This window comes from Streptomyces misionensis, assembly GCF_900104815.1.
GTDB classification, from domain to species: domain Bacteria; phylum Actinomycetota; class Actinomycetes; order Streptomycetales; family Streptomycetaceae; genus Streptomyces; species Streptomyces misionensis.
This window is the reverse complement of record NZ_FNTD01000004.1, coordinates 6,341,716-6,453,661: the sequence shown is the minus strand read 5'-3', so window position 1 is coordinate 6,453,661 and position 111,946 is coordinate 6,341,716. Positions and strand designations below refer to the sequence as shown.

Genomic DNA, 111,946 nt, shown 5'->3' with positions numbered 1-111,946 from the left:
CCCGTGGTGGGCGTAGTCGTAGCCCTGCCGGGCCTTGATGTAGTCGGTGAGTTCGCCGGGCACCTGGGCGGAGTGCTCGCCGTACTTGCCGACCAGGTCGGCCACGTGGTTGCCGACCATGCCGCCGAACCAGCGGCACTGGTCGCGGGCGTGGGCGAGGGCCTGCGGCGAGTCGTCGGCGGTGACGTACGCCGGGGCCGCCACGCAGATGGTGACCTCGGCGGGGTCGCGCCCGGCCGCCCGGGCCGCGTCCTTGACGGCCTTCACCATGTACTCGGTGAGGTAGAGGTCGGCCAGCTGGAGGATGAACCCGTCGGCCTCCTCACCGGTCATCTTCAGCGCCTTGGGGCCGTACGCGGCCATCCAGACGGGGAGCCGGGCGCCCGGCCGGACCCAGGGGAACCTCACGGTCGTGCCGCCGCCGAGGTCGGCACCGTCGCCGCGGCCGAGGGCACGGATCACCTTCATGGCCTCGCTGATCCGCGCGAGGGTGTTGGGCCGGCGGCCCGCCACCCGCATCGCGGAGTCGCCGCGGCCGATGCCGCAGACGGTGCGGTTGCCGAACATGTCGTTGAGGGTGGCGAAGGTGGAGGCGGTGACCTCCGGGGTGCGGGTGGACGGGTTGGTGACCATCGGCCCGACCGTCAGCTTCCGCGTCTGGGCGAGGATCTGGCTGTAGATCACGAACGGCTCCTGCCACAGCACGGCGGAGTCGAAGGTCCAGCCGTGGGTGAAGCCGTTCTGCTCGGCCCGCCGCATGAGGTCGATGACGCGGGAGGCCGGCGGGTCGGTCTGCAGGACGAGTCCGAAGTCCATGGGCGCCACTCCTAGTTGAGGTACTGACAGGTGGAGCGCGGGGTGTAGACGCCGTGTCCGGCGTGCCCGGTGTACTCCCGCTGGTCGATGACCGGTACGCCACGCGAGAGGACGGTCTCCACCCGGCCGGTGGTCCGCTTGCCCTCGTACGCCGAGTAGTCGACGTTCATGTGGTGGGTCTCGGCGGACATGATCTGCTCGGCGTGCGGGTCGTAGATCACCACGTCGGCGTCGGCGCCCGGGGCGATGGTGCCCTTCTTCGGGTAGAGGCCGAACATCCGCGCCGGTGTGGCGCAGGCGATCTCGATCCAGCGGCGGCGGGAGATGCGCCCCTCGACGACGGCCTGGTGGAGCAGGTCCATGCGGTTCTCCACGCCGGGCATGCCGTTGGGGATCTTGGAGAAGTCGCCGCGGCCCAGCTCCTTCTGGCCGGTGAAGCAGAACGGGCAGTGGTCGGTGGAGACCACCTGGAGGTCGTTGGTGCGCAGGCCCCGCCACAGCGCCGCCTGGTGCTCCCTGGGCCGCAGCGGCGTCGAGCACACGTACTTGGCGCCCTCGAAGCCGGGCTCGGCGAGGTTGTCGGTGGACAGGAACAGGTACTGCGGGCAGGTCTCGCCGAACACGTTCAGGCCGTCGTCCCGGGCCCGCGCCAGCTCGGCGAGCGCCTCCGCCGCCGAGACGTGGACGACGTACAGCGGCGCGCCGGCTACCTGGGCGAGCCGGATGGCGCGGTGGGTGGCCTCGGCCTCCAGCAGTGCCTTGCGGACCTCGCCGTGGTGGCGCGGGTCGGTCTCGCCGCGGGCGAGGGCCTGTGCCACGAGGACGTCGATGGCGATGCCGTTCTCGGCGTGCATCATGATCAGCCCGCCGTTGTCGGCGGCCCGCTGCATGGCGCGCAGGATCTGGCCGTCGTCGGAGTAGAAGACCCCCGGGTAGGCCATGAACTGCTTGAAGGAGGTCACCCCCTCCTCCACCAGCAGGTCCATCTCCTTCAGCGTCTCGTCGGTGACGTCGGAGACGATCATGTGGAAGGCGTAGTCGATCGCGCAGTTGCCCTCCGCCTTGGCGTGCCAGGTGTCCAGTCCCTCGCGCAGGGAGTGGCCGACGCTCTGGATGGCGAAGTCCACGATCGTGGTCGTGCCGCCCCAGGCGGCGGCGCGGGTGCCGGTCTCGAAGGTGTCGGAGGCGTAGGTGCCGCCGAACGGCATCTCCATGTGGGTGTGGCCGTCGACGCCGCCGGGGATGACGTACTTCCCGGTGGCGTCGATGGTGCGGTCGGCGGTGAACGCGGCGGCAGCGGGGGTGCCGGACGCCGCCAGGGCGGCGATGCGGCCGTCCTCGATGAGGACGTCGGCGTGGATCTCGTCCGACGCGGTGACGACGAGGCCACCGCGGATGACGGTACGGCTGCTCATGCTGCTCCTTGGGTCACTCGGCTTCGGTCACGGCGCGGTCAACGGCGTGTACGCGCCCGGCGCCCGGTCCCGGTAGAACTGCCAGCGGTCGCGGACCTCGCGGAGTTTGGCGAGGTCCAGGTCGCGTACGACGAGTTCGTTCTCCTTGTCGCCCGCGACCTCGCCGACGTACTGGGCCTCGGGGTCCACGAAGTACGTGGTGCCGTAGAAGTCGTTGTCGCCGAGGTCCTCCACGCCGACCCGGTTGATGGCGCCGACGAAGTACTCGTTGGCGACGGCCGCCGCGGGCTGCTCCAGCTGCCACAGGTAGCGGGACAGGCCCCGGGAGGTGGCCGAGGGGTTGAAGACGATCTCGGCGCCGGCGAGGCCGAGGGCCCGCCAGCCCTCGGGGAAGTGGCGGTCGTAGCAGATGTAGACGCCGATCCGGCCGACGGCGGTGTCGAAGACGGGCCAGCCGCTGTTGCCCGGGCGGAAGTAGAACTTCTCCCAGAACCCCCGCACCTGCGGGATGTGCGTCTTGCGGTACTTGCCGAGGTACGTGCCGTCCGCGTCGATCACCGCCGCGGTGTTGTAGAGGACGCCCGGCTGTTCCTCCTCGTACATCGGCAGGATCAGCACGATGCCGAGGGCGCGGGCGAGGGACTGGAAGCGCTTCACGGTCGGGCCGTCGGGGATCCGTTCGGCGTAGTCGTAGAACGCCTTGTCCTGCACCTGGCAGAAGTAGGGGCCGTAGAACAGCTCCTGGAAGCAGAGGACTTGGGCGCCCTGGGCGGCCGCGTCGCGGACGGCCTGCTCGTGCACCTGGATCATGGATTCCTTGTCGCCGGTCCAGGCGGCCTGGAAGAGGGCGGCTCGGATCACTCGGCTCATCGAAGCCTCCGTTCGGTGGGTGTCCGGTGAGCCTAGGAAGCGGCCGGGCGCGGTTCGACGGGCAGCGTGTCACGTCCGCGGACGGTCGGCGTGCCACCGTGTCATGTCTTCGTGGGCCCATGTTTCACCGCCGTTTTCCCAGGTGGTCTCAGGTGTCAGCGTTGTTGCGCGTCATGCGCGAGAAGCGCGATGTGCACCGAGGCGGCCTGCTCGAAGTCGTCGAGGTCGACGCCGAGGCGGTCCTGTATGGCCTCCAGGCGGCGGTAGAGCGCGGGCCGGGAGACATGGTGGAGCCGGGCGGTGCGGGACTTGTTGCGGCCGGTGGCGAGATAGGTGCGCAGCACGCCGAGCAGTTCGGGTTCGGCCGTGCACAGCAGCCCGTCCAGCTCCCGTTCGGCGAAGGACTGCACATGCGGGTCGTCGCGCAGCAGCCGGACGAGGCCCCGCAGATGGACGTCCTTGAGGCGGACGACGGCCGGGAGGCCGAGGGCGGCGGCGGAACCGGCGACGGCCTCGGCCACGTGCCGGGCCTCGCGCAGTCCGGCCGGCACCTCGTCCCAGAGGGTGCGCGGGTCCGCGGCGGCGACCACGGCGTCCGGCCGCCCGGTCCCCTCGCGCAGCCGGGCCGCGAAGAGCGTGAGCAGGGTCTCGGCGGGCCGGTCGCGGGGCAGGCTGAGCAGCACGGCGGTGACCCCGTCGGACAGTTCGCCGGCCAGCCCGGCCAGGCCCAGCACCCGCAGCATCCGGTCGAGCACGGCGGGTTCGGCTTCGGGGACGACGAGCGGCACGAAGGTGCGCAGGTTGACCGGCAGGCCGGCCGCGCGGGCCCGTGGCAGCAGTTGCCGGGCCGGTACGACGCCGGAGACGAGGTCGGTGAGCAGGCTCTGCGCGGACTGCTCCTCCCAGCTGTGCGCGGAGCCGCCGCCGAGCATGCGGTGCAGGACCAGGGCCTCGGCGGCGCGGTCGGCGAGCAGCCGCCCGGTGGCCGCGTCGCCCCGGTAGCCGCACAGCAGCAGCCGGCCCCAGCGCTCGCCGCGCCCGCCGAGTTCGGCGCGGATCCACTCGTCACCGGCGCCGCCGGTCTGCCGGGCGATGCGCTCCCAGTCGCGCAGCACGTCGTCCACCGCGGACCGCTCCCCGGCCGTGGCGAGGACGCGGTGGGCGAGGTTGGTGACGACGACCGGGCAGCCGCCGTGCCGGGCGACCTCGTCCAGCAGCCGTTGCAGCGGGGCGCCGGCCGTGATCAGCGCGGTGAGGTCGGTGCGGACCGTCTCGGAGAGGCTGACGGCGGCGAACTTGCGCCGCAGCAGCCGGGACTGGACCTCCTCGGTCAGCTCGGCGAAGGGGAAGGGGCGGTGCAGGACGACCAGGGGCAGCCCGCAGCGTTCGGCGGCGCGGCGCATCACCTCGGGCGGCGTGGGGAAGGCCCGGCCGAGCCCGAGGACCACGGCGGCGGCCTCGGCGCGGTGCAGCGAGCGGATGTACTCGGCCTGCTTGGCCTCGTCGCCGGCGAGCAGCACCCCGGTGGTGAGCACCATCTCGCCGCCGCTGAGCATCACGCCCACGTCGGCGGCCTCGGCGACGTGCACCCAGCGCACCGGCCGGTCCAGGCCCCCGGCACCCGCCACCACCTCGGGCCGGCCGGCCAGGACCCGCTCCAGGGTCAGCACCTGGCGGACGGACAGGGCGGGTTCCGGCGGGGCGGCGGGTCCGGGTCCCGAGGTCGTGGTCATGGCCGTTTCCCCTTGGTGCTCGGCGGTGCCGGGTGTTCCCCTCGGTGTCAGTACGCGCTCCGCAGCGCGCTTTCGAGGACGGCGGCGCCCTCCTCGGCCTCGGCGACGGTCAGCGACAGCGGCGGGGCGATGCGCAGGGCGCTGGTGTTGTGGCCGCCGCCCTTGCCGATGAGCAGTCCCCCGGCGCGGGCCGCCTCCAGGACGGCGGCGGCCGCCTGTGGGTCGGCCTCGTCGGTGCCCGGCTTCACCAGCTCGATGCCGATCATCAGTCCGCGCCCGCGGACCTCGCGTACCCCTGGCAGCTGGGCGGCGACGGCCCGCAGCCGCTCGATGAGCAGGCCGCCGACCCGGCGGGCGTTGCCCTGGAGGTCGTGTTCGAGGAGGTAGGTGAGGTTGGCGAGGCCGGCGGCCATGGTGATCTGGGTGCCGCCGAAGGTGGAGATGCTGTTGGCGTCGAGGCAGTTCATGATCTCGGGGCGGGCGATGACACCGCCGATGGACATGCCGTTGCCGATGCCCTTGGCGAAGGTGACGATGTCGGGCGGGCCGCTGCGGCCGTGGGCCTGCCAGCCCCAGAAGTGGTCTCCGGTGCGGCCCCAGCCGGTCTGCACCTCGTCGGAGATCCACAGGATGCCGTGCGCGTGCAGCAGTTCACGGAATTCCGCGTACAGTCCGTCGGGCGGCGAGGTGAACCCGCCGACACCCTGGACGGGTTCCGCGATCAGCGCGGCGGGCGGGCGGGTGTGCCCGAGGACGTCCTTCAGATCGGCCACGCACGCGTCGATGAAGGCGCGGTCGTCCAGGTGGGCGAAGGGGCCCCGGGTGCGGACGCCGCCGTGCACGTACAGGGTCTGCAGCGGCGACAGGGAGGTCGGGGACCAGGTGCGGTTGCCGGTGATGCCGACGGTGGAGAAGGAACGGCCGTGGTAGCTGTTGCGCATGGCGAGGACGGTGTTGCTGCGCCGGTAGGTCGTGGCGAGCAGCAGGGCGGCGTCGTTGGCCTCGGTGCCGGAGGTGGTGAAGAAGACGCGGGCGTCCGGGATGCCGCTCACCTGGGCGACGCGCTCGGCGAGTTCGACCATCGGCCGGTTGAGGTAGAGCGTCGAGGAGTGCAGGATGCGCCCGGCCTGCTCGCTGACCGCCTTGGTCACCTCGGGCAGCGCGTGCGCGGTCATGGTGGTGAGGATGCCGCCGAAGAAGTCCAGGTAGCGGCGGCCGTCGGAGTCCCAGACGTGGCGTCCCTCGCCGTGCGTGATCTCGATGGGGTCGTCGTAGTAGAGGGCGAGCCAGTCGGGCATGACCCTGCGGTGACGGGAGTAGAGGTCGCTCACGGCTGCACCAGCCCTTCGTAGGCGTCGGGGCGGCGGTCGCGGTAGAAGGCCCACTGCTGCCGCACGTCGTCGATCAGGCCGAAGTCGAGGTCGCGGACGAGGAGTTCGTCGGCCTTGTCGCCCGCGGTGTCCCCGACGAACCGGCCGCGCGGGTCCACGAAGTAGGAGGTCCCGTAGAAGTCGTTGTCGCCGTACTCCTCGCGGCCGACCCGGTTGATGGCGGCGATGAAGTACTCGTTGGCGACGGCCGCGGCGGGCTGCTCCAGCTGCCACAGGTGGCTGGACAGGCTTCGGTGGGTGGCCGACGGGTTGTATACCAACTGGGCTCCGGCGAGGCCCAGTTGCCGCCAGCCCTCCGGGAAGTGGCGGTCGTAGCAGATGTAGACGCCGACCTTGCCGACGGCGGTGTCGAAGACCGGCCAGCCCAGGTTGCCGGGTTTGAAGTAGTACTTCTCCCAGAAGCCCTTGAGCTGGGGGATGTGGTGCTTGCGGTACTTGCCGAGGTAGGTGCCGTCCGCGTCGATCACGGCGGCGGTGTTGTAGTAGAAACCGGACTGCTCGACCTCGAACACCGGGGCGACGATCACCATGCCGGTCTCGCGCGCGAGCTGCGCCATCCGGGTGACGGTGGGGCCGTCCGGCACCGGCTCGGCCCAGCGGTAGTGCTCCGGCTCCTGGACCTGGCAGAAGTAGGGGGCGTTGAAGACCTCCTGGAACCCGATGATCCCCGCGCCCCGGCGGGCCGCCTCGCGGGCGTGCTCCTCGTGTTTCGCCACCATGGACTCGGTGTCGCCGGTCCAGGTGGCCTGGACCAGAGCGGCGCGGACGACGTTGGCCATGAGCTGCTCCTTCGACGCGACGTCAGAGCCTCTACGCCCGTAGAGCAGGCCGTAGAGGCACGAACGTAAGCCTCTTGGCGCCCCTTGCCAAGACCATTGCCGTCAAGCCGCGGAGTCGATCCTGTTTCGCACTCCTGTGGGTGAGCGGGCGCGCGCCCCTCAGACGGCGGCCAGGGTGCAGTGTGCGGCCAGGTCGTCCATGGACAGGCCGAGCACCGCGGCCACGGCGGCCACGGTGAAGAACGCGGGGGTCGGCGCCCGCCCCGTCTCGATCTTCCGCAGCGTCTCGGCCGAGACGCCCGCCGCGGCGGCGACCTCGACCATGCTCCGGTCACCACGGGCCGCACGCAGCAGCCGCCCGAGCCGCTCGCCGCGGTCGCGTTCTTCGGGGGTGAGAGGGGTGCGCACCATGCGTCCATTGTGCCCGCCGCCGTCTGTTCTCCGTATACCGCCCGTCCCATTGAAATACCGGCAGGGCGGATCGGTGCCGCCGGCGAGGCCCCCGGCCGCGACAGCGCACCGCAGGTCCGGCCCGGCCACGGCGCACCCGCCCTTCGCAGCGGGCGGCAGGGGTGGTCACCACGCCGCGCGGCACGCGGGTCGGAGCGCGGGACCGCCGTACGCGCGCGGGGCCGCGGTGCCGCGCGGGGGCCGCTTCCGGGCGTCCGGGCGAACATGCCCGCCCCAGGACTTCATGCCATCGTGGGCATGAGCACCCCCCACCCCGGTTACCCGGCGGAGCCACCGTCAGCGAAGGAAAGCATCGCCATGACCAACGGCTACCCTCCTGACCCCTTCGGCGAATTCCTCGCCCGCTTCTTCAGCGGCGCCGCCGGCGGAGCCCCCGGCCCGCGCCACATCGACATCGGCCGGCTGCTCAGCCAGCCTGCGCGGGAGCTGGTCAGAGGAGCCGCCCAGTACGCCGCCGAGCACGGCAGCCGGGACCTGGACACCCAGCATCTGCTGCGCGCCGCCGTGGCCACCGAGCCCACCCGCAGCCTGCTGAGCCGGGCCGGTGCCGACCCCGACTCGCTCGCCACCGAGATCGACGACCGGGCGGGCCCGGTGCAGCACCCGCCGGGCGAGGTGCCGCCGCCGACCTCCCTGTCCCTGACCCCCGCGGTGAAGCGGGCCCTGCTGGACGCGCACGACATGGCGCGCTCCAGCGGCGCCGGGTACATCGGCCCCGAGCACGTGCTCAGCGCGCTGGCCTCGAACCCGGACTCGGCCGCCGGGCACATCCTGCACGCGGCCCGGTTCCCGGCGGGCGCGCTGCCCCCGGAGCCCCCGGAGAGCACCGGCCAGGTCCGGGTGGAGCGGCAGCGGCCCACCAACACGCCCACCCTGGACAAGTACGGCCGTGATCTGACCGACCTCGCCCGGCAGGGCCGGGTCGACCCGGTGATCGGCCGGGACACCGAGATCGAGCAGACCATCGAGGTGCTGTCCCGGCGCGGCAAGAACAACCCGGTGCTGATCGGCGACGCGGGCGTCGGCAAGACGGCCATCGTGGAGGGCCTCGCGCAGCGGATCGCCGACGGCGACGTGCCGGACGGGCTCGCCGGGCGGCGGGTCGTCGCCCTCGACCTCACCGGGGTGGTGGCCGGCACCCGCTACCGGGGCGACTTCGAGGAGCGCCTGAACAACATCGTGGAGGAGATCCGCGCCAACTCCGACCGGCTGGTCGTCTTCATCGACGAACTGCACACCGTCGTCGGCGCGGGCTCCGGCGGCGAGGGCGGCGCGATGGACGCGGGCAACATCCTCAAACCCGCGCTCGCCCGGGGCGAGCTGCACATCGTGGGCGCCACCACCCTGGAGGAGTTCCGCCGGATCGAGAAGGACGCGGCGCTGGCCCGCCGCTTCCAGCCGGTGCTGGTGCCCGAGCCGACGGTGCAGGACACCATCGAGATCCTGCGCGGGCTGCGCGACCGCTACGAGGCCCACCACCAGGTCCGTTACACCGACGAGGCGCTGCTCGCCGCCGTGGAGCTGTCCGACCGGTACCTCACCGACCGGCGGCTGCCGGACAAGGCGATCGACCTGATCGACCAGGCCGGCGCCCGGGTCCGGCTCGGCGCCCGCACCAAGGGCACCGATGTGCGGGCGATGGAGCGCGAGGTGGACCAGCTGGTCCGGGACAAGGACCAGGCGGTCGCCGACGAGGACTACGAGGAGGCAAAGCGGCTGCGCGACCGGATCGCGGAGCTGAAGCAGCGCATCACCGAGACCAGCGGCGACGGGCAGGCCGACGAGGGCCAGCTGGAGGTGACGGCCGAGTCCATCGCCGAGGTGGTGTCCCGGCAGACCGGCATCCCGGTCAGCCGCCTCACCCAGGAGGAGAAGGAACGGCTGCTCGGCCTGGAGGAGCACCTGCACCAGCGGGTGGTCGGCCAGGAGGAGGCCGTCGCCGTGGTCGCCGAGGCGGTGCTGCGCTCGCGTGCCGGGCTCGCCAGCCCCCGTCGGCCCATCGGCAGCTTCCTCTTCCTCGGCCCGACCGGCGTCGGCAAGACCGAGCTGGCCCGCGCGCTCGCCGAGGCGCTGTTCGGCAGCGAGGACCGCATGGTCCGCCTGGACATGAGCGAGTACCAGGAGCGGCACACCGTCTCCCGGCTGGTCGGCGCCCCGCCCGGGTACGTCGGGCACGAGGAGGCCGGTCAGCTCACCGAGGTGGTGCGCCGGCACCCGTACTCGCTGCTGCTGCTCGACGAGGTGGAGAAGGCGCACCCGGACGTCTTCAACATCCTGCTCCAGGTGCTGGACGACGGCCGGCTGACCGACTCCCAGGGCCGCACGGTGGACTTCACCAACACGGTCGTCGTGATGACCAGCAACCTGGGCTCCGAGGCGATCACCCGGCGCGGCGCGGGGATCGGGTTCGGTCCGGGCGGCGCGGAGGCCGACGAGGAGGCGCGGCGCGAGCAGATCCTGCGGCCGCTGCGCGAGCACTTCCGGCCGGAGTTCCTCAACCGGATCGACGAGATCGTGGTCTTCCGCCAGCTGACCGGCGAGCAGCTGCGGCGGATCACCGACCTGCTGCTGGAGAGCACCCGGCGGCTGCTGGACGGCCAGGGCGTCTCGGTGGAGTTCACGGACGCGGCCGTCGACTGGCTCGCCGAGCGCGGCTACCAGCCGGAGTACGGCGCCCGCCCGTTGCGCCGCACCATCCAGCGCGAGGTGGACAACCGGCTGTCCCGGCTGCTGCTGAACGGCACGATCTCCGAGGGCGGCCGGGTCACCGTGGACGTCGCGGACGGGCGGCTGGACTTCCGCACGGCCGAGCCGCCGGCGCCCGCCGCGCCCGAGGCCCGGCCCGCGCCGCCCCGCGACCCGATGGGCTGAGGGTTCCCAGGTGCCGGGGGCGGCTCGCCCCCGGCACTCCGGATGCGCGTCACGGCGCCGGTTTCACCACCATCGCCGAGCCCCCGCCGCGTCGTACCTTCTCGGCGGCGGCCAGCCATCTGCCGTCCGGCAGCCGCTGGACGCCGGTCGCGGCGCCGATCTCCGGGTTGCGGCTGAACCGGTGCCCGATGGCCTCCAGCTGTCCCCGCAACGGGCTGTCGTACAGGGCGGGTTCGAGTTCCGTCCGGGCCGCGTTGCGCTGGCTGGCGCGGGGGGCGGCGATCGCGTCGACCAGCGGCAGCCGCCGGTCGAGGAACTCGGTCAGGGTCTGGAGGACGGTGGTGACGATGGTCGCGCCGCCGGGCGAACCGAGCGCCACCACGGGCCGGTTGTGCCCGTCGAGGACGATGGTCGGCGAGATGGACGAGCGCGGCCGCTTGCCCGGGCCCGGCAGGTTCGGGTCGGGCACGTTCGGGTCGGCCGGGGCGAAGGAGAAGTCCGTCAGCTCGTTGTTGAGCAGGAAGCCCCGGCCCGGCACGGTCATCGCGCTGCCGCCGGTCTGCTCGATGGTGAGGGTGTACGAGACGACGTTGCCCCACTTGTCGGCCACCGTGAGATGGGTGGTGTTCTGGCCCTCGTACGTCGTCGGGGCCGCCTTGCCGCCCTTGTCGCACGGCGCGGGGTGGTACGGGTCGCCGGGGGCGAGCGGGCTGGTCAGGACCGCGTCGTCCTTGATGAGGCAGGCCCGCGAGTCGGCGAACCGCTGCGACAGCAGCTGTCTGGTGGGGACCTTCTCGAAGGCGGGGTCGCCGACCCAGCGTCCGCGGTCGGCGAAGGCGATCCGGCTGGCCTCGATGAAGTGGTGCAGGTACTGCGCCTCGCTCATCCTGGACAGGTCGGAACCCTCCAGGATGTTGAGCGCCTCGCCGACCGTGGTGCCGCCCGAGGAGGACGGAGCGATGGAGTAGACGTTCAGGCCGCGGTACGACGTCCTGGTGGGCGCCTGCTCCTTGGCCCGGTAGACGGCGAGGTCCTTCTCGGCGAGCTTGCCGGGGCGGGCCTTCCAGCCGGAGGCGGGGTCCACGCGCGGGTGTTCGACCGTCTTGACGATGTCGTCGCCTATGCCGCCGTGGTAGATCGCGCCCGTGCCCTTCCTCGCCAGCTCCTCGTAGGTGCGGGCCAGGTCAGGGTTCTTGAAGGTGGAGCCGACGGCGGGCGGTTCGCCGCCGGGCAGGAACAGCTTGGCGGTGTCCGGGAAGTAGCGGAACCGGGTCTCGTTGGCGGCGGTCTGGGAGCGGAAGGTGTCGTCCACGGTGAACCCGTCGCGGGCGAGCCGCTCGGCGGGCTGGAGGACCGAGGCGAGCTTCCTGCTGCCCCACCGGTCCAGGGCCGTCTGCCAGGTGGCGGGCGTGCCCGGGGTGCCGACAGCGAGGCCGCTGCTGACGGCGTCGTCGAAGGAGAGGGGTTTGCCGTTCTCCAGGAACAGGTCGGAGCCGGCGGACAGCGGGGCGGTCTCCCGGCCGTCGATGGTGTGTACCGTGCGCGTGCCGGCGTCGTAGTAGACGAAGTAGCCGCCCCCGCCCACACCGGCCGAGTAGGGCTCGGTGACGCCGAGTGCGGCGGCGGTGGCGACGGCCGCGTCGACGGCGTTCCCGCCGTGCTCAAGGACCTCGATGCCGGCGGCCGTGGCGTCCTTGTCGACGCTGGCCACGGCACCGCCGTAGCCCACGGCCACGGGGGTCTTGCCGTCCGGTCCGCTCGTCTTCGGGCCGGGCGGCGCCGCGGCACCCACCGTCACCATGGCGGCCGAAACCGCCAGAACCGCCAGTCTCCGCGTGCCTGGACGACCCATCCGTACCTCCCGTCGGGACAGTTCGCGCAGCGTAACCAGATTGTCGCACTACCGACAGTACGCCTCGGTCACCCGCCACACGACCGTCACAGTTCGAACGCCGGTACGCCCCCGCTCCCCTGGGCCGTTAGCATGCGCGGCCATGAACGACGACGTGCGCAACATCGTCCTCGGGCTGGTGGCGACCGGCATCTCGGCGTCGCTGGGCTGGCTCGCCCGTACCTGTCTGTGGCGCGGCAAACTCCGGCGCAAGCGGGCCTTCTTCGGGCTGCCGGAGAACGCGGAGGCGCTGCTCGTCGTGAACCGTGACCCGGCCGCCGCCGAACCCGCGGTCCACCGCTTCGACGTGTTCGCGCTGCTGGAGCTGTCCGCGCTCATCAAGGAGTGCGGGGCGCACGCCGACGTGGTCACCCAGGACGAGGTCCGCCAGGGCTTCGGCGAGCGCGCCGAGTTCTGTGTCGGCGGCCCGGCGTCCAACCGCCGTACCGCCGCCCACATGTCGGCGCTGCTGCCGGGGCTGCGGATCACCACCGAGCCCGAACCGGCCGCCGAGCGGGGCACGTTCCACATCGGCGGCGAGCACTACCGCAGGGAGCGGGGCGTCGCGGAGTACGTGCTGCTCGCCCGGGTCACCGCCGAGGACCAGGCCCGTCCGGTGTTCCTGTTCTGCGGCCAGAGCGCGATCACCAACCAGGCCGCGACGCGCTATCTCGCCCGCCACCACGAGCGGTTGGCCCGCCGGTACGGCGACGGCACCTTCGTACTGCTGCTGAAGGTGCTCAACTCGCAGGCGTACGGCCCTGACGTGGTGGAGCGGGTGGCGGATGTGACCCGGGCGGCCCGGACGCCGTCGCCGGACCCGGAGCCGGCCGGGGCGGAGTGACGCCCCGTCGGGGTGACGGCGTGACCGTCCTTCCGGCAGTGGACCGTCCGCGGGGAGGCTGGGGGGGGCCGCCGGCCCGTCACGGGCGAGCGCAACTCGTCCGGCGCGCAGCTGACCTTCTCCTCGCCCGCGCGAGCAGTGATCTCCGGCTGCCGCCGGACGAGCCTGGCCCGTGTGAACTGCCGCCCCTCTCACGGTGCGGGGACCATGGGGACCCCGCCCGGCGGCAGTGCCTTCCTCCCGGTGCGGTGCGGCGGGATTGCCTCACCACGGGGCGGAACGCACCATCGTAGTCGAGGCCTCGGGGACCGGAAGTCCCGGCATGGGAGAACGGCCCTCGGGCCGTCCCCGGGGTCGCGTGGCGGATGGTCAGGGAATCCCGGGTAACGGGCGGGAATCCACGGGGCGCCGGGTGAACCGGCCGGTGCGCGTTGCCTCGTACGCCTTCTTCCAGTCGCCGTTCGTCGGTTCGATCAACGGATCGACGGCCATACGCAGCCCTACTCCACTCTCCGCCGTGTGGTGGTGGTCGCCGCAAACTATCCAGACGGCCCGAGCACCGAGGGACGACACGCACCTTTCCGGCATTAGCCGTATTTAAGCCCCTGTTGGGGCGGTTCAGGACTCGGCGATCTCGCCGTACAGCTGGGAGAGTTCGGGCACTCCGGTCACGGCCCACTGCCGTCCGGCCTCCACCACCTCCACCTCGCGGCCGGAGGCGAGGCACAGCACGGGCTCGCCGTCGGCGCGGATCCGCCAGGCGGCGCCGGGCACGGTGCGGACCAGCACGGTGCCCAGGTACAGCCCCGCGTCATTGCCCAGCCAGGGCAGCGTCTCGGCGTCGTCGCGCCAGCGCGGGACCATCTGGTCCAGGGCCTCCAGGGAGGCCGGGGTGTCGTCCAGGCGCACCCCGGCCCGGGCCGCCTGGGCGCGCAGCAGCTCGCACTCGGACAGCAGCGCGGCGACCGACTCGGGATCGGCGGGGAGCGCCGCGGTGACGTGCTTCTTGTGCCGGGGGCCCAGGAACGGAAGGTTCATGGCCCCAGCGTGGCATCAGAGGTCGAGGTCGACCACCACGGGCGCGTGATCGGAGGCGCCCTTGCCCTTGCGTTCCTCGCGGTCCACGTAGGCGTCCTTGACGGCCTGGGCGAAGGGCGCGTTGCCGTACACCAGGTCGATGCGCATGCCGCGGTTCTTGGGGAAGCAGAGCTGACGGTAGTCCCAGTAGGTGAAAGGCCGGTCGTACTTGAGGGGGCGCGGGACGACGTCGCTCAGGCCGGCCTCGCGCAGGGAGGTGAGGGCGGCGCGCTCGGCCGGGGTGACGTGGGTGGCGCCCTCGAAGGCGGCGGTGTCGTACACGTCGTCGTCGGTCGGCGCCACGTTGTAGTCGCCGAGGACGGCGAAGGGGCGGCCGCCCTGCGCGTCGCCCAGCACGGCCGCGCGCAGGGCCTCGAACCACTGGAGCTTGTAGGCGTAGTGCGGGTGGCCGACCTCGCGGCCGTTGGGCACGTACACCGACCAGACGCGGACCGGGCCGCAGGTGGCGGAGACGGCGCGGGGCTCGGTCGCGCCGTCGTACCCGGGGTCGCCGGGCAGTCCCTTGACCACGTCCGCCAGGCCCACGCGGGAGAGCACCGCCACGCCGTTCCACCGGCCGGTGGCGTGCACCGCGCTCTCGTAGCCCAGCTCCCGCAGCTGATCGACGGGGAACTGCTCCTCGGCGACCTTGGCCTCCTGGAGGCAGAGCACGTCGGTGCCGCTGCTCTCCAGCCAGGCCAGCAGGCGCGGGAGGCGGGCGGTGATCGAGTTCACGTTCCAGGTGGCGATGCGCATGTCCCACAACCTACCTGGCGGCTACGACAACCCGGTCCCGGTCACAGTTCGGCCGACGCCCCGGGGCTGAGCCGCTGGTGGTCGGCGCCGCCCAGGGCGCCGATCTGGTGGTCGTAGACCGGCCGGGCCAGGTCGGTGAGGAGGGCGTCGTGGATGTCGTAGGCGCGCCGCGGGCGCACCTCGCGGACGTAGTCGATCACCTCGGCGATCTTGCTCCAGGGCGCCATCACCGGCAGCATCAGCGTCTCCACCGCCTGGTCGGGCACGGTGAGGGCGTCGCCGGGGTGGAAGACCTTGCCGCCGTCGATCAGATAGCCCACGTTGGTGATCCGCGGGATGTCCGGGTGGATCACGGCGTGCAGCTCGCCGTGCACCTGCACGTCGAAGCCCGCGGCGCTGAAGGCGTCACCGTGGCCGACGGTGTGCACGCGCCCCGGGAACGCCGCCGCGATCCGCTCCGCGACCGACTTCAGCGTGTAGATCTCCGCCGCGGGGTTGTCCTCCATCGCGGCCCGCAGCCGGGCCTCGTCGAAGTGGTCGGCGTGCTCGTGCGTGACGAGGATGACGTCCGCGCCGAGCGCCGCGTCCTGCTCGCTGAACCCGCCGGGGTCGATGACGAGCGTGCGCCCGCCCTTGTCGATCCGCACACACGCATGGGACTTCTTGGTGAGCTTCATGTCACCCCATCCTGCCGGATGGGGTGCGCGCTCGCGTGGGGTGGAGGCGGTGCCCGGGGCGCCGGGCGTCTCACTCGGTGGGCGTCGTCTCCTCCTGGATGACCCGCTGGGCGACCCGGAACGCGCCGGCGGCGGCGGGCAGGCCGCAGTAGAGGGAGGTCTGGAGGAGGACCTCGCGGATCTCGTCGGGCGTGAGGCCGTTGCGCAGGGCGGCGCGGGTGTGGGCGGCCAGGTCCTCCAGATGGCCGCCGGCGGCCAGCGCGGTGAGCGCGATGCAGCTGCGGGTACGGCGGTCCAGGCCCGGCCGGTCCCAGACCTCGCCCCAGGCGTAGCGGGTGACGAACTCCTGGAAGTCCCCGGAGAACCGGTCGGCCGCGGCCAGTTCCTGGTCCACGTGCGCGTCCCCCAGCACCTCCCGCCGGATCTTCAGCCCGGTCTCGTACCGGTCGGGGCGGTCCTCGGGCGGCGCCGTGGCGGTGGCCGGGGCGATCTCGGCGACCGGCGCGGGGGCCTGCGGCGGCACGGCCTGCACCGGCAGCGCGGCCGACGTCCCCGGCAGCGCGATCTGCCCGGTGTCATAGGGCTGCTGCCAGGCCGTGGCGAAGTGGTGGACCAGCAGGTCCGTGACGGCGGCCGGCTGCTCGACGGGGACCAGGTGGGAGGCGCCGGGCACGACCGCGAGCCGGGCGTCCGGGATGCCCGCGACCAGCGTGCGGGCCTCGGCCGGGCCGGTGACCTGGTCCTCCGAGCCGACCAGCACCAGGGTCGGGACGCCCACCCGCCCCAGCTCGGCCCGCACGTCGAACGCGGCGAGGATCTCGCAGGCGGCGATGTAGCAGCCAGGGTCCGTGGTGCGCACCATCTGCACGGCCCACTCGGTGATCGCGGGCTGCGCCGCGGCGAACCCGCCGGTGAACCAGCGTTCGGGCGAGGTCCGCGCGATCGGGTCGAGCCCGTTGGTGCGGACGATCACCCCGCGCTGGCGGAACTCGTCGGCCGTGCCGAACCGGGGCGAGGCCGCGACCAGCGCGAGCGACGCCAGCCGCTCCGGGTGGCGCAGGGCCAGCTCGATGCCGACGGCGCCGCCCAGCGCGCAGCCCGCGTACCCGAACCGCTGCACGCCGAGCCCGTCCAGGGTCGCCAGCAGCCGCGCGGCCAGCTCGCCCGCCGAACCGGCCGGATGGGCGGGCGCCCCGCCGTGCCCGGGCAGGTCGAACCGGAAGACCCGCCACTGCTTGGCCAGCTCCGGAACCTGGCGGTCCCACATGTGCCATGTGGTGCCCAGCGAGGGACCCAGGATCAGGACGGGAGCCTCTTCTGGCCCGTCAAAGCGGTATTGCAGGGTGTTCGACGGTGTCTCACTCACGCGTCAGACCCTCTCACGTCTCACGGCTGCCCCTCCACCGAGGGTTGCGACTGCACAGGTCTGACCAGGTGGAAGACCTCGCGGACGGCATATCGCTCTGAGGCATCGGACGCTTTCGCGTCGGTTCTCGCCTTCCTGGCTGCGGCGCTCGTCGTACGTCTGGGCGCGCGGGTCGTGGCGCAGGCGGGTGAACACCATGCGGTGCGGGACCGCGTTGGCCTGGCGGTCGCCGCCGTGGTCGAGCCGGCGCGTGCTCCGACGGCTGGAGGAGTACTCGATGGGACTGACTCCGCAAAGGGCAGCAAAGGCCGCCTCGGAGTTCAGCCGCTCGGGGTTGTCTCCCATGGTGATCGGCAAGGTGACGGCGCTGCCCGGACCGGTGCCCGCCGGTTCGAGCAGCTGTGGGGCGTGGTGTTCGACGAGCCGGGTCTGACGTTGGTTCAGCTCATCGATCTGTCCGGTGAGTCACTCGATGCGCTCGGCAGGCAGGCGCAACGTCAGGTGGGTGGCCTGGGCCACCGCGTCCTCGCCTCCCCCACCGTCGTGCGGGGCGAGGCGCGCGCAGGTGCGGAACAGCTCGGCGTTGCCCAGGCCGAACAGCCGTTCCCGCAGGGCGGGATCGGCGATGACCAGGACGCCTTGAGCTGGTCGATCGCCTGGGTACGGGCCTTGACCGCGGAGACCTTGGCGAGACGCAAGATCCGGGCGCTGTGCACCGGACCGTCGCCGGACCTGGCCCGAGTCGGTGAAGCGCCGCTGCACCGTCTGCCAGGAAGCCCCGAACACTGGCGGAAGCGTCCGGCACCAGCCGCTCACCCATCCCCAGACGACAGTCAACGAGCTACCACCGATCAAGACACGACTTAGACTTTGAGGCGAAGCGCGGCCTCAACGACATCGTCAGCGACCTCTTGAGCTGGGGGCCGGGTGACACGTCGTGAACAATGACGGCAAAGTAATTTTCCTGGATTTCCAAAAAGGTAAAGCTGATCCCGCGAATCCGCGACACAGGCACTACCAAGTCACGAGGACGCACTGACGTGATCTCACCTGAAGAGGGACTCGAACGTGCTGCGGCGTTCCTCTCCGCCAGCAGCAAATCCTGGAAGTCTTCTGATGTGCGCACTATGCCCGACCAAGCATTCACCGATGGGATGCGCCTCATCGTTCCCTACGATCACGTTGACTATCTCGATCATGGGCGCACAGATATGCGACTGGCGGGCAACCTCCCGGTAGCCGTGGACCTCGTAACTGGCCACTGTTCATTTATCAGTCGGGAGGAGGCCGAAGGGTTCATGGATCGGGACCTCTTGTAACGAGCGCCTTGTCGCAGAGAAGCCCTGAGAAGTACGGACGGAGGACGGCGTGCCCGACCGTTTTTACCTCTTCGGATCCACCGGTGTGAACCTCGCCGAAGTCAGCAAGAACCTTGCGCGAACGCTTGCTGCTGCACTGGAAAAGCGCGAGAGTTCGTACATGGGTGGCGTCTACTTTCTACTGCGGAGTGCTCATTTCGACAAGGCAACCGTGGAAGAGAACTGGACCGACGAAGAAGGGTACCAGTCAGAGCCCGACTTTCCGGACTATCCGATTCTCATATACCTGACGAATCCAGACCAGTCTGTGCTCACTTCACTCGGCAGTCTGCCAGATCTGGCGAGGTTGCGATTGGACGAGGTCGGATGAGAACCATGAAGGCCGTGACGCAGCTGGGTGCATCCCCCTGCTCCCTGCCCGATGGCTGAGCCCGACGCCTTTGCCTCGTACCTCCAATCAGGCGGGCAACACTTTCCGGAACGACAGCCCGGGCGTGAGGAAGAGGGGCTACTTCAGCGGCTTCGCCGACTGCCGGCCCGCTGCGGGCGCGAAGCCGGGCTCGATGAGATCGAAGATTTCCTCCACTGCGGCCAGCGGGTTATCGGCGCCCCGGCCAGGGAGTAGGCGTCCAGGGTGAAGCGGGCGAGCGCACGACAGGCGGTGGCGGACGCGGGCGCCTCGGGGTCTGACGCGATGGCGGAGACGAGGGCCTGCTCGTGCCGCGCCTGCATCTGGGAGGCGTAACCGCGCAGCGCGGCCGAGCTTTCGACGAGGGTCCAGAACGAGATGGATTTCGGTGTGGAGAACCATCGGACGGCGTTGAGCACCTCGGCGCGCAGCGCGTTGAGCAGTGACTGATCGGGGCTCCGGTTCGCCACGGCGCCGACCAGGCGTTCTTCGTGATGTTCGTCCTGGTCGAAGACCAGTGCCTCCTTCGAGGCGAAGTGTGCGAACACGGTGGTCACGGCGACGTCCGCTTCCTCTGCCACGTCGCGCATGCCCACCTTGTCATAGCCGTGTTCCGTAAAGAGGCGCAGCGCGACCTCCGCGATGTGGTTCCGCGTCGCCGCCTTCACAAGAGGTGGAAGACGACGACTTCGTCTGCGTCTTCCGCAGCGGCGATCGGGGGCACGCACCCCTCGCACGGACGGATGAACGGGTGCGATCGCAATCCAAGCACCCGAAAGAGCCGCAGGCACACGAGTCACCGACCGCACAGTGCGCGCCGGCGCGTGCGATCCGACAGGGAAACCGCAGCGGAGTGCACCGGTGCGGCTTCGCCATCTCACGGATCCGCGCAGATACCCCGCCAGGACGGACCTCGGGGGAGCCTCGTCGTATCACTCGCGTATAAGAGCTCGCGCAGATTGGTGGGGTGGGGGCCTCGACAGCAAGGCGGGCGGGCGCGGGTGTCAGTGATCATGAAGTTGCAACGCTCTGTGGCCACTGGGGAGACCTGTGCCCGTCCGCTGACCGCCCGCCCTTCTGTCAGACCAATTCGCGGCGCTGCTGCCCAAGCGCCCCTTTGTCGATCCAGCCCACGCGCTGGGAAACGCCGTCGCGGTCTTCGGGGGCGACGGCGTTTCGTCACGGTGCCGTGGGGTTAGCGGCCGATCTTGTCCAGCTCGGCGAGATCGTCGTCGGAGAGCTGGAGTCCCGCGCCCGCGACGTTCTCGTGCAGGTGTGCCACCGACGAGGTGCCGGGGATCAGCAGGATGTTCGGCGACCGCTGCAGCAGCCAGGCCAGGGCGACCGACATCGGCGTCGCGTCCAGCCGGGTGGCCACGGCCGTGAGGGCCGAGGACTGCAGCGGGTTGAAACCGCCGAGCGGGAAGAAGGGCACGTAGGCGATGCCCTGCTCGGCGAGCTCGTCGATCAGCTCGTCGTCCTGGCGGTGGGCGAGGTTGTACATGTTCTGCACACACACGATCGGCGCGATCGCCTGTGCCTCGGCGACCTGTTCCGCCGTCGCGTTGCTCACGCCGAGGTGCCGGATGAGGCCCTGCTGCTGGAGTTCGAGGAGTGTTTCGAACGCCTCGGCGAGCGGGCCAGGCTGGGGTCCCTGGGCATCGCCGAGCCGGAGGTTGACCACATCCAGCGTCTCGAGACCGAGGTTCTCCAGGTTCTCCTGGACGGCCCGGCGCAGGTCTTCCGGCGTGCGTGCCGGGGGCCAGCCTCCCTCCTCGTCCCGGGTCGCGCCGACCTTGGTCACGATGTGCAGCGAGTCGGAGTACGGGTGCAGCGCTTCGCGGATCAGCTGGTTGGTGATGTGCGGCCCGTAGGCGTCGGCGGTGTCGATGTGGGTGATGCCGAGGTCGACGGCCTCGCGGAGAACGGCGAGTGCTCCGTCGCGGTCGGCGGGTGGGCCCATGACCCATGGGCCTGCGAGCTGCATGGCGCCATAGCCGAACCGGGTGACGGACAGGTCGCCCAGGGTCCAGTTGCCGCCGGGAAGCGATGCGGAGGGGGTGCTCATGGTGTGCCTTTCATGTCGAGCCAGGGGCTGATGCCCGACGGCTCCTTGCACCACTATTAGTGTGTAGCTTCATTTCAGGAAGTAGGCACCTTGAAGTGCGTAAGGCACCCGAGGGTGAGAGGAACGGTCCATGGCAACGTTGACGGCAGCCCAGCAGAGGGCACAGGCCAAGGCGGAGTACGACGCCTTCGTGGCGCAATGTCCCAGTCGCAAGCTGCTGGACCGGATCTCCGATAAGTGGGTCACGTTGATCCTGGCCGCGCTCGGCAGCGACAGCGCGCATCAGCCCGGCGCCGACTGCGGTGGCGAGCCCCGGGTGATGCGCTACTCAGAGCTGCAGCGTCTGCTGGCCGGCGTCAGCCAGAAGATGCTCACCCAGACGCTGCGCTCCCTGGAGCGCGACGGCCTGGTGTCCCGCACCGTGACGCCGACCGTGCCGGTAACGGTCACCTACGAGCTGACCGATCTCGGCCTGTCGCTGTACGAGATGATGCGCGACCTCAAGGCCTGGGCCGAGGTGCACATGGACGATGTGCTTGCCAACCGCGAGACCTACGACACCCGCGTCGCCTGAACCACAAGGGCAAGACGTGGCCTGGTGCCCGTTTCGGGCACTGGCTTGGATACTCATGGGCGTCGCTTGGGGCGGTCGTCCCAGCGGTGGGTGGTCCAGGCCCGGCGGATCAGGCTACGAACGGTGATGATCGTGTCGGTGAGGTCGAAGAAGGCCTCGATGACGGTCGCGCGGGTCGGTCAGCCATGCTGGAAGGACGGGCACAGGTCTCCCCCGTGGTCATAAAGCATTGCAACTCGATGATCACTGACACCCGTGCTCGCCTTGTCGTCGAGGCCCCCACCCCACCAACCTGCGCGAGCGCTAAGGCTGCCCTCATAACGCGGGGGCGCGGGAAACCGGGTCTGACCCGGGCCTGCCCGGTGGCGGCATGCCGCCGGTTCACCGCGGTCACGGCGGCCACCGCACGCCTTCAGCCGGTCGCCCCGAGGTCATCGCTCAGGTCGTCCCGGAGGCGCAAGGCCTCGGGGAGGCCACGCAGGCGCGCCGGGCTCGTCTCCGGGAGGCGGTGGAAGCACTCGACGGCGCTGTCGACCGCCTTCAGCGCCTGGCGGAGGTATCCCAGCGAGGCGAGCAGCAGGGCGTATCCGAGCAGCGTGCCGGCGAGGCTCGGCAGGTAGTCCGGATCGTCGCCGACCAGCCGGTCCAGGAGCTCTACAGCGCCTCCCATCACGAGCGCGGCGGCTTCTCCCCGCTCGGCCGTCGCCAACTCGGCGGCCAGGCCGCTCAATAGCGCGGCGAGCGATCTCTCCCTGGCGACGGCCAGCTCGACCGGGTACCAGTCGCGCCAGATCGCCGACGCGGTGAGCCCCACCTCGACGGCGAGGTCGGGACGGCCTGCCTCTCCCAGCCGGCGGCAGAGGGGCACCAGAGGTTCGCCGATCTCGTCGGCGTCGGTGGCCACCGGGTCCGCGTTCAGGAGCCGGCCGAAGACCTGCACCGCGTTCAGTTCCGCCTCGGCCGCCCTTTCGTGGTGGCCGGCCGCCCACCGTCTCGCGGCCAGGGTCTGAAGAGCCGCCACCAGGCTCCGGCCTCTGGTGTCCAGGTCCGTCTCCGCGGTCTCGAAAAACAGTTCCACGGCTTCCTCGAGTGGCTCGAAGAGCCGGTCCTCATAACCTGCTTCCGCGAGGAGGTCCGCGAACTTCAGCAGCTGGTGCGCGAGCCACACCCGCAGCTCCACGGTGCCGCCGGCAGCGAGCCTGCGGGATATCTCCAGGGCCTGCTCCTGGGCGGCGAGGGCGTCGACGTGTCGGCCGGCCGCGGAGAGCAGGCCGCCCAGCTCGGCAAGAGCGAGGGCGAGGAGGGGCTCGTACTCCTGGGGCTCCTCGGCCGCCAGCTCGCGGTAAGTGTCCACGGCCGCCCCGGTGTGGGCGAGTGCCTCGTCGGTCTGCTCCACCCGGCGCGCGACGACGCCCGCCCTGTACCGCGTGCGCGCGAGTTCCGGCCTGCCTGTTCCGGGGTCCGCGTCCGACAGCCGTCGACGGACCTCCACCATCTCCCGGAGCACCGGCAGCGCCTCCTCGGGGCGGTCCCCCTCCAGCGGCTGCGCCAGAAGGGCCAGCGACCGCGCCAGCGCGAGGTCGTGGGCAGCCGGGTCCCGGGCGGCGAGGCGCCGTCTGATCTCCAGGGATCTGCGCACCACGGCGTGCGCCTCCCACTGCCTGCTCTCCGCGGTCAGCGACATCGCCAGGTTCTCCAGGCAGGCCGCCAGCCGGTCCTCGTACCGCGCCGGGTACTCCGCCGCGAGCCGCTCCCAGATGCGGGCGGCGGCCTCGGTGTGGGGCAGCGCCTCCCCCGTGCGGCCCAGGGCATGCAGCCGCCCGCCGAGATCCATGAGCGCGGCCGCGAGGTGCGGCTGGTATGCCCCAGGCTGCGGAGCGTAGGCCCAGATGTCGCCGGTAATCCGGCGAAATTTCCTCACTGCTTCCTCAGTCGCTTCGAGCGCCTCGTCGTGGCGGTCGGCGTTGGCGAGGTGGTTGCCGAGGTTGGCCAGCGATATGGCGAGCTGCGGTTCGTACAGCGAGCGATCGCTCGCCGCCAGCCGCCGTCGGATCTCCACCGCCTGGCACTCGGCGTGCAGGGCTTCCTGGGGGCGTCCCGTCTCCGTGAGACGTATGGCGAGGTGGGACAGCAGGTTCGCCAGCGCGGGTTCGGCGGATGCCGGATCGAGTGCCGCGCGCCGACGAGCCTCCTCGACCAGGCCCTCGACGAGTTGAAGGGCGACCGAGCTGAGCTGGGAGGGTGATCCGGACGGAACGGGAAGGGACTTCGACACCTCCTCGACCGCGTGGACGTCCAGTGCCGCGCCGGTCAGCGCCGACTCCATGACGGAGGTGAGCTGTGCGCCGTCCCTCGCCCGCCCGGCGTTGTAGTGCGCGGTAACGGCTCGGGAGAGGACGGTGAGGATCCGGGCCTGCTGTGCGGAGCCGGCCGCCCGGAGCAGGTCCGGAAGCCGAATCCTGCCGCTGACGAGGACGGCCGCGGAGTGGAACTCGGCGACGCGGTCGGGCTGCAGCGACCCCCAGTAGCGGTCCGGTTCGGCCGGGTACAGCCCGGCGACCCACCGCGCGGTGCCCGGGATCCGGTCGGCGGGCAGATCCGGAATCGTGTGAAGCACCTGGGCGGCCTCGTCCGCGGAGCGCGCCCCGGTCAGTGCGGCGACGGCGACCACGGTCCCCAGCGTGCCGGTCGGCAGGCCCAGCCGGAACGCGGGGGCGTCGGCGGCGCTTTCCCAGAAGCGTCCCTCGTGCTCCAGCAGGATCCTCTCCGCCGGTGCGTCCGACGGTACGTGCGCGGGCCGGGGCCCTCGCTGCAGCAGTCCGCCCAAGGCGGTCATCTGCAGGGTCAGAACGCTGTCATACCGGGCGTGGGCCAGGTCGTCCGGCGGGTGCAGGCCCGCGGCCGGTCCCGCCCAGTCGTGACCGGGCAGCGAGGAGACACAGGGCAGCAGGAGCGCCAGGTCCCGGGCGGCCTCCTCGAAGGCGGTCCGCCGCTCGTCCGTGGTTCCCCACCCGCCGGGCACCAGCGGGCCCAGTTCGGTGACGGGCGCTCCGGCCAGCAGCCTCCGTACGGCGGGCAGGGCGGTCATCGGGTCGCTGCGCCACTCGCCGTCCGACCGGGCGAGGAGCAGCACCCGGACCCGGTGGCGGGAGCCATGAAGGTGGGTGACGATCCGCCGCACCAAGCGGGGCCGGGTCTCCGCGTAGTCGACGACGATCAGCAGCGGCAGGGCCGTGGTGAGCGGCGTGAGATCGGGGGCGGCGTCGTGGTCGGTGAGGTCGGAGCGCAGATGACCGGTGACCCAACCCCGCAGGCGCAGGTCGTCGGCGAGTCGGCGGGCGAGGCGGGACTTGCCCTGGCCGCCGGGGCCCGTGAGGACGCGGACCTGTGCCGCGGCGGGGCCGTCGGTGCACCAGGACGTCAGGTCGGCGAGTTCGGCGTCCCGGCCGCGGAAGGTGACGGCTTCGGCGTCCGCGCGGAGCAGGGCGGTCGGTGAGTCCAGGACGCGTATCGGGGCGGCCGGCGCGAACAGGCCCACGGTCTCCACGGGTTCGAGGACGGGTTCCCACCCGGTGCGGTCATGGACGGTGGCCCGGAACTTCTTGTCCAACAGCAGGTGGGCGGCCGTCGTCGCGGTCAGTCTGGTCCCCCCGTCCGCCCTCCGGTCGCGGCGGACGAGCCCGCACAGCAGGTCGTCGCCGGCCAGGGCGCCGTCGCTGAGGACGGCGGCCCCCGATATGCCGGACCAGCGGCCGCTGTCGTTGGTCCGGGGCCGCACGGGCACCGTGGGCTCGGTGCTGGAGATCTCGTAGCGTCCGGCCAGGGCGCCGGTTCCCGGCGCGATGTGGCCGGTGAGCTGTTCGTCCCAGCGTTCGCCGCCCTCGGGGTCCTTCTGCATCCGGGGGAATCCGGTGAGGGTGACCGGCCAGGGACGGGTGCCGATGAGGCGACCGAACCGCTGGCGCAGGAGGGGGTTCGTCAGGGACTCCGGTGTCTGCCAGTCACCGCTCTCGGCGATCTCGACCAGTGCCGCGTCGACCGTCTCGTCCCGGCGCCGCCAGAGGACGACCGCGGGGAACTCCTGGCCGCTCACGTCCGGACGGGCGACCGTCACCGCATCGGACGGCGCGTCGGCCAGGACATGGGCTGCGGTCAGTACGAGTCTCGGCGCGATCAGATAGCCCGAACCGAAGACCCGGGTCTCCGCGCCCGGTCTTCGGGCCCGGACCTGTACTCGGCGGTCGAACTCCACGATCCCCCCCCGTCGTGCCGGTCCGCTCGCTGCCGGACGTCCCTATTCGACGTCGCTGACGTCGATGTCGCCGCCCTCGGGCAGGTGGGGCCGCAGCGCCACCGTCACCGTGTGGGTGGCTGTCCGGGTGTTCTCCTTCTTGCCGTTCAGACCGATGACGCTCCAGCGCAGGCCGCCGTCGACGCCTTTCGTCCCGGTCAGCTCCAGGCCGAGTTCGAGCGTGATCTCCTCCAGCGTGAACAGCACGCCCCGATGGCCCCGACCCGCCGGGTCGGCGATCCGCTCCTGTGCCTCTGCGATCTGGTCCCGCAGCAGGGTGATCGCATCGGCCAGGTCCATCATCTGCGGATCGGACCCGCCGTTCGCACCGGTCATCTCGCCCCGTTCCCCTCGCACCGGTGCGCTCCACCGCCGCCACGACGAGGACCGTCCGGATGCCCTGTCCCCGGGCCCCCCGGAGAAGCCGGCCGCCACATCGACCACCGGCTCAGCCACTGTAATGCGCGGCCGGGCGTACGGCTCCAGGTCCGGGAGAAGTCGTGGGGCGATTCTCCGGGCCTCACCCGGGCGCTTGTGTCGGCGGCGGTTCTCGTACCCGGCGGGGTCACGGGAGCCACGGACAGGCGCCCCTGCGGTCCGCTGGGCCGACCTGCCATGGTCCCGCACCCCGGGAAACGGCGTGCGGGACCATGTCGGCTGGTTCGGAAGCCTGCTCAGCTTGTCGTCAGGGCGGTGTCGTCCACGACGAAGTCGGTCGCGACGTAGGCGTCCTCGACGCCGGTGAACTTCAGGGTGACCGTCTGGCCCGCCAGCGAGGACAGGTCGAACGTCTTGAGTGTGTAGCCGGAGGCCGCGTTGGCGTTCGAGTACGTCGCCAGGGTCTTCGAACCGGCGGTCACCGTCAGCTTGTCGTAGGCGGTGCTGCCGATCTCCGCGGTGTCGATGTGCAGGTAGAAGGACAAGGTCGCCTTGCAGCCCGCGGGGATCGTCACCGACTGGGACAGCGTGTCGGTGTGCGCGGAGCCCCAGCCGTTGAGCCAGGCCGTCCAGGAGCCGCCGTGGGCCGGCTCACGGGTGTCGTTGTTGATGACGCCGCTGTTGGTCCAGCCGGTGTTGCCGGACTCGAAGCCCTTGGCCAGCAGCTGGGTCGAGGCGCAGCCGCCGCCACCGCCACCGCCGCTGGTGCTGACGGTCCAGGTGAAGGTCGCGGTGCCGGTGGCGCCGGTGGAGTCCTTCACGGTGACGGTGGTGCTGTAGGTCCCGGCCGTGGTCGGCGTACCGGAGATGACACCGGTGGAGCTGTTGACGGACAGGCCGGTGGGCAGGCCGGAGGCGCTGTAGGTGAGCGCGCCGCTGTTGGTGCTGGACGCCTGGACCTGGAGGCTGACCGCGGTGCCCACGGTGGAGGACTGGCTGCCCGGGTTGGTGACCGTCACGCCGTTGCTCGGCGGGGTGATGTGGCTGCCGACGTTGATGCCCGCGAAGGCGTTGCCGACGGCCGCGTACTGCGCCGAGTTGGCGCCGTACAGCGCCGAGGCCGCGTTGAGGGCGGCGGTGCGGGCACCGGCGTAGTTGGTGCTGGACGTCATGTACGACGTCAGCGCCTTGTACCAGATACCCAGGTCTCCTGCGCGCCGTAGGCTGCGTCGGCGGCGGCCGTGGCGGCGTTGGAGTTGGTGCCGTCACCCCAGGTGTCGTTGCTCTGCGAGAAGAGAGTGCCGGTGCCGGAGGTGCCGTGGTTGAGGTTGTACGTCTTGTGGCCGCCGCGGGTGGCGTCGGTCAGGGTGTACGACGAACCCGACTGGGTCGTGGTCAGCGAGACCTGGCCGCTGTAGCGGGTGTTGCCGACGCCGGTCTCGATGCCCTGGTACCGGTACAGCTCCTTGCCGGTGGTGGCGTCGGTGATGACGTGCAGCTTGCTGGGCGTGCCGTCGTCCTGGAAGCCGCCGATCACGGTCTCCCAGGCGAGCTTGGGGGTGCCGTCGCCGGCCCAGATCACCTTGCGGGCGCTGTCGGCGGCGGGCTTGGCGGCGTCGAGGGCCTTGGCGGTCTTCAGCGCCTTGCTCTCGGCGGCCGACTTGGCGACGGTCGCGGTGGTGGAGGACACCGCGATCCTGTGCTTGTTGTTGTACGTGGCGCTCACGGTGCCGGCCGCGAGCGAGGCGGGCGGGGTGTGCACGACGATGTCGCCGCCGAGGACGGGCAGACCGTCGTAGGTCCGCTCGTAGCGCGTGTGCAGGGTGCCGTCGGCGTCCTTGACGACGTCCCGGACGACCAGCTTCTCCTTGGCGCCGAGGCCGAGGGTGCGGGCGGTGTCGGCCGTCTTGTCCTGGGCGCTCTGGATCAGGGCCTTGTGCTGCGCCGGACTGAGCTTGGCCTCCAGGGCACCGGTGCGCAGGGGGCTGAGGTGGCGCGCGGCGGGGGCGGAACCGCCCTCGGCGGCTTCGGCCGCGGTGCTCGCGAGAGTGCCCGCGAGGCCCGCCGTCAGTGCGAGCGCGGCGAGGGCCGCCGTGACTCTGGTGGGGTGCACGTCTGCTCCAGGTTCGTAACGGGGAGTCAGTGGGATGCGCCGAGTATGGGCGTGGGCATGGCAAGAAAGGGACATCCCATCGCTCATAAGACCGGTGTTATGGCCGGCCCCTCCTGGAACCCATCAGGGCGTGCGTGATCCTGCCTATGCTGGTGAAATGCAGTTGGAGTTGAGGCATCTCGAGGCTGTCCGCCGGATAGCGGAAGCGGGCAGTCTGGGGCGTGCGGCGGGTCAGCTCGGGGTGTCCCAGCCGGCCCTGTCCGCACAACTGCGGCGTATCGAACAGGCCACGGGCGGCGAGCTGTTCGTCCGTGGCAGGCTCGGCGTCGAGCCCACCCCGCTGGGAGAGTTCGTCCTCTCCGTGGCGCGCCGGGTGCTCGGCGAGATGGACGCCCTGACCGCCGGGACGCGAGCCGCCGCGCCCCATCCGGTACTGCGGGTCGGCTGTATCCAACTCGTCCTGGTGGACCGGCTGTTCGCGTGTCTGGAGGAGGAGTTCCCCGGCCACGAGATCGACATCGCCATCGAGCACTCGGCGATCACGCTCACCCGCATGCTCGGCGCCGGACAGTACGACGCGATCTTCTACGGGGAACTCGCCGACCACGAGGTGAAGCTTCCCGACGGTGTGTCGGCCCGCACCCTCATACCGAAGGAACCGTCCTGTGTGCGCCTGTCGGCCGCCCACCCGCTGGCCGGGCAGGAACAGATCGAACTCGCCGATCTGGCGGGCGAAACCTGGACGACGCTCACCGACGACGGCGACGGCGGACCGGAGGCCATGGCCGACGCCTGCCGCCGGGCCGGCTTCACACCGACATTGCGCTACCGGATCGCCGACCGCAAGATGCGTTGGGAACTGATCGCCGCCGGACGGGCCGTCTCCCTGTGCCAGCCCGCCTCGCCGTTCGTCGAGGGCACGGTGCTGCGCCCGCTGGCCGGCGACCCGCTCACCGGGCGCATCCGGCTCGCCTGGAACCGGGCCGCGGTCTCCGAGCGGCGCGCCGGCCTGCTCCACCGGGCGGCCGCACGCGCGTACCTCGACAGCATCCCCGACAACACCTTCTACCGCGCGTGGTGGGAAGCCCACCCCGAGCTGCACCCGGTCCTCGACTGAGCACGCCCGCGGACTGGGCGGGGACGTGGACGCCCCGCCGCCCCGCCGCCCCGCCGCCCCGGGTTCAGGAACGCACGAGGGGCGTGTCCACCAGGTGTTCGGCCAGGAACCAGGACTGGAGCTCGCCGGTCCTGATCACCTGTGAGACAAGGAGGTCGTTGGTGCCGTCGTCGCCCAGCTCGGCGGTGCGCGCGGCGGCGTCGTGGGCCTCGATGAGGATGGCCTCGTGGGCCTCCAGCAGCCGCGACAGCATCGCCGGGACCTCCTCGACGCCGTCCGGGGGCCGCGGGATCGAGGTGATCTCCGCGACGTGCCGGGGATCGCCCACGGCGACGCCGCCCAGCGACTGGACACGCTCGGCGAGGGTGTCGATCAGCTCCAGCTGCTCACCCGCGTGCTTGTCCAGCACGAGGTGGAGCTGGTAGAAGGTCGCGCCCCGCATCAGCCAGTGGTGCTTCTTGTAGAGGCCGTACAGGATCTGCGTGTCCGCCAGGACCTTGTTCAGGCGCTGGCAGGAGTACATCCGGGCCTCGTAGGACAGGCCGAGCGGGAACTGCTTGACGGTCCCGAAGTCCTGGATCACCTCGCCCTTCTGGTGCAGCCACGGCTGGCTGCCGCTCACGTGATGGGAGCTGGTGGTCATGTCTTCCGCCTCCTGCGGTGCGGTGCTGTGCGTACCCCGGTGACGCTAGGCGGCCCCGCGGCCCCGGCTTGCCCGGCAGCGCACACGGCGGTGCCCGTCAGCGCACGGCGCGCCCGCGGTACGCCGGCGGCACACGCGCGAAGGCCGCGCGGAGCCCCTGGGGGGTTCCGCGCGGCCTTCGAGGGTGACCGGGCGGGGTGCCGCGCGTCGCGGATCAGGTGTGCAGGGCGGAGTGGAGGACGAAAGCCGCCTGCTTGATGGCCGCGTCGGCGGCGTGGGTCTCGCGCAGGGCGTTGAGCATGACGAAGTCGTGGATCACACCGGAGTAGCGCACGGCGGTGACGGGCACGCCGGCCCGGCGGAGCTTGCCCGCGTAGGCCTCGCCCTCGTCGCGCAGCACATCGGCCTCGGCGGTGATGACCAGGGCCGGGGGCAGGCCGGTGAGCTGCTCGGTGGTGGCGCGCAGCGGGGAGGCGGTGATCTGCGCCCGCTCCGCCTCGTCCGTCGTGTACTGGTCCCAGAACCACTGCATGCCGTCGCGGCGCAGGAAGTAGCCGGTCGCGAACTGGTGGTAGGAGCCGGTGTCGAAGCTCGCGTCGGTCACCGGGTAGAACAGCACCTGCTGCACCAGGGCGACGTCCCCGCGCTCCTTGGCCATGAGCGTCAGCGCCGCGCTCATGTTGCCGCCGACGGAGTCGCCGGCCACGGCCAGCCGGGAACCGTCCAGGCCCTTGGTCCCGCCCTGCTGGACGATCCACTGGGCGACCGCGTAGTTCTGCTCGATGGCGACGGGGTAGCGGGCCTCGGGAGACAGGTCGTACTCCGGGAAGACGACGGCCGCGTTCGCGCCCACGGCGAGTTCCCGGACCAGGCGGTCGTGGGTGTGGGCGTTGCCGAAGACCCAGCCGGCGCCGTGGATGTACAGCACCACCGGGAGGGTGCCCTCGGCGCCGGCCGGCTTGACGATGCGGGCGCGGACGCTGCCGGTCGGGCCGCCCGCGACGGTGATCCACTCCTCGTCCACCGCGGGCTTGGCGATGTCGCCGGACTGCACCTCGTCGACGGCCTTGCGTCCCTCGGCGGGAGCCAGGTCGAACAGGTAGGGCGGGTTGGCGGTCGCCTCGGCGAACGCGGCCGCGGCCGGCTCCAGGACCGGCTGGACCGGCTCGTAGACGTGGGACATGAGAACTCCTGATTCAGGTACGCGCCGGTGTCTCCGGCGACGCGGGCCGCCCCGATGCGCAGATCCGCCGGGCCGTGCTCCCCCACGCTAGGACCGCGAAGCGGGCGGCCGTTGCCCCTGCGCGCACCGGTCTTGGACCCACCGCGCACGGTGCGATCCCGCAGTGCGCTCAGGGGCAAACGCCGGTGCGCTGACCAGAAACCGGGCCGGTGCGGGCGGTCCTAGCGTGATCGGCGAAGCAGCCGCGGCACGGTCCTCGTGCACCTTGCCCCTTCTCAGGCGGACTCGGACGCGGCCCGGTCCCCATCCCACGCTGTGCGCCCCGCAGGAGGTTGTCGAAAGGTGTCCACGATGCCGGTCGGCGGGCTGATACCCCGCGCCACCGACGACGCGGCGGACCTGATCGTCCGCAACGCCAAGATCCATACCGGTGATCCCCGCCTCCCGCAGGCCGAGGCGATCGCCATCCGCGACGGTGTCGTCACCACCGTCGGCGGCGACAAGGACGTGGCCGACCAGGTCGGTCCGGCCACGAGGGTGATCGACGCGCTCGGGCGCAGGGTGATCCCCGGTCTCAACGACGCCCACCTGCACGTGATCCGCGGCGGCCTCAACTACGTGCTGGAGCTGCGCTGGGACGGCGTCCGCTCCCTGCGCCAGGGCCTGGCCATGCTGCGCGAGCAGGCGGCCCGCACGCCCAAGGGCCAGTGGGTGCGCGTGGTCGGCGGCTGGTCGGCCGAGCAGTTCGCCGAACGGCGGCTGCCCACCGTCGCCGAGCTGAACGCCGCCGCACCGGACACCCCGGTCTTCGTCCTGCACCTGTACCAGGCCGCGATCCTCAACCGCGCCGCCCTCCAGGCGGTGGGCTACGGCAAGGACACTCCCGACCCGCCCGGCGGGCAGATCGTGCGCGGCCGCACCGGCGAGCCCACGGGCATGCTGCTGGCGGCGCCCAGCGCCCTGATCCTCTACTCGACGCTGGCCAAGGCGCCGGTGCTGGACGAGGAGCACCGCAAGGCGTCGACACGTCACTTCCTGCGGGAGCTGAACCGGTTCGGGCTCACCTCGGCGATCGACGCGGCCGGCGGGTTCCAGAACTTCCCGGAGAACTACGAGACGGTCACGGAACTCGCCCGTGCGGGCGAGCTGTCGCTGCGCATCGCCTACCACCTGTTCCCGCAGACCGCGGGCCAGGAGATCGACGACCTCACCCGCTGGATCGGCATGGTCCGCCCCGAGGACGGCGACGAGTGGCTCCGGCTCAACGGCGCCGGCGAGAACCTCACCTGGGCGGCGGCGGACTTCGAGAACTTCGCCGAGCCGCGCCCCGAACACGCCCCGGACTACGAGGTGGAGTTCGAGAAGGCCGTGCGTCTCCTCATGGAGAACGACTGGGGCTTCCGTCTGCACGCCACCTACGACGAGACCATCCGCCGCGACCTCGCCGTGTTCGAGAAGCTCGCCGCGGAGGGGCTCTTCCCCGGCGGGAACCGCTGGCTGTTCGACCACGCGGAGACCGTGTCGGCCGACAGCCTCGACCGGATCGTCGCCCTCGGCGGCGCCATGTCGGTGCAGAACCGGCTGTCGTTCCAGGGCGAGGCGTTCGTCCGCCGGTACGGCATCGGGGCCGCCGCGGACGCCCCGCCGATCCGCGCGATGCTCGGCCGGGGCCTGACCGTGGCCGCCGGCACCGACGCCACCCGCGTCTCCTCGTACAACCCGTGGATCGCGCTGCACTGGCTGGTCACCGGCCGCACGGTCGGCGACCTGACCATCCACCCGCCGCACAACCGGGTCGACCGGGAGACCGCGCTGGAGATGTTCACCACGGCCGGTGCCGCGCTCACCGGCGAACAGGACCGCAAGGGCGTGCTGCGGCCCGGCTTCCTCGGTGACCTCGCCGTGCTTTCGGAGGACTACTTCGCGGTCGCCGACCCGGAGATCGCGCACATCGAAGCCCTGCTGACGGTCGTCGGCGGCCGCGTCGTCTACGGCGCCCGCGAGTACGAGGGCATGGACGAGCAGATGCCTCCGGTGACACCCGAGTGGAGCCCGGTGGCGCACTTCGGCGGCTACCAGGCCACCCCGCCCGCGGGCAGGTCGGGAGTTCGCCAGGCCGAACTGCTCGGCGAGGCCGCCGCCGAGTCGGAGCTGCACCGCCAGTGGCGCGCCCGCCGCGGACTCGCGCCCGAGCAGGACAGCCCGGTCTTCGACCCCTGCTTCTCCCTCTGAGCCAGCCGCGCCCACCGCGATCAGGCCCCAGGACTTTCCCTCCCCTGGTCCCGGACGACCGTCCGCGACCGCTGCAACCCAGCAATGAAAGGCATACTCATGACCAACATCGCCGATGTCACCGCCGCCCCCAGCCCGGACCTGCTGACCCCCGACAACTGCGCGGTGCTGTTCGTGGACCACCAGCCGCAGATGTTCTTCGGCACCGGCAGCGGCGACCGCACCGCCATCATCAACGCGACCGTGGGCCTGGCCAAGGCCGCCAAGGTCTTCGACGTCCCGGTCGTCCTGAGCACCGTGGCCGCCGAGTCCTTCTCCGGTCCGCTCATGCCGCAGCTCGCGGACGTGTACCCCGACCAGAAGATCATCGACCGCACCACGATGAACGCCTGGGAGGACCCCGCGTTCGTGGAGGCCGTCAAGGCGACCGGCCGCAAGAAGCTGGTCATCGCCGGTCTGTGGACCGAGGTCTGCGTCGTGCTGCCCGCCCTGTCGGCGCTCGCCCAGGACTACGAGGTCTACGTCGTCACCGACGCCTCGGGCGGCGTCAGCCCGCAGGCCCACGAGCACGCCATCCAGCGGATGGTCCAGGCCGGCGTGGTGCCGGTGACCTGGGTGCAGGTGCTGCTCGAACTCCAGCGTGACTGGGCACGCGCGGAGACGTACCTGCCGGTCATGGACGTCGTGAAGGAGCACGGCGGCACGTACGGCCTGGGCGTCGTCTACGCGCAGGCCGTCATCGGCGAGCACGCCGCCGGCTGACACCCATCCCACGGTTGACGACGGACGTCAGGAACAGGCAGAGAAGGCAATGGACAGCGGACTGTTGGTGCTCCGGCTGGTGGTGGGAATCCTCATCGCCGGACACGGGGTGCAGAAGGTCAGTTTCCGGCTGGGCGGCAACGGGCTGGCCGGGGGAACCGAGGAGTTCCGCCGCGACGGCTTCCGCGGCGGGCGGCTCACCGCCCTCGCGGCGGGCGGCAGCCAGATCGGTGCCGGCCTGTTCCTGGCGGCCGGACTCCTCACTCCCCTGGCGGCGATGGCCGCCATGGGTGTGATGACGGTGGCCGGCACCGTCAAGTGGCACAAGGGGCTGTGGGTGCAGAACGACGGTTACGAGTATCCGCTGGTCCTCGTCACCGTCGCCGCGGCCCTCGCGCTCACCGGGGCGGGCCGCTGGTCGCTCGACCACCTCTTCGGGGCGGCTTCCTGGCCGCTGTGGACCTCCCTCGCGGCGATCGTCGTCGGCCCGGCCAGCGGGCTGATCACCCGCGCCGTGCTGGGGCACGCGCCCGCCCCCGTCCCCCCGCGGACGGGAGGTGACGGCATGCGCAGGCTGCTGACCGACGCCGCCCGCACCCTCGTCCCGCCGAAGGGCGACCGGCACGGGCCGCTGCCGCCGCTGATGCTGGGACTGACCGTGGTGACCGGTCTGATCGACGCCGTCACCTACCTGGCGCTCGGGCACGTCTTCGTCGCCAACATGACCGGCAACGTCGTCTTCCTGGGCTTCGCCCTGGCGGGCGCGCCGGGCCTGTCCGCGCCCGCGTCCCTGGTGTCGATGGCGTCGTTCCTCGCCGGAGCGCTGACCGGAGGGCGCTTCGCCACCCGCTACGCCGCACACCGCGGCCGGATGCTGACCGCGGCCACCGCGGTCCAGACGGTCCTGGTCGCCGGCGCGGTGCTCACCGTCGCGCTCGGGCACGACGAGGTCACCGACCCGGTGAAGTACGCCCTGGTCGTGCTGCTGGGCCTCGCGATGGGGCTCCAGAACGCCGTCGCCCGGCGCCTGGGCGTCCCGGACCTGACCACGACCGTGCTGACGCTGACCCTGACCGGGCTGGCCGCCGACTCCGCCCCGGCCGGCGGGGCGGCCCCCCGGCCCGGCCGGCGGATCCTCTCCGTCCTGGCCATGTTCCTGGGGGCCCTGGCGGGCGCCCTGCTCCTGCGGCACGCCTCGCTCCTCCTCGTGGTGGCCCTGGCCCTGGTGCTGCTCGCGGCGGCACTGGTCGCCGTCCGCCGCCACTGGTCCTCCGACGCCGACTGGACGAGGCCGCAGTCGTGAAGCAGGCGCGGGACTCGGCCTGGGCGCCGCTCGCGGCGCGCGTCTTCCGCGCGCTGTGGATCGCGCAGCTGGTGTCCAACACCGGCAGCTGGATGCAGACGGTCGGCGCCCAGTGGCTGCTCCTCGGGCACGGTGCCGCCCTGGTGACGCTCGTGCAGACCGCGTCCAGCCTGCCGGTCGTCCTGCTCGCGCTGCCGTCCGGTGTGCTGGCCGACCGTCACGACCGCCGGACGCTGCTGCTCGCGGCCCAGTTCGCGATGCTCGCCGTCTCCGCCGTGCTCACGGTGCTCGCCTTCCGGGGCGCGCTCGCGCCCGGCCCGCTGCTCGCCCTCACCTTCCTGCTGGGCTGCGGCACGGCACTGATGGGTCCGGCCTGGCAGGCGATCCAGCCGGAACTGGTGGCGCGCGAGCAGCTGGGGCAGGCGGCCGCGCTGGGCGCCGTGAACATGAACCTCGCCCGTGCCGTCGGCCCGGCCCTCGGCGGCGCGGTGGTCGCGGCCGCGGGCGCGGGCTGGGTCTTCGCCTTCAACACGCTGTCGTACCTGGGCATCGCGGGGGTGCTGCTGCTGTGGCGGCGGCCGGCGGCACCCGAGCCCACGGGGCACGGCGAAGGGCTCCTCGCGGCCGTGCAGGCCGGCCGCCGTTACGTCTGGCACGCTCCCGGTGTGCGCCGGGTCCTGCTGCGCACGGCCCTGTTCATTCCGGGCGGGGCCGCCCTGTGGTCGCTGCTGCCCCTCGTCGCGAGCCGTTCGCTGGGGCTCGGCTCGGGCGGGTACGGGCTGCTGCTCGGGGTCGTCGGGGCGGGCGCGGTCGGCGGTGCCTTCGCGCTGCCGGTGTTCCGGCGCCGGCTGGGTGCCAACGGCACGCTGGCCGCCGGGGCGGCGGTCTTCGCCGCGACGCTGGTGCTGCTGGCCACGACCCGTCTTCCCTGGCTCGCCGCGGCGGCCCTGCTGCCCGCCGGGACGGCCTGGATCGGCGTGCTGTCCACCCTCAACGCCGCCGTCCAGCAGCGGTTGCCGGGCTGGGTGAGGGGCCGGGGGCTCGCCATCTATCTCGTGGTGTTCCAGGGCGGGCAGGCGTTGACCGCGCCCGCCTGGGGCGCGCTGGCCGACGCGCTGGGCCTGACCGTCGCCCTGCTGACCGGGGCCGGGCTGCTGGTGGCCGGTGCGCTGAGTGTGCGCCGCTGGCCGCTGCACGGCGTGGACGGGCTCGATCCGAGCCCCTCCGACCACTGGCCCGTGCCGCCCCTGGTGTTCGAACCCGGACCGGCCGACGGCCCGGTGCTCGTCTCCGTCACGTACCGGATCGCCCGCGAGAACCGGGCCGCCTTCAGCGACCGCATGCGGCACGTGGCCCGCTCCCGGCGCCGCACCGGCGCCCTGTCCTGGGGCCTCTACCAGGACGGCCGTGATCCGGACCGGTTCGTCGAGAACTATCTGGTGGCCTCCTGGTCCGAGCACCTGGCCCAGCACCACAGCCGGCTCACGGCCAACGACCGCCGCTTCGAGGAGCGGGCCCGCGCACTGCTCGTGGCGGGCACCGCGCCCGAGGTGACCCATGCCTTCGACGTCACGGCCGGGCCCGTGGTCGCCGCCGGGGGGCGGGACGCGGGCGCGGCAGGGGTCCCTTGGGCGGGGCGTCGAAGCAGTCCCCCGGCCTGATCCCGGGGCATGCCGGGGAAAGCGCGGAAGCCGGGCGGGTGGAATCCGCCCGGCTTCGCCGGGGCGCGGCGCAACGGCTCGTCCGGGCGCCCGCCCCGTTCGGCTACTTCGGGTGCACGGGGACCGTGGCACGGCGCTCGGCCTCGGTGTACCCGCCCCACACGCCGTAGGTCTGCCGGGACGTCAGGGCGAAGCGACCGCAGGGGCCGCTCACCGGGCAGCCGCCGCAGATCTCCCGCGCCGCCTGCTCGCGGCGCCGGCGAGCCCGGCCGCGTTCGCCGGCGGGCGAGAAGAAGACCGCGCTGTCCATCCCCCGGCAGGCCGCCTCGGCCTGCCATTCCCATACCCGCAGCAGCGGCTTCGTCCGAGTCCTCATCGTCCTCTCCTTCCGTGGGCTTCAGGCGTCACAGCTCCGTGGCGGGATGCGACCGGGTGCGGCCGGGGAGCCGGCCCAGTGCGGCGAGCCGCTGCTCGAACGGCACCGGTTCCAGGCTCTGTCCGGCGGGCTTGGGGGCCGTGGTGAACCCACCCATCAGGGCGGCCAGTTCGCCCGCGGCCCGCGCGATCCGGCGGTCCAGGCCCTCGGCTCCCCAGTCCTCTGAGGCGGCGTAGACCCCGGTGGGGACGACGACGGCCTTCAGGTAGGCGAAGAGCGGGCGCAGGGCGTGGTCCAGGACCAGGGAGTGCCGAGCGGTGCCGCCGGTCGCGGCGATCAGCACCGGCTTCCCGGCCAGGGCGCCCTCGTCGTGCGCGCTCAGCGCGTCGAAGAAGGACTTGAACAGCCCGCTGTACGACGCGGAGAACACCGGTGTGACGACGATCAGCCCGTCGGCCTCGGCCACCGTGTCGAAGGCACCGGCCAGTTGCTTCCCGGGGAACCCGTTGGTGAGGTTGTGCGCGATCTCCACGGCGAGGTCGCGCAGCTCGATCACCCGGACACCGGCCGGCTGGGGTTCGGGGGCGGTTGCCGCCGGGGCGGCGACGGCGGCCAGCCGGTCGGCGAGCAGCCGGGTGGAGGACGGGACGCTCAGTCCCGCCGATACGACGACGAGCTTCATACGGTGCTCTCCTCCTTCGTGTCCTGCGCGTCCTTCGCGTCCTGCGCGTCCTTCGCGTCCTTCGCGGCGAGCAGCGACCGGTGGGTCGGGGCGTCCGGCACGTTCGCCGGGCGGTTCTTCGCGAACTCCTTCCGCAGTACCGGCACGACCTCCTCGCCGAGCATGTCGAGCTGCTCCAGGACGGTCTTCAGCGGCAGTCCCGCGTGGTCCATCAGGAACAGCTGGCGCTGGTAGTCGCCGGCGTACTCCCGGAAGGAGAGGGTCCGCTCGATCACCTGCTGCGGGGAACCCACCGTCAGCGGGGTCTGCTCGGTGAACTCCTCCAGCGACGGACCGTGCCCGTACACCGGGGCGTTGTCGAAGTACGGACGGAACTCGCGCACCGCGTCCTGCGAGTTCTTCCGCATGAACACCTGACCGCCCAGCCCGACGATCGCCTGCTCCGGCGTGCCGTGCCCGTAGTGCGCGTACCGGTTGCGGTACAGCTCGATCATCCGCCTGGTGTGACCGGTGGGCCAGAAGATGTTGTTGTGGAAGAAGCCGTCGCCGTAGTAGGCCGCCTGCTCGGCGATCTCCGGCGAGCGGATCGATCCGTGCCACACGAACGGCGCGACCCCGTCCAGCGGCCTGGGGGTCGAGGTGAAGCCCTGCAACGGCGTGCGGAACCGGCCCTCCCAGTCCACGACGTCCTCACGCCACAGCCGGCGCAGCAGCGCGTAGTTCTCCACCGCCAGGTTGATGCCCTCACGGATGTCCTTGCCGAACCACGGATACACCGGACCCGTGTTCCCGCGGCCCATCATCAGGTCCACCCGCCCGTCCGCCAGGTGCTGGAGCATCGCGAAATCCTCCGCGATCTTCACCGGGTCGTTCGTCGTGATCAGCGTCGTCGACGTCGACAGGACCAGGTTCTCCGTACGCGCGGCTATGTAGCCGAGCATCGTGGTCGGCGACGACGGCACGAACGGCGGGTTGTGGTGCTCACCCGTCGCGAACACGTCCAGACCGACCTCCTCCGCCTTCAGCGCGATCGCGACCATCGCCTTGATCCGCTCACGCTCGGACGGCGTACGCCCCGTGGTCGGGTCCGGCGTGACGTCACCGACCGTGAAGACGCCGAATTGTGTGCTCGGCGTTGTGTTTTCCGGGGGCATGGGGGATTCCTTTCACCATGGAGAAAGCCGGGCGGCACAGGATTCGGCGATCCGAGAACGAGACGCCGCCGGCCACGGGAATCGCGGCCCTCTCAGGGCGTTGACGCGATTACTTCCGGCGACCCTAAAAGGCGCTGACCGGGGGTCTTGTCGCACGACGCACGGAGTTTTGCCCGGGGAAGCACTTCCGCCCGGCGAGCGGCACGGAAGCGGCGCCGTAGGGGATTCACTGTTCCATGAGAAACGCCGGACGGGGGGACCGCGGAACACATCGGTACCCCTTGTTTGTTCAGCAGATGCTCGATGCCTGCGGTACTTGATACATACTCAGAAAAAGGACATAAGCAATGTTCCAGCGCATTCTTGTCGCTGTCGACCCCAGCCCCGCCCGCCACTCCGTCATACGCCTCGCCGGCGACATGGCCCGGCTGACCGGAGCCAAGGTCAGCGTTCTGCACGTCTCCCCGTCCTCGGCCTCGCTCGCCGCCGTGGTGCCCCTGGAGGACGACGCCGAGGCCAAGGCCATCCTCGACGAGGCGCTCGCCGCGCTGCGGGACGCGGGCGTCGAGGCGGAGGGCACCGTCGCCTACGCGCTGACGACGCAGATCGCCACCACCATCTCCGCCGCCGCCGTGGAGTGGCAGGCCGACCTGCTGATCCTCAGCCCCCACCACCGCGGTTCGCTGGAAGCACTCGTCAACCCCCGCGTCAGCGACAGCGTCGTCCACCACAGCCGGGTCGCCGTGCTCCTGGCGCCCGCGGACGACTCCGCCGAGGGCTGATCCGCGGGTGGTCGCCTGAGCCACGAGGCCCGCGATCCGTCGCGTACCGGATGCTCCCCGGTAACGGGGCGCACCCGGTTCGCGCGCGGTCGCCCGCGGGCGGCGGCCGAGTGGTGCGCTGCCGGTCGCCCAACGGTGCACGGAGGAACAAGCGGCCCCCTCGGCGCCTCCTTAGCCTGGCGCGGCCCCGTGAGCGACCCACCCGAGGAGCACCATGGCCCGACAGTCCGTAGCCGAGCAGTACGTCGACCTCCTTGCCCGTGCCGGCGTGCGCCGGATGTACGGGGTGGTCGGGGACAGCCTGAACCCCGTCGTCGACGCGGTCAGGCGGCACGACCGCCTGGAGTGGATCCAGGTCCGGCACGAGGAGGTCGCGGCCTTCGCCGCCGGTGCCGAAGCCCAGTTGACCGGACGGCTCGCCGCGTGCGCGGGGTCGTGCGGGCCGGGCAACCTGCATCTGATCAACGGCCTGTTCGACGCCCACCGCTCGATGGCCCCCGTCCTCGCGCTGGCGGCGCAGATCCCGAGCGGCGAGATCGGCACCGGCTACTTCCAGGAGACCCATCCCGACCGGCTGTTCCAGGAGTGCAGCCACTACTCGGAACTGGTCTCCTCGCCCCGGCAGATGCCCCGGGTGGTGCAGACGGCGATCCAGCACGCGGTCGGCCGGCGCGGTGTGTCGGTGGTGTCGATGCCCGGAGACGTGGCCGCCGAGCACGCCCCGGCGGGCGGGGCGGAACTCCACCTGCCGCTGGACCGGCCGACGGTCCGGCCCGCGGACGGCGAACTGGCCCGTCTGGCCGAACTGGTGGACGCCGCCGAGAAGGTGATGGTGTTCTGCGGCCGGGGCGTCGAGGGCGCCCACGCGGAGGTGATGGCGTTCGCCGGGAAGGTGAAGGCCCCCGTGGGCCACGCCCTGCGCGGCAAGGAGCACATCCAGTACGACAACCCGTACGACGTCGGCATGTCCGGCCTGCTGGGCTACGGCGCCGCCTACGAGGCGATGCACGAGTGCGATCTGCTGCTGCTCCTCGGCACGGACTTCCCGTACACGGACTTCCTGCCCCGCCACGTGCGGACCGTCCAGGTCGACATCCAGCCCGAACGGCTCGGCCGCCGCACGCAGTTGGACTTCGCGGTGTGGGGGGACGTGCGCGAGACGCTGCGCTGCCTGACCCCGGCCGTGCGGGAGAAGCCGTCCCGCCGGTTCCTCGACCGGATGCTGCGCCGCCATGTCCGCGAACTCGAAGGCGCCGTCGGGGCGTACACCCACGACGTCCGCGGGCACACCCCGATCCACCCCGAGTACGTGGCGTCCGTGCTCGACGAGGAGGCCGCCGCCGACGCGGTGTTCACCGTGGACACCGGTATGTGCTGTGTGTGGGCGGCCCGTTACCTGACACCCAACGGCCGGCGCCGCGTGCTCGGCTCCTTCGTGCACGGCTCCATGGCCAACGCGCTGCCCCAGGCCATCGGCGCCCAGTTCCTCGACCGCTCGCGGCAGGTCGTCTCCCTCTCGGGCGACGGCGGATTCTCCATGCTGATGGGCGATTTCCTCACGCTCGTGCAGTACGGCCTGCCGGTGAAGGTGGTCGTCTTCAACAACTCCTCGCTGGGCATGGTCGATCTGGAGATGATGGTCGACGGTCTGCCGCCGCACGGCACCGGCTACCCGCACACCGACTTCGCGACCATCGCCACCGCCGCGGGCGCGCGCGGCATCCGGGTCGAGAAGCCCGCGCAGGTGCGCGAGGCCCTGCGGGAGGCGTTCGCCCACGACGGGCCGGCGCTGGTCGACGTGGTCACCGATCCGAACGCCCTCGCGCTGCCGCCCAGGATCACCACCGAGCAGGTCACCGGCTTCGCGCTGTCCGCCGGCCGCACCGTCCTCACGGGCGGCGTCGGACGCATGATCGACCTGGCCCGGGCGAACCTCCGCAACGTCCCGAGGCCGTGAGCGGGCGGCCGCCCGGCGGCGCACGCCGATGGTGAGCGCGGACAGGTCAGCACCAGAGCACTGAGGGACAAACACCCCTCATCGCCCGTCACTAGGTTTCCCCACATGCCGGCGGCATCCCGCCCGGCACCCTCACGCCCCGGCCGGCAGGCCGTTCCGGGCGCCGGCCACGACACCCGAAAGCGAGTCCTCCCATGTCTCCTTCGCCCAAGCCGACCGTCGTCCTCGTGCACGGCGCGTTCGCCGACGCCTCCAGCTACGCGCAGGTGATCCCCCGGCTGATCGCCCGCGGCCTGGACGTGGTCGCCCCGGCCGTCCCCAACCGCAGCCTGATCGGTGACGCCGCCTACATCGCCTCGATCGTCCGCCGGATACCCGGCCCCGTCGTCCTGGTCGGCCACTCCTACGGCGGCGCCGTCATCACCGTCGCGGGCACCGAGGACAACGTCAAGGCGCTCGTGTACCTGGCCGGTTACGCCCTGGAGAAGGGCGAGAGCCTCGGCGAGCTCCAGGGCCGCTTCCCCGACTCCGACCTCGCCGCCGCGCTCGTCTACACGCCGTTCCCCGTCGAGGGCTCGACCGAGACCGGCACCGACGTGTCGGTACAACCCGACAAGTTCCCGGCCGTCTTCGCCGCCGACGTCGACCACCGCCTCGCCGAGGTCCTCGCCGTCTCCCAGCGTCCCCTCGCCGCCCAGGCGTTCGCGGACGCGGCCCCGGCCGCCGCCTGGAAGACCAAGCCCTCCTGGGGCCTGGTCGCCTCCCTGGACCACACCATCAACCCGGACGTGGAGCGCTACGGCTACCAGCGGGCCGGCATGACCACCGTCGAGGTCGACTCCTCCCACCTGGTGATGCTCTCCCACCCCGAGCGCGTCGTCGAGCTGATCGAGGAAGCCGTCCGGGCCACCTCCGCCTGAGGCGCCCGCCGCGCCCACTCCCGACCGCCGGCCGTGCCGAAACGGCCGTCCCCCTCCGCAGGAAGCGAACCATGAACTCATCCGTCTCGCGCCGCGCCGTGACCGCGTCCCTCCTGGCCGGCGCCGCCGCGCTGGGCACCGCGGGCACCGCGTTCTCCGTGCCGGCGACGGCGGCCGGCCGCCCGCACCGACCGCACCCGCGCCCGGACACGCCCACCGTCGTCCTGATCCACGGTGCCTTCGCCGACGCCTCCAGCTGGAGCGGTGTCGTCGAGCGCCTGCTGCGGCAGGGCCACCGCGTCCTGGCCCCTGCCCTGCCGCTGCGCGGGCTGGCGAGCGACGCGGCCTACATCCGCAGCGTCCTGGACGCCGTCACCGGCCCGATCGTGCTGGTCGGGCACTCCTACGGCGGTGCGGTCATCAGCCAGGCCGCGGCCGGCGCCCGACAGGTCGAGGCCCTGGTCTACGTCGCCGCCTTCGTGCCAGAGGTCGGGGAGAGCGCGCTCCAGCTCACCGACAAGTTCCCGGGCAGCACCCTCGGCCAGGCCACCGTCACCCAGTACTACCCGCTGCCGGACGGCGGGGAGGGGGCCGAACTGGTCATCAGGAAGGACCTGTTCCGCGAGCAGTTCGCGGCCGGTGTGCCGGTCAAAACCGCGCAGGTCATGGCCGCGGGACAGCGCCCGATCACCCTCGCCGCGCTCAAGGAGCCGGCCACCGCCGCCGCGTGGCGGTCCATCCCCAGCTGGTACCTCGTCGCGAGCGAGGACCGCAACATCCCGCCGGCCGCCGAGCGGTGGATGGCCGAGCGCGCCCGTGCCCGCACCGTCGCCGTCCGCGCGCCGCACGCCGTGTCGGTGACCGACCCCGGCCCGGTCACCGACCTGATCCTGAGGGCCGTCCGTTCCGTTCACCCCGGTCGCTGACCCGGCCCCACGAAAGGACAGTTCGATGACACAGCCCGACACGGGCCCGGCGCCGGTCGCGTTCGCACCCCGAGCGCCCGGCCGCGCCCTCACGGTCGCGCCCGCCGCGGCCCTGCGCGACCAGCGCGGCGAACGCGTGCCGTCGGACCGGCACCGGCGATCTTGGGAAGCGGCATGACACTCCGGCTCCTCCTGCCCGGCCTCCTCATCGGATGCGCCGTGCTGACCGGCTGCACGAGCCGGCACACCGACGACACCGCGGGGGGCGGGCCGTCCGTGACCGGCTCCGCCTCGCCGACCGACGGCCCCAGCGCCACGGGGCCGGCCGGCGACGGCACCTCCGCCCCGTCCCCGACGGCCTCCCCCGGCACCGGTACGGCGTCGCCCGAACCCGCGGTACCGGCGACGGGGCGGCGCTGCCACACCTCCGAGCTGAGGGCGTCCGTCGGGGCCGACCACCCCGGAGCCGGTCAGTCGAACTTCGTCCTCGTCCTGACCAACGCTTCCGACCGCACCTGCACGGTCAGCGGCTTCCCGGGAGTGGCGTTCGTCGACGGCACGGGCGAGGCGGTCACCCCGGATCCGGAACGGGCCACCGACGAGACACGGCAGACCGTGACGCTGGCCCCGGGAGCCGCGGCCTGGTCGGCGATGACGTACACCAACCCGGCGCTCACCGGCGTCACCACCGTGACACCGGCGGTCCTGCGCATCACGCCGCCCGACGAGACGGCCTGGATCCCGGTCCGCTGGACCGGCGGCGAGGTCTCGAACACGGGCAAGGCATCGGTGCCCCGGCTGAGCCCCCTCAGAGCGGGCGACGGCACCTGATCCCGCGATCGGTGCGGCACTCGGAAGCGGATACGGAAGGGAAGGCGGAGGCACGGATGACTGCCGAGACGATGGGTGACGAGGTGTACCAGCCGGATGGGTCGGAGGTGCGCGACGACGCCGGTCTGCTGGACGCGTCGGACACCCTTGACTACCGGGGCGGCGACGAGGCCCTGGACGCGGGCTACTCGCCCCCGGACCGGCCGTGGGGCGTGGAGCACACCGGTGTCACCGCGTCGGAGCGGTGGCGCGGGGAGAGCCTGGACGAGCGCCTCGCGGAGGAGGTCCCCGACATCGGGGTCCCGCAGGGCGACGGGATCGGCGACACCTGGGACACGGACGGCGAGCCGATCGACGACGAGGTCGGCGCCGAACGCGCGGGCCGCCTCCTCGCCCCGGACGAAGGCAGTCACGAGATCACCGGGTCCGCCCTGTTCGCGTCCGACGTGGGACTGGACGGGGCCGGATCGTCGGCGGAGGAGGCGGCGATGCATGTGATCCCCGACGCCTAGGGTCTTTCGTTTGGCCAGATCGGCCCGTCAGGGGGCGGCGTCGATCCCGAGGTCGGTGAGCAGGCCGCGGACGCGCCGCTCGATCTCGTCGCGGATCGGGCGGACGGCCGCCACGCCCTGCCCTGCCGGGTCGTCCAGCCGCCAGTCGAGGTAGCGCTTGCCGGGGAAGACGGGGCACGTGTCGCCGCACCCCATGGTGACGACCACGTCCGCGGCCCGCACCGCCGCCTCGGTGAGGACCTTGGGGATCTCTGCGGAGAGGTCGATCCCCGCCTCACGCATCGCCGCCACGACGGCCGGGTTGACGCTGTCGGCGGGGGCGGACCCGGCGGAGCGCACCTCGACCCGGCCGGCGGCGAGGTGGGTGAGGAAGGCGGCGGCCATCTGGGAGCGGCCGGCGTTGTGGACGCACACGAACAGGACGCAGGGGCGGGGCTCAGGCACGGGTGGCGTCTTCCTTCGGCTGGGCGGTCCCGGCGGCCGTCGCGGCGGGCCCGGGGAAGTGGCGGCGGACGGCGAGGGCGACGTGCACGAGGCCGATGAGGACGGGGACCTCGATGAGCGGGCCGACGACGCCGGCGAGGGCCTGGCCGGAGGTGGCGCCGAAGGTGGCGATGCAGACGGCGATGGCCAGCTCGAAGTTGTTGCCCGCGGCGGTGAAGGCGAGCGTCGTCGTGCGCGGGTGGTCGAGGCCCACGGCGCGGCCGAACGCCATGGACCCGGCCCACATCAGCGCGAAGTACACCAGCAGCGGCAGGGCGATCCGGGCCACGTCGAGGGGCCGTGAGGTGATGGCGTCGCCCTGGAGGGCGAAGAGGACGACGATCGTGAACAGCAGCCCGTACAGGGCGAAGGGGCCGATGCGGGGGATCAGCTCCCCCTCGTACCAGGCGCGGCCCTTGGCCTTCTCGCCGATGCGGCGGGTGAGGTAGCCGGCGGCGAGCGGGATGCCGAGGAAGACGAGCACGCTGCGTGCGATCTCCCACACGGACACGTCCAGGGTGGTCTGCTCCAGGCCGAGCAGACCGGGCAGCACCGAGAGGTAGAACCAGCCCAGCAGGCCGAACGCGGCGACCTGGAAGACCGAGTTGAGGGCGACCAGCACGGCGGCCGCCTCACGGTCGCCGCAGGCCAGGTCGTTCCAGATGACGACCATGGCGATGCAGCGGGCCAGGCCGACGATGATCAGGCCGGTGCGGTAGGCGGGCAGGTCCGGCAGGAAGAGCCAGGCGAGGGCGAACATCACGGCCGGTCCGAGGACCCAGTTCAGCAGCAGCGAGGGGATCAGCAGGCGGCGGTCGCGGGTGACGGTGTCCAGGCGGTCGTAGCGGACCTTGGCCAGCACCGGGTACATCATCACCAGCAGCCCGAGCGCGATCGGCAGCGAGACCCCGGTGACGGTGACCTTCGCGAGCGCGTCCCCCAGGCCCGGGACCAGACGGCCGAGGCCGAGCCCGACGGCCATCGCGGCGAGGATCCACGCGGCCAGGTAGCGGTCCACGAACGACAGCCGGGCGGCGACCGGCGCGGTGCCGGGGGCGGTGCTCACGAGGCGGCGCCCGAGGAGGCGGGCAGCGGCTCACCGGCGGGGCGGGCGAGGACGGCGGCGAGCCGGTCGGTCGTCTCCGGGAGCAGCCGGTAGTACACCCACGTCCCGCGGCGTTCGCCGTCGATCAGCCCGGCCTGGCGCAGCAGCTTGAGGTGATGGGAGATCGTCGGCTGGGACAGGTCGAAGGCCGGGGTGAGGTCGCACACGCAGATCTCGCCGCCCGCCCGGGAGGCGATCATCGACAGCAGCCGCAAGCGCACCGGGTCTCCCAGCGCCTTGAAGACCTTCGCCAGCTCCACCGCCTGGTCCTCGTCGAGCGGAGCCGTCAGCAGTCCCGGGCAGCAACCGGCGACGCCGCCGTCCTGGCCGATCACCGGAAGTTGTTGTTTCGACATACGTCTATCTTGACGTTCTTCTATTCAACGCGCAAGGTTGCATCAACGAACGTCAATGCAAACTGTTCCCGGGCATCGTCATGCCCGTCACCCAGGAGTCAGTCATGAGCGAGCAGTCCAGCGATCTGCGCGAAACCGTCCGTCTGCGCTACGCGGCGGCGGCCGTACAGGTCACCGAGGGCGGGGCCGCCTGCTGCGGCCCTCAGCCAGCCGAGGTCGGCGACGACTTCGGGGCCGCCCTGTACGCCGCCGACGACCGCGACGCGCTGCCCGCCGACGCGGTGGCCGCCTCCCTCGGCTGCGGCAACCCCACGGCCGTCGCCGAGCTGCGCGAGGGCGAGCGCGTCCTGGACCTCGGCTCCGGCGGCGGCATCGACGTCCTGCTCTCCGCCCGCCGCGTCGGCCCCACCGGCAAGGCGTACGGGCTGGACATGACCGAGGAGATGCTCGCACTGGCCCTCGCCAACGCGGCCAAGGCCGGCGCCGCCAACGTGGAGTTCCTCAAGGGCACCATCGAGGCGATCCCGCTGCCCGCGAACACCGTCGACGTCGTGATCTCCAACTGTGTGATCAACCTGTCCACCGACAAGGCCGCCGTGTTCGCCGAGACGTTCCGCGTGCTCAGGCCGGGCGGCCGCATCGGCGTCTCCGACGTGGTCGCCGACGACGCCCTCTCCCCCGCCCGACGCGCCGAGCGCGGCGACTACGTCGGCTGCATCGCCGGCGCCCTGTCCTTCGCCGAGTACCGAACCGGACTGGAGGCCGCCGGGTTCACCGGCATCGAGATCACGCCGACCCACCAGGTCGCCGACGGCATGCACTCCGCCATCGTCCGCGCCACCAAGCCCGTGACCGCCGACGGGCCCGCCCCCCTGCGCTGACCCCGACCGGCGCCCTCGGGGTCACGGGGCCAGGGAGAAGTAGTTCTCCTCCTCTTGAGAGAAGTGCAGCCGCAGGACGGTGTGCAGCCCGTAGAGGCACGAACGCAGATCGTCGAGCTGGTCCGGGTCCAGACCGCCGTGGGCGTGCGCCAGGTGCAGATGGGTGGCGATACGCCTGGACAGGCGTTCGATCTCGGTGTGGGCGCGGCTCATCGTGGCGGTGGCCTCGGGGCCGCCGAGCGTGGGCGCGAGCTTCGGATAGAGCAGGTGCTCCTCGGCGCGCTCGTGCGGAAGCAGCCGCTCGGTCAGCAGCCGGTGCGTCTCCTCGACGGCCGCCAGGGCCTGGGCGCCGGAGCTGTCGGAGAGGCGGTCGGCGGCGGCCCGCACCGCCTCGACGACGTCCTGGAGGTCGTTGTGTTCGGCCGCGAACCGGTGGATGAGCACCTCGGCGGCCGGGGTGAGGGGCGGTCGGGCGCCCTGGCCGACGCGCAGGGCGCGCAGGGCGTTGAGGATGACCGCCACGTCGATGCCCTCCTGGAGCAGCGCACCGGCGGCGGGCGGGAGCAGACCGGCCGCCGCGGCGGCCATGGCGGCGAGCGACATCAGCATGCCGCCGAGCGCGCTCTGCACGGCGATACGCCGCGCGCGCCCGGCGATGGCCACGGCGTCGGCGAGGCGGTCGACGCGGTCGGTGGTCAGGACGATGTCCGCGGCCTCGGAGGACGCGGTGGAACCGCGGGCACCCATGGCCACCCCGATGTCCGCCGCGGCGAGCGCGGGCGCGTCATTGACGCCGTCGCCGACCATGACGGTCACGGCCCGCTCGCGTTCCTCGCGGACCGCGGCCACCTTGTCCGCGGGGCTCAGTTCGGCCCGCACGCCGTCGAGCCCGAGGACGGCGGCGACCTCCTGCGCGGGCTCGGCACGGTCACCCGTGAGCATCATGATCCGCTCGATGCCCGCCGTCCGCAGGTGGCGCAGGGTCCGGGGGGCGTCGGGGCGCGGCGGATCGCGCAGCAGGACGGCGCCGACCACCTGCCCGCCGACGGTCAGCCAGGCGACGGCCGCCCCGTCGAGCAGTGCCCGGTTGTCCACCGCCCGGGCCCAGGACGGCACCTCGTCCGCGGCGGCCGTCCGGCCGATGGACGCCCGCTGCCCGTCCACGGTGCCGAAGGCCCCCCGGCCGGGATCCTCCGTGACGTCCGACACCACGGGCAACTCCACGCCGCGTTCCCGGGCGGCGTCCACGATGGCGTGGGCCAGCACGTGCGGGGAGTACTGGTCGAGCGCGGCGGCCAGACCCAGCACCTGGGCGGGTTTCCAGGCCGGCGCGGCGGCGATGTCCAGGACCCGGGGGCGGCCGCCGGTGAGGGTGCCGGTCTTGTCCAGCAGCAGGGTGCGGGCCCGGCCGAGGTTCTCCAGCGCGCCGCCGCCACGGACCACCACCCCCAGCCGTGAGGCGCGGGACAGGCCGGAGACGATCGCGACCGGCGCGGCCAGCAGCAGCGGGCACGGGGTGGCGACCACCAGGACCGCGACCGCGCGCACGGCGGAGCCGCTGAGCAGCCAGGCGAGGCCGGCCACCGCGAGGGACAGGGGCAGGAACCAGGCCGCGTACCGGTCGGCCAGACGGACCACCGGCGCGGACTCCGCGCTCGCCTGCCGGGCCAGCCTGACGATCTCGGCGTAGGTGCTGTCCTGTTCGGTGGCGGTGGCCCTCAGCTCGAAGGCGCCGCCGGCGTTGATCACCCCGCTGCGTACGGCCTCGTCCTTCGCCCGCTCGACCTGGAGGGGCTCACCGGTGAGCACCGACTCGTCGAACACGGCGAGGGCGCTCTCCACGCGGCCGTCGACCGGGACCACTTCCCCGGGCCCGACCACGAGCAGATCACCGGCGCGCACCTCGGCGAGCGGCACGGTGCTCACCCCCGCCCCGGTGCGGCGCCGGGCGGTGCGCGGAGTGCGTTCCACGAGGGCCCGCACATCGTGGGAGGCCCGCCACTGGGCGGCGGCTTCGAGGGTGCGCCCGGTGGCCAGCATCAGCGCGATCAGCGCACCGGCCAGGTACTCGCGCACGGCCAGGGTGCCGACGAGGGCGAGGACCGCGATGAGGTCCACGCCCGCCTGGCCGCGCCGCAACGCGACCACGACCCAGCCGGCCGCCGGCAGCAGGGCGGACGCGGCGCCCAGTCCCCACAGCAGGTCGGCGAGGCCGCCCGCACCGGCGAGCCAGGCCGAGCCGCCCGCCGTCAGGGCCGCCGCGGTGACGACGAGAAGAGCCGGCTCCAGTTGCGCGGCAAGGACGGTCGCCGCCCTCTTCGCGGAGAAACGCTTCACGGGCACACCCCCGCTGACCATCGTCGGCCCGGCCCCGCTCCCCCGCACCTCGGCCGCGCCGCCGGCGGTGACCGGCTCCGGCCGGGGAGGAGCGCGCCTTCGGGCTCAGCGCACGGGGAACCCGAAGGCGTAGCCCTGGGCCTTGAGCCGGGGCAGCAGCGCGGCGAGCGCCGACACGGTCTCGGAGCGGTCACCGCCGCCGTCGTGGAAGAGGATGGTGGGGCCGCCCGGCAGTTCGCGCTCGACCGTGTTCAGGATCGCCTGGGTGCCGGGGCGCTTGTAGTCGTCCGAGTCGACGTTCCAGCCGAGCGGGCGCATCCCCGCCGCGGCGGCTATCTGCCGGCTGTAGGGGGTGAAGGCACCGCCCGGCGCCCGGTAGTACTGCGGCTTCACACCACCGGAGGCCTGTTCGATCATCCGTGCCGCCTGGGTGACCTCGGTGTACTGGAAGGAGTGGGACTTGTGGTCCATCGTCGTGTCGTGGTGGACGCTGTGGTCGCACAGCCGGTGTCCCGCCGCGACGACCTGCCGCACCACGTCCGGGTGTTCGGCCGCCTTCGACCCGATCATGCAGAACACGGCCTTGACCCCGTTGTCCTTGAGCACCTTCAGGACGCGCGGGGTCCACACCGGATCAGGGCCGTCGTCGATGGTGATGTCGACGGCGTGCGGCCCCTTGTCCGAGGCGTGGGCGATGTCCATGTTGACCACCGGGGCGGGCAGCCCGGGGTCGGGCACGGAGGTCTGCCCCGGGATCGGCGTCGGTGAGCCGGGGTGGGCCGGCGCCGTGGACGGGGCGGTCACCGGCGTACGGCCGCCGGGGCGGCTCGCGGTCGCGCCGCCCGCGCTGGTACCGGCGAGGGGACCCAGCACGGAGGCCCCCACCACGGTGGCGACGGCCGCCGCGACCGCCGCCCAGCCCGCCCCACCCCGCCTCGTACCGCGCCCCATCATGCTCCGACCCTCTCGTTCCCTGTCCGTCCCCCGCACAAGGCAAGACGCACAGAACGGCGTGCCGGATGCATCTGCCGCGCAGTCAGAACGCTGTGACCTGCGCCGCATGACGGCGCGTTGGGTGCGGGCACACGGTACGGACCCGTGAACCGGGGGGTTCTGGCGGGCAGTTGCACCCGGGCGTGCGGGGCCGGTCCCACCGCGTCGTCACCACCGGTCGGACGGCGGCTCGCCACCAAGGAGGAGCGGCGCGGTGGCGAGCACGGCGGGAAAGGCGCGGCCCTTCAGGCGCGGGCCGGGTCGTGGTGCGCAGGGTGCGCCCCGGGCCTCCCGGCGACGCCCGGTGAGCCGCACCGCGCGGAGGCCGGGCCGGCCGGGCGCGCTCACGCCAGCGACAGGAAGAGCTTCTCCAGGCGTGCGCGCATCTGCTCGGCGTCCTCGCCGCCGCGCCGGCCGTCCTCGATCTCGACCACGCACTTCTGGAGGCCGGTGGCGATGATCGCGAACCCGGCGCGGTCCAGGGCCCGTGAGGCGGCGGTGAGCTGGGTGACGACGTCCTCGCAGTCCCGGCCCTCCTCGATCATCCGGATCACGCCGGAGATCTGGCCCTGGGCCCGCCGCAGCCGGTTCAGCACGGCCTTCAAGGGCGCGCCGTCGAGTTCGAGTTCCACGTGTCACTCCTCGGAAAATACCCCGGGGGGTACGGTCGTCGCCGTGCGCGGCGGTGGCTTCGCAGCGGCGACGGGTGTCCCGTGCGCCGGGGCACACGGGACACCGTAGGGGTCAGAGGCTGCGCAGGCGGGCCAGCGTGGCGTCCAGGTCGGCCTTGCCGGGCCGGTTGTAGGGCAGCTTGCCGAGCATGGCGGCCATGCCGCAGGTGTTGGTCACGGCGGAGAACACCAGGCCGCCCGCGACACCGGCGGACAGCAGCCGGAAGGCCGGGTGGACGAACTCGCCGAGCGCCAGGCCGAGCAGGACGATCGATCCGGCGGTGAGGCGGACCTGGCGGTCCATGCTCCAGGGGGTCTTGACGTCGCAGGCCAGGGGGCGGTCCAGCTCGTTGCCCTGGGCGGCCCAGGCGCCGGTGCCGCCCGCGAGGGTCGCCGCGCGGACGCCCTGCGCGGCGAGCTGCGCGCAGGCCTTCTCCGAGCGGGCGCCGGAGGCGCAGACCACGAGGACCTCGCCGCGCTCGGCGGCGCCGCGGATGTCGGGCAGCGCGCGGTCGAGCTGGTCCAGCGGGATGTTCAGGGCGCCGGGGACGTGGCCGCCGGCGTACTCGCCGGGGGTGCGCACGTCGATGACGGTGAGCTCGTGCAGACGGCTCTTGGCCTGGCGGGGCTCGATGGCGGTGATGGTCATGGCAGAGGTGATCCTTGCGTGTCGGTGTTGTCCGGAGCGGGGGGTGGGTGCCCCGCGCGCGGTGCCGGTGAGGGGGACCGGACGCGGCGGGGCGGTCAGAGGAGCGCGTCGACGAGCATGAACACGGCGACCGCGAGCAGGACGTACGCGAAGACGCGTTGCAGCGTTCCGCCCTTGAGCTTCTTCGACAGGCGTTTGCCGTCCCAGGCGCCGAGGACGGCCGCCGCGGTGAACGGCGCGATGACCGCCCAGTCCAGGTGTGTCCCGGTGCCGGCGCGGGCGCCGAGCGCGGCCAGCGAGTTAACCGTGATGACCAGCAGGCTGGTCCCGACCGCCCGGCGCATGGGCAGTTTGAGCACGCCCACCAGCGCGGGTACGGCGAGGAAGCCGCCGCCCACGCCCAGGAACCCGGTCACGGCGCCCAGACCGGCGCCCGCGGCCCCCGCCCTGCCCGGGCTCACCGGGCCGGTGGACCCGGTGCGGGCCGGGCGCAGCATGCGCACGGCGGCGAGCGCGGCGATGACCGAGAAGGCGACGGTCAGCACCGCCTGGGGCAGATGCCCGGCGGCGGCACCGGCGAGCATCGCGGGCACGATGCCGGCCGCGGCGAACAGCAGCCCGGTCCGCCAGACGACGTTGCCGTCCCGGGCGTGCCCGGTCAGCGCGGTGACCGAGGTGAGGGTGACGATGACCAGGCTGGCCGTCGTCGCCTCGGCCGGGGTGAAGCCGAGGAGGTAGATGAGGGCCGGTACGGCGAGAACGCTGCCGCCCCCGCCGAGGCCGCCCAGGGCCAGGCCGATGACGGCACCGGCGACGAGCGCGAGAACCAGGGTCGTCATGCTATCGAGCCGCTGTTCCCGTGCCCGTCCACGACCGGGTAGCCGGCGGTGGCCCAGGCCCGCATGCCACCCATGACGTCCACCACCCGCGGCGCGCCCCGCGCGGCCAGCAGCTCGGCGGCCTGCTGCGAGCGCTGCCCGCTGCGGCAGATCACCACCAGCGGCCGGGCCTGTGCCGCCTCCGGCAGCGCCGCCCCGGCCACCAGGCCGGACAGCGGCGCGTACACGGCGCCGGGCGCGTGGCCGGCGTCCCACTCGCGCTGCTCACGCACATCGAGCAGAACGGCCGGGGCGTCGGCGCCCCGGGTGTGCCGGGCGGCCTCGTCGACGGTGACCCGGCCCTCGCCGGCGGGGAAGAGGGACATCACACAACCTCTCGGAACTAGGGAAGGGCGGACGGGAGGGGCGTTCGGCCGGTCACGACGGCCGCCCCTCGCGGCGGCACTGCGGCAGCCGTCGTCCACGGCCGTCGCGCCCCACCCGAGGCGGGCGACTGCGAGACCGGTCCAGGGTTACCCCCGGGGGTATATAAGCACGATAACACGAGTACCCCTGGGGGTATTCTGCACCCGCCTCGGTCCCGGCCGATCCGCACCACCCCGCTCCCGCCCGAGCGGGCGCGACATCCGCACGCGCACGAGAAGGCCAGGTCAGAGGGGTGACTGCGCGACGGTCCGGACCGACCGGAGACACCCCCCGCCACCCTCACCCCCGAACCATCCGGCCCTCACCACCGGGCCCGCCCGCCGAGGTCCGGCCGACTTGCCGCCGTATACCCCCGTGGGTATACAGTGCCTGTCATCAATACCCCCACGGGTATCGTTCACGCATACCCCGCCGGGTATTCCAGGGCTCCAGCCCCCGCACTACCCGCGCCAGGAGGCACCTCATGTACTTCGCGCAGCACTACCTCGACTGCCTGTCCCAGGCCGCATACGTCATCGGCGACCCGACCAGCGGCAAGGCGGTCGTCGTCGACCCCCGCCGGGACGTGGACGAGTACGTCGCGGACGCGGAGGCGCACGGGTTCACCGTCGAGGCGGTGATCAACACCCACTTCCACGCCGACTTCCTCGCCGGCCACCTGGAACTGGCCCAGCGCACCGGCGCGTGGATCGGCTACGGACAGCGCGCCGTGACCGAGTACCCGATCCGCAAGCTCGCCGACGGGGAGCGGATCTCCCTGGGCGAGGTCACCCTCCGGATCCTGGAGACGCCGGGCCACACCCCCGAGTCGATCAGCATCCTCGTCTTCGAGAAGCCCGAGGACACCGTCCCCTACGGGGTACTCACCGGCGACGCCCTGTTCGTCGGCGACGTCGGCCGCCCCGACCTGCTCGCCTCCGCCGGCGTCACCGCCGAGGAACTGGGCGCGATGCTCTACGACAGCGTCCACCACAAGCTGATGGCCCTGCCCGACGAGGTCCGCGTCTTCCCCGCCCACGGCGCCGGCTCCGCCTGCGGCAAGAACCTGTCCACCGAGCTCCAGTCGACCATCGGCACACAGCGCCTGACCAACTACGCCTGCCGGCCGATGGACCAGGACACCTTCGTCCGCCTCGTCACCGCCGGCCAGTCCGCCGCACCGGGCTACTTCTCGTACGACGCCGACCTCAACCGCCGCAACCGCGACCTGTTCCAGACCGTCGAGGGCGCTCCCGCGCTGGACGCGGCCGAGTTCGCCCGGCTGCGCGCCGCCGGTGCCGTGGTCCTCGACACCCGCGACCAGTTCGCCTTCGCCGCCGGACACCTGGCCGGCTCGGTCAACGTCCCGCTCGACGGCCGCTTCGCCGAACAGGCGGGCAGCGTCCTCACCCCGCGGGACGAGATCCTCATCGTCGCCCCCGAGGACCGTGCCGAGGAGACCGTCACCCGCCTCGCGCGCATCGGCTTCGACCGCGTCCGCGGCTACGCCGCCGATCCCGCACAGGTCTTCGCCGCCCTCTCCGACCACAAGCGCCAGGCCGGCCGGCTGACCGCCGAGGACCTGCGCGAGGAACTCGCCTCCCCCGAACCCCCGCTGGTGCTGGACGTGCGCAACTGCGGCGAACGCGACGGCGGCCGCTCCATCGAGGGCGCCCTGCACATCCCCCTGGCCGAACTGGCCAAGCGGCTCGACGAGGTCCCCGCCGAGGGCCGTCTGGTGGTCCACTGCGCCGGCGGCCACCGCTCCTCCATCGCCGCCAGCCTGATCCGGCACCGTGGCCGCACCGAGGTCTACGACCTGCTCGGCGGCTACGGCGCCTGGGAATCGGCCGCCTGAGCCGGGAGAGGAGCCGACTCCGCCATGTGCCGACGAGTCACCTGTCCGAAGTGTGGCAAGGCCACGTACGCGGGCTGCGGGAACCACGTGGACCAAGTCCTCGCCGGAGTGCCGGCAGCACGGCGGTGCGACTGCCCGCCCGCGCCCAAGCGTTCCTGGTGGCCCTTCGGCCGCCGCTGAGCCCGCCGCGCACCGCCCGCCCGAGGCCGGTGCCGTCCACCACCGCGACGGCACCGGCCTCAGCGCGGGTGCCCGCGGCGCCCCGGCCCGCCGTGCGGCACCCGGCCCGGCACTCACGCGCGCCGGGCCCCTCCCCCGCACCAGCCCCGCACCCACTTCCGGAGGACCACCGTGGGCTTCGCCGACGACCCCCTCACGCCTGCCGCCACCGGCCGGGACCCGCGCGCACGGCGCGCCGCCGCCCCCGTCCGGCTCGGACTGCGGGAGAACTGGCCGCAGTTCACGCTGCTCGTCGTCGTCAACGTCTGCGTGGGCGGTCTGGTCGGCCTGGAACGCACCACCGTCCCGCTCATCGGCACCCGGACCTTCGGTCTCGTCGACGACCTGTCCGTCTTCTCCTTTATCATCGCCTTCGGCCTCACCAAGGCCCTCACCAACCTCGCCGCCGGCGCCCTCACGGCCCGCTTCCGCCGCAGACGACTTCTGCTGGCCGGCTGGCTCCTCGGCGTCCCCGTCCCCTTCCTCCTCGCATGGGCGCCGTCCTGGGGATGGATCGTCGCCGCCAACGTGCTGCTCGGCCTCAACCAGGGCCTGGCCTGGTCCATGACCGTCAACATGAAAATCGACCTGGTCGGTCCCGCCCACCGGGGCCTCGCCACCGGTCTGAACGAGGCGGCCGGTTACACCGCCGTCGGGGTCACCGCCCTGCTCACCGGCTACCTCGCCACCGGCCACGGGCTGCGCCCCGTCCCCGAGCTGATCGGCGTCGTCTTCGTCGTCGCGGGCCTCGCCCTCGCCCTGGCCGTACGCGACACCGCCGCACATGTCGCCCTCGAACTGGCCGGGCACGCCGAGCCGTTGCCCAGCGGCGAGGACACCGGTGCGGCCGCGACGTTCGTCCGCACCTCCTGGCGGCACCGCTCCCTGCGCGGGGCGAGTCAGGCAGGTCTGGTCAACAACCTCAACGACGGCCTCACCTGGGGCGTCTTCCCACTGCTCTTCACCGACCACGGCCTCGGCCTCGCCGCCGTCGGCCTCGTCAAGGGCCTCTACCCGGTCCTGTGGGGCCTCGGGCAGATACCCACCGGGCGGCTCGCCGACCGGATCGGCCGCAAACCCCTCGTCGTCACCGGCATGTTCGTCCAGGCCGCCGGTTTCGTCCTCGCCCTGGTCCTGCTGGACACCCCCCTGCTCGCGGGCGTCCTGTCCGCGGTGGCGCTCGGCATCGGCACCGCCCTGGTCTACCCGGCCCTCATCGCCTCGGTCTCCGACCACGCCCACCCCGCCTGGCGGGCCAACGCACTCGGCGCCTACCGCTTCTGGCGCGACATCGGCTACGCCGCCGGTGCCCTGGCGGCCGGTGTCCTCGCCGACGCCTTCGGCCTGGACACCACCGTGGTGGCCGCCGCCGTGCTCACCGCGGGGTCCGGCCTGCTCGCCGCCCGCTGGATCAGCGAACACCCGGCCGTCCGGCCGGCCCGGCACTGACACGGTGGGACGCGCCGGACGTGCACCGCACATCCGCGTCGGGCTCCGCCGGGCTCATCGGAACCGTCTGCACCGCCCGAGCGCGAGCGTGCGCACAGAGTGACCCCACAGCCCCCGGGTCCCCTATTGAGTACCGCTACTCATGTGCGGCGCCGCCGGGCCACGACACGCTGCGCCCATGACCGACACCCCTCCGGCGCCGAGGCGCCGGCGTCCCTGGTCGCGCCGGACCCGCCCGGGCGCGGACCTCGCCCTCGCGATCCCGCTGTTCCTGCTGGAGACCGCGTGGCTCGTCCTGGACTGGATCTACGGCTACGGCCTGGACCTATGGGCGGCCCAGGGCGACCGGGCGGAGATCGACGCGGCCGCCCTCGCGCACATCGGGCGGCTGCGGGTGCTGCTGATCACCGCTCTCGTCCTGGCGGTGCTCGCGGCGGTCTCCCGTGCCCGCTGGACCGTGGTCGCGCATCTGCTGGTGGCCCTCCTGGCGGGCGGCTCGCTCATGGCGGCGCAGCAGGAGTGGGACCACAGCCACACCCCGCCGGGGTGCGTCCGCTACAGCGCGAACTGCTGAGCCGGCGAGGCGCGCACCGAGCCCCGGCAGCCGGTTCCCCCTCGCTCGGAACGGGCGGTTTTCGGCCCGTTTCGGGGCCCTTTCCTGTGACGCCACCCATAGGAGCCAGATCACGTCCTAAGCGGGGCCGTAGCACGGGACCGGCCTGAGCTGCACCGAAGACTCCATATAGGTCTATTTCGGACATTACTCCGAAGTTGGGTAGTACGTCACATCCTTGCCAGCCGTGCCGAGCGCGGCTAACCATTGCTGTCGTTGCCGGGAAGCAACGGGCCGGACCGAGCGGAACTCCGCCGGAACCGCCCGGTCCACCCGGAGCGCGGGGCTCACGCCCCACCGCCACCGCGACCATCGCGGCCGGCACGACCATGACCCCCAGGGAAAGAGTTCCTTTCGTATGACCATGGCCATCCGCACCCGCATCGCCCGCCTGCGCACCCTCGCCATCACCGGTATCGCCACCACCGGCGCCGCGGCCGCGGCACTGACCCTGATGCCGACGAACGCCCAGGCCGCCGAGATGCCCCAGGTGCACGCCGCCGCCGTGGCCAAGGCCTCGAACGGCAGCGCGGCCAAGTCCGGTTCCGGCAACCTCGACGGCTGGATCAAGCAGTCGCTGGCCATCATGAAGGCCAAGGGCATCCCCGGCAGCTACGAGGGCCTGAAGCGCAACATCATGCGCGAGTCCGGCGGCAACCCGAACGCCCAGAACAACTGGGACGTCAACGCCAAGAAGGGCACCCCGTCCAAGGGCCTGCTCCAGGTGATCGACCCGACGTTCAACACCTACCACGTGGCCGGCACCGCCCACAGCGTCACCGACCCGGTGGCCAACATCACCGCGGCCGCCAACTACGCCGCCCACCGCTACGGTTCGATCGACAAGGTGAACTCCGCGTACTGATCCGTCGCGGCCCCCGCACCGAAGGCCGGTGCCGGCAGCTCCACGCTGCCGGCACCGGCCTTTTCGACGTCCTTGCGCGGATGCGACGTCGGTCACGAATCGTCCGCCGTCCCGAGCCCGGTGAGCGCGCCGACCGGATCGAGGTCGGGGGTGCCCCGCGGCCACCAGTCGTCCTGGCCGGGCTCGGACTCGTAGCCGTACCACAGGCCGTCCCGGCCGAGACGGAGCTGGACGTGGCCGCGCGGGTGCGTGAGCCGGTTGTGCCAGGGCCGGAACGCGGGCAGGTCGGCGGCGAGCAGCAGCGGGCGCGCCCGGTCGAACCGGCCGGCCGGCGGGTCCCACGGCTCCTCCAGCACGGCCAGCCCCTCCGCCCCGCCCTGCCGCCAGGCGGCGACGGCCCGCGCGAGATCGCCGGGGGTACGGCCGGTCGCCGCCGCCAGCGTCGCGTACAGCGCGCGCGTGGTGACGGTCAGGCCCGAACCGGGACGGGCCGCGGCGAGCCGGACCGCGTCCTGCCAGGGGCTCAGCTCGCCGACCGGATCGCGCCCGGTGGCGAGCAGCGCGTGCGCACGGGCGGCGGCGTCGGTCGCCAGCTGGTCCAGCGCGAACGGATCGGGGCCGCCGGGCGCCGCGGGGTACGCCGGGGGCTGCTCGGGGTGCGCCGGCGCCGGCAGGGGCGGCGGCAGCGGCGGAAGCGCCCGCGCGGCCAGGGCCTCGCTCGCCCGTATGCCGGGCAGCGACGCGGGCTGCCGCTCCCGGGCGGCGCGGGCCGCGCGGGCCGCGTTGCGCCGGGACAGCGCGTCCAGCAGCTCCCGCTCGCCCCGGCCGCGGAGCAGGAGCAGGACGAAGGGGTCGGCGTCGAGCAGCCGCGCCGTCTGGTAGCACAGGGCGGCCGCATGCTTGCAGGGGTGGCCCGAGTCGGGGCAGCTGCACCGCGGGACGAGGTCGCCCGGGCCGGGCAGCAGCGGGACACCGCAGTCCGCGAGCGACTGGGGCAGCTCCTTGTCCAGCAGGGCGGCGATATGGCCCGGCCGGTCGGCGGCCGCGTCCAGGAAGCGCTCCCACTCCTCCTCCGCCAGCGGGCGCACCCGCACCTGGACCCGGTACGGGCGGGGCCTGCTGCCGCGCACATAGGCGAGGACCAGCCCCGGGGTCACGGTGATCGCGTCCACGTGCCCCTGGTCGGCGTATCCGCGGCCGCGCGCCACCCGCTTGGCGTCCAGCGCGCCCCGCTCCAGCGCCGCCGTCCATGCGTTGCCCCACCATGTCGCCGCGAACGCCGCGTCCTCCCCCCCGGCCGTCCGGGGCGCGAACGCCGGGAAGGTGCGCCGCAGTTCACCGTCCCGGTGGGGGGTTCCCATGGTCGGCGGCACGTGCGGGACGGCACCCGCGGCCGGCGCACCGGGCTCGGGCGGGGCGGGAACCGGCTCGGCGGGGGCGGCTTCGGCGGGGGCGTCCTCCTCCGGTGCGGCATCGGCCTCCGGGGGCATCCGGAAGGCGTTCCGCAGGAAGTGCCGCATCTCGCCCGCGGCCTTGAGGCGGGCGGCCCGGGCGGACTCGGCGGCGTCGGAAGGAGCCGGGGAAGGGGAGGCGGTACGGGCCGCGGCGGCACCCGGCGGACGCCGGGCGCCCCGCTGCCCCGCGCGCCCGGACCCGGCCTCCGCCTCCGCACGCGACGCCTCGCGGCGCGCGGCCCGCAGCGCCTCCCGGGCGATGTCGCCGGGGCGGGGGCGGGGACCGGCGGCAGGGCCCGGAGCCGCGGGACGGGGGCCGGGTTCCGGCGCGCGGTCCTCGTCCCTCGGCTCCGGGCGCTCCATGCCGTTGTCGGTGGCCGCGCGCAGGGCCGCCCGTGCGGCATCGGCGGGCCTCGCCGCAGGAACCGCACCGGAGCCCGCGCCGTCCGGACGGATGCCGTCCCCGGGGCGCACGGCCTCCTCGGTTCCGGTCACGCCACCGGGACCGGCGTCGCCGAGGTCCGCGCGGTCGTCGCCGTCCGGCTCACCGGCACGGCCCGCCGTGTCCCACGGACCCGCGCCGCCGTCGTGTGCCGGGTCACCCGCGGGGCTCGGCTCCGCGCCGGGGCCCTCACCACGGCTTTCCGGGTCCCGCTCGTCAGGCTCGTACGGCTCCGCGCCGGGCGCGGGGCGGTCCCCCGCGCCCCCGCCGGCCCGCTCGTCGGGGCCCGTCCGCGCCCGTCGCCGCGCCTCGCGGAGGGCCTGGCGGGCGAGGTCGGCCGGATGGGCGCCGGTGGGGGTCATGGGGTGCTCCGCAGGGAGACGAGGTCGGACAGCTCGCGGTCGGTCAGTTCGGTGAGGGCACTCTCGCCGGAGCCGAGGACGGCGTCGGCCAGCGCCCGCTTCGCGGCGAGCATCTCGGCGATGCGGTCCTCGACCGTGCCCTCGGTGACCAGGCGGTGGACCTGGACGGGCTGGGTCTGGCCGATCCGGTAGGCGCGGTCGGTGGCCTGTTCCTCGACGGCCGGGTTCCACCAGCGGTCGAAGTGCACGACATGACCGGCGCGGGTGAGGTTGAGGCCGGTGCCCGCGGCCTTCAGGGAGAGGACGAGGACCGGGGTCTCGCCGCTCTGGAAGCGGTCGACCATGCGCTCGCGCTCCGGCACCGGGGTGCCGCCGTGCAGCAGGTCGACGGGGATCGCGCGGGCGGACAGATGACGGGTGATGAGGCGGGCCATGCCCACGTACTGGGTGAAGACCAGCGCGGAGCCGTCCTCGGCGAGGACCGTGTCCAACAGCTCGTCCAGCAGGGCGAGTTTGCCCGAGCGGTGGTGCAGGCGGTCGGTGCCCGGCTCCTCCTTGAGGTAGAGCGCCGGATGGTCGCAGATCTGCTTCAGGGCGCCCAGCAGCTTGAGGACCAGCCCCCGGCGGGCGATCCCCTCGGCGGTCTCGATGGCCAGCATCGACTCGCGCACCACCGCCTCGTACAGCGCGGCCTGTTCGCGGGTGAGCGGGACCGGGTGGTCGGTCTCGGTCTTGGGCGGCAGTTCGGGGACGATGCCGGGGTCGGACTTCTTGCGGCGCAGCAGAAAGGGGCGGACCAGGCGGGCGAGCCGGTCCACGGCCTCCGGGTCCTCGCCGTTCTCCACCGCGCGGGCGTGCCGGGCGCGGAAGGACTTCAGGGGGCCGAGCAGTCCGGGGGTGGTCCAGTCGAGCAGAGCCCACAGCTCGGAGAGGTTGTTCTCGACCGGGGTGCCGGTGAGCGCCACGCGCGCGGGGGCCGGGATGGTGCGCAGCGCCTTGGCGGTGGCCGAGAAGGGGTTCTTGACGTGCTGGGCCTCGTCGGCGACGACCATTCCCCAGGCCCGGTCGGCGAGTTGGGCGGCGGCGGAGCGCATGGTGCCGTAGGTGGTGAGGACGAAGCCGCCGTCGAGTCCGTCCAGGGTGCGGTCCGCGCCGTGGAAGCGGCGGACGGGGACGCCGGGGGCGAAGCGGTTGATCTCCCGCTGCCAGTTGCCGAGCAGCGAGGCGGGGCAGACCACCAGGGTGGGTTCGGGGCGGGCCCGTTTCAGGTGCAGCGCGATGAGGGTGACGGTCTTGCCGAGGCCCATGTCGTCGGCGAGGCAGCCGCCGAGGCCGAGGGAGGTCATCAGGTCGAGCCAGGCCAGGCCGCGCAGCTGGTAGTCGCGCAGGGTGGCGGCCAGCTCGGCGGGCGGCGTGGCCGGGGCGAGGCCCGCGGTGAGGCGGTCGCGCAGGGTTGCGAGGGCGCCGGCGGGGACGGCCGGCACGGTCTCGCCGTCGACCTCGGCGGTGCCGGTGAGCGCCACGGACAGCGCGTCGACCGGGTCGAGCAGGCCGAGCTCGCGCTTGCGGGCCTTGCGGACGAGGGCCGGGTCGACCAGGACCCAGCGGTCGCGGAGTCGTACGACCGGGCGGTGCGCCTCGGCGAGGGCGTCCATCTCGGCCTCGTCCAGCGGGTCGCCGCCGAGCGCGAGCTGCCACCGGAAGCGCAGCAGGTCCTCGCTCTCGAAGAAGCCGGTGCCGTCGGTCGCGGAGCCGGGGGCGGGCCGCACCACCGCGGTGGCGGTGAGGTCGCGGGCGAGGTCCCGGGGCCAGTGCACGGCGACCCCGGCGGCGCCGAGCCGGCCGGCCGCGACGCCGAGCAGATCGCCCAGCTCCTCCTCGGAGAGGGCCAGTACGTCGGGCACGTCCTGCTCGGCCAGCCGGTCCAGGGGCGGCCACACCCGGGCGGCGCGGCGCACGGCGAGGGCCGCGTCCACCCGGGCCCGGGGTCCGAAGGCCGCGTCGGCCTCGCCCGCCCACAGTGCGGCGGCGTCGGCCACCAGGGTGGGGTCGGCGAGGCTGTGGACCTGGACGATCGCCGCTCCGGCGGCGCGGGCGCCCGCGCTCGCGCCGGTGTCGAAGGTGTCGTACGCGGACAGGTCGAGGCGCAGCGAGATCCGTACGCCCGCGTCCATGCCGGCGGCGACCTCGGCCGCCCACTCGTGCGCGTGCGGCAGTGCCTGGGGTGCGCGGGCGGCGAAGGGACGGCCGGCGGCGTGCGGGGCCGCCGGGGTGCGGGGCAGGGTGTCGGCGACCGCGTCCAGGAAGGAGCGGACCAGGGCCTCCGGCTCGGGCAGCCGCAGCGGCCCGGAGCCGGGCAGGGGCACGGCGTGGCCCTCCGGGGGCAGGGCGGCGGCGATGGCGCGCAGATGGGCGATGTCGTCGGGTTCGAGCGGGCCGGCGCGCCAGGCGTCGTGGCCGCTCGGGGTGAGGCCGGGCAGCAGGCGGCCGCGGGCGACCAGCCGCAGTGCGTGCAGGGCGGCGGCGCCCCAGCAGGCGGTGGCCGGGTGGGCGGCGCGGTCGCGGCGGGCGTGGACCAGCAGGGGCAGGGCGCGGTCGAGCGGGAGGGTCAGCGCGGGTACCCGCCTGCGGCGCACCCCGGCTCCGTGGGGACGTACGACCGTCAGCTCGCCGGAGTCGCCGGCCGTGGCGGGCAGCGGGTCGCCCGCGGGGTCCCAGAAGGCGAGGCGGCCCTCGCGCGGGAGGGGCGCGGGCAGGTAGACGCAGGCGAGGCGCGCCGGGACCGTGTCCCGGGAACCCTCGGCGGGCTCGGCCACCGCAGCCGTGCCGCTCATACGTACCGCCACCTCCCGTCCGTACGTCGGATCAGACGTCTCCGACTCTACGGGCGGGGTCTGACAATCGGCCCCGGCCGCCCGGTCCGCGGCCCGGCTACGGGACCGTCCGGGAGACCACGTACACCATCGGATAGGTCGGGTCGGCCAGGTTCACGACCACGTCCTGGGTGGGGGCCGGGTTCTTCTGGGTGCGGGTGAGGCCCCACCAGGAGCCGGGGCCGGTGAAGTCCCAGCCGCTGACCTTGCGGTCGCGGGCGCCGACGGCGATGTCGCCCTTCTCCAGCTCGTCCCTGCGGGAGCCGATGGACTGCAGGAAGCTGTCGAGACCGGCCTGGTTGGTGCGGAACTGCACGTAGAGGCGGCTGGTCTTCCAGTTGTTCGTCTCGTAGGAGGCGACGCGGTCGGCGGGGTGCGGGACGTTCACCTGGTAGAGGCGGCGCTGCACCTTCGACGGCCAGCCCTCGGTGAGGCCGGTCGCGGAGTACTTGGCCTCCTTGTCCTTGCCGCTGTTGCGGCTCTGGTTGGCCGAGATCACCAGATAGCCGGCCGGCACCCCGATCAGCAGCACGATGATCAGCAGGGTGAGCGCCCGGCGTTTCGCCTTGTGGCGGGGGTTCTCCGGGGGCCGCCGGGCGGGGCCGGGCGGCGCGGCCTGGCGGGGCAGGGAGGTGGTCATGCGGTGTCCCGTTCTCGACGGGCCTGGGCGTAGCGCTCGTAGCGCTCGTACCGTTCCACCCGGCGCCGCTTGGCGCGGCGGAAGCGGCGGGCGACCAGGCGGGCCAGGTCGGCGGCGCCCACCATGCCGGCCTCGGGGCCGAGCTGGGCGCGGGTGATGCGGGCCTCGGGGCGGTAGCCGCGGCCGGTGAGCTGGCGCTTGAACGCCTCCCGGGCGGGGCCGATGAGCAGTTCGTCGGCGGCCGAGACGCCGCCGCCGATGACGAAGCAGGAGGGGTCGAGGGCGGCGGCCAGGTTGGCGATGCCGACGCCGAGCCACTGGCCGATGTCCTGGAGCAGTTCCACGCACATCGCGTCGCCCTCGCGGGCCAGCTCGGTGATCATCGGGCCGGTGATGTCACCGATGTTGCCCTTGACGTGCTCGATGATCCCGTAGGCGACCGGCGAGTCGGCGGCGGCCAGCTCGCGCGCCTCGCGGACCAGCGCGTTGCCGGAGCTGTACTGCTCCCAGCAGCCGCGGTTGCCGCACGGGCAGCGGTGGCCGCCGGGCACGACCTGCATATGGCCGAACTCGCCGGCCACGCCGAACTTGCCGCGCTTGACCTGGCCGTCCTCCAGGATGGCGCCGCCGATGCCGGTGCCCAGCGTGATCATCACCAGGTGGTCCTCGCCGCGCCCGGCGCCGAAGCGCCACTCGGCCCAGGCGGCCGTGTTGGCGTCGTTGTCCACGAGGACCGGGACGGACAGACGGCCGCTGAGGCGGTCGCGCAGCGGTTCGTTGCGCCAGGACAGGTGGGGGGCGAACAGGACGCGGTTGCGGTCGGCGTCGACCCAGCCGGCGGCGCCGATGCCCACCGCGTGCACGTCGTGCCGGTCGGAGAGGTCGAGGACCAGCTCGACGATGGTGTCCTCGACGACCTTGGGGCTCTTGGACTTGTCCGGGGTCTCCGTGCGGAGCTTCTCCAGGATGTTGCCGTCGGCGTCCACGACGCCCGCCATGACCTTGGTGCCGCCGATGTCGATGCCGACGGTGGGCACCCGGGGTGCGGTCAGGTGGGATCGGCGTTCCCTGGTCCCGACCGTGCGGAGCACAGGGGCCCGGCGGGAGCCGATGGGGGCGGTGAGGTCGCGGTAGGTGCTCATCGTTGGTCGATTCTGCCTCACCCGCGGTAAGGGTGCGGTACAGGGCCGGGCCGAGGGGCGGGCGATCCCGGGGGTCTCCCGGTTGACCGCGGCGCCCCTCGGGGGCGTCAACTGCGTTGCAGTTCGTGGCGGAGGGCCTCCAGGTCGGAGCCGCCCGCCATCTGCCGCGTCAGTTCGTCGAGGGTGATCTCGTCGCGTGTGTGATTGCCCACCATGGTGCCCCGGCGCAGCAGCACGAACCGGTCCCCGACCAGGTACGCGTGGTGCGGGTTGTGGGTGATCAGGACCACGCCCAGGCCCTCGTCCCGGGCCGCGGCGACGTACTTGAGGACGACGCCGGACTGCTTCACGCCCAGGGCCGCGGTCGGCTCGTCCAGGACGAGGACCTTGGCGCCGAAGTGGACGGCGCGGGCGATGGCCACGCACTGGCGTTCGCCGCCCGAGAGGGTGCCGATGGGCTGGTCGACGTCCCGCAGGTCGATGCCCATGCGCAGCAGCGCCTCGCGGGTGGTGCGGCGCATCAGGCCGGTGTCGAGGCGCTTGAAGGGGCCGCTGCCCTTGCGGGGCTCGGAGCCGAGGAAGAAGTTGCGCCAGACCGGCATCAGGGGCACCACGGCCAGGTCCTGGTAGACGGTGGCGATGCCCCGGTCCAGCGCGTCGCGCGGGGAGGCGAGGCGGGTCTCCTCGCCGTCGACGGTCAGCGTGCCGCCGTCGTGCTGGTGCAGTCCGGCGATCACCTTGATCAGGGTGGACTTGCCCGCGCCGTTGTCGCCGAGGACGCAGGTGATCTCGCCCGCGTGCACCTGGAGGGACACGCCCTCCAGGGCGCGGACGTTGCCGTAGTGCTTGCTGACGTCGGTCAGCTCGACCAGGGCCGCGGGTGTCTTGGTCTGCGTCATGCCGTCGCCTCCGCGCGCTTGCGGACCCAGGCGTTGAGCAGGGTCGCGAGGAGCAGCATCGCTCCGAGGAAGAACTTGAACCAGTCGGGGTTCCACTCGGCGAAGACGATGCCCTTGCTGGTCATGCCGAACAGCAGGGCGCCCACGGCGGAGCCGATCGCGCTGCCGTAGCCGCCGGTGATCAGGCAGCCGCCGATGACGGCCGCGATGATGTAGATCAGCTCGTTGCCGACGCCCTCGCCGGACTGGACGGCGTCGAAGGAGAAGAGCAGGTGCTGGCCGGAGATCCAGGCGCCGAACGCGACGCCCATGTAGAGGCCGATCTTGGTCTTGGCCACCGGGACGCCGACCGCGCGGGCCGCGTCCTCGTTGCCGCCGACCGCGAAGATCCAGTTGCCGACGCGGGTGCGCAGCAGGATCCAGGAGCCGAGGGCGACCAGGGCGAGCCACCACAGGATGGTGATCTTGAAGTCGACCCCGCCGACGGTGACCGTGGAGGCGAAGACGGCGCGGGCGCTGGAGAAGCCCTCCATGTCGGCGATGGTCTTGGTGGAGACCGTGCCGTCGATCAGCTTGGTGAAGCCCAGGTTCATGCCGCACAGCATCAGGAAGGTGCCCAGGGTGATGATGAAGCTGGGCAGCTTGGTGCGGGTGAGCATGAAGCCGTTGAAGGCGCCGACGGCCAGTGTGACGAGGAGCGACACGCCGACGCCGACCCAGGTGTTCGCCGTCATCTGGTAGCTGAACATCGAGGAGATCAGCGCCGCGGAGGTCACCATGACGCCCGCCGACAGGTCGAACTCGCCGCCGATCATCAGGAGGGCCACCGGTACGGCCATGATCCCGATGGTCGAGGAGGCGTACAGGACGGTGCTGAGGCTGGAGGCGCGCAGGAAGCCGTCGGCGACGAAGGCGAAGAACACGAAGACGGCGAGGGCGCCGACGACCGAGCCCAGTTCGGGGCGGGCGAGGAGCTTCTTCAGCGGAGAGGTCCGAAGGATCCTTTCGTCGGCCACTTGTTCATCGGTCTTGCGTTCGGCGGTCGCGCTCATCGGGTGCCCCGCTCGGTGTACGCCGCCAGCGTGGCCGCCTGGTCCTTGGTGATGATCTGCGGGCCGGTCAGCACCGGCTTGCCGCCGCCGAGGACGTCGCCGTTGTACTTGTAGGCCCACAGCAGGTCGACCGCCTCGTAGCCCTGGAGGTACGGCTGCTGGTCCACGGCGAAGCCCAGCGTGCCGTTCTTCAGGGAGGCCGCGACCTGGGCGTTGAGGTCGAAGGTGTCCACCTCGGCCTTGCTGCCCGCGTCGCCCTTGGCCTTCACCGCGGTGTCCGCGTACGGCGCGCCGAGGGTGACGACCGCGTCCACGGACTTGTCGGCCTGGAGCTTGGCCTCGATGGCGGACTGCACGTCCGGCATGTTGGTGCCGTTGACGTAGAGCTTCTGCGTGGTGCCGTGGAAGGTCTTGGCGACGCCGTCGCAGCGCTGCTCGTGACCGACGTTGCCCTGCTCGTGCAGCACGCACAGGGCCTTCTTCTTGCCCCGCTTGTTCAGCTCGTCGCCCACCGCCTCGCCGGCGATGGTCTCGTCCTGGCCGATGTGGGTCAGCGCGCCGAAGGCCTTGGACTGCTCGGAGCCGGAGTTGACCGTGATCACCGGGATGCCGGCCCTCTCGGCGCGCTCGACCGACGCCTTCATGGCGTCCGGCTTGGCGAGGGTGACGATGATCCCGTCGACCTTCTTGTCGACCGCCGCGTCCACCAGCTGGGCCTGCTGCTGCGCGTCGTCGTCGTGCGAGTAGAGGAAGTTGATGTTGTCCTTGACGGCGGCCTGCTTGGCACCGCTCTGCACGATGTCCCAGAAGGTGTCGCCGTCCCCCGAGTGCGTGATCATCGCGAAGGTCCAGCGGGGCGTGTTCACCGCCGCCCTGCCCTGGGCCACGGCGGCCTTGCGGGCGTCCTCGGCCCGCTTCCCGCCGGTGCTGCTGCAACCCGCCAGGGACACCGAGAGTGCCCCCGCGACTGCCATGACTGCCCAGGTACGAAACCGTGCCACGAGGCCGTGCCCTTCTCCCTGTCGCCGGCTGTGGCCGGCTGTCCTTGCTCCGACGTGCGTAAGGGGCGGGCGACCTCACCGTCGGCGTGTCCCGGCGGCGACCTCACCAGCCCCAAACACTTCAGTATCGGTCATCGGCCGGGTCGGGAGTGCGGCCGGGGAGGAGATCCCGGTCACCTTGTCCGGACAATGCGACGAACCCTGGGCCGTCGTCAGGGGCGCACGAGCAGCTGGAACTCGAAGGAGTAGCGGGCCGGGCGGTAGGTGTGGTCGCCGAACTCGACCGCGCGGCCGGTGTCGTCGAAGGTGGTCCGCCGCATGGTGAGCAGCGGCGCGCCCTCGGCCTCGCCGAGCCGGTCGGCCTCCATGGCGGTGGCGCCCCGGGCGCCGATCGACTGGCGGGCGCTGTGCAGGGTGATCCCGGCGGCGCGCATCAGCCGGTACAGGCCGGTCGCCTCCAGCTGGGCCGTGTCCAGGTCGAACAGGCCGGGCGGCAGGTGGTTGACCAGATAGGCCATCGGCTCGTCGTGCGCGAGCCGGAGCCGTTCGACGCGGTGCACGTCGCCGCCCTCGGCGACACCGAGCGCCGCGGCGATCTCCGCGGAGGCCGGGACGACCGTGTTGACCAGGACCTTGGTCGCCGGGCGCTGCCCGGCCGCCTCCAGGTCGTCGTAGAGGCTGCTCAGCTCCAGGGGGCGCTTGACCTGGCTGTGCACGACCTGGGTGCCGACGCCCCGGCGGCGCACGAGGAGGCCCTTGTCCACGAGGGACTGGATGGCCTGGCGGACGGTGGGCCGGGACAGTCCGAGCCGTGCGGCCAGTTCGATCTCGTTGCCCAGGAGGCTGCCGGGAGTCAGGCCACCGCGCTCGATGGCGGCCTCCAGCTGCTGGGAGAGCTGGAAGTACAACGGCACCGGCGAGCTACGGTCCACACGGAGGTCGAGCGCGACGGTCGGGTCCACAACAGGTTTCGGCACGGGCCCGAGCGTAGCCGCGTGACGGGTTGACGGGAAGTCGTGAAGTCCGGTTGTCCTGACATGCGAATTGACAGGGCACCGGCTCCGCCCCCACTTTGTTCCCATGCGCATCGGCGTCATCGGTACGGGCCGCATCGGGACCCTCCACGCGAACACGCTCAGCCGTCATCGCGAGGTCGGATCGCTGATCCTCACGGACGCCGATCCGGCGCGGGCCCAGCGGCTGGCGCAGCGGCTGGGCGAGACGGCGGCGCCGGGGGTGGACGAGATCTTCAGGTGGGGCGTGGACGCGGTGGTGATCACGACGGCGACCGCGGCGCACGCCGAGCTGATCGGCCGGGCGGCCCGCTCGGGCCTGCCGGTCTTCTGCGAGAAGCCGATCGCCCTGGACGTCCCGGGCACGCTCCAGGCGCTCGCCGAGGTGGCGGCGGCCCAGACGGTGCTCCAGATGGGCTTCCAGCGGCGGTTCGACGCCGGATACGCGGGCGCCCGCGAGGCGGTACGCTCCGGGCGGCTCGGCCGGCTGCACACCGTCCGCGCCCTGACCTGCGACCAGTCCCCTCCCCCGGCCGACTGGCTGCCGCTGTCCGGCGGCCTGTTCCGGGACACGCTCATCCATGACTTCGACGTCCTGCGCTGGGTGACCGGCCGCGAGGTGACCGACGTCTACGCCACCGGCTCGGACGCCGGCCCCGCGATGTTCCGGGAGGCCGGCGACGTCGGCACGGGGGCGGCGCTGCTCACCCTGGACGACGGCACCCTGGCCACCGCGAGCGCGACCCGGGTGAACGGCGCCGGCTACGACGTCCGCATGGAGCTGGCCGGCGAGCACGACACGGCCGTGGTCGGTCTGGACGACCGTACGCCGCTCGCCTCCACCGAACCGAGCGGGCCGCCGCCCGCGGACAAGCCCTGGACCGGCTTCCTGGAGCGGTTCGCCCCCGCCTACGAGGCCGAACTGTGCGCCTTCGTGGACGTGCTGCGCGGCGAGCGGCCCAATCCCTGTGACGGGCGGCAGGCCCTGGAGGCGCTGCGGATCGCCGAGGCCTGCGAGATCTCGCGCCGGGAGCGGCGGGCGGTGGCGCTCGGGGAGATTCCGGGGGCGTAGGGCCGGCGTGCGGGGCCGCCGCACGGCGGCGGTGCCTCCAGGGGGCCTCGCTACCAGCGCACCGGCAGGGTGCGCAGGCCGCGCATGAGCATGCCCGGCAGCCACTCGCCGTGGGGGCCGTCCAGGGCGAGTCCCGGGGCGCGTTCCAGCAGGGTGGCGATGGCGGTGCGGCCCTCCAGGCGGGCCAGGGGCGCGCCGAGGCAGTAGTGGATGCCGTGGCCGAAGGCGAGGTGGCCGCGGGTGTCGCGGCGGATGTCGAAGCGGTCGGGGGCGGGGAACCGGGCGCCGTCGCGCTGGGCCGCGGTGAGCCCGATCATCACGTGGTCGCCCTGTTCGATCCGCACGCCCCCGAGCTCCAGCGGCTCGGCCGCGTACCGGAACGTGGCGTTCTCCACCGGGCCCTCCCAGCGCAGCGCCTCCTCCACCACGCCGTCGATCAGGCTCGTGTCGGCGCGCAGGGCGGCGAGTTGATCGGGGTGGGTGAGCAGCGCGAGGACGCCGTTGCCGATGAGGTTGACCGTGGTCTCGTGTCCGGCGATGAGCAACAGGAAGGCCATGCCGCGCAGTTCCTCGGGCGAGAGCCGGTCGCCGTCCTCGGCGGTGGTGCGGACCAGGTCGCCGAGCAGGTCGCCGGTGGGTCCGGCACAGCGTTTGTCCTCGATCAGTTCGGTGAGGTACTCGCCGAGGCGGACGACCGCCTCGTGCTCCGCCTCCGGGTCGGTCGGGGCGACCACCTGCGAGGAGATCTCGCGGAACTCGGTGCGGTCCATCTCGGGGACGCCGAGCAGTTCGCAGATGACGGTGAGGGGCAGCGGGTAGGCGAGGGAGGCGATGAGGTCGGCCCTGTCGTGCGCCAGCATCTCGTCCAGCAGGTCGTCGGTGATCCGCTGGACGCGCGGGCGCAGTTGCTCGATGCGGCGCATGGTGAAGGCGCGGGTGACGAGGCCGCGCAGCCGGGTGTGCTGCGGCGGGTCGGTGCTCAGCAGGTGCCTGCCGATCAGGTGCTGGTCGACGAAGGTGACGCCGATCTTCGCGCCGTCCTTGGCGAGCCGGGGGTCGGCCAGGGCGGCGCGCGCCTCCTCGTACCCCACGACCAGCCAGGTCTCGTAGCCCGCGTCCGCGCCCGGCGGCCGGACGCGGTGCACGGGTCCGGCCTCGCGCAGCCGCGCGTACACCGGATGCGGGTTCCGGCGGAACGCCTCCCCGTACTCCCCCAGATCGACGGTCTGCCGCCTGTCCATGGCTCCCCTTCCGGACTCCCCCGAGGCCCGCCGGGCACGTCCCGGTACAGAGGGAACGCGCGCGCGACCGGATCGGTGCCCGTTCCCCGGAGAATTCCGTGCCGGCCCGGACACGACTCGCCCCGCGGCCGATGGGTGGGGGTGGGTGGCCGCGGGGCGAGGCTCTGTGTCGGTCAGCAGCCGAAGTCGATCAGGTCGAACGTGGCGTAGTGGTCGGAGGTGTAGTAGTCCTCCTGGTTCTGCTCGCCGGTGACGATGCGGCGGGCACCGCGGGTGGAGGAGCCGGGGGTCTTGACGGTGTACTCGTGGTAGTACCCGGACGGCTGGTCGGGCAGGACGCCCTCGCGGTTGGAGAAGACCGTGCCGTCCTGCGAGTACGGGTAGGGACCGCCCTGGGCGATGAGGCCGAGGGTGTCGTCGGCCTCCGGCGGCAGGGCGCTGTGGCAGATGCTGCCGACGGAGGCGGCGGACGCGGGTACGGCGTGGGCCGTCGCGGTGGAGACGGGCACCGCGCCCGCCGGGCCGGCGGAGACGGTGCCGCCCACGAGGAGGGCGGACAGGACTGCGGCTGCGGCGCCGATCCGAGCGGCGCGTGGGGGGATTCGCATGCCGTCATGATGACGCGCGTAGACAAGGACATGTCAACGACACCGTCGAAGATTCCGCCGTCGGTCAACCCTGTTTTTCAGCGAGTTCACCTTCCTCCTCCGGACGGCCACACGAGGCGCACAGGGCGGTCACGGGAGGCACGTTCGAAGGACGCCGGGCGGGGGCGGTGCGGCTCAGCCGGCGTGGGTGGAGAACAGACCGCCGGTCGGGCCCTGCTTGTCGCCGCCCTGGGCCTTCTTCAGGGCGTTGGCCAGACTCTCGATGGTCAGGGACTGGAGGATCACCCGGCCGTTGCCCTCCAGGGTGGCCAGGGACAGGCCCTCGCCGCCGAAGACGGCGTTCATCAGCCCCTGCCGGTTGAGGCCGCCCACCCGCTGCACGCCGTACTGGATGCCCTCCTCGAAGGCGACCACACAGCCGGTGTCCACCTCGATGCGGCCGCCGAAGTCCGCCGGGTTGAGGTCGATGAAGTTGCCCGCGCCCGCGATGATCACCGTGCCGTACCCGGTGAACTTCTCCAGGACGAAGCCCTCGCCGCCGCTCATGCCGGTACGGCCGCCCGCGAAGGCGATGCCGAACTCGACCGTGGACTCCGCGGCCACGAAGGCGTCCTTCTCGGCGAACCAGGCACGGTTGCCGTCGAGTTCCAGCGCGCGCATCTCCCCCGGGAGCACCCCGGCGAAGCCGACTGTGCCCTGACCGCCCTGGGCGGTGAAGTACTGGAACGCCAGCGATTCGCCGGCCAGCATCCGCTGCCCCACCTGCATCGCGGTGCCCATGGCCTGGCGCAGCAGCCCGCCCATGCCGCCGCCCGAGCCGCCCTGCTGCTGCCCACCGCTCCCGGACGGCCCGGACAGCCGGGTCTCCATGGTCACGTTCGTGGTCTTGAACAGGAACTTCCCCGCCTCGCAGTACACGGTCTGCCCGGGGTGCAGGTTGACGACCGCCATCTGCATGGCGTTGCCGACGATCTCTTGCTGAAGGGTCACGCCCGGAAGAACGCGGGAGAGGGGGCGAAGAGTTCCGGCCGGGGCCGACCGGGCCGCGCGTTCGCCGTCGGCGGACGGGGAGCGGACGGGACGACAGGGGCGCGGCGCCACCGTCGCCGGGGCCGTTGTCAGTGCCCTGCGTCATGATGCGGGGCAGGTGACGGCCCGTCGTCCGGCATGGGCTCCGGAGGCCGTCGACGGGGTGAGGAGGGGTGCCGTGCGCAGGCCGGTCACAGGAGAGGTGTACGTCCACCACGGCCGGATGTACGTGGAGAGCGATCCGGACGCCGTGGGCCCGGACCTGCACGAGGCGTTCGCGGGCCAGCGCGGGGGCTGTGCGGGGCCGCGGTCCCGGGTGCGCTCTGGCTGACCACGGGGCTGCACACGGGAGGCGTCGGCCTCGATGTGGAGGTGCACGACGAGGCCCCGCCGGTGGACCCCTCCTGGGAGGACGTGGTGGAGGTGTCCTTCCGCCCGGTGTCGCGACGCACCAGGCTGGTGCTGCGGGCGGGCGAGTCCGCGTGGGACCTGGGTCTCGCCCCGGCCGACTACCGGGTGCGGTACTGCGCCCGGGGCATGGACAAGGGGAGCAGGCTGGACGCCAGAGGGGACAAGGAGCCGCGCGCGGACAGCTATCTCCTCCAGTTCTGGCCCGGGCCGCCGCGCCCGGACCAGGTGGTCCGCCAGACCTCCCGGATCGCCGCCTGCCGGCACCGCTTCGCGCGCGAACTCCCGCCGCCGCCCGTCCCCGAGGAGCGCGCCGAGCGCGAACGCCTGGCCCGCGAGGCGGAGGAACGGGCCGCGGAGGAACGGCGACTGCACCACGAGCGGTGGGAGTGGGGCGGGCGGCTGCCGAGCGGACGGCTGCGCGCCGTCGGCGGCAACGTCCGGGGTCTGCTCCGGTTCGACAGCGACCTGGTGCACGCGCTGGACGCGGCGGGCCCCGACGTCCAGCGCACGACGGCGGTGCTGGCCGCCCACCGGGCCTGTGAGGCGGCGGGTCTGACCGACGTGCCGTGGGTCGCCCGGGCGCTCACCGCGGTGTCACTGGGCCGGCCGCTGCCGCCGCCCTTCGACGACCCCGCCCTGATGCGCGAAACCCTGCGCCGCGACCCGCGGGTGCCGGACCGTTCGGTGCTCGGGGCGGTACCGCCCGAGCGTCCGCCCTACCGGTCACCGGGCGGGGGCGAGTACGACACACCGGTGTTCGTGCACGGCACCACCGGGCCGAGCGGGCGGGGGCCGATCTCACAGCCGCACTTCGCCCTGCCCGCCGTGCTCGCCGCCGCGGACCCGGCCCCGCTCAGGGCGGCACTGGACGCGGTGTGGCACGCGGTGCACACCTACGGCGAGCACTACCCGCGGCTGCTGGCGGAGGTCCGGTCGGGGTGCGTCGGCCCGCCTCCGGGGGACGGCTGACCGCCGACCACCACCCCCTCACCCCTGCGTGATCGCCTCCGGGGCGCCCAGCCGGGGCGCGCGGGACGGCGGGGCCAGGGTGCCGTCGACCGGGTCGTGGTGGATCCGCTCCGGGGGGAGGTTCAGGGCGGTCAGGTTGTAAGCCGTGGCGGTGACCATCATGGGCGGGCCGCTCAGATAGGCGATGTGGCCGGACCAGTCGCCGTGCCGGGCGACCGCGTCGGCCACCGAGGCGTCGGCGGCGGCGCCGGGGCCCTCGCCGATCACCGGGACGACGCGCAGCCAGGGGCAGTTCTTCTCCAGCCGGGACAGGGTGGCCGTGTCGTAGAGGTCGTCCAGGCTGCGGGCGCCGACGAACAGGTGGGCGCCGCGGCGCAGGGAGCGCCGGGACAGCTCTTCGACCAGCGCGCGGGCGGTGGCCCAGCCGGTGCCGCCGGCCACGATGAGGACGTCGCGCGAGGGGTCGTTGTCCAGGGTCATGGTGCCCTGGGCGGGCCCGAGGCGGAGCGGGTCGCCGACGCGGGTGCGGCCCACCAGCGCGTCGCTGACCCCGCCGGGCCCGGTGCGGCGGATGTGGAACTCCAGTTCGCCGTCCTGGCGGGGCGCGCAGGCGATGGAGTACGGCCGCCAGGTGAGGGGCAGCAGCGGGCTCTGGATGCGGGTGTACTGCCCGGCCTGATAGGGAAACGGTTCCGCGGTGTGTACGCGGAGCACCGCGAGGTCGGGGCGGCGCAGCTCGTGGGCGGTCACCGTGCCGTTCCAGTACGGCGGTTCGGCCAGCGCCCCGGCCGCGCCGTCGACCATGGCCGCGACCGCGAAGCGGAGCATGCGCAGCCACGCCTGCTCCATCTCCTCCGTCCAGCGCTCGCCCGCGTTGCGCCGCAGGCCCTCGGCGAGCGCGTGCTCGAACACCTCGAAGTGCACCGGTTGGACGCCCAGTTTACGGTGGTCGCGGCCCAACCGGGCGCAGAAGTCGGTCACTTCCGCCGGCCGGTCGAGGTGTTCGATCAGGTACCAGAAGGCCCGCTCCAGATGGACCCGCTGGAACTCCATGGAGTCCGGGAAGAGCGACCGCAGATACGGGTGCCGCTCGAACATGGCGTCGTAGAGGTGCCCGATGAGGTCGGCGAACGGGGTGACCAGCGGCAGGTGGCGGGTGATGATCCGCTGGTCGGCCGCGCCGTCGTACGACCGCGCGAACTCCCGGTGCCCGGCCCGCGGGTGTCCCGGGCCCGGGTCGGGCCGGCCGGTCGAGGACAGGAGCCGCCGGCGCAGGCGCATCGCGTCCCGCCGGGCGAGGAGCGCGTGGTACTCGTCGTGCGCGTCGCTTCTGGTGCTGTTCACGGGCTGGCTCTCTCCCTGCGGTACGTCGCGCGCCGCCGTCCCGTTCCCGGCCCCCGTCGCCCGGCGGTCGTCGGCGCGCTCTTTCGGCGCCGTCTTCGCGTGGACCGCACGGGCGGCCGCGGTCACGGTCGCCCGTGCGCCGTCCCGTCGGCGCGGGCGAGTCCGCCGCCGGCCGGAGCCGATGGCGGTGGACCGTGTCCCACGACGCCGGTGGTCCGGCCGGAAGACGCGCCAGTATTGCACCGCGGGCCGGGTGCCGTCCGGCCCTGGCCGACAGGGCCGTTCGGCCCTGTTCACCCCCGCCACCAGCTGGTTTTCTACGGGGTACGGCACGCACCGTGGACAGCGCGAGGGGCGGGCCTCCGCCTCCCCGCGGTGCCCGCCCCTCGATCCGGGTGACGATCGCTCAGCCACCCAGTTCCTGGTGGCGCGCGGCCAGCCGGGCCGCGCCGGACTCCGTCGGCGAGCCGTACAGGCGCAGCCGGGAGATGCCGCCGTCGGGGTAGATGTCGATGCGGGCGTGGGTGCCCACCGCCGGGTCCGCGAGGACGAACCGGTGGTTGGTGTCGGGCTGGAGGCGGGTGCGGGGCAGGATCTCGCGCCACTCGCCGTCCTCGCCGTCGCGCACCGAGACCGACGCCCAGCCGGCGCTGTTGCCCTTGAGGTACGCGGTGTCGATCTCCAGGGCGCGGATCTGGGACTGGGTGACGAGCCGGTAGCGGATCCAGTCGTTGCCCCGGTCGCGGCGGCGGCGGGTCTCCCAGCCGTCGTCCATCTTGCGGGAGCGGCCGGGCTGGATGGTGTTGGTGGCCGGGGAGTAGAAGAGGTCGGAGGCGTCCTCGACCCGGCCGCCGTTCTCCAGCGCGACGACGTCGAAGGTGCCGAGCGCCGCCAGCCACGCGGGATCCGGGGCGACTTCGCCGTAGACCCGCAGGCGGGCGATGCCGCCGTCGGGGTGCTGGTTGACGCGGACGTGAGTGAAGCGCTGTTCCACGGAGACGGCGAAGCCGTTCGCGGCGTGGCCGCCGACGGGCGTGCGCGGCACCAGGGTCGTCCACTTGACGTCGCCGGAGAGGAGTTCCTCGGGCGCGGGCGAGCCCGGGACCGAGGCGGCCTGGACGGAGACGGCCTGCGGGTAGTTGCCGCGGAAGTGGGCGGTGTCCACGACGACCCCGCGGATCACTCCGGGGGCGCCGAGGCGGACGAGGGCCCAGTCGTGGTCCTCGTCGGTGGGCCAGGGGTCCTGCGGGCCGGTGCCGCGCCGGCGGCGGGTCTCCCAGCCGTCCATGATCTTGCCCTTGTGGCCGAAGTGCTCGGGGTCGAACTCGGCGCGCTCGGGTACCAGCAGGTTCTCGCGCTGGGCGAAGAACTCGTCGTTGGCGGCGACGACACCGGCGCCGAGGCGCCGGTCGGCGAGGTTGGCGTGCCGGGTGAAGGGGAAGTCGGCGGTGCGGTAGTCCGCGTACGGGTCACCGCCTCCGTAGGGGTTCGCGTCGCCGGTGAAGCCTGAAGTCGCCGTCACGGTGATCAGTGGTTCCTTTCGGGAGTCGGCCGGGCGGATGCGGTGGTGCTCACCGGGGGCGGTCGAGCAGCATGCCCCGCGGCGGGGTGAACTCGCCGTCGGCGTAGACGCGCCGTCCGCGCAGCCAGGTGGATTTGACGACGCCGTGCAGGGTCCTGCCGGCGTAGGCGGTGACCCGGTTGCGGTGCTGGAGGCCGGCCGGGTCGACGGTGAAGGTCTCGTCGGGCGCGAGGACCGCGAAGTCGGCGTCGCGGCCCGGGGCGATGGCGCCCTTGCGGCCGTCGAGGCCGGCGAGGGCGGCGGTGCGCGCGGACATCCAGGTGACCACGTCCTCGAGGGTGTGGCCGCGCCTGCGCGCCTCGGTCCAGACGGCGGAGAGGCTGAGCTGGAGTCCGGAGATGCCGCCCCACGCGGTGGCGAAGTCGGTGGTCTTCAGGTCGGCGGTGGAGGGCGAGTGGTCGGTGACGACGCAGTCGATGGTGCCGTCGGCCAGCGCCTCCCACAGCAGGTCCTGGTTGGCGGCCTCGCGGATGGGCGGGCAGCACTTGAACTCGCTGGCGCCGTCGGGGACTTCCTCTGCGGTGAGGGTGAGGTAGTGCGGGCAGGTCTCCACGGTCAGCCGGACGCCCTCGGCGCGCGCGGCGCGGATCAGCGGCAGGGCGTCGCCGGAGGACAGGTGCAGCACGTGCACCCGGGCGCCGAGCCGGCGGGCCTGCGCGATCAGGGCGGCGATGGCGGTGTCCTCGGCGTCGCGCGGGCGGGAGGCAAGGAAGTCGGCGTAGCGCGGGCCGCCGTGCTGCGGGGCGGCGGCGAGGTGGTGCGGGTCCTCGGCGTGCACGATGAGCAGGCCGTCGAAGCCGGCGATCTCCGCGAGGGAGACGGCGAGTCGCTCCTGGTCGAGGTGCGGGAACTCGTCCACGCCGGACGGGGAGAGGAAGGCCTTGAAGCCGAACACGCCGGCCTCGTGCAGGGGCCGCAGATCCTTGACGTTGTCCGGCAGGGCGCCGCCCCAGAAACCGACGTCGATGTGCGCCTTGTCCCGGGCCACGTCCCGTTTGATCCGCAGGTGTTGGACGGTGGTGGTCGGCGGGAGGGAGTTGAGCGGCATGTCGACGAGGGTGGTGATGCCGCCGGCCGCCGCGGCCCGGGTGGCGGTCCAGAACCCCTCCCACTCGGTGCGGCCCGGGTCGTTGACGTGCATGTGGGTGTCGATCAGGCCGGGCAGCAGCACATGGTCGCCGACGTCCTCGACGCGCGCGCCGGCCGGGACCTCGGCGTCGTACGGCAGTACGGCCGTGATCGTCCCGGCGGAGACGGCGACCGTGGCGGCCCGCGTCCCTTCGGGGGTGATGACGCGCGTCGAGCGCAGCACCAGTTCAGCGTCGGACACCCGAACCCCTCTCTGTACGTACCGCCGTCTCACACCAGGGAAACAGGACGTACAGCCATGAAACGGATTTCAACGTTCTGTTGAAGGAGTCTTCACTCCCCCTCCCGCGCCGTCAAGAGGCAGCTGCGCCGCAGCGGACGGGGGCAGGTCGTACTGGACGTTTCCACAAAGCGGAATTACAATTCCAGTAAGCAGAATGTAGCTACGCACAAGCGGGGAGTCAACCGTCCGCCGGGTAGGCTGCTGCCCTCCGTCCGCCCCGAAAGGAACGCGCCGTGCCGACGTCCAGCGCCAGCACCCCCGACTCCGCCAAGTCCGCCGGCGGTGGCGGGGTCCAGTCCCTCGAGCGCGCCTTCGACCTGCTGGAACGGATGGCGGACGCGGGTGGCGAGGTCGGCCTGAGCGAACTGTCCGCGACCAGCGGGCTGCCGCTGCCCACCATCCACCGGCTGATGCGCACGCTGGTGGCCTGCGGCTATGTGCGCCAGCAGCCCAACCGGCGCTATGCGCTCGGCCCCCGGCTGATCCGCCTGGGCGAGTCCGCCTCCCGGCTGCTCGGCACCTGGGCCCGGCCGTACCTGGCCCGCCTGGTGGAGGAGACCGGCGAGACGGCGAACATGGCGCTGCTGGACGGCGACGAGGTCGTGTACGTGGCCCAGGTGCCCTCCAAGCACTCGATGCGGATGTTCACCGAGGTCGGCCGGCGGGTGCTGCCGCACTCGACGGGAGTGGGCAAGGCGCTGCTGTCCGCGGTGCCGGACGACGAGGTGCGGGCGCTGCTGACCCGGACGGGGATGCCCGCGGCGACGGACAAGACCATCACCACGCCGGAGGAGTACCTCGTCGCGCTGGCCGAGGTGCGCCGGCAGGGATACGCCGTGGACGACAACGAGCAGGAGATCGGCGTGCGGTGCCTCGCGGTCTGCGTGCCGGAGTCCCCGACGGCCGCGGCGATCTCCATCTCCGGCCCGGCCGGGCGGGTCACCGACGCGGCGACCGAGAAGATCGTGCCGGTGCTGCAGCAGGTGGCCGTGGAGCTGTCCCAGGCCCTGGCGAGTTCTGGCGCGTGACGCCCGCGGTTCCGGGGGCGCTAGCGGGGGGCGTCGGACGACCGGCCGGCGGCCGCGGGCCCGTGGCGGTCGCCCGGGCGGCTCGCCGGACCCCCGGACGGGGACCCCTGTGCCCGGTGCGCCGTCTGCCCGAACAGATCCACCGCGTCCCTGACCTCCCGTAAGGGACGGGCCAGGGCGCTCATCGACCCGATGGCGCCGGCGACGAGCAGCAGGCAGCCGCGCAGGCGGGGTATCTCCGGGGAGCCCTCGGCGGCCATCGCGGCGAGCGCGGCCAGCTCCTCCTCGGCTATCGCCCGGTCGGGGAAGTCCGCGCGCAGCGCGGCCAGTTCGCGGCGCAGGCGGGCCACCGCCCCCCGCAGTTCCGTCACCCTCGGGTCCTCGTCGCTGCCGGTCACCGGCCTCTGCCCCAAGCTCCGCAAAGCAGCCCTCCCCAGGCATGCCACGCCGTCGTGCGCGGGCCAGTAAACGCCACCGGACCTGGCGAGCGCCACAGGGCGTACCGAAATTCAGCCCAAGGACACCGGCCGGCCGGTCCGCCGTCGGGTATGCAGGACCCATGACGGACATCCAGGACCACAGGGAGCGGGGCGGGGAGGTCGCCGGGCTGCTGCTGGCCGCGGGCGGCGGCCGGCGGCTCGGGGGGCGGCCGAAGGCGCTGCTGGAGCACCGGGGGCGCCCGCTGGTCGAGCACGCGGCGGGGGTGCTGCGGGCGGCCGGGCTGGGGCGGATCCACATCGTGCTGGGCGCGCGGGCGCCGGAGGTCCGCGAGCGGGCCGCGCTGGACGGCTGTGTGCTGGTGGACAACCCGGACTGGGCCGAGGGCATGGGCTCCTCGCTGCGCGCGGGTCTGGCCTCGCTCGCCCGGACGGACGCACGGGCGGCGCTGGTCTGCCTGGTCGACCAGCCGGGCATCACCCCGGCGGCGGTGGCGCGGGTGCTGCAAGCGTACGAGGACGGGGATTCGCTGGTCTCGGCCGCGTACGACGGGGTGCGCGGGCATCCGGTGCTGTTCGGCGCGGCGCACTGGGCGGGGATCACCGCGGCCGCCACCGGGGACCAGGGGGCCCGCGCCTATCTGAAGGCCCGCGCGGACGCCGTCCGGCTGGTGGAGTGCGCGGACGTGGCGGAGCCGTACGACATCGACACCGAGGCCGATCTGAGCCACCTTGAGTGAACGGGGTGGCACCGAGCGCCACCTTGCCTCGACCCTGAGATTCTCGACATCAACAGACCATTGAAGTTCCACAATGAGGAAACTAGTATCCACTGCTCAGAAGCACTCGGCCGCACAACGGGTGCGATTCGTCCTGTTCGTGCCCTTGGGCACGTGGTGCCACCGCTGAAGGAAGTGACAGCTCATGTCCGCACCAGCGCCGTCCCCGCTGGCCATCGTCGACGCCGAGCCCCTGCCCCGGCAGGAGGAGGTCCTCACCGACGCGGCGCTCGCCTTCGTGGCGGAGCTGCACCGGCGGTTCACCCCGCGCCGTGACGAACTCCTGGCCCGCCGGGCCGAGCGCCGCGCCGAGATCGCCCGCACCTCCACCCTCGACTTCCTCCCGGAGACCGCCGCGATCCGCGCGGACGACTCCTGGCGGGTCGCCCCGGCCCCGGCCGCGCTGAACGACCGGCGCGTCGAGATCACCGGCCCCACCGACCGCAAGATGACGATCAACGCGCTGAACTCGGGCGCGCGGGTCTGGCTCGCCGACTTCGAGGACGCCTCCGCGCCCACCTGGGAGAACGTCGTCCTCGGCCAGCTGAACCTGATCGACGCCTACACCCGCTCCATCGACTTCACCGACCCCCGGTCCGGGAAGTCGTACGCGCTGCGGCCCGCCGAGGAGCTGGCGACCGTCGTCATGCGTCCCCGCGGCTGGCACCTGGACGAGCGGCACCTCGCCGACGCCGACGGCCGCAAGGTCCCCGGCGCCCTGGTGGACTTCGGCCTGTACTTCTTCCACAACGCGCAGCGGCTACTGGAGCTCGGCAAGGGCCCGTACTTCTACCTGCCGAAGACGGAGTCGCACCTCGAAGCGCGGCTGTGGAACGACGTGTTCGTGTTCGCGCAGGACTACGTGGGCGTCCCGCAGGGCACCGTCCGCGCCACCGTGCTGATCGAGACCATCACGGCCGCGTACGAGATGGAGGAGATCCTCTACGAACTGCGCGACCACGCCTCCGGGTTGAACGCGGGCCGCTGGGACTACCTGTTCTCCATCGTGAAGAACTTCCGTGACGGCGGCGCCAGGTTCGTGCTGCCGGACCGCAACGCCGTCACGATGACGGCCCCGTTCATGCGGGCCTACACCGAACTCCTCGTGCGCACCTGCCACAAGCGCGGCGCGCACGCGATCGGCGGCATGGCGGCCTTCATCCCCTCCCGCCGGGACGCGGAGGTCAACAAGGTGGCCTTCGAGAAGGTCCGCGCCGACAAGGACCGCGAGGCGAACGACGGTTTCGACGGCTCCTGGGTGGCCCACCCCGACCTGGTGCCGATCGCCATGGAGTCCTTCGACCGGGTCCTCGGTGACAAGCCCAACCAGAAGGACCGGTTGCGCGAGGACGTGCACGTCGAGGCCGCGGACCTGATCGCCATCGACTCGCTGGACGCGAAGCCGACGTACGCGGGGCTGGTCAACGCCGTGCAGGTGGGCATCCGTTACATCGAGGCCTGGCTGCGCGGGCTGGGCGCGGTCGCCATCTTCAACCTGATGGAGGACGCCGCCACCGCCGAGATCTCCCGCTCCCAGATCTGGCAGTGGATCAACGCGGGCGTCGAGTTCGAGAACGGCGACAAGGCGACGCCCGAGCTGGCCCGCAAGGTCGCCGCCGAGGAACTCGACCACATCCGCGAGGAGATCGGCGAGGAGGCCTTCCGCGCCGGGCACTGGCAGGAGGCGCACGACCTGCTGCTGAAGGTGTCCCTGGACGAGGACTACGCCGACTTCCTCACGCTGCCGGCGTACGAGCAGCTCAAGGGCTGACCCGTAGGGGTGTCCTCGGGGATGGCCCGGGGGCACCCCGTCCGTCTTCTCCCCCGGGATCTTTCCGGGGGTGCCCCTACGTCCCCGGACATCCGCCCGTCTCCCTCAGGGGCTTCCCTCAGCGCAGGTGGACCGCGCCGTCGTGTTCCACGGCCGGTTTCCCGTGCAGATCGGGGACCTGCTTCAGCCAGTCCGGGCGGCCCGCCTGGGTCCGCGCCGCGCGGGCCGCCTCCTCGGCCGCCAGCTGCTCCCGGCTCGGGAAGTCGGTGGGCAGCCACTCGGCCGACAGCCGGACGCGGGCCAGGAGGTAGTCGACGTAGGCGTCCCGGACGTCGTCGGGCCCGGCGAACCCGGCGTCCTCGGCCAGCCAGGCGTCCGGCACCTGCGCGACGATCGACCGCAGCAGTTCCCCGGTGACGCGCGGGGCGAGTTCGGCGTCGGCGGCCCGGACGTCGGGGCCGTAGTGGCCGAGGGCGTGGTGGCGGAAGTCGTACCGCTTGCCCGGGGTCGTGGTGTCCCAGCGGTGGTGGAAGACCAGGGCGGCGCCGTGGTCGATGAGCCACAGGCGCGGCGGTACGGTGCCGAGCGTGGGCCAGACCATCAGGTTGGAGCTGTGCACGGTGCGGTCGACGTTGACGGTCAGCGCGTCCAGCCACACAATGCGGCCGGCCTCCAGCGGGTCCACCGGGAAGGTGCGGGCGACCTCCGGGGTGAAGTCGCGGGCGCCGGGCAGGTAGTCCATGCCGAGGTTGACGCCCGCGCTCGCGCTGTGCAGATCGCGCACCTCCTGGTGCGGCTCGGAGTCGGCGACGGCCGGGTCGAAGTGCACGAGCACCAGCTCGGGGAAGCGCAGCCCGAGCGCCCGCGCGAGCTCCCCGACGATCACTTCCGCGACCAGCGCCTTGTGTCCCTGCGCGGACGCGGTGAACTTCACGACGTACGTCCCCAGATCGTCTCCCTCGACGATCCCGGGGACCGAACCACCGGAATGCAGAGGCTCGATATAGCGGGTCGCGGTGACCTCTCTCAGCATTTTCCAAGGCCCCACGGCTTGTTTGCTTTATCTTCCACGGCTCGCTCCCACGGGCTGCAATCCAGGGCAACCAAGTGAGCATAGTAACCAGGGCGGCTTCGCCGCACTCCCGGGCCGCCGTGGAGCGCCACGGGCCCCGGCCGGTCGCCGGGCCGCCCCTCGGACGGCCCGGACGGCCCGGCGGGGTGGGCCGGTTCAGCCGGTCTGGCAGATGGCCCCGTCGAGCTTGAAGTCCGTCGGGCTCGCGGTGTTGCCCGTGTGGGTGGCCTGGAAGCCGATGGAGGTGGTGGCGCCCGCGGCGAGCGTCCCGTTGTAGCCGGCGTTCTTGGCGGTGACCGCCCCACTGGCCGGGGAGAAGGTCGCGTTCCAGCCCGAGGTGATGGTCTGTCCGGAGGGGAGGGTGAAGGTCAGCGTCCAGCCGTTGAGCGTGGTGGAACCGGTGTTGGTGATGCCGATGTTGTCGGTGAGGCCGTCGTTCCAGGCACTGATGGTGCTGGTCACCCGGCAGGCGGCACCCGTCGGGGGCGTGGTGGGCGGGGGTGTCGTGGGCGGCGGCGAGGTCGGCGGCGTGCTCTGGTCGAGGCCCATGAAGGCGATGGCCCTGGCCGCCATCCCGGAGGTCGGCAGGGTGTGGCCGACGCCCGCGAGGCTGATCGCCTCGACCGGGGCCTGGGCGCCGTCCGCGCCGTAGCGGGTGCGGGTCCAGCCGGACTGCGGGCTGTCGGTGAGCACCGGGGTCTGGCTGACGCCCAGCACATTGGTCCACTGCTTGATCTCTTCACCGAAGTTGTTGTAGCTCAGCGTGGTGTCCGCGGTGCCGTGCCACAGCTGCACCCGCGGCCGGGGGCCGGTGTAGCCCGGGTACGCGGCGCGGACCAGGTCGCCCCACTGCGCGGCGGTCTTGCTGATCTGCCCGTTGGCGCAGGCGCTGTTCCAGCCCGAGCCGTCGGTGGTGGCGAAGCACCCGAAGGGCACGCCCATGAACGCCGTGCCGGCCTTGAAGACGTCCGGGTAGTCGCCGAGGAGCACATCGGTCATCATCGCCCCGGACGAGGCGCCGACGACGTAGACCCGGCCGGCGTCGGCCCCGTTGTGCTGCTCGACGTAGCTCACCATGGAGACGATGCTCGTCGGGTCGCTGCCGCCGTTGTGGGTCAGCGCCTGCGGGGACGACACGTCGAAGCACTGGCCGCTGACGTTGGCGTCCGGGTAGACGACGATGAACCCGTACCGGTCGGCCAGCGAGGCGAACTCGGTGCCCGCATAGAAACCCGGCCCGGTGCCGGTGCAGTAGTGGACCGCCACCAGCACCGGCGGATGCGCCCCGGCGCTGGCCGGCACGTACTCGTACATGCGCAGATTGCCCGGGTTGTTCCCGAAGTTGGTCACCTCGGTGAGGGAGGCGGCCTGCGCGCCCGGAGCCGCCAGGAGGTAGGCGGCCAGCAGCGGGACCACACCGCCGAACAGCGCCAGTAAGAGGGTTCTCAGTTTCCGTCCGACCGTCATGTGACCAACCTTTTCGAGTGGGGGGCCTTCCGTAGGGCCCGAAGGGCGGGACCGCGGAGGTTCGAAAGTTTCAGTCTTGTTACCGAACAACGCGGCCAAGCTAAGGGTGATGACGAGGGCCGTCAACAGAGCACGCCGACTTCACAGCCGAGGGGACTTCCTTGCGCCGCTCCGGCAGAGGCGGGCTCATTTCCGGGCGCCCGCCAGGCAGAATTTCGAGCGCTGCACCGAAAGATTTCGAGCAGGGTCGTCCGAGTCCGGACCGCGTGGCCGCCGAACGCGCGGAGAGGGTCTCACAGTGACATCCGTCACTGCCGCCACGGCCACTAAGCGGGTCGGTTAGTAGACGGCCCGCCGATGACATATGGGATTTGTCCGTCTTGACCATGGGACGGAGTGCCTCCCGGAGTGTGGATCTCCCCGGGCCCGGCGCCGCCTTCTCCTCGCGTGCGCAACGGCTGTTCTGACGGAGCGCCGGATATCGCGTGAACGTCGCGTTCGCGAAGTCAGCACTTCCAGGGCCGCCTGGCAAGAGCCGCACGCCGCTACGACCCGAGGTAGTAGCGGCCCCCTTTGCGGTCCTTGTGAGGCCGTGCCGAGACTGGGCGCTCGGCGATCACCGAGCGAGGTTCTTCTATGGGCAAGCACCGTAAGACGCAGTACTTCCGGCGGATGGTCATCGGCGCCGTCGCGGTCGGCGCGGTGGGCGTGCCGTCCGTCGCGCTGGCCTGTTCCGACTGGCCGTCCGGCACGGCGGACCCGGCCACCACCGCCGCCACCGCCGGAGCCCCCGCGGCCCTGGCGAACACGCCCGTGCAAACGGGCACCCCCACGTCGACGGCCACGCCCGCACCGGCGGGCACGCCCGAGGGGGCGGGCATACCCCGGCAGCGGGCACACCACGCCCACCACCGGAGCGGCACCGCCGCGGCGCACGCGTCGGCCCGCACCACCGCCCCGCACCCCGGGTCCGCGCACCGGACCGCGGCCGTCCAGCCGGTGAAGACGGCCGTCGCCGCCGCGGTCGCCCCGACGCCCGCCGACCCCGCCCCGGCCACCCCGGCGCCCACCGCCCCCACCGCCTCCGCGACCGCCCCTTCGACTGCCGCCGGCACCGCGTCCGGCGTGACCGCGCGCATCGTGCAGCTGGTCAACTCCGAACGCGCCCAGGCGGGTTGCCAGCCCCTGACGCTCAACCCGCAGCTGACCGAGGCCGCGCAGCAGCACAGCGCGGACATGGCCGCCCACCAGAACATGTCGCACACCGGCTCCGACGGCTCCGACCCGGGCACCCGCATCACGCGGGCCGGTTACACCTGGAGCGCGTACGGCGAGAACGTCGCCTACGGCTACGCCACCGCCGACGAGGTGATGGCGGGCTGGATGAACAGCCCCGGCCACCGGGCCAACATCCTCAACTGCGGCTTCCGGGAGATCGGCGTCGGGCTCGCGCAGCCCGGCAGCTACTGGACCCAGGACTTCGGCACCGGCCGCTGAGTGCCGGCGGCGCCCGGTGCTCAGCCGCCGCCGGCCAGCGGGTTCGGCAGCGGCAGGTACCGGGCGTCCGCGCCGTCCGCGCCGGTCCACCGCAGCAGCAGGTTGGTCTTGCCGGGCAGGGTGGGCGAGGCGAGCAGGGCGGGGATCTCGGGCAGGTCGTGCCGGGCGAGTTCGCGGCGGACGGCGGGCCAGGGATCGTAGCCGGGCCGGTGCTCGGCCAGGGCGCCGGCGATCTCCATGAGGTGGTTGACGACCAGGCAGTAGACCAGCCGCTGCCAGCCGGCGGCGCGGGTCACGTCCGGGAGCAGCTTGACCCCCTCCGCGTCGCGGAACAGCGCCTGCACGGGCGTACCGGAGGCGTCCACGGCGACGAGGGTGTTCTGCAGGTGCGCCTCCAGGACGACCCCGTGCTCGCCGAACGCGGTCAGGGCGGGCGGCACGACCTGCCGCAGATACGCCTCCCACCAGGCCGCCGGGTCTGCCGCGGCCGCGAGCGGGCTGCCGTCGAAGCCCTCGGCCAGCCCCGCGGCGAGCAACGGCACGGCGCCCGGCAGCAGGTGGCCGCGCAGCCCGTCGCGGACCACCACGGCCAGTTCCTCGTAGGCGAACGACGCCGTGCGGTGACCGCGGTCGGCGAGCCATGCGGCGGGAGGGCCCATCGCGGCGAAGGCGTGCCCGGCGGCGGTGTCGGTACGGCGCAGCCGGCGCAGGTCGTGGCGCCACAGGCGGCGGATGTCGTTGGTGATGCGGACGTCCAGGCTGAACTTCAGGAACAGGTCGCGCCGGGGTTCGTAGACCGTGCGGACCGCCGCCGTCGGCCAGGCGGTGAAGGCGGTGGGGCCGAGCCGGAGCAGCCGGCCGTCGGCGAAGGCGGGGGCGAGGGTGTCGGCGACCAGGTCGAGCTGCCAGGGATGGGCGGGCAGCAGCCGGTAGCCGGGCGGGGCGGCGCCCAGGGCGTCCAGGGCGCGGGTGTCGCCCTCCTCGGCGACCTGGTCCTCGCGGACGGCCAGCAGCACCAGCGGGAACCGGGCGTGTGCCTCGGGGGCGTACGGCAGCCAGGACGTGACCGGGCCGCCGCCGCGCGCCTTGGGCGCCGGGTGGTAGGGGTGGCCGGTGACGAGGGACTGCTCGGAGCGCAGATAGGGGTCCGCCGGCGGGGTCGCGCCGGCGCGGGCGGCGAGCAGGGCCGCGACCGCCTCGCGGCTGTCGATCATCTCGGCCGGCAGGTCGCCGCCCGCGGACCCGGTGTGCCGGCGCAGTTCCTCGGCGACAAGCTTCACCAGTTCGGGATGGCCGACGGGGTGCCAGCCGCCGGCCGTACGCACCTCGGGGTCGGCGGGGCGCCGGCCGGGGCGCACGCGCAGCAGCCGCCCGGTGCCGGGCAGCCGGTACTCCGGCGGCTCGCCGGGGCGGCCGGGCAGTGGCTCGGCCACTTCGCGGATCAGGCAGTTGAGCAGGGGGGCGGCCGCATGCGCGTCGGCGCGCCGGCCGACGGCGGCTGCGGGGGGATTGAGGTCCACGCGGTCCATTCGTTCTTCGGTGGGGGGAGGTCTCCGGCGTCCCGGGCGGGTGCCGGGGCGTTTGCGGTGGGCCGGGAGCGATCAGTATGGCTTCGTCCCCGACCATGGTGTCGGTGCCGTTGTCCGTACCGACCATGGTGCCCTGTGCCGCCGCGATCGAGGAGCCGACCGTGTCCCACTCCCCCACCGCCGAGGCCGAGGTCGCGGCGGAGCTGGCCGCCCTGCGGCCCGGGCTGCTGCCCCGGTACGAGGCGGAGCTGCCGGGTGCCCGTGCGGCCGTGCTGACCCGGCTGTGGCGGGGGTTCGCGCACGAACCGCTGCCGTGGATCACGGGCCGGACGCGTGGGAGGCACGGCCTGGCCCTGCGGCTGGCCGACGGCCGGCTGCTGCACGGGCCGCACGCGGACCCGTACGCCACCGGCACCCACGTCACCGCCGTACGGCTGGGCACGCAGCGGTACGACGACCCGGCGCGCCTCATGTCCGCCCTCGCGGCCGGTGGCGGCTGGGGGCCGGGGGCCGCCGGTTTCGCCGTGGAGCTGGGGCACAGCGTGGCCTCGCTGGCGCTGTCCCGGGCCGGTGCGGATCACCCGAAGGAGTGGCCGGTGGGGGGCTTCCCGGCCCAGGGTCCCGAGCGGGAGTGGGAGTGGGAGCAACGGGTGGTCGACGGGCACCCGTTCCATCCCAACTGCCGTTCCCGGCCCGGGTTCTCGGTGGCGGAGCAGCTGGCGTACGGCCCGGAGCACCGCCCGGTGGTGCGGCTCGGCACGGTGTCCGTGCCCGCCGACGAGACTCTCCTGACCGGCCGGTGGCCGGACGAACTGCGCGACGGGCGGCGGCTGTTGGTGCCGGTGCACCCGTGGCAGGCGGCGCATGTGCTGGAGCGGCCGTACGAGGAGTGGCGGCCCGCGCATCCGCTGATGTCCCTGCGGACGCTGGCCCTCGCCGACGGCCCGCATGTGAAGACGGCGTTGAGCGCCCGGCTGACGTCCTCGGTGCGGGACATCTCGCCGTACTCGGTCGAGGCGGCGGCCACGCTGTCCGCGTTCGCGGAGGAACTGGCGGGCCGCACCGGCGGGTTGCTGCACATCACCCGCACCCTGGGTGCCGTCGCCGCCGGGTCCGCCGAACTGGCCGCGCTGCTGCGGGAGCCGCCCGAGCGGTACGCGCGGCCCGGGGAGCGGGTGCTGCCGGTGGCCGCGCTGGCCACCACCGCGCTGCCGCGGGACCCCTCCTGGCTGGCCGGGTTCGTCCGGCTGGCGCTCACCGTCGGACTGGGCCTGCTGGACCTCGGGGTGGCCCTGGAGGCGCACGGCCAGAACCTGCTGGTGGTGCTGGCGGCCGACGGCAGCCCGCGGCGGCTGGTCTACCGCGATCTGGCCGACATCCGGATCAGCCCCGCCCGGCTGGCCCGGCACGGCGTCGCGCCGCCCGCCCTCTCCGGCCGGCTGATCGACGACGACGAAACCGCCCTGCGGCGCAAGCTGTTCGGCTCACTGGTGGCGGGCTCGCTGGCGGCCGTGGCGGGTTCGGGCCCGGCGCTCGGGGCGGCGCTGGCGGCCGCCGTACCGGACCTTCCGGACACGCCCGACCTCGCGTTCCTGCGCCACGGACCGGTCCCGGCCAAGGCGTTGACGCTGATGCGGCTGTCCCCGCAGACGCCCGGCGACCAGTGGACCGCCCTGCCCCACCCGCTCGTTTTGGAGCCCGGCACGGTTGATCAATAGGATCCGTCGATGATCAGAAGACAACGGCTGGCGGCGGGAGTGTGCGCTCTGCTCGCCGCCCTGACGGCCGGGCTCGCGTTCCCGACCGCGGCGGCCGCCGACGAGACGGAGCAGGCCGCTCCGAAGGTCGAACTGGTGTTGGACGTCAGCGGATCCATGCGGACCCGGGACATCGACGGCGGTACCCGGATGGCGGCGGCGAAGCAGGCGTTCGACGACGTCCTCGACGCGACCCCGCAGGACGTCGAACTCGGCATCCGCACGCTCGGCGCCAACTACCACGGAAACGACCGCCAGGAGGGCTGCAAGGACACCGCGCAGCTGTACCCGGTCGGCCCGCTGAACCGGACCGACGCCAAGACGGCGGTGGCGACGCTGGTGCCGACCGGCTGGACACCGATCGGGCCCGCGCTGCTGAAGGCGGCGGACGACCTCGACGGGGGCGACGGCACCCGCCGTATCGTGCTGATCAGCGATGGCGAGGACACCTGTCAGCCGCTGGACCCGTGCGAGGTGGCCCGGGAGATAGCCGCCAAGGGCATCGGCCTGACCATCGACACCCTCGGCCTGGTGCCGGACGCCAAGACCCGGGACCAGCTCAGCTGCATCGCCGACGCGACCGGCGGCACGTACACCTCCGTGCAGCACAAGGAGGAACTGACCGACCGCGTCGGGCAGTTGGTGCACCGGGCGGCCGATCCGGTGGTGACGCCGGTGGCCACCTCGGGCGCGGAGCGGTGCGAGAAGGCGCCGACGCTGAAGTCCGGTCTGTACACGGACCGCGTGGAGTTCGGGCAGCAGCGCTGGTACCGGGTCGACGTCGACCCGGGCAAGGAGCTGCGCGCCTCGGTGAGCGTGGCGGACGACCGGGCCGTGAACCCCTCCTACGGGGTGCTGCTGCGGGCGGTGACCCTGAAGGGCCGCGAGATCGTCCGCGGTGAGGCGGCCGGTACCGGGCGCACCGACGCGATCTCCACCGGTCTGCGCTACCCGAAGGCCGCGAGCGACGACGACAACGCGCCCGCGGAGACGGTGTGCCTGGAGGTGACCCACTCCTTCTCGGCGCCCGCGGGCGTGAAGAGCACGCCGGGTCTGCCGCTGGAGCTGACCGTGGACGTGGTGGACGGCCCGGCCAAGGCCCATGACGTGGCCGCGTTCGGTCTCGGGCGCGGCTGGTGGCTGCTGGGCACGCTCGTGGTGATCGGCTTCGTCGCGGGTCTGCTGTGGGGCTGGCTGTCGCGCTGGCGGGTCGCGATCTGGAGGACGAACTGATGCGATGCAGACATGTGCTGGGCGCCGCGCTGCTGGCGCTCGGGCTGGCCGCGGGGCCGGCCGCCGCGGACTCCTCGCCCTCCCCCGGCGCCTCCGACGGCTCCGGCGGCGCGCCCACGCAGGCGGGCACGTCGTTCCGTACGGCGACGGAGATCCAGCAGGGACAGCAGGCCACGGCGTCCGGATCCACCGGTGACTACCTGTACTGGTCGTTCCCGGCCGACACCGGGCAGCGGCCGACGGTCAGGGCGAGCGTGAAGCTGCCGCAGTCGCACGGGTCCGAGACCTGGCAGCTCGATGTGTACGACGGGCTGCGGCGCCGGCAGTCCTGCCAGTACGGCGCGTCCTTGCGGACCGCCGAACAGGGCGCCTCGTCGGTCGAGTTGGCCTGTGTGATGCGCACCGTGCGCGGCTGGTCCGAGCCGTGGGCCAACGACCCGCTGCCGGGCACGTACTACGTCCGGCTGACGGTCGTGGACCTCGGGGCGGCGGATCTCGGGCAGCCGGTGAACGCCGAGGTGCGCGTCGACTCCAAGGACATCGGGGGCGCGGCGGCGGTCGACGGCTCCCTCGGCAAGCCGCTCGTGCCCGGCATCGCCGCCAAGTCCGATGCCGAGGACGACGGTTCGCGGCACCCGGTGCTGTCCAGCTTCGGCTCCAGGGACGGCTGGTCCTCGGGCTGGTGGTCCGACCGCTGGGTCTGGACGGCGATCGGCGGTGTGCTCGCCGCGCTGGCCGGCGTCGGCGGGTACGCGCTGACGCGGGGCTCGGGACGACCGCGCAACCTGTGACACACCGTCGAGAAGGCCCGCCACGTCACCGTGGCGGGCCTTCTCGCTTTTGCCGGCGCGCTTCCGGCCCGCCCGGCTCGCTCGCCCCGCTTCACGCCTCCCGCAGCGCCTTGGCGATGGCCCCCTCCCCCGTCACCGTGACCCGCCCCGTGCGCACCGCGTCCGCGAGCGACAGACGTCCCTGCGCGACGGCCTCGCAGGTCGCCGTGTCGAAGGCGAGGCGGGCGTCCGGATCGCGGGGGGCGGGGCCGTCGCCGTACACCGGGCCGTCCTCCCCGGCCTTGGCGCCCGCCCGCACATGGAAGTCGCCCGCCTCCAGGTGGACTTCGACCAGACCGTCGCCCTCCAGCGCGCGGAGCAGGGGCAGGGCGAACCAGTGGGCGCGCACCGCGTCGGTGGGGCGGCGGGCGTCGAGTTCGGGTTCGCCCCAGGCGCCGAGGGCCTGGAGGACGGGGAGCAACGCGCTTCCCCGCGCGGTGAGTTCGTAGACCGTGGCCGCGCCGGGCGGGGGCAGGCGGCGGCGCGTGGCGAGGCCGTCGCGCTCCATGTCCTTGAGGCGGGAGGCGAGGACGTCCGTGCTCACGCCGGGCAGGTCCGCGTGCAGATCCGTGTAGCGGCGGGGGCCGGCGAGCAACTCCCGGACGATCAGCAGGGTCCAGCGGTCGCCGACGAGGTCGAGCGCGCGGGCTGCGGAGCAGTACTGGTCGTAGCTTCGGCGAGGTGGCATGCGACGCAGTCTAGACGCGTTGTTGGACTTTCCAAGCTCCCGCTTGGTAAAACCAAGTAACACGAGTTCCCGGAGGGACGCATGGAGTTCCGGCAGTCGAACAAGCTCAGCGAGGTCTGTTACGAGATCCGCGGCCCGGTGATCGAGCACGCCAACGCGCTGGAGGAGGCGGGGCACAGCGTGCTGCGCCTGAACACCGGCAACCCCGCGGCCTTCGGCTTCGAGGCGCCGGACGAGATCCTCCAGGACATGATCCGGATGCTGCCGCAGGCGCACGGCTACACGGACTCCCGCGGCATCCTCTCCGCCCGCCGCGCGGTCGCCCAGCGCTACCAGAACCTCGGTCTCGACGTCGACGTCGACGACGTCTACCTGGGCAACGGCGTCTCGGAGCTGGTCTCCATGGCGGTGCAGGCCCTGGTGGAGGACGGCGACGAGATCCTCATCCCCGCACCGGACTTCCCGCTGTGGACCGCCGTCACCACCCTGGCCGGCGGCAAGGCGGTGCACTACCTCTGCGACGAGCAGGCGGAATGGAACCCCGATCTCGCCGACATGGCGTCGAAGATCACCGACCGCACCAAGGCCGTCGTCATCATCAACCCCAACAACCCGACGGGCGCGGTGTATCCGAAGGAGGTCGTCGAGGGCATCCTCGACCTCGCCCGCCGCCACGGCCTCATGGTGTTCGCCGACGAGATCTACGACCAGATCCTCTACGACGACGCCGTGCACCACTCGGCCGCCGCGCTCGCCCCCGACCTGGTCGTCCTCACCTTCTGCGGGCTGTCCAAGACCTACCGGGTCGCGGGCTTCCGCTCCGGCTGGCTGGTCGTCACCGGACCCCGGCAGCACGCGAAGGACTACCTGGAGGGCCTGACCATGCTGGCCTCCATGCGGCTGTGCGCCAACGCGCCCGCGCAGTACGCCATCCAGGCCGCGCTCGGCGGCCGCCAGTCCATCCGCGAACTCGCCGCGCCCGGTGGGCGGTTGTACGAGCAGCGCACCGTCGCCTGGGAGAAGCTCAACGAGATCCCCGGGGTGTCCTGCGTCAAGCCCAAGGGCGCCCTGTACGCGTTCCCCCGCCTCGACCCCAAGGTGCACCGCATCCACGACGACGAGAAGTTCGTCCTGGACCTGCTGCTGCGCGAGAAGATCCAGGTCGTCCAGGGCACCGGCTTCAACTGGCCCTCGCCCGACCACTTCCGCATCCTCACCCTTCCTCAGGCCGACGACCTGGAGGCGGCGATCGGCCGGATCGGGCGCTTCCTCGGGAGCTACCGGCAGTAGCGGACCTCCCGCACGGCCACCCCGTCGTAGTCCTCGGCGCGCACCGCGCCGTCGGCGGTGTACCCGGCGCGCTCGTAGAAGCGCCGGGCCCGCGTGTTCCCGTCCAGGACCCACAGCGCGAGCGGGTCCAGGCCGTGGGCGTGCGCATGGGCGTGCGCCGCGTCGAGCAGGGCGCGGCCGACGCCGGTTCCTATGCGGGAGGGCCGCACGTAGAGGGCGTACAGCTCGCCTCCCTCCCGGTGGGCGGGGCCCACGCAGGCCCAGCCCGACACCGTGCCGCGGGCGTCGACGGCGACCAGGTCGGCCCCGCTTCCGCCGGGCCGCTCCAGGCGCCCCCGCAGCCGTCCGGCGTCCTCCTCGACCGACATCCGGTCCAGGAAGGACGCGGGCAGCAGCCCGGCGTAGGCGGCCCGCCAGCCGGCCACCCGTATCTCCGCCACGGCCGTGACATCGGCCGCCGTCATCGTTCGTACCGTCACCATCCGCGCCACCGTACGGGCCCGGTCCCCGTCGCGCCCGCGATTAACCGCCCGTCCCGGGCGGCACCGCGGTGCGCGATGGACCGCCCCGGACACGCCACCGCCCAGGCCTGCGCACGGCTCCCCGCCGGGCGGGCGCGGGCACCGAGAACGGCCGACTGGCGCAGTCCGTCCTGCGGGCCGCCCTGCCCTGTGGCACGGTGCCCGCATGGGTGACCTCCTTCTCGTCCGGCACGGTGAGACCGAGTGGTCGCGGTCCGGCCGGCACACCGGCCGCACCGACGTGCCCCTCACCGAGCACGGCCGCGAGGAGGCGCGCCGGCTGGTGCCGCTGCTCCGCTCGTACCGCATCGGCGCGGCGTTCGTCAGCCCCCTGCGGCGGGCCCGGGAGACCGCCGAGCTGATCGGCGTGCACGACGCCCGGGTGGACGCCGATCTGTGCGAGTGGGACTACGGCGGCTACGAGGGCGTCACCACCGCGGACATCCAGCGCACCCGGCCCGGCTGGTTCCTGTTCACCGACGGGGTCGCGCCCGGGCCGCCGGAGCATCCGGGCGAGAGCCCGCGGCAGGTCGGAGAGCGCGCCGACCGGATGCTGGCCAAGGTCGACGACGCCCTGGCCGGCACCGAGGGCGCCGTCGTACTGATCGCCCACGGCCACTTCCTGCGCGTGCTGACCGCCCGCCGGCTGGGTCTGGCGGCCGAGCACGGCGCGCTCTTCCAACTCGCCACCGGCACGCTGTGCCGCCTCGGCACCGAGCACGACCGGCCGGTGGTGGCGGGCTGGAACCTGCTGCCCGGCTGAGCGGCCCGGGCTCGTTGTCGGACCCCGGCCGTACGCTTCGAGGAAGCCGCCGTACGACCCCGGCGGTTCCGGGAAGGAGCGCATCGTGAGCCGACCGCCGACCGCCGCCCAGCGCCGGCTGATCGACGCCGCCGACCCGGTCACCGGACGGCTGCGCGGCACGGACGCCCAGCTCACCGCGCTGGTGCGGCAGGGGCTCGCCTTCCGCCACCCGCGCCCGCCGCACGACCACTTCCTCACCCCGGCCGGGCAGCGGATACGGGAGGCGCAGCCCGAGGCGCCCGCACGGCAGGACCCGGCCCCCGCGAACGAGGTGTTCGCCGCGCGCGCCGGCGGGGCGCACGAGCCGGTCCCGCCCTCCGCGGCCGCCCGGCTGCGCGAGGTGCGCGGAGCCTGGCAGGGGCTGCTGGAACTGCGCCGGATGACCAATCCCGACGGGGCGGTGGACCGGCCGTGCGGCTGGGAGCGCGGCCATCTGGTGCGGGCCGCGGCCCTCGCCCTGGAGGCGGCCGGGCACCGGCCGGCGACGACGGACACGGACGGGTACCGGGTCCGGGCCACCCCGCAGCCCGACGCGGTCGCCGTGTACGCGCCGGACGCGGCGGCCCTCGCGGCGTGCGCGGAAACGCTGGAGCGGGCGGGCTGGCAGCCGGGCGAGTACACCGAGCCGCGCACCCGCAGGCGTTATCTGCTGGCCTCGCCCCGCCGGGTGTGAGCCGCCGCCCCGCGTGCGAAGATCACCGGTGCGCTGTCCCGGGGCAGTGCGCCGTGCCGGAGCAAGAGGGGAATGCCGTGAGCGAACCGTTTTCCGTCCGCGTCACCGTCCGCGGTTACGAGACCGATGTGCAGGGCCACCTCAACCAGGCCGTGTACCTCAACTACGCGGAGCACGCCCGCTGGTCGCTGCTCCAGGCCGCCGGGGTGTCGCAGACCGGTCTGGTGGGCACCGGGGTGGGACCCGTGGTCCTGGAAACGACGATCCGCTATCTGCGCGAGCTCCTCGCCGGCGACGAGGTCGAGGTGACCTGCGCGTTCCACTGGTCCACCGGCAAGACCTTCACCATCCGCCAGGAGATGCGCAAGCCGGACGGCACCCTGTGCGCCGAACTCACCGGCGTTGGGGGCCTGTTGGACCTCAAGGAGCGCAGGCTGATCGCCGACCCCGCCAAGGTCTTCGAGGAACTGGCCACGGACCCTTCGCTGTTCGGCCTGTGAGCGGGGGGGCACGCGGCACGGGGCACGGCGCCCCGCCGCACCCCGTGCCGGTGACACCCCCTCAGTGCGCCGACGCCAGCTCCTCCCCCGCCTCCATCGGATGCGTGACGTCCTGCGCGTCCCGTCCCCGGCCCAGGTGGTTGAAGACCAGGTTGAGCACGACGGCCGCGACGCAGCCCGTGGAGATGCCCGAGTCGAGGACGATCCGCACGGTGTCCGGGAAGGCGTGGTAGAAACCGGGCGTCGTGATCGGGATGATGCCGACGGCGAGGGAGACGGCGACGATCAGCACGTTGTTGTCCTTGTCCAGGCCGGCCCGGACCAGGGTCTGGATGCCGCTCGCGGCGACCGAGCCGAAGAGGACGACGCCGGCGCCGCCGAGGACCGGGCGCGGCACGACGGCGATCAGCGAGGCGGCCGCCGGGCACAGGCCCATCAGGACCAGGAAGCCGCCGCCGGCCGCCACCACGAAGCGGCTGCGGATCCGGGTCATGGCCACCAGGCCGATGTTCTGCGCGAAGGCGCTGCACATGAAGCCGTTGAACACGGGGCTGAGGGCGGAGCCCAGGGTGTCGGCGCGCAGCCCGGCCGCGATGGTCCGCTCGTCGGAGGGCCGTTCGACGATCTCGCCGAGGGCCAGCATGTCGGCGGTGGACTCGGTCATCGAGACCACCATCACCACGCACATCGACAGGATCGCGGCGATGTGGAACTGCGGGGCGCCGAAGTGGAAGGGCGTCGGGAAGCCGACCACGGCGGCCTTGGCGACCGGGGAGAAGTCGGTGACGCCGAACGGGATCGCGATCAGGGTGCCGGTGAGCAGCCCCAGCAGCACCGCGATCTGCTTGACGAAGCCGCGGGTGAAGCGGCGCAGCAGCAGGACGATCAGCAGGGTGAGGCCGGCCAGGGTGAGGTTCGTCGCCGAGCCGTAGTCGTGGGCCGACGCGTCGGGGCCCTGGGCCCAGCCGAAGGCGACCGGCAGCAGCGAGACACCGATGAGGGTGATGACCGAGCCGGTGACGACCGGTGGGAAGAAGCGCACGGCCTTGCAGAACACCGGGGCGGCGAGGAAGCCGAGGACACCGGCGACCATGACCGCCCCGAAGATCATCGGCAGGGCGTCGGACTTGTCCTTGGCGGAGGCGATGATCGCCGTCATGGGGGCGACGCCGGCGAAGGTGACGCCGTTGACGAAGGGCAGCCGGGCGCCGATCTTCCAGAAGCCGAGGGTCTGGAGGAAGGTGGCGAGGCCGGCCGTGAACAGACAGGCGCCGGTGAGGAAGGTGAGGTCGGTGCCGGACAGGCCCGCGGCGGCGCCGACGATCAGGGGCGGGGCGACGACCCCCGCGTACATGGCGGCCACGTGCTGGAGGCCGCTGGTCGCCATCTTCAGGGCGGGGAGTTTCTCGTCCACCGGGTGGACTGCTGGCACGTCGACGGTTGGGGCGGACACGGCGGCTCCTCCGGTCGGTTAAGACACGTCGGCTGTGGACGTGGGTTTCAGGGAGGTGGTGCGCGGTCGTGCGGGACCGGTAGGACCCAGGCGGGTCGCGAACGGAGACCGTTCCGGGGCGCGCGCTTCCACGCGCGCCCCGGAGCCGGCCGCCATGGACCCCGCTCGGGTCCACGGCTGCCGGCCGGGAGCCGTCCCTCCCGGCCGGAGTCGGGGGGTCAGCGCTGGGCGGCGATCCGCGCCAGCCGGCGCGCCTGGTCACGGGTGGTGTGGGCGATGGCGTCCTCGTCGACCGTCAGCAGCCGTCCGTCCTCGACGATCTGCCGGCCGTTCACGAAGGAGGCGGTGACCGGGGCGGCCGCGCCGAAGACCAGCGCGGTCACCGGGTCGGCGATGGAGGAGTGGGCGAGGGTGTCCATCCGCCACAGCACCAGGTCGGCCAGCTTCCCGGCCTCCAGCGAGCCGGTCTCGGCGGCGCGGCCGAGCACCCGGGCGCCGCCGTGGGTGCCGAGCCGCAGGGCCTGCCGGGCGGTCAGCGCGGCCTCCTTGTGCGCGCCGAGCCGGTTGATGAGCAGGGCGTTGCGCAGCTCGGTGTGCAGCTCGCCGGACTCGTTGGAGGCGGTGCCGTCGACGCCGAGGCCGACCGGGACGCCGGCGGCGAGCATGTCGGGGACCCGCGCGATGCCCGCGGCCAGCCGGGCGTTGGACGAGGGGCAGTGGGCGACACCGGTCTTCGTGCGGGCGAAGGCGGCGATGTCGGAGTCGTTCATGTGGACGCAGTGCGCCATCCACACGTCCTCGCCGAGCCAGCCGGTGGACTCGAAGTAGTCGGTGGGGCCCATGCCGAACAGCTCGTGGCAGAACTTCTCCTCCTCCACGGTCTCCGAGCCGTGGGTGTGCAGCCGTACGCCGAGCCGGCGCGCCGACTCGGCCGCCTCACGCATGAGTTCGGTGGAGACGGAGAAGGGGGAGCAGGGTGCGACGGCGACCTGGGTCATGGCGTCGGGGGACGCGTCGTGGTGCTCGCGCACGGTGGCCTCGGTCGCGGCGAGCGCGTCCTCCAGGGTCTCGACGGCGAAGTCCGGGGGCAGGCCGCCGTCCTTCTCGCCGCGGTCCATGGAGCCGCGGGCGAGGGTGAAGCGGACGCCCGTCTCCCGGGCGGCGCGGATGATCGCGCCCGACAGGTCGCCGGCGCCCCTGGGGTAGACGTAGTGGTGGTCCATGGCGGTGGTGACGCCGCCGCGGGCCATCATCGCTAGCGAGCCCTGGGCCGCCGCGTAGGCCATCGGCTCGTCGATGCGCGCCCAGACGGGGTAGAGCGCGACGAGCCAGTCGAACAGGTTGTGGTCGGTGGCCAGGCCCCGGGTGATCCACTGGTAGAAGTGGTGGTGGGTGTTGACCAGGCCGGGGGTGGCGAGGTGCCCGGTGGCGTCGATCCGGCGGACGACGTTCTCCAGGCCCTCGGGTGCCGTGCCCGCGCCGAGCGCCTCGATGCGGTTGCCGGCGAGGACCAGGTACCCGGAGGCGTACTCGGTGTCGTCGGCGTCGACGGTCGCGATCGAACAGTTCTCGATGACGGTGCGCTGGGCTGCTGCCATGTTTCGTCCTTTTCGCTCAGCGGACTTCTGTGGGGAGGGCACGGCAGGACCCTGGGAGATTTGAGTGCCGCGGCCGGAGCCCGGTGGGGTGGTACCCCGGCCGCGGGTGCCGAAAAGGAGGTGGATCAGAGGTTGGTGAGGTCCACCGGGATCCTCGGCTCGCAGCCGTCCCGGAGGATGGTCGCCTCGATCAGCCCGTAGGGCCGGTCGGCGGCGAAGTAGACCTCGTTGTCGTTCTTCAGGCCGAACGGCTGCAGGTCGACCAGGAAGTGGTGCTTGTTGGGCAGCGAGAAGCGGACCTCGTCGATCTCGCTGCGGTTGTTGATGATGCGCGAGCCCATCTGGAACATCGTCTGCTGGAGGGAGAGGGAGTAGGTCTCGGCGAAGGCGTGCAGCATGTGCTTCTTGACCTGCTCGTAGGACTTCTCCCAGTTGGGCATCTTCTGCTCGTCGTCGATCCAGTTGAACCGCCAGCGGCCGGCGACCGAGGTGGCCAGGATGCGGTCGTGGGCCTCCTGGAGGGTGGTGTACTTGTCCTTGACGTAGCCCCAGAACTCCGAGTTGGTGGAGTTCATGACGGTCAGGTCCTTGAGGCCGGAGATGACCTCCCAGGTCGAGCCGTCGTAGGTGATCTGCGTCAGCCGGGTCTCCTGGCCCTTGCGGACGAAGGAGTGCTTGACCTCGTCGGCGCCGATGAACCTGGAGTTGGCGTCGGAGGTCTCGATCCGCTCCCAGGCGTACTCCTCGATCCGGATCCGGGCGCGGTGGATCGGCTCCTGCGAGGTGACGAAGTGGCGGGCGAGGTGGATGCCGAACTGCTCGGCGGACTCGATGCCGTACTCCTTGGCGAACGCGAACACCGTGTTCTTGGTGGTGTCGGTCGGCAGCACATTGGCGTTGGAGCCGGAGTAGTGGACCTCCTCCATGTCGCCGCTCAGCGACACCGAGACGTTGAGGTCCTTGATGTGGTGGGTGGCGCCGTCCCGCGTGATCTTGACGACTCGGTTCTCGGCCTTGCCGTACTGGTTCTGTCCCAGCATCACAGGGCCGGCAGGGCGGGAATTGACGGTCATGTAGCTAGCTCCCTCGGTAAACGGAGTAGCCGAACGGGTTGAGCAGCAGCGGTACGTGGTAGTGCTCGCCCGGTACGACGGCGAAGGTGATCGCCACTTCCGGGAAGAACACGGCCGGTCCGCTGTCCCGAGTCGCGGGGGCGTCCTGCTGCGCATCGGCTTGCTGGTTCGCGGCTTGCTCTTCGAAGTACGGCTCGACGGCGAAGTCGAGCCGTACGTGAGTGGTCCCCTCCGGCAGGGCCGGCAGGTCCTTGCACCGGCCGTCGGCATCGGTCGCGGAGCCGCCGAGCGCCCGCCAGTCCGCCGCGCGCCCGGAGCGGGCGCTGAGGTGGACGGCGACGCCGGCCGCGGGACGGCCGATCGAGGTGTCCAGGATGTGCGTGGACACGGAGGCGGTGGTGCTGGTGCTCATGGGTCAGGCGTCCTCTTCGACGAGTCGGGCCAGTCGGATGCGGTTGATCTTCCCCAGCTCGGTGCGGACGATCTCCCGCTCCCGCTCGGGTGTGTTACCGATCCGCTCCCTGACCGCGTCCCGCATCTGCTCGCCGGTGCGGCCGGTGGCGCAGATGAGGAAGACATGGCCGAACTTCTCCTGGTAGGCCAGGTTGAGTTCGAGCATCTCGGCCTTGAGCCGGTCCGAGGCGCCGGCCATGCCGCGCTGTTCGCGGGCGGAGGCCGGATCGCCCGGCCGGGGCCGCCCGATCGGCGGGTGCCCGGCCATCGCCTCGTCGAGGTCGGCGGCGGTCAGCTCGGCCGTGGCGGCGTCACTTTCGGCGTAGAGCTCGTCGGCGGTGGCGTAGGGGCGGGCGGCGGTCAGCCGCCGCACCCATGCGCCGGCGGCGCACGCCTCGTGGAGGACGGCGGAGGCCGCCCGCTCCTCCAGATCGTTGAACCGGGCCAGACCCGGGGGCGTGAAAGTCGACGTCACGGGAGCCTCCGTGGCCAGTTTCGGCCTTCGTGCTGAACGGGCTGCCGATAGCTAACGCTCCCGAAAACTCCGCGTCAACACTTTGTTGAAAAATCCGCGTAACAAGCCGGGTGGGCCCCCGGGGTCCTCAGGCGCCCTTCTCCCGGTTGAGGTAGTTGTAGACGGTGAAGCGGCTGACGCCCAGCGCCCCCGCCACGATCTCCACGCCGTGGCGCACGGAGAAGGCGCCCCGCGCCTCCAGTATCCGCACGACCTCCTGTTTGGCCTTGCGGTCCAGTTCGGACAGCGGCCGGCCCTCCTTGCGCTCCATCGCGGCGAGGATGTGGTCGAGGGAGTCGGCGAGCTGGGGCAGGCGTACGGCGACGGCGTCGACGCCCTCCCAGGCCAGCACGACGTCCTCCGGGCCGGCCTCGTCGGGCGGGACCATGACCCCGCCCATGGCGTCGACCAGCGGTTTCACGGCCGCGATGAACGACTCGTCCCCGGTCATCCATCACCCTCCCCGCCGTCGTCGGCCAGCACGTTGACCTGGAGCGAGATCCGGGTGGCTCCGGCCTCCAGGCTCTTACGCAGCAGCGCGTCCACCGAGGCGAGCACCCGCTCGGCGGCGCCTTCGGCGGTGTTGCCGAACGGGCCGACGTCCACCGCGTCCAGCCCTGCCGTCTCTATGACCTCCCGCGCCGCCAGGGCGTGGGCGGGGGCCTCCTCCAGGTCGAAGGGTTCGGTCGTGAACTCAACTTTCAATCGCACGCGCACAAGGTAGCGCGCGGCACGGACACCGGGATCCCCCGTCGGCGGCCGTCCCGCGGACCCCCTTGACAAGCAGCGGCACCCGACGGCAGTCTTCCATTACGCAGAAACGAACTTCCGTAATACGGAATATGACCACGGAAGGGAGCGCGTCCCGAATGCCAGGTTTCGACTTGAGCACCGCCGCAGACCAGCGCTTCGACGTCAACCTGTCGATCCTCTTCACGGAACTCCCGCTCCTGGAGCGCCCCGCGGCCGCCGCCGCGGCCGGCTTCACCGCGGTCGAGCTGTGGTGGCCCTGGGTCGACACCCCCACCCCGGAACGCGCCGAACTGGACGCCCTGAAGCGGGCGATCGAGGACGCGGGCGTCCACCTGACCGGACTGAACTTCTACGCGGGCCGGCTGCCGGGCCCGGACCGCGGCGCCCTGTCGGTCCCCGGCGAGGAGTCCGGGCGCTTCCGCGCCAACATCGAGGTGGCCGCCGGCTTCGCGCACTCCCTGGGCTGTACGGCGCTGAACGCGCTGTACGGCAACCGGATCGAGGGCGTGGACCCGGCCGAGCAGGACGCGCTGGCGCTGGAGAACCTGGTCCTCGCGGCCCGCGCCGCCGACCGGATCGGCGCCACCTTGCTGATCGAGGCGCTGAACGAGCCGGAGTCGCCGGCGTACCCGCTGGTGTCGGCGCCGGCCGCGGTGGAGGTCGTCGAGAAGGTCAACGCGGCGACCGGCCTCGGCAACGCGCGGTTCCTGATGGACCTGTACCACCTGGCCATGAACGGCGAGGACCTGCCGGCGGTGATCGACCGGTACACGGCGCACACCGGCCATGTGCAGATCGCCGACAACCCCGGCCGCGGCGCCCCGGGCACCGGCTCGCTGCCGCTCGCGGAGCTGCTCGGCCGGCTGCGGAAGGCCGGTTACGACGGCTGGGTGGGCCTGGAGTACAAGCCGGGCGACCGGCCGAGTACCGAGGCCTTCGACTGGCTCCCCCGCGAGGCGCGCGCGGCGCGCTGAACTCCCCGACTTGGCACGGCAGTTGAGAAAGGCCTTTTGAGCATGAGCACTGTTGCGGATTCCGCCCGCCCCGCCCGTCCGGCGATCGCCTGGATCGGCCTCGGCATCATGGGCTCCCCCATGTCCGAGAACCTGATCAAGGCGGGTTACGACGTCACCGGCTACACCCTGGAGCAGGCGAAGCTGGACCGGCTGGCCGCCGCCGGCGGCCGGGCCGCCGGCTCGATCGCCGAGGCCGTGCGCGACGCCGATGTGGTGATCACGATGGTGCCCGCGTCGCCCCAGGTCGAGGCCATCGCCTACGGCCCGGACGGCATCCTGGAGAACGCGCGGCCCGGTTCGCTGCTGATCGACATGTCCTCGATCACCCCCCAGACCTCCATCGACCTGGCCGCCGCCGCGAAGGACAAGGGCATCCGGGTGCTGGACGCCCCGGTGTCCGGCGGCGAGGCCGGGGCCGTCGAGGCCGTGCTGTCCATCATGGTCGGCGGCGAGCAGGCCGACTTCGAGCAGGCGCGGCCCGTCTTCGAGGCACTGGGCAAGACCATCGTGCTGTGCGGCCCGCACGGCTCGGGGCAGACCGTGAAGGCCGCCAACCAGCTGATCGTCGCCGTGAACATCCAGGCGTGCGCCGAGGCCGTGGTCTTCCTGGAGAAGTCCGGCGTGGACCTCAAGGCCGCGCTCGACGTGCTCAACGGCGGCCTCGCGGGTTCCACCGTGCTCACGCGGAAGAAGGCCAACTTCCTCGACCGCGACTTCACGCCGGGCTTCCGGATCGACCTGCACCACAAGGACATGGGCATCGTCACCGACGCGGCCCGCAACGTGGGCGCGGCCCTGCCGGTCGGCGCGGTGGTCGCCCAGCTGGTCGCGTCGCTGCGCGCCCAGGGCGACGGCGGTCTGGACCACTCGGCGTTGCTGCGGGCCGTGGAGCGGCTCTCCGGCGCTCAGGTCTGACGGCCCTTCGAGGGCCGGCCCCCAAGACGTCCGGGCCGCGGCGCCGTCGACACCTGTCCCGTCGCGCCCACGCGGTGCCGCGGCCCGGATCCAAACTCAACAAACTGTTGACGCCCTGATCACCCCACTCCTAGGCTCCACGCAGACTTCTAGGCTCCACAACGCGGAATACCTTTTCCGCCGCCCACCCGCATGGAAGGTCCACGATGTCGCAGCGCGTGCTCACGACAGAGTCCGGCGCCCCGGTCGCCGACAACCAGAACTCCGCCACCGCCGGCGTCGGCGGCCCGCTCCTGCTCCAGGACCAGCACCTCCTGGAGAAGCTCGCGCGCTTCAACCGGGAGCGGATCCCGGAGCGGGTGGTGCACGCCCGTGGCTCCGGCGCCTACGGCCACTTCGAGGTGACCGACGACGTCACCGGCTACACCCACGCCGACTTCCTGGGTGAGGTCGGCAAGCGCACCGAGGTGTTCGTGCGGTTCTCCACGGTCGCCGACAACCTCGGCGGCGCGGACGCGGTGCGCGACCCGCGCGGGTTCGCGGTGAAGTTCTACACCGAGGAGGGCAACTACGACCTCGTCGGCAACAACACCCCGGTGTTCTTCATCAAGGACCCGCTGAAGTTCCCCGACTTCATCCACTCGCAGAAGCGGGACCCGTTCACCGGCAAGCAGGAGCCGGACAACGTCTGGGACTTCTGGGCGCACGCCCCGGAGGCCACGCACCAGGTGACCTGGCTGATGGGCGACCGCGGCATCCCGGCGTCGTACCGGCACATGAACGGCTACGGCTCGCACACCTACCAGTGGACGAACGCCGAGGGCGAGGCCTTCTTCGTCAAGTACCACTTCAAGACCAACCAGGGCATCCGGTCCCTGTCCACCGAGCAGGCGCAGGAGCTGGCGGGCAAGGACCCCAACTCGCACCAGACGGACCTGCTCCAGGCGATCGAGCGGGGCGTGCACCCGTCCTGGACCCTCTACGTCCAGATCATGCCGGCGGCCGAGGCGGCGGACTACCGCTTCAACCCGTTCGACCTGACCAAGGTGTGGCCGCACCGGGACTACCCGCTGCGGCGGGTGGGCCGGCTGGTCCTGGACCGCAACCCGGACAACGTGTTCGCCGAGGTCGAGCAGGCCGCGTTCTCGCCGAACAACTTCGTGCCGGGCATCGGGCCCTCGCCGGACAAGATGCTCCAGGGCCGGCTGTTCGCCTACGCGGACGCCCACCGCTACCGGCTCGGCGTCAACCACACGCTGCTGCCGGTCAACTCGCCCAAGGCGGTTGTGGGCGGCGCCCGCAACTACGGCCGCGACGGCTTCATGGCGTCCAACGCCCAGGGCCGCTACGCCAAGAACTACGAGCCGAACTCCTACGACGGCCCGGTGGAGACCGGCCGCCCGCTGTCGGCGCCGCTCGCGGTCTTCGGCCACACGGGCACCCACGAGGCGCCGCTGCACACCAAGGACGACGACTTCTTCCAGGCGGGCGAGCTGTACCGGCTGATGTCCGAGGAGGAGAGGTCCCGGCTGGTCGCGAACATCGCCGGCGGCCTCGCACAGGTCTCCCGCGACGACGTGATCGAGAAGAACCTGGCGCACTTCCACGCCGCCGACCCCGAGTACGGCAGGCGCGTGGAGGAGGCGGTCCACGCCCTGCGCGAGGACTGAGCGGCAGGCGATCCGCAAGCGGCGTACGGAGACCGACTGGCGTCAGTCCTCCGCACGCGGCCCGCGCGGCGCCGTACGGCCCGGATGAGGGGTCGCCGTACGGCGCGGGCGCGGGCAGGGCGAGGACCGCGGTGGTGTGCGAGCCAGTGCGGTGGTCAAGGAGCGGGGCACCCGTCTCGACCTGAGGGAAGGGTCTCCCGTCTCCGTCGCACCCCCGCGGTCCCACTCGCCCGACCGACCCCGTCCGGCGGCGCGAAAGCCCTGTCGCGCCCGGTCTCGCGCCGTCGGACGGCACCACCACCCCCGCTCCCTACGCCGGTTCCCCACCCGCGGCGAGGGAGCGTTCGGCGTTGTCGAGCAGTTCCTTGTAGGTGAGGACCTCGACGCGGGTGACATGGGCGTTGTACGTCCGCAGCGTCTCGCCGACCTCCTCCTCGGGCACGTCCGGGTGCAGACCGGGGTGGCCGAGGAGCACGAGCGCGCCGGCCCTGCGGGTCTCGATGCCGAACTCCGCGCGGATGCGCGCGCGGTGCTCGTCCAGCCCGACCAGGTAGTTGACGGCCTGCCCCACGGCCTCGTGCACCGCGTCGGCCGGCACCCAGGCGTTGCGGTGCCGCCGGATCAGGGGCCGCTTGAGCCCCATGGCCCGCTTCAGCTCGACGATGTGCAGGGCGCCGTCGGCGCGTATCAGCGGGAGGTCCACCTCGTCACCGGGCACCAGCCGGCGCCGGGCGGCCTCACCGACGTAGCGGCCGCCGAAGATCCAGTGGTTCCCCCGCAGGGCACGCTGGAGGTCGGCTTCCGTGGCCGTCGGGTCCTCCACGACCGCCCGTAGCGTCCCCAGGCCGGCGGTACGGCGCTGGAGTTCGGCGGCCCGGAGGATCAGCCGCCCGTCGCGGTCGGCGGCGAGCAGCGCGAGCGCCCGCGGCGAGGTGGCGATGCGGCGGGCCTGCTCCGCGGGGTCCTCGACGTCGATCCGGTCGCCGCCGAGCAGGCGCTCCAGCCACAGGGAGGTCTCCGCCATGCCGCGCGGGACGACGTAGCGCCCCGGCCGGTCGTCCGGGGCCTGGAGGAAGGCGGTGTCGGCGCGTTGGGCCCTGAAGTGGCCGAGCACCTCTTCCGCGCTCGCGCCGGGGTGGTCCCTCAGATACGCCTCGCTCGCCGCGACCAGCCACTCGTGCATGGCGCGCAGGGAGGACGCCACGAAGTCGCGGTTGCGCTCGCTGCGCACCCCGTCCTGGAAGAGCCGGTGGCGCTCGGCGAAGTCCGGCCGGAGGATGCGGCCCTGCGCGTAGTCGAGCGAGTCCTGGAGCAGGCGGACGACCTGCCACTCCCCCGCGGCCGCCGCGGCTCCCCGGGCCGCCTCCAGGAGCCGTACCAGCTCCTTGCCCTCCCTGCGTCTGCCCGCGCTGCCGCTGTGCATGTACGCGAGGACCGCCGCCAGTGCCGAGTGCACGGTGTCGTCGGCGGCCTCCTTGCACACCTCGCGCAGCTGCCACTCCAGTGTCATGTCGCTTCGCACGCCCATGGCGGGAAGTGTGGCGGCCCCCACTGACAGCGGCGGGGTTCCGATGTGCGTTCTTGGGCGGGGCGACGCACGCTGAAGGCATGGGACATCCGGCGCAGCACCCGCACATCGTGGTCCACCCGCCCGCCCTGGACGGTTCCCGGCGGGTCACCGAGGGAGAGGTGACACTGGGGCTGGCGTCGCACCTGGACGACGTGGTGGAGATCCTGCGGCTGGCCGACCTGGACCGGATCGAGGTCGAGGAGGACGACCTGATCGAGTGGCAGGGCGGCGGGCCCGAGGACTGGCCCGGGCTGTCGGAGCACGAGGTGTAGCGGTGGACGGGAAGAAGGGGCGGCCCCCTGTGGCGGGGCCGCCCCTTTTCCGGTGCCGGGAGCGTCAGACCTTCAGCGGGCTGATGGCCGTCGGGGCGTGGGAGCGCTCCGTGGCCAGGGGTTCGAACTCGGTGATGTCGCTGATGTCCATGGTGCGGCTCATCGAGATGTTGGTGACCCGCTCCAGGATCGCCTCCACCACCACCGGCACGCGGTACTCCGCGGCCAGCTTCTTCGCCTCTTCGAACGCCTCGCCCAGCCGGTCCGGCTCGGTGACCCGGATCGCCTTGCAGCCGAGGCCCTCGGCGACCTTGACGTGGTCCACGCCGTAGACGCCGATCTCGGGCGTGTTGATGTTCTCGAACTCCAGGTTGACCTGGAAATCGATGTCCAGGCCGAGCTGCGCCTGGCGGATGAGGCCGAGGTAGGCGTTGTTCACCAGGACGTGCACATAGGGGATGCGGTGCTGGGCGGCGGCCGCCAGTTCCTCGATCAGGAACTGGAAGTCGTAGTCGCCGGACAGGGCGACCACCGGCGCCTGGGGGTCCGCCTTGGCGACGCCGATCGCGGCCGGGATCGTCCAGCCGAGCGGTCCCGCCTGGCCGCAGTTGATCCAGTGCCGGGGCTTGTAGACGTGCAGCATCTGGGCGCCGGCGATCTGGGAGAGGCCGATCGTGGTGACGTACCGCGTCTCGGGGCCGAAGGCCCTGTTCATCTCCTCGTAGACGCGCTGCGGCTTCATCGGCACGTCGTCGAAGTGGGTGCGGCGCAGCAGCGTGGCCTTGCGCTCCCGGGTGGCGGCGATCCACTCCGTGCGGTCGGGGAGCCGGCCCGCCGCCTTCAGTTCCCGGGCCACCCGCACGAACAGCTCCAGCGCCGCCTTGGCGTCGGAGACGACCCCGTAGTCCGGCGGGAAGATCCTGCCGATCTGGGTGGGCTCGATGTCGACGTGCGCGAAGGTGCGGCCCCGCCGGTAGACGTCCAGCTTGTAGCCGGTGTGCCGGTTGGCCCACCGGTTGCCGATGCCGAGGACGAAGTCCGACTCCAGGAAGGTGGCGTTGCCGTACCGGTGCGAGGTCTGCACGCCGACCATGCCCGCGTTCAGCTCGTGGTCGTCGGGCAGCGCGCCCCAGCCCATCAGGGTCGGGATGACCGGGGTCCGGGTCAGCTCGGCGAACTCCGTGAGCAGGTCGCAGGCGTCGGCGCCGATGACACCGCCGCCGGCCACGATCACCGGGCGCTCGGAGGCGAGCAGGTAGGAGATCGCCTTCTCGATCTGGGCGCGGGTCGCGGCGGGCTTGTACACCGGCAGCGGCTCGTACGTGTCCGGGTCGAACTCGATCTCGGTCTGCTGGACGTCGATCGGCAGGTCGATCAGGACCGGTCCCGGCCGGCCGGAGCGCATCAGGTGGAACGCCTGCTGGAAGACGCCGGGCACCTGCGCGGCCTCCAGCACGGTCACCGCCATCTTCGTCACCGGGCCGGCGATGGCGGCGATGTCGACGGCCTGGAAGTCCTCCTTGTGGATCACGTGCGTGGGCGCCTGGCCGGTGATGCACAGGATCGGGATCGAGTCGCCGGCGGCCGAGTACAGGCCGGTGATCATGTCGGTGCCGGCCGGTCCCGACGTGCCGATGCACACGCCGATGTTGCCCGGCCTGGCCCGGGTGTAGCCCTCGGCCATGTGCGAGGCGCCCTCCACGTGGCGGGCGAGGGTGTGGTGGATGCCGCCGCCCTCCTTGAGGGCCTTGTAGAACGGGTTGATCGCGGCGCCCGGCACACCGAAGGCGTCGGTGACGCCCTCGCGCTTGAGGATCTCAACTGCCGCGCGGGCAGCGGTCATACGAGCCATCGAGTACTCCTGCCTCGGTGTCGGATGCGTACTCCCGTCGCGCCCCGCGGTGAGCACGGTGTTCAGAAGGTCCGACCTCCGCCCCACTTCCGTAGCGCGGATTTCGTATAGTGGAATTCAACTTCTACTATCTGGAAGCAATGTAGGGGTGAGTGTTGACCTCGTCAAGAGACGCCAAGACACCGGGCAAGCGCCGGACAAACGCCGTACGAGGGGGCACCATGGGGTCGCCGTCCCGAGGTTCCGTGCGAGAGTGAGTGGGCCATGCCCGAGAACGTGCCGGTGCGTTGTCCGGCCTGTCGGCGTGAGCACGTCTACACCGCCCCGGCGTATCCCTGCGTCTGCGGGGCGCCGACGGCGCCGCGGCTGGATCCGCTCGCCGCGCCGGTGGTGCCCGAGCACCGGTCCTGGGACGACGAGTGGATCGCCGTGCCGTGCGCCGGCTGCGGGCACCTCGGCCACTGGCCGCGGCCGGAACTGGGCTGCCCGTGCGGCACGGTGCTGCGGATCCCGGTGGCGGGCGACGCCGCGGACCCCGCCGGGGACCCGTCGCCGTCCGGCCCGGCCCCGACGCGCCGCGCCTTCCCGCCGCACGCCGTGCGCACCGCCCGGGACGCGGTCACCGCGACGGCGCTGTATCTGCGCCGGCTCGGCTACGGGGACATCCGGCGCGCCGACCAGCGGCCGGTGAACGGCATCGGGCTGGCCGCGCGCGGGCTGCTGGCGCAGGTGGACCCGACCGTGCGGCCGGCCGCGCCGCGGGACGTGGAGTGCCTGTGGCTGACGGCGATGACGGAGTCCGCCGACTGCGCCTACTTCTCCCTCGCCGGGTACACCGACGCCGCCCGCGGCCGCGCGGACGGCCTGGGGGTGGCGCTGTTCGTACTGGACCTCGCGGGCGTCCCGCAGCCGGTGAACGACCGCGCCGACGCCCTGAACGCGGACGGCGCCCCGGAACCGGGGCGCCGGGCACGGGACGGACGGAGCTGAGGGCGGCCGGGACGGGCGCCCCGCCCCGGTTCAGTCCCGGTAGCGCTCGCGCAGTTCGATCTTCCGCACCTTCCCGGACACCGTCATCGGGAAGGAGTCGAGGATCGTCAGCCTGCTGGGGACCTTGTAGTGGGCGAGCCGGTCCCGGCAGAAGGCCCGCAGCTCCTCCAGCGTGAGCGGGTCCGCCGCGTCGCGCGGGATCACACAGGCCAGCACCTCCTCGCCGTACTTCTCGTGCGGCACCCCGACGACCTGGACGTCCCGGATCTTCGGGTGGGCGTAGAGGAACTCCTCGATCTCGCGCGGGTAGATGTTCTCGCCGCCCCGGATGATCATGTCCTTGATGCGGCCGACGATCTCCACATAGCCGTCCTCGCGCATCACCGCGAGGTCCCCGGTGTGCATCCAGCGGCCCGCGTCGACGACCTCGGCGGTGCGCTCGGGTTCGTCCCAGTAGCCGAGCATCACGCTGTAGCCCCGGGTGCACAGCTCCCCCGCCTCGCCCCGCGGCCGGGTGACACCCGTGGCGGGGTCGACGACCTTGACCTCCAGGTGCGGCAG

Annotated in this window: 102 protein-coding genes and 4 pseudogenes (2 of these 106 running past the window's edge); 43 read left to right on the top strand and 63 right to left on the bottom strand. The window is 72.7% G+C overall.

The annotated features are described in order from the left end of the window. The 7 genes from BLW85_RS30810 to BLW85_RS30780 all read right to left on the bottom strand — a co-directional run. On the bottom strand, positions 1–816 hold the 5' portion of the coding sequence (locus BLW85_RS30810; RefSeq protein ID WP_070022816.1) for a TIGR03842 family LLM class F420-dependent oxidoreductase. It extends 207 nt beyond the left edge of the window; the window shows 816 of its 1,023 coding nt (coding positions 1–816); its start codon is at positions 814–816; its stop codon lies beyond the left edge, outside the window. 11 nt (positions 817–827) lie between these two features. After that, on the bottom strand, positions 828–2,231 hold the full coding sequence (gene hydA, locus BLW85_RS30805) for a dihydropyrimidinase (RefSeq protein WP_070022817.1): 1,404 nt from the start codon (positions 2,229–2,231) through the stop codon (positions 828–830). A gap of 27 nt (positions 2,232–2,258) precedes the next feature. Continuing rightward, on the bottom strand, positions 2,259–3,101 hold the full coding sequence (locus BLW85_RS30800; protein ID WP_070022818.1) for a nitrilase-related carbon-nitrogen hydrolase: 843 nt from the start codon (positions 3,099–3,101) through the stop codon (positions 2,259–2,261). A 155-nt stretch (positions 3,102–3,256) separates the two neighbouring features. Then, positions 3,257–4,834 (bottom strand): PucR family transcriptional regulator, encoded by a 1,578-nt coding sequence (locus BLW85_RS30795; protein WP_074994181.1) that lies wholly within the window; start codon positions 4,832–4,834, stop codon positions 3,257–3,259. Positions 4,835–4,881: 47 nt separating this feature from the next. Continuing rightward, positions 4,882–6,132: an aspartate aminotransferase family protein gene (locus BLW85_RS30790; protein WP_071828621.1), complete on the bottom strand. Its 1,251-nt coding sequence runs from the start codon at positions 6,130–6,132 to the stop codon at positions 4,882–4,884. A 29-nt stretch (positions 6,133–6,161) separates the two neighbouring features. After that, positions 6,162–7,004: a nitrilase-related carbon-nitrogen hydrolase gene (locus BLW85_RS30785; protein WP_070022821.1), complete on the bottom strand. Its 843-nt coding sequence runs from the start codon at positions 7,002–7,004 to the stop codon at positions 6,162–6,164. Positions 7,005–7,163: 159 nt separating this feature from the next. Then, the gene (locus tag BLW85_RS30780; protein ID WP_070022822.1) at positions 7,164–7,415 is read right to left on the bottom strand and encodes a helix-turn-helix domain-containing protein; all 252 of its coding nucleotides are present in this window, start codon (positions 7,413–7,415) and stop codon (positions 7,164–7,166) included. Between the two features lie 357 nt (positions 7,416–7,772). Between BLW85_RS30780 and BLW85_RS30775 the strand changes: the two genes are divergently transcribed. After that, complete coding sequence (locus BLW85_RS30775) at positions 7,773–10,346, top strand: ATP-dependent Clp protease ATP-binding subunit (RefSeq protein WP_074994179.1); 2,574 nt, start codon at positions 7,773–7,775, stop codon at positions 10,344–10,346. 49 nt (positions 10,347–10,395) lie between these two features. Here BLW85_RS30775 and ggt read toward each other — a convergent pair whose 3' ends face one another. Beyond that, positions 10,396–12,198, bottom strand: coding sequence for a gamma-glutamyltransferase (gene ggt / locus BLW85_RS30770; RefSeq protein ID WP_074994177.1), 1,803 nt, complete (start codon positions 12,196–12,198; stop codon positions 10,396–10,398). Between the two features lie 142 nt (positions 12,199–12,340). Between ggt and BLW85_RS30765 the strand changes: the two genes are divergently transcribed. Continuing rightward, a complete protein-coding gene (locus tag BLW85_RS30765; protein WP_070022825.1) occupies positions 12,341–13,081 on the top strand; it encodes a hypothetical protein in 741 nt (246 codons plus the stop codon). Between the two features lie 618 nt (positions 13,082–13,699). Here BLW85_RS30765 and BLW85_RS30760 read toward each other — a convergent pair. The 5 genes from BLW85_RS30760 to BLW85_RS40340 all read right to left on the bottom strand — a co-directional run bounded on the left by BLW85_RS30760 (position 13,700) and on the right by BLW85_RS40340 (position 17,302). Continuing rightward, complete coding sequence (locus BLW85_RS30760) at positions 13,700–14,119, bottom strand: DUF6278 family protein (RefSeq protein WP_070022826.1); 420 nt, start codon at positions 14,117–14,119, stop codon at positions 13,700–13,702. Positions 14,120–14,134: 15 nt separating this feature from the next. Next, a complete protein-coding gene (locus BLW85_RS30755; RefSeq protein WP_070022827.1) occupies positions 14,135–14,914 on the bottom strand; it encodes an exodeoxyribonuclease III in 780 nt (259 codons plus the stop codon). A gap of 41 nt (positions 14,915–14,955) precedes the next feature. Further along, complete coding sequence (locus tag BLW85_RS30750) at positions 14,956–15,591, bottom strand: MBL fold metallo-hydrolase (protein WP_070022828.1); 636 nt, start codon at positions 15,589–15,591, stop codon at positions 14,956–14,958. A gap of 70 nt (positions 15,592–15,661) precedes the next feature. Then, the gene (gene pcaDC, locus BLW85_RS30745; RefSeq protein WP_070022829.1) at positions 15,662–16,957 is read right to left on the bottom strand and encodes a bifunctional 3-oxoadipate enol-lactonase/4-carboxymuconolactone decarboxylase PcaDC; all 1,296 of its coding nucleotides are present in this window, start codon (positions 16,955–16,957) and stop codon (positions 15,662–15,664) included. 3 nt (positions 16,958–16,960) lie between these two features. Next, positions 16,961–17,302, bottom strand: a complete 342-nt coding sequence (locus tag BLW85_RS40340; RefSeq protein WP_244174943.1) for an IS110 family transposase — start codon at positions 17,300–17,302, stop codon at positions 16,961–16,963. A 63-nt stretch (positions 17,303–17,365) separates the two neighbouring features. Between BLW85_RS40340 and BLW85_RS40335 the strand changes: the two genes are divergently transcribed. The 3 genes from BLW85_RS40335 (at position 17,366) to BLW85_RS38925 (ending at position 18,646) form a co-directional block, all read left to right on the top strand. Further along, a complete protein-coding gene (locus BLW85_RS40335; RefSeq protein ID WP_244174942.1) occupies positions 17,366–17,824 on the top strand; it encodes a hypothetical protein in 459 nt (152 codons plus the stop codon). A gap of 173 nt (positions 17,825–17,997) precedes the next feature. After that, positions 17,998–18,276, top strand: a complete 279-nt coding sequence (locus BLW85_RS30735) for a hypothetical protein (protein ID WP_143060475.1) — start codon at positions 17,998–18,000, stop codon at positions 18,274–18,276. Between the two features lie 49 nt (positions 18,277–18,325). Next, positions 18,326–18,646: a hypothetical protein gene (locus BLW85_RS38925; RefSeq protein WP_143060474.1), complete on the top strand. Its 321-nt coding sequence runs from the start codon at positions 18,326–18,328 to the stop codon at positions 18,644–18,646. Between the two features lie 143 nt (positions 18,647–18,789). On the opposite strand, the gene BLW85_RS30730 is transcribed toward BLW85_RS38925, so the two are convergent. Next, positions 18,790–19,353 (bottom strand): TetR/AcrR family transcriptional regulator, encoded by a 564-nt coding sequence (locus BLW85_RS30730; protein ID WP_341867956.1) that lies wholly within the window; start codon positions 19,351–19,353, stop codon positions 18,790–18,792. A 527-nt stretch (positions 19,354–19,880) separates the two neighbouring features. Then, positions 19,881–20,753, bottom strand: coding sequence for an aldo/keto reductase family oxidoreductase (locus BLW85_RS30725; RefSeq protein WP_070022831.1), 873 nt, complete (start codon positions 20,751–20,753; stop codon positions 19,881–19,883). 130 nt (positions 20,754–20,883) lie between these two features. On the opposite strand from BLW85_RS30725, the gene BLW85_RS30720 reads away from it, so the two are divergent. Further along, on the top strand, positions 20,884–21,327 hold the full coding sequence (locus BLW85_RS30720) for a winged helix-turn-helix transcriptional regulator (RefSeq protein ID WP_070022832.1): 444 nt from the start codon (positions 20,884–20,886) through the stop codon (positions 21,325–21,327). A 53-nt stretch (positions 21,328–21,380) separates the two neighbouring features. On the opposite strand, the pseudogene BLW85_RS38540 reads toward BLW85_RS30720, so the two are convergent. The 4 genes and pseudogenes from BLW85_RS38540 to BLW85_RS30705 form a co-directional block, all read right to left on the bottom strand. Beyond that, positions 21,381–21,500: pseudogene (locus BLW85_RS38540) on the bottom strand (IS5/IS1182 family transposase); the annotation flags it as partial. A gap of 239 nt (positions 21,501–21,739) precedes the next feature. Then, positions 21,740–25,579, bottom strand: a complete 3,840-nt coding sequence (locus tag BLW85_RS30715; protein WP_074994172.1) for a tetratricopeptide repeat protein — start codon at positions 25,577–25,579, stop codon at positions 21,740–21,742. Positions 25,580–25,621: 42 nt separating this feature from the next. Further along, complete coding sequence (locus BLW85_RS30710; protein ID WP_074994169.1) at positions 25,622–25,954, bottom strand: trypco2 family protein; 333 nt, start codon at positions 25,952–25,954, stop codon at positions 25,622–25,624. Between the two features lie 338 nt (positions 25,955–26,292). Continuing rightward, a pseudogene (locus BLW85_RS30705) lies at positions 26,293–28,184 on the bottom strand (putative Ig domain-containing protein). A gap of 82 nt (positions 28,185–28,266) precedes the next feature. Here BLW85_RS30705 and BLW85_RS30700 point away from each other — a divergent pair. Further along, positions 28,267–29,226, top strand: a complete 960-nt coding sequence (locus tag BLW85_RS30700; protein WP_074994167.1) for a LysR family transcriptional regulator — start codon at positions 28,267–28,269, stop codon at positions 29,224–29,226. 64 nt (positions 29,227–29,290) lie between these two features. Here the strand turns inward: BLW85_RS30700 and BLW85_RS30695 are convergent, their stop codons facing one another. Together BLW85_RS30695 and BLW85_RS30690 are read right to left on the bottom strand one after the other, a co-directional pair. Further along, complete coding sequence (locus tag BLW85_RS30695; RefSeq protein WP_070023456.1) at positions 29,291–29,869, bottom strand: Dps family protein; 579 nt, start codon at positions 29,867–29,869, stop codon at positions 29,291–29,293. A gap of 214 nt (positions 29,870–30,083) precedes the next feature. Beyond that, complete coding sequence (locus BLW85_RS30690) at positions 30,084–31,052, bottom strand: alpha/beta hydrolase (protein ID WP_074994164.1); 969 nt, start codon at positions 31,050–31,052, stop codon at positions 30,084–30,086. 342 nt (positions 31,053–31,394) lie between these two features. On the opposite strand from BLW85_RS30690, the gene BLW85_RS30685 reads away from it, so the two are divergent. From BLW85_RS30685 to BLW85_RS30670, 5 genes and pseudogenes are all read left to right on the top strand, one after another. After that, the gene (locus BLW85_RS30685) at positions 31,395–33,284 is read left to right on the top strand and encodes an amidohydrolase (protein WP_070023458.1); all 1,890 of its coding nucleotides are present in this window, start codon (positions 31,395–31,397) and stop codon (positions 33,282–33,284) included. Positions 33,285–33,383: 99 nt separating this feature from the next. Continuing rightward, on the top strand, positions 33,384–34,046 hold the full coding sequence (locus BLW85_RS30680) for a hydrolase (protein WP_074994162.1): 663 nt from the start codon (positions 33,384–33,386) through the stop codon (positions 34,044–34,046). A 49-nt stretch (positions 34,047–34,095) separates the two neighbouring features. Beyond that, positions 34,096–34,590: pseudogene (locus tag BLW85_RS39565) on the top strand (DoxX family protein); the annotation flags it as partial. Positions 34,591–34,611: 21 nt separating this feature from the next. Then, a complete protein-coding gene (locus BLW85_RS39560; protein ID WP_074996264.1) occupies positions 34,612–35,349 on the top strand; it encodes a YoaK family protein in 738 nt (245 codons plus the stop codon). Continuing rightward, positions 35,346–37,010: an MFS transporter gene (locus tag BLW85_RS30670; RefSeq protein ID WP_244174941.1), complete on the top strand. Its 1,665-nt coding sequence runs from the start codon at positions 35,346–35,348 to the stop codon at positions 37,008–37,010. Before BLW85_RS39560 ends, BLW85_RS30670 begins: the two co-directional genes overlap by 4 nt. Before the next feature lie 103 nt (positions 37,011–37,113). On the opposite strand, the gene BLW85_RS30665 is transcribed toward BLW85_RS30670, so the two are convergent. The 3 genes from BLW85_RS30665 to BLW85_RS30655 are packed head-to-tail and all read right to left on the bottom strand — an operon-like array spanning position 37,114 to position 39,222. Continuing rightward, positions 37,114–37,386 carry a WhiB family transcriptional regulator gene (locus tag BLW85_RS30665; protein WP_074994159.1) on the bottom strand — a complete coding sequence of 91 codons (273 nt, stop codon included), beginning with the start codon at positions 37,384–37,386 and terminating at the stop codon, positions 37,114–37,116. Positions 37,387–37,414: 28 nt separating this feature from the next. Beyond that, on the bottom strand, positions 37,415–38,068 hold the full coding sequence (locus BLW85_RS30660) for an FMN reductase (protein WP_074994157.1): 654 nt from the start codon (positions 38,066–38,068) through the stop codon (positions 37,415–37,417). Beyond that, positions 38,065–39,222 carry an LLM class flavin-dependent oxidoreductase gene (locus tag BLW85_RS30655; RefSeq protein WP_074994154.1) on the bottom strand — a complete coding sequence of 386 codons (1,158 nt, stop codon included), beginning with the start codon at positions 39,220–39,222 and terminating at the stop codon, positions 38,065–38,067. Before BLW85_RS30655 ends, BLW85_RS30660 begins: the two co-directional genes overlap by 4 nt. 347 nt (positions 39,223–39,569) lie before the next feature. Here BLW85_RS30655 and BLW85_RS30650 point away from each other — a divergent pair, with 347 nt between their 5' ends. The 7 genes from BLW85_RS30650 (at position 39,570) to BLW85_RS30625 (ending at position 45,150) form a co-directional block, all read left to right on the top strand. Further along, positions 39,570–40,004 carry a universal stress protein gene (locus tag BLW85_RS30650; protein WP_074994152.1) on the top strand — a complete coding sequence of 145 codons (435 nt, stop codon included), beginning with the start codon at positions 39,570–39,572 and terminating at the stop codon, positions 40,002–40,004. A 214-nt stretch (positions 40,005–40,218) separates the two neighbouring features. Then, positions 40,219–41,961: a pyruvate dehydrogenase gene (locus BLW85_RS30645; protein ID WP_074994150.1), complete on the top strand. Its 1,743-nt coding sequence runs from the start codon at positions 40,219–40,221 to the stop codon at positions 41,959–41,961. Between the two features lie 194 nt (positions 41,962–42,155). After that, the gene (locus BLW85_RS30640) at positions 42,156–42,881 is read left to right on the top strand and encodes an alpha/beta fold hydrolase (RefSeq protein ID WP_070025665.1); all 726 of its coding nucleotides are present in this window, start codon (positions 42,156–42,158) and stop codon (positions 42,879–42,881) included. Positions 42,882–42,952: 71 nt separating this feature from the next. Beyond that, positions 42,953–43,807, top strand: coding sequence for an alpha/beta fold hydrolase (locus BLW85_RS30635; RefSeq protein WP_074994148.1), 855 nt, complete (start codon positions 42,953–42,955; stop codon positions 43,805–43,807). A 25-nt stretch (positions 43,808–43,832) separates the two neighbouring features. Further along, the gene (locus BLW85_RS39555; RefSeq protein ID WP_167381443.1) at positions 43,833–43,985 is read left to right on the top strand and encodes a hypothetical protein; all 153 of its coding nucleotides are present in this window, start codon (positions 43,833–43,835) and stop codon (positions 43,983–43,985) included. Then, entirely contained in the window at positions 43,982–44,638 is a 657-nt protein-coding gene (locus BLW85_RS30630; protein WP_074994145.1) for a DUF4232 domain-containing protein, read from the top strand. The genes BLW85_RS39555 and BLW85_RS30630 overlap by 4 nt, the downstream gene beginning before the upstream one ends. 56 nt (positions 44,639–44,694) lie before the next feature. Next, positions 44,695–45,150, top strand: coding sequence for a DUF5709 domain-containing protein (locus BLW85_RS30625; RefSeq protein ID WP_074994143.1), 456 nt, complete (start codon positions 44,695–44,697; stop codon positions 45,148–45,150). 27 nt (positions 45,151–45,177) lie between these two features. Here BLW85_RS30625 and BLW85_RS30620 read toward each other — a convergent pair whose 3' ends face one another. From BLW85_RS30620 to BLW85_RS30610, 3 genes are read right to left on the bottom strand one after another with little or no spacing between them, the layout of a single operon-like run. Further along, complete coding sequence (locus BLW85_RS30620) at positions 45,178–45,594, bottom strand: arsenate reductase ArsC (RefSeq protein WP_074994140.1); 417 nt, start codon at positions 45,592–45,594, stop codon at positions 45,178–45,180. Continuing rightward, a complete protein-coding gene (gene arsB / locus BLW85_RS30615; RefSeq protein WP_074994137.1) occupies positions 45,587–46,699 on the bottom strand; it encodes an ACR3 family arsenite efflux transporter in 1,113 nt (370 codons plus the stop codon). The genes BLW85_RS30620 and arsB overlap by 8 nt, the downstream gene beginning before the upstream one ends. Further along, on the bottom strand, positions 46,696–47,094 hold the full coding sequence (locus tag BLW85_RS30610; protein ID WP_074994135.1) for an ArsR/SmtB family transcription factor: 399 nt from the start codon (positions 47,092–47,094) through the stop codon (positions 46,696–46,698). The genes arsB and BLW85_RS30610 overlap by 4 nt, the downstream gene beginning before the upstream one ends. A gap of 104 nt (positions 47,095–47,198) precedes the next feature. Between BLW85_RS30610 and arsM the strand changes: the two genes are divergently transcribed. Continuing rightward, positions 47,199–47,975 carry an arsenite methyltransferase gene (gene arsM / locus BLW85_RS30605; RefSeq protein ID WP_074994132.1) on the top strand — a complete coding sequence of 259 codons (777 nt, stop codon included), beginning with the start codon at positions 47,199–47,201 and terminating at the stop codon, positions 47,973–47,975. Positions 47,976–47,996: 21 nt separating this feature from the next. Here the strand turns inward: arsM and BLW85_RS30600 are convergent, their stop codons facing one another. The 6 genes from BLW85_RS30600 to BLW85_RS30575 all read right to left on the bottom strand — a co-directional run bounded on the left by BLW85_RS30600 (position 47,997) and on the right by BLW85_RS30575 (position 53,829). After that, positions 47,997–50,312: a heavy metal translocating P-type ATPase gene (locus tag BLW85_RS30600; RefSeq protein ID WP_244174940.1), complete on the bottom strand. Its 2,316-nt coding sequence runs from the start codon at positions 50,310–50,312 to the stop codon at positions 47,997–47,999. 105 nt (positions 50,313–50,417) lie between these two features. Next, positions 50,418–51,263 carry a polysaccharide deacetylase family protein gene (locus BLW85_RS30595; protein WP_107409355.1) on the bottom strand — a complete coding sequence of 282 codons (846 nt, stop codon included), beginning with the start codon at positions 51,261–51,263 and terminating at the stop codon, positions 50,418–50,420. 386 nt (positions 51,264–51,649) lie between these two features. Next, positions 51,650–51,937 (bottom strand): metal-sensitive transcriptional regulator, encoded by a 288-nt coding sequence (locus tag BLW85_RS30590; RefSeq protein WP_070025654.1) that lies wholly within the window; start codon positions 51,935–51,937, stop codon positions 51,650–51,652. A gap of 112 nt (positions 51,938–52,049) precedes the next feature. Then, positions 52,050–52,625, bottom strand: coding sequence for a rhodanese-like domain-containing protein (locus BLW85_RS30585; protein ID WP_070025653.1), 576 nt, complete (start codon positions 52,623–52,625; stop codon positions 52,050–52,052). 95 nt (positions 52,626–52,720) lie between these two features. Continuing rightward, on the bottom strand, positions 52,721–53,464 hold the full coding sequence (locus BLW85_RS30580; protein ID WP_070025652.1) for a sulfite exporter TauE/SafE family protein: 744 nt from the start codon (positions 53,462–53,464) through the stop codon (positions 52,721–52,723). Then, positions 53,461–53,829: a rhodanese-like domain-containing protein gene (locus tag BLW85_RS30575; protein WP_107409209.1), complete on the bottom strand. Its 369-nt coding sequence runs from the start codon at positions 53,827–53,829 to the stop codon at positions 53,461–53,463. Before BLW85_RS30575 ends, BLW85_RS30580 begins: the two co-directional genes overlap by 4 nt. 524 nt (positions 53,830–54,353) lie before the next feature. Here BLW85_RS30575 and BLW85_RS30570 point away from each other — a divergent pair. The 4 genes from BLW85_RS30570 to BLW85_RS30555 all read left to right on the top strand — a co-directional run bounded on the left by BLW85_RS30570 (position 54,354) and on the right by BLW85_RS30555 (position 58,873). Further along, on the top strand, positions 54,354–55,727 hold the full coding sequence (locus BLW85_RS30570; RefSeq protein WP_074994125.1) for an MBL fold metallo-hydrolase: 1,374 nt from the start codon (positions 54,354–54,356) through the stop codon (positions 55,725–55,727). 351 nt (positions 55,728–56,078) lie between these two features. After that, positions 56,079–57,395 carry an MFS transporter gene (locus BLW85_RS40640; protein WP_079172456.1) on the top strand — a complete coding sequence of 439 codons (1,317 nt, stop codon included), beginning with the start codon at positions 56,079–56,081 and terminating at the stop codon, positions 57,393–57,395. A 178-nt stretch (positions 57,396–57,573) separates the two neighbouring features. Then, positions 57,574–57,969, top strand: a complete 396-nt coding sequence (locus tag BLW85_RS30560; RefSeq protein WP_244174939.1) for a DUF6234 family protein — start codon at positions 57,574–57,576, stop codon at positions 57,967–57,969. Between the two features lie 403 nt (positions 57,970–58,372). After that, positions 58,373–58,873 carry a transglycosylase SLT domain-containing protein gene (locus tag BLW85_RS30555; protein ID WP_177329969.1) on the top strand — a complete coding sequence of 167 codons (501 nt, stop codon included), beginning with the start codon at positions 58,373–58,375 and terminating at the stop codon, positions 58,871–58,873. A gap of 92 nt (positions 58,874–58,965) precedes the next feature. Here the strand turns inward: BLW85_RS30555 and BLW85_RS39815 are convergent, their stop codons facing one another. The 8 genes from BLW85_RS39815 to BLW85_RS30515 all read right to left on the bottom strand — a co-directional run bounded on the left by BLW85_RS39815 (position 58,966) and on the right by BLW85_RS30515 (position 69,700). Further along, a complete protein-coding gene (locus BLW85_RS39815) occupies positions 58,966–61,131 on the bottom strand; it encodes an SWIM zinc finger family protein (protein WP_208624920.1) in 2,166 nt (721 codons plus the stop codon). Next, the gene (locus BLW85_RS30545; protein ID WP_074994120.1) at positions 61,128–63,965 is read right to left on the bottom strand and encodes a DEAD/DEAH box helicase; all 2,838 of its coding nucleotides are present in this window, start codon (positions 63,963–63,965) and stop codon (positions 61,128–61,130) included. The genes BLW85_RS39815 and BLW85_RS30545 overlap by 4 nt, the downstream gene beginning before the upstream one ends. A 97-nt stretch (positions 63,966–64,062) precedes the next feature. Further along, positions 64,063–64,644, bottom strand: a complete 582-nt coding sequence (locus BLW85_RS30540) for a sugar kinase (protein WP_070025646.1) — start codon at positions 64,642–64,644, stop codon at positions 64,063–64,065. Next, positions 64,641–65,786 carry an ROK family glucokinase gene (locus tag BLW85_RS30535; RefSeq protein ID WP_070025645.1) on the bottom strand — a complete coding sequence of 382 codons (1,146 nt, stop codon included), beginning with the start codon at positions 65,784–65,786 and terminating at the stop codon, positions 64,641–64,643. Before BLW85_RS30535 ends, BLW85_RS30540 begins: the two co-directional genes overlap by 4 nt. A gap of 107 nt (positions 65,787–65,893) precedes the next feature. After that, positions 65,894–66,685, bottom strand: a complete 792-nt coding sequence (locus BLW85_RS30530; RefSeq protein WP_070025644.1) for an ATP-binding cassette domain-containing protein — start codon at positions 66,683–66,685, stop codon at positions 65,894–65,896. After that, on the bottom strand, positions 66,682–67,737 hold the full coding sequence (locus tag BLW85_RS30525; protein ID WP_074994117.1) for an ABC transporter permease: 1,056 nt from the start codon (positions 67,735–67,737) through the stop codon (positions 66,682–66,684). Before BLW85_RS30525 ends, BLW85_RS30530 begins: the two co-directional genes overlap by 4 nt. Beyond that, positions 67,734–68,738 (bottom strand): sugar ABC transporter substrate-binding protein, encoded by a 1,005-nt coding sequence (locus BLW85_RS30520; protein WP_074994115.1) that lies wholly within the window; start codon positions 68,736–68,738, stop codon positions 67,734–67,736. Before BLW85_RS30520 ends, BLW85_RS30525 begins: the two co-directional genes overlap by 4 nt. 212 nt (positions 68,739–68,950) lie before the next feature. Then, positions 68,951–69,700 (bottom strand): GntR family transcriptional regulator, encoded by a 750-nt coding sequence (locus BLW85_RS30515; RefSeq protein WP_070025641.1) that lies wholly within the window; start codon positions 69,698–69,700, stop codon positions 68,951–68,953. Between the two features lie 118 nt (positions 69,701–69,818). Between BLW85_RS30515 and BLW85_RS30510 the strand changes: the two genes are divergently transcribed. Beyond that, positions 69,819–70,823: a Gfo/Idh/MocA family protein gene (locus tag BLW85_RS30510; protein WP_074994114.1), complete on the top strand. Its 1,005-nt coding sequence runs from the start codon at positions 69,819–69,821 to the stop codon at positions 70,821–70,823. Between the two features lie 50 nt (positions 70,824–70,873). On the opposite strand, the gene BLW85_RS30505 is transcribed toward BLW85_RS30510, so the two are convergent. The 3 genes from BLW85_RS30505 to BLW85_RS30495 all read right to left on the bottom strand — a co-directional run bounded on the left by BLW85_RS30505 (position 70,874) and on the right by BLW85_RS30495 (position 73,662). Further along, positions 70,874–72,064, bottom strand: coding sequence for a cytochrome P450 family protein (locus tag BLW85_RS30505; RefSeq protein ID WP_074994112.1), 1,191 nt, complete (start codon positions 72,062–72,064; stop codon positions 70,874–70,876). Between the two features lie 173 nt (positions 72,065–72,237). Further along, complete coding sequence (locus tag BLW85_RS30500) at positions 72,238–72,672, bottom strand: guanyl-specific ribonuclease (RefSeq protein WP_070025638.1); 435 nt, start codon at positions 72,670–72,672, stop codon at positions 72,238–72,240. 174 nt (positions 72,673–72,846) lie between these two features. Next, entirely contained in the window at positions 72,847–73,662 is an 816-nt protein-coding gene (locus tag BLW85_RS30495) for an AIM24 family protein (RefSeq protein WP_071828572.1), read from the bottom strand. Positions 73,663–73,879: 217 nt separating this feature from the next. Here BLW85_RS30495 and BLW85_RS40315 point away from each other — a divergent pair, with 217 nt between their 5' ends. Further along, positions 73,880–74,032, top strand: a complete 153-nt coding sequence (locus tag BLW85_RS40315; RefSeq protein WP_244174938.1) for a hypothetical protein — start codon at positions 73,880–73,882, stop codon at positions 74,030–74,032. 41 nt (positions 74,033–74,073) lie between these two features. After that, the gene (locus BLW85_RS30490; RefSeq protein WP_244174937.1) at positions 74,074–75,081 is read left to right on the top strand and encodes a hypothetical protein; all 1,008 of its coding nucleotides are present in this window, start codon (positions 74,074–74,076) and stop codon (positions 75,079–75,081) included. 18 nt (positions 75,082–75,099) lie between these two features. Here the strand turns inward: BLW85_RS30490 and BLW85_RS30485 are convergent, their stop codons facing one another. The 3 genes from BLW85_RS30485 to allB form a co-directional block, all read right to left on the bottom strand. Further along, the gene (locus tag BLW85_RS30485) at positions 75,100–76,425 is read right to left on the bottom strand and encodes a globin domain-containing protein (protein ID WP_244174936.1); all 1,326 of its coding nucleotides are present in this window, start codon (positions 76,423–76,425) and stop codon (positions 75,100–75,102) included. A gap of 406 nt (positions 76,426–76,831) precedes the next feature. After that, entirely contained in the window at positions 76,832–77,947 is a 1,116-nt protein-coding gene (gene alc / locus BLW85_RS30480) for an allantoicase (RefSeq protein WP_074994109.1), read from the bottom strand. Between the two features lie 49 nt (positions 77,948–77,996). Further along, positions 77,997–79,337: an allantoinase AllB gene (gene allB, locus BLW85_RS30475; protein ID WP_074994106.1), complete on the bottom strand. Its 1,341-nt coding sequence runs from the start codon at positions 79,335–79,337 to the stop codon at positions 77,997–77,999. Positions 79,338–79,612: 275 nt separating this feature from the next. Between allB and BLW85_RS30470 the strand changes: the two genes are divergently transcribed. After that, the gene (locus BLW85_RS30470) at positions 79,613–80,407 is read left to right on the top strand and encodes an IclR family transcriptional regulator (protein ID WP_070025635.1); all 795 of its coding nucleotides are present in this window, start codon (positions 79,613–79,615) and stop codon (positions 80,405–80,407) included. A gap of 125 nt (positions 80,408–80,532) precedes the next feature. On the opposite strand, the pseudogene BLW85_RS30465 reads toward BLW85_RS30470, so the two are convergent. Continuing rightward, positions 80,533–80,820: pseudogene (locus BLW85_RS30465) on the bottom strand (DUF5955 family protein); the annotation flags it as partial. 146 nt (positions 80,821–80,966) lie between these two features. On the opposite strand from BLW85_RS30465, the gene BLW85_RS30460 reads away from it, so the two are divergent. Then, the gene (locus BLW85_RS30460; protein WP_074994104.1) at positions 80,967–81,584 is read left to right on the top strand and encodes a nucleotidyltransferase family protein; all 618 of its coding nucleotides are present in this window, start codon (positions 80,967–80,969) and stop codon (positions 81,582–81,584) included. A 184-nt stretch (positions 81,585–81,768) separates the two neighbouring features. After that, on the top strand, positions 81,769–83,394 hold the full coding sequence (gene aceB, locus BLW85_RS30455; RefSeq protein WP_074994102.1) for a malate synthase A: 1,626 nt from the start codon (positions 81,769–81,771) through the stop codon (positions 83,392–83,394). Between the two features lie 118 nt (positions 83,395–83,512). On the opposite strand, the gene BLW85_RS30450 is transcribed toward aceB, so the two are convergent. Both BLW85_RS30450 and BLW85_RS30445 read right to left on the bottom strand, forming a co-directional pair. Beyond that, positions 83,513–84,427, bottom strand: a complete 915-nt coding sequence (locus BLW85_RS30450; protein WP_074994101.1) for a HipA family kinase — start codon at positions 84,425–84,427, stop codon at positions 83,513–83,515. Positions 84,428–84,622: 195 nt separating this feature from the next. Next, the gene (locus BLW85_RS30445; protein ID WP_074994099.1) at positions 84,623–85,933 is read right to left on the bottom strand and encodes an extracellular catalytic domain type 1 short-chain-length polyhydroxyalkanoate depolymerase; all 1,311 of its coding nucleotides are present in this window, start codon (positions 85,931–85,933) and stop codon (positions 84,623–84,625) included. A gap of 636 nt (positions 85,934–86,569) precedes the next feature. Between BLW85_RS30445 and BLW85_RS30440 the strand changes: the two genes are divergently transcribed. After that, on the top strand, positions 86,570–87,430 hold the full coding sequence (locus BLW85_RS30440) for a CAP domain-containing protein (RefSeq protein WP_074994097.1): 861 nt from the start codon (positions 86,570–86,572) through the stop codon (positions 87,428–87,430). Positions 87,431–87,450: 20 nt separating this feature from the next. Here BLW85_RS30440 and BLW85_RS30435 read toward each other — a convergent pair whose 3' ends face one another. Beyond that, the gene (locus BLW85_RS30435; protein WP_074994094.1) at positions 87,451–88,959 is read right to left on the bottom strand and encodes an IucA/IucC family protein; all 1,509 of its coding nucleotides are present in this window, start codon (positions 88,957–88,959) and stop codon (positions 87,451–87,453) included. 125 nt (positions 88,960–89,084) lie between these two features. Between BLW85_RS30435 and BLW85_RS30430 the strand changes: the two genes are divergently transcribed. From BLW85_RS30430 to BLW85_RS30420, 3 genes are read left to right on the top strand one after another with little or no spacing between them, the layout of a single operon-like run. Further along, positions 89,085–90,677, top strand: coding sequence for an IucA/IucC family protein (locus tag BLW85_RS30430; protein ID WP_074996260.1), 1,593 nt, complete (start codon positions 89,085–89,087; stop codon positions 90,675–90,677). 9 nt (positions 90,678–90,686) lie between these two features. Continuing rightward, positions 90,687–91,949, top strand: coding sequence for a VWA domain-containing protein (locus tag BLW85_RS30425; RefSeq protein ID WP_074994092.1), 1,263 nt, complete (start codon positions 90,687–90,689; stop codon positions 91,947–91,949). Continuing rightward, the gene (locus BLW85_RS30420) at positions 91,949–92,740 is read left to right on the top strand and encodes a hypothetical protein (protein ID WP_070025690.1); all 792 of its coding nucleotides are present in this window, start codon (positions 91,949–91,951) and stop codon (positions 92,738–92,740) included. The genes BLW85_RS30425 and BLW85_RS30420 overlap by 1 nt, the downstream gene beginning before the upstream one ends. A gap of 91 nt (positions 92,741–92,831) precedes the next feature. On the opposite strand, the gene BLW85_RS30415 is transcribed toward BLW85_RS30420, so the two are convergent. Continuing rightward, positions 92,832–93,467, bottom strand: coding sequence for a winged helix-turn-helix transcriptional regulator (locus BLW85_RS30415; RefSeq protein ID WP_074994089.1), 636 nt, complete (start codon positions 93,465–93,467; stop codon positions 92,832–92,834). An 81-nt stretch (positions 93,468–93,548) separates the two neighbouring features. On the opposite strand from BLW85_RS30415, the gene BLW85_RS30410 reads away from it, so the two are divergent. Further along, positions 93,549–94,757, top strand: coding sequence for a pyridoxal phosphate-dependent aminotransferase (locus BLW85_RS30410; RefSeq protein ID WP_070025626.1), 1,209 nt, complete (start codon positions 93,549–93,551; stop codon positions 94,755–94,757). On the opposite strand, the gene BLW85_RS30405 is transcribed toward BLW85_RS30410, so the two are convergent. Next, complete coding sequence (locus BLW85_RS30405) at positions 94,745–95,239, bottom strand: GNAT family N-acetyltransferase (RefSeq protein ID WP_074994087.1); 495 nt, start codon at positions 95,237–95,239, stop codon at positions 94,745–94,747. The two genes, BLW85_RS30410 and BLW85_RS30405, sit on opposite strands and share 13 nt — an antisense overlap. Positions 95,240–95,444: 205 nt before the next feature. Here BLW85_RS30405 and BLW85_RS30400 point away from each other — a divergent pair, with 205 nt between their 5' ends. The 3 genes from BLW85_RS30400 (at position 95,445) to BLW85_RS30390 (ending at position 97,256) form a co-directional block, all read left to right on the top strand. Further along, positions 95,445–96,041 (top strand): histidine phosphatase family protein, encoded by a 597-nt coding sequence (locus BLW85_RS30400; protein WP_070025624.1) that lies wholly within the window; start codon positions 95,445–95,447, stop codon positions 96,039–96,041. 85 nt (positions 96,042–96,126) lie between these two features. Further along, positions 96,127–96,756, top strand: a complete 630-nt coding sequence (locus tag BLW85_RS30395) for a hypothetical protein (protein ID WP_074994085.1) — start codon at positions 96,127–96,129, stop codon at positions 96,754–96,756. Between the two features lie 77 nt (positions 96,757–96,833). Further along, positions 96,834–97,256 (top strand): acyl-CoA thioesterase, encoded by a 423-nt coding sequence (locus BLW85_RS30390; RefSeq protein ID WP_070025622.1) that lies wholly within the window; start codon positions 96,834–96,836, stop codon positions 97,254–97,256. 61 nt (positions 97,257–97,317) lie between these two features. Here BLW85_RS30390 and BLW85_RS30385 read toward each other — a convergent pair whose 3' ends face one another. The 7 genes from BLW85_RS30385 to BLW85_RS30355 all read right to left on the bottom strand — a co-directional run bounded on the left by BLW85_RS30385 (position 97,318) and on the right by BLW85_RS30355 (position 103,058). Beyond that, the gene (locus tag BLW85_RS30385) at positions 97,318–98,643 is read right to left on the bottom strand and encodes a nucleobase:cation symporter-2 family protein (protein ID WP_070025689.1); all 1,326 of its coding nucleotides are present in this window, start codon (positions 98,641–98,643) and stop codon (positions 97,318–97,320) included. 284 nt (positions 98,644–98,927) lie between these two features. After that, a complete protein-coding gene (locus BLW85_RS30380; RefSeq protein ID WP_074994082.1) occupies positions 98,928–100,307 on the bottom strand; it encodes an 8-oxoguanine deaminase in 1,380 nt (459 codons plus the stop codon). Between the two features lie 125 nt (positions 100,308–100,432). Next, positions 100,433–101,380 (bottom strand): factor-independent urate hydroxylase, encoded by a 948-nt coding sequence (gene pucL, locus BLW85_RS30375; protein ID WP_074994079.1) that lies wholly within the window; start codon positions 101,378–101,380, stop codon positions 100,433–100,435. 4 nt (positions 101,381–101,384) lie between these two features. Then, entirely contained in the window at positions 101,385–101,792 is a 408-nt protein-coding gene (uraH, locus tag BLW85_RS30370; protein WP_070025619.1) for a hydroxyisourate hydrolase, read from the bottom strand. Between the two features lie 3 nt (positions 101,793–101,795). Continuing rightward, positions 101,796–102,308, bottom strand: a complete 513-nt coding sequence (gene uraD, locus BLW85_RS30365; protein WP_074994076.1) for a 2-oxo-4-hydroxy-4-carboxy-5-ureidoimidazoline decarboxylase — start codon at positions 102,306–102,308, stop codon at positions 101,796–101,798. Positions 102,309–102,435: 127 nt separating this feature from the next. After that, positions 102,436–102,798 carry a helix-turn-helix domain-containing protein gene (locus tag BLW85_RS30360; RefSeq protein WP_070025617.1) on the bottom strand — a complete coding sequence of 121 codons (363 nt, stop codon included), beginning with the start codon at positions 102,796–102,798 and terminating at the stop codon, positions 102,436–102,438. Next, positions 102,795–103,058 carry a YkoF family thiamine-binding protein gene (locus BLW85_RS30355; RefSeq protein ID WP_070025688.1) on the bottom strand — a complete coding sequence of 88 codons (264 nt, stop codon included), beginning with the start codon at positions 103,056–103,058 and terminating at the stop codon, positions 102,795–102,797. Before BLW85_RS30355 ends, BLW85_RS30360 begins: the two co-directional genes overlap by 4 nt. Before the next feature lie 158 nt (positions 103,059–103,216). Between BLW85_RS30355 and BLW85_RS30350 the strand changes: the two genes are divergently transcribed. The 3 genes from BLW85_RS30350 to BLW85_RS30340 all read left to right on the top strand — a co-directional run bounded on the left by BLW85_RS30350 (position 103,217) and on the right by BLW85_RS30340 (position 106,701). Beyond that, positions 103,217–104,074, top strand: coding sequence for a TIM barrel protein (locus BLW85_RS30350; protein WP_074994074.1), 858 nt, complete (start codon positions 103,217–103,219; stop codon positions 104,072–104,074). 42 nt (positions 104,075–104,116) lie between these two features. After that, the gene (locus BLW85_RS30345; RefSeq protein WP_074994071.1) at positions 104,117–105,031 is read left to right on the top strand and encodes a 2-hydroxy-3-oxopropionate reductase; all 915 of its coding nucleotides are present in this window, start codon (positions 104,117–104,119) and stop codon (positions 105,029–105,031) included. Positions 105,032–105,237: 206 nt separating this feature from the next. Then, on the top strand, positions 105,238–106,701 hold the full coding sequence (locus BLW85_RS30340; RefSeq protein WP_074994068.1) for a catalase: 1,464 nt from the start codon (positions 105,238–105,240) through the stop codon (positions 106,699–106,701). Between the two features lie 310 nt (positions 106,702–107,011). Here BLW85_RS30340 and BLW85_RS30335 read toward each other — a convergent pair whose 3' ends face one another. Beyond that, positions 107,012–108,211 (bottom strand): Shedu anti-phage system protein SduA domain-containing protein, encoded by a 1,200-nt coding sequence (locus BLW85_RS30335; RefSeq protein ID WP_074994065.1) that lies wholly within the window; start codon positions 108,209–108,211, stop codon positions 107,012–107,014. A gap of 98 nt (positions 108,212–108,309) precedes the next feature. Between BLW85_RS30335 and BLW85_RS30330 the strand changes: the two genes are divergently transcribed. Further along, positions 108,310–108,543, top strand: coding sequence for a hypothetical protein (locus tag BLW85_RS30330; protein ID WP_070025612.1), 234 nt, complete (start codon positions 108,310–108,312; stop codon positions 108,541–108,543). A gap of 64 nt (positions 108,544–108,607) precedes the next feature. Here the strand turns inward: BLW85_RS30330 and gcl are convergent, their stop codons facing one another. Continuing rightward, a complete protein-coding gene (gene gcl / locus BLW85_RS30325) occupies positions 108,608–110,395 on the bottom strand; it encodes a glyoxylate carboligase (RefSeq protein ID WP_107409208.1) in 1,788 nt (595 codons plus the stop codon). A gap of 264 nt (positions 110,396–110,659) precedes the next feature. Here gcl and BLW85_RS30320 point away from each other — a divergent pair, with 264 nt between their 5' ends. After that, the gene (locus tag BLW85_RS30320) at positions 110,660–111,385 is read left to right on the top strand and encodes a hypothetical protein (protein ID WP_074994059.1); all 726 of its coding nucleotides are present in this window, start codon (positions 110,660–110,662) and stop codon (positions 111,383–111,385) included. Between the two features lie 30 nt (positions 111,386–111,415). Here BLW85_RS30320 and BLW85_RS30315 read toward each other — a convergent pair whose 3' ends face one another. Further along, positions 111,416–111,946, bottom strand: partial view of an AMP-binding protein gene (locus tag BLW85_RS30315; protein WP_244174933.1) — the final stretch only. Its footprint extends 1,083 nt past the window's final position; 531 of the gene's 1,614 nt are visible here — the last part of the coding sequence; its start codon lies beyond the right edge, outside the window — the gene reads right to left on this strand; the stop codon is at positions 111,416–111,418.

What these genes read in the sequence shown, in the direction of transcription:
- hydA (WP_070022817.1), bottom strand. Translation starts at nt 2,231, where the DNA reads ATGAGCAGCCGTACCGTCATCCGCGGTGGCCTCGTCGTCACCGCGTCG.
- BLW85_RS30800 (WP_070022818.1), bottom strand. Translation starts at nt 3,101, where the DNA reads ATGAGCCGAGTGATCCGAGCCGCCCTCTTCCAGGCCGCCTGGACCGGC.
- BLW85_RS30795 (WP_074994181.1), bottom strand. Translation starts at nt 4,834, where the DNA reads ATGACCACGACCTCGGGACCCGGACCCGCCGCCCCGCCGGAACCCGCC.
- BLW85_RS30790 (WP_071828621.1), bottom strand. Translation starts at nt 6,132, where the DNA reads ATGCCCGACTGGCTCGCCCTCTACTACGACGACCCCATCGAGATCACG.
- BLW85_RS30785 (WP_070022821.1), bottom strand. Translation starts at nt 7,004, where the DNA reads ATGGCCAACGTCGTCCGCGCCGCTCTGGTCCAGGCCACCTGGACCGGC.
- BLW85_RS30780 (WP_070022822.1), bottom strand. Translation starts at nt 7,415, where the DNA reads ATGGTGCGCACCCCTCTCACCCCCGAAGAACGCGACCGCGGCGAGCGG.
- BLW85_RS30775 (WP_074994179.1), top strand. Translation starts at nt 7,773, where the DNA reads ATGACCAACGGCTACCCTCCTGACCCCTTCGGCGAATTCCTCGCCCGC.
- ggt (WP_074994177.1), bottom strand. Translation starts at nt 12,198, where the DNA reads ATGGGTCGTCCAGGCACGCGGAGACTGGCGGTTCTGGCGGTTTCGGCC.
- BLW85_RS30765 (WP_070022825.1), top strand. Translation starts at nt 12,341, where the DNA reads ATGAACGACGACGTGCGCAACATCGTCCTCGGGCTGGTGGCGACCGGC.
- BLW85_RS30760 (WP_070022826.1), bottom strand. Translation starts at nt 14,119, where the DNA reads ATGAACCTTCCGTTCCTGGGCCCCCGGCACAAGAAGCACGTCACCGCG.
- BLW85_RS30755 (WP_070022827.1), bottom strand. Translation starts at nt 14,914, where the DNA reads ATGCGCATCGCCACCTGGAACGTGAACTCGATCACCGCCCGCCTCCCG.
- BLW85_RS30750 (WP_070022828.1), bottom strand. Translation starts at nt 15,591, where the DNA reads ATGAAGCTCACCAAGAAGTCCCATGCGTGTGTGCGGATCGACAAGGGC.
- BLW85_RS40340 (WP_244174943.1), bottom strand. Translation starts at nt 17,302, where the DNA reads ATGGGAGACAACCCCGAGCGGCTGAACTCCGAGGCGGCCTTTGCTGCC.
- BLW85_RS30725 (WP_070022831.1), bottom strand. Translation starts at nt 20,753, where the DNA reads ATGAGCACCCCCTCCGCATCGCTTCCCGGCGGCAACTGGACCCTGGGC.
- BLW85_RS30720 (WP_070022832.1), top strand. Translation starts at nt 20,884, where the DNA reads ATGGCAACGTTGACGGCAGCCCAGCAGAGGGCACAGGCCAAGGCGGAG.
- BLW85_RS30710 (WP_074994169.1), bottom strand. Translation starts at nt 25,954, where the DNA reads ATGACCGGTGCGAACGGCGGGTCCGATCCGCAGATGATGGACCTGGCC.
- BLW85_RS30700 (WP_074994167.1), top strand. Translation starts at nt 28,267, where the DNA reads ATGCAGTTGGAGTTGAGGCATCTCGAGGCTGTCCGCCGGATAGCGGAA.
- BLW85_RS30695 (WP_070023456.1), bottom strand. Translation starts at nt 29,869, where the DNA reads ATGACCACCAGCTCCCATCACGTGAGCGGCAGCCAGCCGTGGCTGCAC.
- BLW85_RS30690 (WP_074994164.1), bottom strand. Translation starts at nt 31,052, where the DNA reads ATGTCCCACGTCTACGAGCCGGTCCAGCCGGTCCTGGAGCCGGCCGCG.
- BLW85_RS30680 (WP_074994162.1), top strand. Translation starts at nt 33,384, where the DNA reads ATGACCAACATCGCCGATGTCACCGCCGCCCCCAGCCCGGACCTGCTG.
- BLW85_RS39560 (WP_074996264.1), top strand. Translation starts at nt 34,612, where the DNA reads ATGCGCAGGCTGCTGACCGACGCCGCCCGCACCCTCGTCCCGCCGAAG.
- BLW85_RS30665 (WP_074994159.1), bottom strand. Translation starts at nt 37,386, where the DNA reads ATGAGGACTCGGACGAAGCCGCTGCTGCGGGTATGGGAATGGCAGGCC.
- BLW85_RS30660 (WP_074994157.1), bottom strand. Translation starts at nt 38,068, where the DNA reads ATGAAGCTCGTCGTCGTATCGGCGGGACTGAGCGTCCCGTCCTCCACC.
- BLW85_RS30655 (WP_074994154.1), bottom strand. Translation starts at nt 39,222, where the DNA reads ATGCCCCCGGAAAACACAACGCCGAGCACACAATTCGGCGTCTTCACG.
- BLW85_RS30650 (WP_074994152.1), top strand. Translation starts at nt 39,570, where the DNA reads ATGTTCCAGCGCATTCTTGTCGCTGTCGACCCCAGCCCCGCCCGCCAC.
- BLW85_RS30645 (WP_074994150.1), top strand. Translation starts at nt 40,219, where the DNA reads ATGGCCCGACAGTCCGTAGCCGAGCAGTACGTCGACCTCCTTGCCCGT.
- BLW85_RS30640 (WP_070025665.1), top strand. Translation starts at nt 42,156, where the DNA reads ATGTCTCCTTCGCCCAAGCCGACCGTCGTCCTCGTGCACGGCGCGTTC.
- BLW85_RS30635 (WP_074994148.1), top strand. Translation starts at nt 42,953, where the DNA reads ATGAACTCATCCGTCTCGCGCCGCGCCGTGACCGCGTCCCTCCTGGCC.
- BLW85_RS39555 (WP_167381443.1), top strand. Translation starts at nt 43,833, where the DNA reads ATGACACAGCCCGACACGGGCCCGGCGCCGGTCGCGTTCGCACCCCGA.
- BLW85_RS30630 (WP_074994145.1), top strand. Translation starts at nt 43,982, where the DNA reads ATGACACTCCGGCTCCTCCTGCCCGGCCTCCTCATCGGATGCGCCGTG.
- BLW85_RS30625 (WP_074994143.1), top strand. Translation starts at nt 44,695, where the DNA reads ATGACTGCCGAGACGATGGGTGACGAGGTGTACCAGCCGGATGGGTCG.
- BLW85_RS30610 (WP_074994135.1), bottom strand. Translation starts at nt 47,094, where the DNA reads ATGTCGAAACAACAACTTCCGGTGATCGGCCAGGACGGCGGCGTCGCC.
- arsM (WP_074994132.1), top strand. Translation starts at nt 47,199, where the DNA reads ATGAGCGAGCAGTCCAGCGATCTGCGCGAAACCGTCCGTCTGCGCTAC.
- BLW85_RS30595 (WP_107409355.1), bottom strand. Translation starts at nt 51,263, where the DNA reads ATGGGGCGCGGTACGAGGCGGGGTGGGGCGGGCTGGGCGGCGGTCGCG.
- BLW85_RS30585 (WP_070025653.1), bottom strand. Translation starts at nt 52,625, where the DNA reads ATGACCATCACCGCCATCGAGCCCCGCCAGGCCAAGAGCCGTCTGCAC.
- BLW85_RS30580 (WP_070025652.1), bottom strand. Translation starts at nt 53,464, where the DNA reads ATGACGACCCTGGTTCTCGCGCTCGTCGCCGGTGCCGTCATCGGCCTG.
- BLW85_RS30575 (WP_107409209.1), bottom strand. Translation starts at nt 53,829, where the DNA reads ATGTCCCTCTTCCCCGCCGGCGAGGGCCGGGTCACCGTCGACGAGGCC.
- BLW85_RS30570 (WP_074994125.1), top strand. Translation starts at nt 54,354, where the DNA reads ATGTACTTCGCGCAGCACTACCTCGACTGCCTGTCCCAGGCCGCATAC.
- BLW85_RS30560 (WP_244174939.1), top strand. Translation starts at nt 57,574, where the DNA reads ATGACCGACACCCCTCCGGCGCCGAGGCGCCGGCGTCCCTGGTCGCGC.
- BLW85_RS30555 (WP_177329969.1), top strand. Translation starts at nt 58,373, where the DNA reads ATGGCCATCCGCACCCGCATCGCCCGCCTGCGCACCCTCGCCATCACC.
- BLW85_RS39815 (WP_208624920.1), bottom strand. Translation starts at nt 61,131, where the DNA reads ATGACCCCCACCGGCGCCCATCCGGCCGACCTCGCCCGCCAGGCCCTC.
- BLW85_RS30545 (WP_074994120.1), bottom strand. Translation starts at nt 63,965, where the DNA reads ATGAGCGGCACGGCTGCGGTGGCCGAGCCCGCCGAGGGTTCCCGGGAC.
- BLW85_RS30540 (WP_070025646.1), bottom strand. Translation starts at nt 64,644, where the DNA reads ATGACCACCTCCCTGCCCCGCCAGGCCGCGCCGCCCGGCCCCGCCCGG.
- BLW85_RS30535 (WP_070025645.1), bottom strand. Translation starts at nt 65,786, where the DNA reads ATGAGCACCTACCGCGACCTCACCGCCCCCATCGGCTCCCGCCGGGCC.
- BLW85_RS30530 (WP_070025644.1), bottom strand. Translation starts at nt 66,685, where the DNA reads ATGACGCAGACCAAGACACCCGCGGCCCTGGTCGAGCTGACCGACGTC.
- BLW85_RS30525 (WP_074994117.1), bottom strand. Translation starts at nt 67,737, where the DNA reads ATGAGCGCGACCGCCGAACGCAAGACCGATGAACAAGTGGCCGACGAA.
- BLW85_RS30510 (WP_074994114.1), top strand. Translation starts at nt 69,819, where the DNA reads ATGCGCATCGGCGTCATCGGTACGGGCCGCATCGGGACCCTCCACGCG.
- BLW85_RS30505 (WP_074994112.1), bottom strand. Translation starts at nt 72,064, where the DNA reads ATGGACAGGCGGCAGACCGTCGATCTGGGGGAGTACGGGGAGGCGTTC.
- BLW85_RS30500 (WP_070025638.1), bottom strand. Translation starts at nt 72,672, where the DNA reads ATGCGAATCCCCCCACGCGCCGCTCGGATCGGCGCCGCAGCCGCAGTC.
- BLW85_RS30460 (WP_074994104.1), top strand. Translation starts at nt 80,967, where the DNA reads ATGACGGACATCCAGGACCACAGGGAGCGGGGCGGGGAGGTCGCCGGG.
- aceB (WP_074994102.1), top strand. Translation starts at nt 81,769, where the DNA reads ATGTCCGCACCAGCGCCGTCCCCGCTGGCCATCGTCGACGCCGAGCCC.
- BLW85_RS30450 (WP_074994101.1), bottom strand. Translation starts at nt 84,427, where the DNA reads ATGCTGAGAGAGGTCACCGCGACCCGCTATATCGAGCCTCTGCATTCC.
- BLW85_RS30445 (WP_074994099.1), bottom strand. Translation starts at nt 85,933, where the DNA reads ATGACGGTCGGACGGAAACTGAGAACCCTCTTACTGGCGCTGTTCGGC.
- BLW85_RS30440 (WP_074994097.1), top strand. Translation starts at nt 86,570, where the DNA reads ATGGGCAAGCACCGTAAGACGCAGTACTTCCGGCGGATGGTCATCGGC.
- BLW85_RS30435 (WP_074994094.1), bottom strand. Translation starts at nt 88,959, where the DNA reads ATGGACCGCGTGGACCTCAATCCCCCCGCAGCCGCCGTCGGCCGGCGC.
- BLW85_RS30430 (WP_074996260.1), top strand. Translation starts at nt 89,085, where the DNA reads ATGGTGCCCTGTGCCGCCGCGATCGAGGAGCCGACCGTGTCCCACTCC.
- BLW85_RS30425 (WP_074994092.1), top strand. Translation starts at nt 90,687, where the DNA reads ATGATCAGAAGACAACGGCTGGCGGCGGGAGTGTGCGCTCTGCTCGCC.
- BLW85_RS30420 (WP_070025690.1), top strand. Translation starts at nt 91,949, where the DNA reads ATGCGATGCAGACATGTGCTGGGCGCCGCGCTGCTGGCGCTCGGGCTG.
- BLW85_RS30415 (WP_074994089.1), bottom strand. Translation starts at nt 93,467, where the DNA reads ATGCCACCTCGCCGAAGCTACGACCAGTACTGCTCCGCAGCCCGCGCG.
- BLW85_RS30410 (WP_070025626.1), top strand. Translation starts at nt 93,549, where the DNA reads ATGGAGTTCCGGCAGTCGAACAAGCTCAGCGAGGTCTGTTACGAGATC.
- BLW85_RS30405 (WP_074994087.1), bottom strand. Translation starts at nt 95,239, where the DNA reads ATGGTGACGGTACGAACGATGACGGCGGCCGATGTCACGGCCGTGGCG.
- BLW85_RS30400 (WP_070025624.1), top strand. Translation starts at nt 95,445, where the DNA reads ATGGGTGACCTCCTTCTCGTCCGGCACGGTGAGACCGAGTGGTCGCGG.
- BLW85_RS30385 (WP_070025689.1), bottom strand. Translation starts at nt 98,643, where the DNA reads ATGGCGACCAGCGGCCTCCAGCACGTGGCCGCCATGTACGCGGGGGTC.
- BLW85_RS30380 (WP_074994082.1), bottom strand. Translation starts at nt 100,307, where the DNA reads ATGGCAGCAGCCCAGCGCACCGTCATCGAGAACTGTTCGATCGCGACC.
- pucL (WP_074994079.1), bottom strand. Translation starts at nt 101,380, where the DNA reads ATGACCGTCAATTCCCGCCCTGCCGGCCCTGTGATGCTGGGACAGAAC.
- uraH (WP_070025619.1), bottom strand. Translation starts at nt 101,792, where the DNA reads ATGAGCACCAGCACCACCGCCTCCGTGTCCACGCACATCCTGGACACC.
- BLW85_RS30360 (WP_070025617.1), bottom strand. Translation starts at nt 102,798, where the DNA reads ATGACCGGGGACGAGTCGTTCATCGCGGCCGTGAAACCGCTGGTCGAC.
- BLW85_RS30350 (WP_074994074.1), top strand. Translation starts at nt 103,217, where the DNA reads ATGCCAGGTTTCGACTTGAGCACCGCCGCAGACCAGCGCTTCGACGTC.
- BLW85_RS30345 (WP_074994071.1), top strand. Translation starts at nt 104,117, where the DNA reads ATGAGCACTGTTGCGGATTCCGCCCGCCCCGCCCGTCCGGCGATCGCC.
- BLW85_RS30340 (WP_074994068.1), top strand. Translation starts at nt 105,238, where the DNA reads ATGTCGCAGCGCGTGCTCACGACAGAGTCCGGCGCCCCGGTCGCCGAC.
- BLW85_RS30335 (WP_074994065.1), bottom strand. Translation starts at nt 108,211, where the DNA reads ATGACACTGGAGTGGCAGCTGCGCGAGGTGTGCAAGGAGGCCGCCGAC.
- BLW85_RS30330 (WP_070025612.1), top strand. Translation starts at nt 108,310, where the DNA reads ATGGGACATCCGGCGCAGCACCCGCACATCGTGGTCCACCCGCCCGCC.
- gcl (WP_107409208.1), bottom strand. Translation starts at nt 110,395, where the DNA reads ATGGCTCGTATGACCGCTGCCCGCGCGGCAGTTGAGATCCTCAAGCGC.
- BLW85_RS30320 (WP_074994059.1), top strand. Translation starts at nt 110,660, where the DNA reads ATGCCCGAGAACGTGCCGGTGCGTTGTCCGGCCTGTCGGCGTGAGCAC.